This is a genomic window from Sphingomonas sp. LT1P40, from assembly GCF_036663835.1.
Taxonomy (GTDB): Bacteria; Pseudomonadota; Alphaproteobacteria; order Sphingomonadales; family Sphingomonadaceae; genus Sphingomonas.
Genome location: NZ_JAXOJT010000002.1, coordinates 797,501 through 910,401, shown reverse-complemented (window position 1 = coordinate 910,401; position 112,901 = coordinate 797,501). Strand labels below are relative to the sequence as shown.

General features: G+C 63.3%; 116 protein-coding genes, 5 tRNA genes and 2 rRNA genes (1 of these 123 cut by a window edge). 69 read left to right on the top strand and 54 right to left on the bottom strand.

Annotation, left to right across the window (positions count from 1 at the left end; translation table 11 throughout):
• Nucleotides 1-120 precede the first annotated feature (120 nt).
• From purS to U1702_RS16000, 4 genes are all read left to right on the top strand, one after another.
• A complete protein-coding gene (gene purS, locus U1702_RS16015; protein ID WP_332726172.1) occupies nt 121-363 on the top strand; it encodes a phosphoribosylformylglycinamidine synthase subunit PurS in 243 nt (80 codons plus the stop codon).
• Complete coding sequence (purQ, locus tag U1702_RS16010) at nt 360-1,025, top strand: phosphoribosylformylglycinamidine synthase subunit PurQ (protein WP_332726171.1); 666 nt, start codon at nt 360-362, stop codon at nt 1,023-1,025. The genes purS and purQ overlap by 4 nt, the downstream gene beginning before the upstream one ends.
• Before the next feature lie 144 nt (nt 1,026-1,169).
• Nucleotides 1,170-1,247, top strand: a tRNA-Pro gene (locus U1702_RS16005).
• Nucleotides 1,248-1,377: 130 nt separating this feature from the next.
• Nucleotides 1,378-1,449 (top strand) — tRNA-Cys (locus U1702_RS16000).
• A 133-nt stretch (nt 1,450-1,582) separates the two neighbouring features.
• Here the strand turns inward: U1702_RS16000 and U1702_RS15995 are convergent.
• A complete protein-coding gene (locus U1702_RS15995; protein ID WP_332726170.1) occupies nt 1,583-2,305 on the bottom strand; it encodes a queuosine precursor transporter in 723 nt (240 codons plus the stop codon).
• Nucleotides 2,306-2,383: 78 nt separating this feature from the next.
• Between U1702_RS15995 and U1702_RS15990 the strand changes: the two genes are divergently transcribed.
• The 3 genes from U1702_RS15990 to U1702_RS15980 all read left to right on the top strand — a co-directional run bounded on the left by U1702_RS15990 (nt 2,384) and on the right by U1702_RS15980 (nt 6,565).
• Nucleotides 2,384-2,460: transfer RNA gene (locus tag U1702_RS15990), tRNA-Arg, on the top strand.
• A gap of 389 nt (nt 2,461-2,849) precedes the next feature.
• Entirely contained in the window at nt 2,850-4,325 is a 1,476-nt protein-coding gene (locus U1702_RS15985) for a serine hydrolase domain-containing protein (RefSeq protein WP_332726169.1), read from the top strand.
• Between the two features lie 116 nt (nt 4,326-4,441).
• A complete protein-coding gene (locus U1702_RS15980; protein ID WP_332726168.1) occupies nt 4,442-6,565 on the top strand; it encodes a TonB-dependent siderophore receptor in 2,124 nt (707 codons plus the stop codon).
• A gap of 49 nt (nt 6,566-6,614) precedes the next feature.
• On the opposite strand, the gene U1702_RS15975 is transcribed toward U1702_RS15980, so the two are convergent.
• Genes U1702_RS15975 through U1702_RS15960 form a run of 4 tightly spaced genes read right to left on the bottom strand, consistent with a single transcriptional unit; the run spans nt 6,615 to nt 11,378 of the window.
• Complete coding sequence (locus U1702_RS15975; RefSeq protein WP_332726167.1) at nt 6,615-8,039, bottom strand: aldehyde dehydrogenase family protein; 1,425 nt, start codon at nt 8,037-8,039, stop codon at nt 6,615-6,617.
• Between the two features lie 27 nt (nt 8,040-8,066).
• Nucleotides 8,067-8,957 carry a TSUP family transporter gene (locus U1702_RS15970; RefSeq protein ID WP_332726166.1) on the bottom strand — a complete coding sequence of 297 codons (891 nt, stop codon included), beginning with the start codon at nt 8,955-8,957 and terminating at the stop codon, nt 8,067-8,069.
• Nucleotides 8,954-10,264, bottom strand: coding sequence for an MFS transporter (locus tag U1702_RS15965; RefSeq protein ID WP_332726165.1), 1,311 nt, complete (start codon nt 10,262-10,264; stop codon nt 8,954-8,956). Before U1702_RS15965 ends, U1702_RS15970 begins: the two co-directional genes overlap by 4 nt.
• A complete protein-coding gene (locus U1702_RS15960; protein ID WP_332726164.1) occupies nt 10,257-11,378 on the bottom strand; it encodes a dipeptidase in 1,122 nt (373 codons plus the stop codon). Before U1702_RS15960 ends, U1702_RS15965 begins: the two co-directional genes overlap by 8 nt.
• Before the next feature lie 344 nt (nt 11,379-11,722).
• Here U1702_RS15960 and U1702_RS15955 point away from each other — a divergent pair, with 344 nt between their 5' ends.
• Together U1702_RS15955 and U1702_RS15950 are read left to right on the top strand one after the other, a co-directional pair.
• On the top strand, nt 11,723-14,062 hold the full coding sequence (locus tag U1702_RS15955) for a TonB-dependent receptor (RefSeq protein WP_332726163.1): 2,340 nt from the start codon (nt 11,723-11,725) through the stop codon (nt 14,060-14,062).
• Nucleotides 14,063-14,139: 77 nt separating this feature from the next.
• Nucleotides 14,140-15,093: an MBL fold metallo-hydrolase gene (locus U1702_RS15950; RefSeq protein WP_332726162.1), complete on the top strand. Its 954-nt coding sequence runs from the start codon at nt 14,140-14,142 to the stop codon at nt 15,091-15,093.
• Nucleotides 15,094-15,099: 6 nt separating this feature from the next.
• On the opposite strand, the gene U1702_RS15945 is transcribed toward U1702_RS15950, so the two are convergent.
• The 5 genes from U1702_RS15945 to U1702_RS15925 form a co-directional block, all read right to left on the bottom strand.
• Nucleotides 15,100-16,344, bottom strand: a complete 1,245-nt coding sequence (locus U1702_RS15945; protein ID WP_332726161.1) for an NAD(P)/FAD-dependent oxidoreductase — start codon at nt 16,342-16,344, stop codon at nt 15,100-15,102.
• Nucleotides 16,337-17,269 carry a hypothetical protein gene (locus tag U1702_RS15940; RefSeq protein ID WP_332726160.1) on the bottom strand — a complete coding sequence of 311 codons (933 nt, stop codon included), beginning with the start codon at nt 17,267-17,269 and terminating at the stop codon, nt 16,337-16,339. Before U1702_RS15940 ends, U1702_RS15945 begins: the two co-directional genes overlap by 8 nt.
• 171 nt (nt 17,270-17,440) lie before the next feature.
• The gene (locus U1702_RS15935) at nt 17,441-18,118 is read right to left on the bottom strand and encodes a GntR family transcriptional regulator (protein ID WP_332726159.1); all 678 of its coding nucleotides are present in this window, start codon (nt 18,116-18,118) and stop codon (nt 17,441-17,443) included.
• Nucleotides 18,119-18,399: 281 nt separating this feature from the next.
• Nucleotides 18,400-18,672, bottom strand: coding sequence for a UvrB/UvrC motif-containing protein (locus U1702_RS15930; RefSeq protein ID WP_332726158.1), 273 nt, complete (start codon nt 18,670-18,672; stop codon nt 18,400-18,402).
• A 182-nt stretch (nt 18,673-18,854) separates the two neighbouring features.
• A complete protein-coding gene (locus tag U1702_RS15925; RefSeq protein WP_332726157.1) occupies nt 18,855-19,085 on the bottom strand; it encodes a hypothetical protein in 231 nt (76 codons plus the stop codon).
• Between the two features lie 107 nt (nt 19,086-19,192).
• Between U1702_RS15925 and U1702_RS15920 the strand changes: the two genes are divergently transcribed.
• Both U1702_RS15920 and U1702_RS15915 read left to right on the top strand, forming a co-directional pair.
• A complete protein-coding gene (locus tag U1702_RS15920; RefSeq protein WP_332726156.1) occupies nt 19,193-19,546 on the top strand; it encodes an alpha/beta hydrolase in 354 nt (117 codons plus the stop codon).
• Complete coding sequence (locus U1702_RS15915; RefSeq protein WP_332726155.1) at nt 19,543-19,770, top strand: alpha/beta hydrolase; 228 nt, start codon at nt 19,543-19,545, stop codon at nt 19,768-19,770. Before U1702_RS15920 ends, U1702_RS15915 begins: the two co-directional genes overlap by 4 nt.
• Before the next feature lie 275 nt (nt 19,771-20,045).
• On the opposite strand, the gene U1702_RS15910 is transcribed toward U1702_RS15915, so the two are convergent.
• The gene (locus tag U1702_RS15910) at nt 20,046-20,468 is read right to left on the bottom strand and encodes a site-specific integrase (RefSeq protein ID WP_332726154.1); all 423 of its coding nucleotides are present in this window, start codon (nt 20,466-20,468) and stop codon (nt 20,046-20,048) included.
• A gap of 50 nt (nt 20,469-20,518) precedes the next feature.
• Here U1702_RS15910 and U1702_RS15905 point away from each other — a divergent pair, with 50 nt between their 5' ends.
• From U1702_RS15905 to U1702_RS15885, 5 genes are all read left to right on the top strand, one after another.
• On the top strand, nt 20,519-20,761 hold the full coding sequence (locus U1702_RS15905) for a hypothetical protein (RefSeq protein WP_332726153.1): 243 nt from the start codon (nt 20,519-20,521) through the stop codon (nt 20,759-20,761).
• Nucleotides 20,761-21,276: an amidohydrolase family protein gene (locus U1702_RS15900; RefSeq protein WP_332726152.1), complete on the top strand. Its 516-nt coding sequence runs from the start codon at nt 20,761-20,763 to the stop codon at nt 21,274-21,276. The genes U1702_RS15905 and U1702_RS15900 overlap by 1 nt, the downstream gene beginning before the upstream one ends.
• 154 nt (nt 21,277-21,430) lie before the next feature.
• The gene (gene trhO / locus U1702_RS15895; RefSeq protein WP_332726151.1) at nt 21,431-22,384 is read left to right on the top strand and encodes an oxygen-dependent tRNA uridine(34) hydroxylase TrhO; all 954 of its coding nucleotides are present in this window, start codon (nt 21,431-21,433) and stop codon (nt 22,382-22,384) included.
• Nucleotides 22,377-22,988, top strand: coding sequence for a glutathione S-transferase (locus U1702_RS15890; protein WP_332726150.1), 612 nt, complete (start codon nt 22,377-22,379; stop codon nt 22,986-22,988). The genes trhO and U1702_RS15890 overlap by 8 nt, the downstream gene beginning before the upstream one ends.
• A 104-nt stretch (nt 22,989-23,092) precedes the next feature.
• Entirely contained in the window at nt 23,093-23,761 is a 669-nt protein-coding gene (locus U1702_RS15885; RefSeq protein WP_332726149.1) for an RBBP9/YdeN family alpha/beta hydrolase, read from the top strand.
• 45 nt (nt 23,762-23,806) lie between these two features.
• On the opposite strand, the gene U1702_RS15880 is transcribed toward U1702_RS15885, so the two are convergent.
• Entirely contained in the window at nt 23,807-24,277 is a 471-nt protein-coding gene (locus U1702_RS15880) for a hypothetical protein (protein WP_332726148.1), read from the bottom strand.
• Between the two features lie 274 nt (nt 24,278-24,551).
• On the opposite strand from U1702_RS15880, the gene U1702_RS15875 reads away from it, so the two are divergent.
• Complete coding sequence (locus tag U1702_RS15875) at nt 24,552-25,415, top strand: polysaccharide lyase family 7 protein (protein ID WP_332726147.1); 864 nt, start codon at nt 24,552-24,554, stop codon at nt 25,413-25,415.
• Between the two features lie 275 nt (nt 25,416-25,690).
• On the opposite strand, the gene dxs is transcribed toward U1702_RS15875, so the two are convergent.
• The 3 genes from dxs to U1702_RS15860 all read right to left on the bottom strand — a co-directional run bounded on the left by dxs (nt 25,691) and on the right by U1702_RS15860 (nt 28,614).
• A complete protein-coding gene (dxs, locus tag U1702_RS15870; RefSeq protein WP_332726146.1) occupies nt 25,691-27,613 on the bottom strand; it encodes a 1-deoxy-D-xylulose-5-phosphate synthase in 1,923 nt (640 codons plus the stop codon).
• A 116-nt stretch (nt 27,614-27,729) separates the two neighbouring features.
• The gene (locus U1702_RS15865) at nt 27,730-28,188 is read right to left on the bottom strand and encodes a Fur family transcriptional regulator (RefSeq protein WP_332726145.1); all 459 of its coding nucleotides are present in this window, start codon (nt 28,186-28,188) and stop codon (nt 27,730-27,732) included.
• Between the two features lie 42 nt (nt 28,189-28,230).
• Nucleotides 28,231-28,614: a MerC domain-containing protein gene (locus U1702_RS15860; protein ID WP_332726144.1), complete on the bottom strand. Its 384-nt coding sequence runs from the start codon at nt 28,612-28,614 to the stop codon at nt 28,231-28,233.
• A 101-nt stretch (nt 28,615-28,715) separates the two neighbouring features.
• Here U1702_RS15860 and U1702_RS15855 point away from each other — a divergent pair, with 101 nt between their 5' ends.
• From U1702_RS15855 to rpsI, 5 genes are all read left to right on the top strand, one after another.
• Nucleotides 28,716-29,741, top strand: coding sequence for a COX15/CtaA family protein (locus tag U1702_RS15855; RefSeq protein WP_332726143.1), 1,026 nt, complete (start codon nt 28,716-28,718; stop codon nt 29,739-29,741).
• Entirely contained in the window at nt 29,738-30,052 is a 315-nt protein-coding gene (gene cutA / locus U1702_RS15850; protein ID WP_332726142.1) for a divalent-cation tolerance protein CutA, read from the top strand. The genes U1702_RS15855 and cutA overlap by 4 nt, the downstream gene beginning before the upstream one ends.
• The gene (locus tag U1702_RS15845; RefSeq protein WP_332726141.1) at nt 30,049-30,867 is read left to right on the top strand and encodes a hypothetical protein; all 819 of its coding nucleotides are present in this window, start codon (nt 30,049-30,051) and stop codon (nt 30,865-30,867) included. Before cutA ends, U1702_RS15845 begins: the two co-directional genes overlap by 4 nt.
• 131 nt (nt 30,868-30,998) lie before the next feature.
• Nucleotides 30,999-31,478, top strand: a complete 480-nt coding sequence (rplM, locus tag U1702_RS15840; RefSeq protein WP_332726140.1) for a 50S ribosomal protein L13 — start codon at nt 30,999-31,001, stop codon at nt 31,476-31,478.
• 14 nt (nt 31,479-31,492) lie between these two features.
• Nucleotides 31,493-32,044: a 30S ribosomal protein S9 gene (rpsI, locus tag U1702_RS15835; RefSeq protein ID WP_332726408.1), complete on the top strand. Its 552-nt coding sequence runs from the start codon at nt 31,493-31,495 to the stop codon at nt 32,042-32,044.
• Between the two features lie 137 nt (nt 32,045-32,181).
• On the opposite strand, the gene U1702_RS15830 is transcribed toward rpsI, so the two are convergent.
• The 5 genes from U1702_RS15830 to U1702_RS15810 all read right to left on the bottom strand — a co-directional run bounded on the left by U1702_RS15830 (nt 32,182) and on the right by U1702_RS15810 (nt 40,597).
• Nucleotides 32,182-32,415 carry a hypothetical protein gene (locus tag U1702_RS15830; RefSeq protein ID WP_332726139.1) on the bottom strand — a complete coding sequence of 78 codons (234 nt, stop codon included), beginning with the start codon at nt 32,413-32,415 and terminating at the stop codon, nt 32,182-32,184.
• Nucleotides 32,416-32,684: 269 nt separating this feature from the next.
• Complete coding sequence (locus U1702_RS15825) at nt 32,685-33,455, bottom strand: metallophosphoesterase family protein (protein ID WP_332726138.1); 771 nt, start codon at nt 33,453-33,455, stop codon at nt 32,685-32,687.
• Nucleotides 33,452-34,282 carry a diacylglycerol/lipid kinase family protein gene (locus U1702_RS15820; protein WP_332726137.1) on the bottom strand — a complete coding sequence of 277 codons (831 nt, stop codon included), beginning with the start codon at nt 34,280-34,282 and terminating at the stop codon, nt 33,452-33,454. The genes U1702_RS15825 and U1702_RS15820 overlap by 4 nt, the downstream gene beginning before the upstream one ends.
• 6 nt (nt 34,283-34,288) lie before the next feature.
• The gene (locus tag U1702_RS15815; RefSeq protein ID WP_332726407.1) at nt 34,289-35,446 is read right to left on the bottom strand and encodes an aminotransferase; all 1,158 of its coding nucleotides are present in this window, start codon (nt 35,444-35,446) and stop codon (nt 34,289-34,291) included.
• A 45-nt stretch (nt 35,447-35,491) separates the two neighbouring features.
• Nucleotides 35,492-40,597, bottom strand: a complete 5,106-nt coding sequence (locus U1702_RS15810; RefSeq protein WP_332726136.1) for an FG-GAP-like repeat-containing protein — start codon at nt 40,595-40,597, stop codon at nt 35,492-35,494.
• A 600-nt stretch (nt 40,598-41,197) separates the two neighbouring features.
• On the opposite strand from U1702_RS15810, the gene U1702_RS15805 reads away from it, so the two are divergent.
• From U1702_RS15805 to U1702_RS15795, 3 genes are all read left to right on the top strand, one after another.
• Nucleotides 41,198-41,911, top strand: coding sequence for a hypothetical protein (locus U1702_RS15805; RefSeq protein WP_332726135.1), 714 nt, complete (start codon nt 41,198-41,200; stop codon nt 41,909-41,911).
• 395 nt (nt 41,912-42,306) lie between these two features.
• A complete protein-coding gene (locus U1702_RS15800; protein WP_332726134.1) occupies nt 42,307-43,218 on the top strand; it encodes an SOS response-associated peptidase family protein in 912 nt (303 codons plus the stop codon).
• Between the two features lie 32 nt (nt 43,219-43,250).
• Entirely contained in the window at nt 43,251-43,940 is a 690-nt protein-coding gene (locus tag U1702_RS15795) for an SOS response-associated peptidase family protein (protein WP_332726133.1), read from the top strand.
• A gap of 149 nt (nt 43,941-44,089) precedes the next feature.
• Here the strand turns inward: U1702_RS15795 and U1702_RS15790 are convergent, their stop codons facing one another.
• From U1702_RS15790 to U1702_RS15770, 5 genes are all read right to left on the bottom strand, one after another.
• Nucleotides 44,090-44,593, bottom strand: coding sequence for a hypothetical protein (locus U1702_RS15790; RefSeq protein ID WP_332726132.1), 504 nt, complete (start codon nt 44,591-44,593; stop codon nt 44,090-44,092).
• A gap of 248 nt (nt 44,594-44,841) precedes the next feature.
• On the bottom strand, nt 44,842-45,213 hold the full coding sequence (locus U1702_RS15785; RefSeq protein WP_332726131.1) for a hypothetical protein: 372 nt from the start codon (nt 45,211-45,213) through the stop codon (nt 44,842-44,844).
• 101 nt (nt 45,214-45,314) lie between these two features.
• Entirely contained in the window at nt 45,315-46,118 is an 804-nt protein-coding gene (locus U1702_RS15780) for a DNA adenine methylase (RefSeq protein ID WP_332726130.1), read from the bottom strand.
• A 154-nt stretch (nt 46,119-46,272) separates the two neighbouring features.
• Nucleotides 46,273-47,106 (bottom strand): phage portal protein, encoded by an 834-nt coding sequence (locus U1702_RS15775; protein ID WP_332726129.1) that lies wholly within the window; start codon nt 47,104-47,106, stop codon nt 46,273-46,275.
• Nucleotides 47,027-49,153 carry a terminase large subunit domain-containing protein gene (locus U1702_RS15770; RefSeq protein WP_443026861.1) on the bottom strand — a complete coding sequence of 709 codons (2,127 nt, stop codon included), beginning with the start codon at nt 49,151-49,153 and terminating at the stop codon, nt 47,027-47,029. The genes U1702_RS15775 and U1702_RS15770 overlap by 80 nt, the downstream gene beginning before the upstream one ends.
• A gap of 205 nt (nt 49,154-49,358) precedes the next feature.
• Here U1702_RS15770 and U1702_RS15765 point away from each other — a divergent pair, with 205 nt between their 5' ends.
• The 12 genes from U1702_RS15765 to U1702_RS15710 all read left to right on the top strand — a co-directional run bounded on the left by U1702_RS15765 (nt 49,359) and on the right by U1702_RS15710 (nt 56,977).
• Entirely contained in the window at nt 49,359-50,285 is a 927-nt protein-coding gene (locus tag U1702_RS15765; RefSeq protein ID WP_332726128.1) for a hypothetical protein, read from the top strand.
• Nucleotides 50,286-50,486: 201 nt separating this feature from the next.
• Nucleotides 50,487-51,320, top strand: a complete 834-nt coding sequence (locus tag U1702_RS15760; RefSeq protein WP_332726127.1) for a GPO family capsid scaffolding protein — start codon at nt 50,487-50,489, stop codon at nt 51,318-51,320.
• Between the two features lie 51 nt (nt 51,321-51,371).
• Complete coding sequence (locus U1702_RS15755) at nt 51,372-52,421, top strand: phage major capsid protein, P2 family (RefSeq protein ID WP_332726126.1); 1,050 nt, start codon at nt 51,372-51,374, stop codon at nt 52,419-52,421.
• Nucleotides 52,422-52,468: 47 nt separating this feature from the next.
• A complete protein-coding gene (locus U1702_RS15750) occupies nt 52,469-53,314 on the top strand; it encodes a phage terminase small subunit (protein ID WP_332726125.1) in 846 nt (281 codons plus the stop codon).
• Between the two features lie 112 nt (nt 53,315-53,426).
• Nucleotides 53,427-53,654, top strand: coding sequence for a hypothetical protein (locus U1702_RS15745; protein WP_332726124.1), 228 nt, complete (start codon nt 53,427-53,429; stop codon nt 53,652-53,654).
• Nucleotides 53,651-54,136 (top strand): head completion/stabilization protein, encoded by a 486-nt coding sequence (locus U1702_RS15740; RefSeq protein WP_332726123.1) that lies wholly within the window; start codon nt 53,651-53,653, stop codon nt 54,134-54,136. Before U1702_RS15745 ends, U1702_RS15740 begins: the two co-directional genes overlap by 4 nt.
• Nucleotides 54,136-54,363: a tail protein X gene (locus U1702_RS15735; RefSeq protein WP_332726122.1), complete on the top strand. Its 228-nt coding sequence runs from the start codon at nt 54,136-54,138 to the stop codon at nt 54,361-54,363. Before U1702_RS15740 ends, U1702_RS15735 begins: the two co-directional genes overlap by 1 nt.
• A gap of 4 nt (nt 54,364-54,367) precedes the next feature.
• Nucleotides 54,368-54,595 carry a hypothetical protein gene (locus U1702_RS15730; RefSeq protein WP_332726121.1) on the top strand — a complete coding sequence of 76 codons (228 nt, stop codon included), beginning with the start codon at nt 54,368-54,370 and terminating at the stop codon, nt 54,593-54,595.
• A gap of 114 nt (nt 54,596-54,709) precedes the next feature.
• Complete coding sequence (locus U1702_RS15725; RefSeq protein WP_332726120.1) at nt 54,710-55,276, top strand: hypothetical protein; 567 nt, start codon at nt 54,710-54,712, stop codon at nt 55,274-55,276.
• On the top strand, nt 55,273-55,671 hold the full coding sequence (locus U1702_RS15720) for a hypothetical protein (protein ID WP_332726119.1): 399 nt from the start codon (nt 55,273-55,275) through the stop codon (nt 55,669-55,671). Before U1702_RS15725 ends, U1702_RS15720 begins: the two co-directional genes overlap by 4 nt.
• Nucleotides 55,672-55,812: 141 nt before the next feature.
• Nucleotides 55,813-56,298, top strand: a complete 486-nt coding sequence (locus U1702_RS15715; RefSeq protein ID WP_332726118.1) for a phage tail protein — start codon at nt 55,813-55,815, stop codon at nt 56,296-56,298.
• Nucleotides 56,299-56,302: 4 nt separating this feature from the next.
• Entirely contained in the window at nt 56,303-56,977 is a 675-nt protein-coding gene (locus tag U1702_RS15710) for a phage virion morphogenesis protein (RefSeq protein WP_332726117.1), read from the top strand.
• Here U1702_RS15710 and U1702_RS15705 read toward each other — a convergent pair.
• Nucleotides 56,974-57,720, bottom strand: a complete 747-nt coding sequence (locus U1702_RS15705; protein WP_332726116.1) for a hypothetical protein — start codon at nt 57,718-57,720, stop codon at nt 56,974-56,976. The two genes, U1702_RS15710 and U1702_RS15705, sit on opposite strands and share 4 nt — an antisense overlap.
• 93 nt (nt 57,721-57,813) lie before the next feature.
• Between U1702_RS15705 and U1702_RS15700 the strand changes: the two genes are divergently transcribed.
• Genes U1702_RS15700 through U1702_RS15680 form a run of 5 tightly spaced genes read left to right on the top strand, consistent with a single transcriptional unit; the run spans nt 57,814 to nt 63,991 of the window.
• Nucleotides 57,814-58,701 carry a baseplate assembly protein gene (locus tag U1702_RS15700; protein WP_332726115.1) on the top strand — a complete coding sequence of 296 codons (888 nt, stop codon included), beginning with the start codon at nt 57,814-57,816 and terminating at the stop codon, nt 58,699-58,701.
• Complete coding sequence (locus tag U1702_RS15695; RefSeq protein WP_332726114.1) at nt 58,694-59,359, top strand: phage tail protein I; 666 nt, start codon at nt 58,694-58,696, stop codon at nt 59,357-59,359. Before U1702_RS15700 ends, U1702_RS15695 begins: the two co-directional genes overlap by 8 nt.
• Nucleotides 59,356-60,852: a gp53-like domain-containing protein gene (locus U1702_RS15690; protein WP_332726113.1), complete on the top strand. Its 1,497-nt coding sequence runs from the start codon at nt 59,356-59,358 to the stop codon at nt 60,850-60,852. Before U1702_RS15695 ends, U1702_RS15690 begins: the two co-directional genes overlap by 4 nt.
• A gap of 11 nt (nt 60,853-60,863) precedes the next feature.
• Nucleotides 60,864-61,334, top strand: coding sequence for a hypothetical protein (locus U1702_RS15685; RefSeq protein ID WP_332726112.1), 471 nt, complete (start codon nt 60,864-60,866; stop codon nt 61,332-61,334).
• Nucleotides 61,334-63,991, top strand: coding sequence for a hypothetical protein (locus tag U1702_RS15680; RefSeq protein WP_332726111.1), 2,658 nt, complete (start codon nt 61,334-61,336; stop codon nt 63,989-63,991). Before U1702_RS15685 ends, U1702_RS15680 begins: the two co-directional genes overlap by 1 nt.
• Before the next feature lie 57 nt (nt 63,992-64,048).
• On the opposite strand, the gene U1702_RS15675 is transcribed toward U1702_RS15680, so the two are convergent.
• Nucleotides 64,049-64,714 (bottom strand): hypothetical protein, encoded by a 666-nt coding sequence (locus U1702_RS15675; protein WP_332726110.1) that lies wholly within the window; start codon nt 64,712-64,714, stop codon nt 64,049-64,051.
• A gap of 403 nt (nt 64,715-65,117) precedes the next feature.
• Here U1702_RS15675 and U1702_RS15670 point away from each other — a divergent pair, with 403 nt between their 5' ends.
• From U1702_RS15670 to U1702_RS15630, 9 genes are read left to right on the top strand one after another with little or no spacing between them, the layout of a single operon-like run.
• Nucleotides 65,118-65,681, top strand: a complete 564-nt coding sequence (locus U1702_RS15670) for a phage baseplate assembly protein V (RefSeq protein ID WP_332726109.1) — start codon at nt 65,118-65,120, stop codon at nt 65,679-65,681.
• Entirely contained in the window at nt 65,678-66,046 is a 369-nt protein-coding gene (locus tag U1702_RS15665; protein ID WP_332726108.1) for a GPW/gp25 family protein, read from the top strand. Before U1702_RS15670 ends, U1702_RS15665 begins: the two co-directional genes overlap by 4 nt.
• A 10-nt stretch (nt 66,047-66,056) precedes the next feature.
• Nucleotides 66,057-67,244, top strand: a complete 1,188-nt coding sequence (locus U1702_RS15660; protein WP_332726107.1) for a phage tail sheath subtilisin-like domain-containing protein — start codon at nt 66,057-66,059, stop codon at nt 67,242-67,244.
• Nucleotides 67,245-67,275: 31 nt separating this feature from the next.
• Nucleotides 67,276-67,791: a phage major tail tube protein gene (locus U1702_RS15655; RefSeq protein WP_332726106.1), complete on the top strand. Its 516-nt coding sequence runs from the start codon at nt 67,276-67,278 to the stop codon at nt 67,789-67,791.
• Between the two features lie 32 nt (nt 67,792-67,823).
• Complete coding sequence (locus tag U1702_RS15650; protein WP_332726105.1) at nt 67,824-68,147, top strand: phage tail assembly protein; 324 nt, start codon at nt 67,824-67,826, stop codon at nt 68,145-68,147.
• Between the two features lie 8 nt (nt 68,148-68,155).
• Nucleotides 68,156-68,272 carry a GpE family phage tail protein gene (locus U1702_RS15645; protein WP_332726104.1) on the top strand — a complete coding sequence of 39 codons (117 nt, stop codon included), beginning with the start codon at nt 68,156-68,158 and terminating at the stop codon, nt 68,270-68,272.
• 3 nt (nt 68,273-68,275) lie between these two features.
• Nucleotides 68,276-70,768 carry a phage tail tape measure protein gene (locus U1702_RS15640; protein ID WP_332726103.1) on the top strand — a complete coding sequence of 831 codons (2,493 nt, stop codon included), beginning with the start codon at nt 68,276-68,278 and terminating at the stop codon, nt 70,766-70,768.
• Complete coding sequence (locus U1702_RS15635) at nt 70,765-71,154, top strand: phage tail protein (protein WP_332726102.1); 390 nt, start codon at nt 70,765-70,767, stop codon at nt 71,152-71,154. Before U1702_RS15640 ends, U1702_RS15635 begins: the two co-directional genes overlap by 4 nt.
• Entirely contained in the window at nt 71,151-72,149 is a 999-nt protein-coding gene (locus U1702_RS15630; RefSeq protein WP_332726101.1) for a contractile injection system protein, VgrG/Pvc8 family, read from the top strand. The genes U1702_RS15635 and U1702_RS15630 overlap by 4 nt, the downstream gene beginning before the upstream one ends.
• 13 nt (nt 72,150-72,162) lie before the next feature.
• Here U1702_RS15630 and U1702_RS15625 read toward each other — a convergent pair whose 3' ends face one another.
• Together U1702_RS15625 and U1702_RS15620 are read right to left on the bottom strand one after the other, a co-directional pair.
• Entirely contained in the window at nt 72,163-72,510 is a 348-nt protein-coding gene (locus U1702_RS15625; RefSeq protein WP_332726100.1) for a hypothetical protein, read from the bottom strand.
• Nucleotides 72,497-73,114: a hypothetical protein gene (locus U1702_RS15620; RefSeq protein WP_332726099.1), complete on the bottom strand. Its 618-nt coding sequence runs from the start codon at nt 73,112-73,114 to the stop codon at nt 72,497-72,499. The genes U1702_RS15625 and U1702_RS15620 overlap by 14 nt, the downstream gene beginning before the upstream one ends.
• A 143-nt stretch (nt 73,115-73,257) precedes the next feature.
• On the opposite strand from U1702_RS15620, the gene U1702_RS15615 reads away from it, so the two are divergent.
• Nucleotides 73,258-73,428, top strand: coding sequence for a hypothetical protein (locus U1702_RS15615; RefSeq protein ID WP_332726098.1), 171 nt, complete (start codon nt 73,258-73,260; stop codon nt 73,426-73,428).
• Between the two features lie 87 nt (nt 73,429-73,515).
• Here the strand turns inward: U1702_RS15615 and U1702_RS15610 are convergent, their stop codons facing one another.
• The 5 genes from U1702_RS15610 to U1702_RS15590 all read right to left on the bottom strand — a co-directional run bounded on the left by U1702_RS15610 (nt 73,516) and on the right by U1702_RS15590 (nt 78,478).
• Nucleotides 73,516-75,366 carry an ATP-dependent nuclease gene (locus U1702_RS15610; RefSeq protein ID WP_332726097.1) on the bottom strand — a complete coding sequence of 617 codons (1,851 nt, stop codon included), beginning with the start codon at nt 75,364-75,366 and terminating at the stop codon, nt 73,516-73,518.
• Nucleotides 75,367-75,397: 31 nt separating this feature from the next.
• Entirely contained in the window at nt 75,398-75,832 is a 435-nt protein-coding gene (locus U1702_RS15605) for a thermonuclease family protein (RefSeq protein ID WP_332726406.1), read from the bottom strand.
• A gap of 19 nt (nt 75,833-75,851) precedes the next feature.
• Entirely contained in the window at nt 75,852-76,595 is a 744-nt protein-coding gene (locus U1702_RS15600) for a DUF8453 domain-containing protein (RefSeq protein ID WP_332726096.1), read from the bottom strand.
• A gap of 61 nt (nt 76,596-76,656) precedes the next feature.
• On the bottom strand, nt 76,657-77,757 hold the full coding sequence (locus U1702_RS15595; RefSeq protein WP_332726095.1) for a CpsD/CapB family tyrosine-protein kinase: 1,101 nt from the start codon (nt 77,755-77,757) through the stop codon (nt 76,657-76,659).
• Nucleotides 77,758-77,983: 226 nt separating this feature from the next.
• Nucleotides 77,984-78,478: a helix-turn-helix domain-containing protein gene (locus U1702_RS15590; RefSeq protein WP_332726094.1), complete on the bottom strand. Its 495-nt coding sequence runs from the start codon at nt 78,476-78,478 to the stop codon at nt 77,984-77,986.
• 84 nt (nt 78,479-78,562) lie between these two features.
• On the opposite strand from U1702_RS15590, the gene U1702_RS15585 reads away from it, so the two are divergent.
• The 8 genes from U1702_RS15585 (at nt 78,563) to U1702_RS15550 (ending at nt 82,275) form a co-directional block, all read left to right on the top strand.
• Nucleotides 78,563-78,880, top strand: coding sequence for a transcriptional regulator (locus U1702_RS15585; protein WP_332726093.1), 318 nt, complete (start codon nt 78,563-78,565; stop codon nt 78,878-78,880).
• Nucleotides 78,877-79,371 carry a hypothetical protein gene (locus U1702_RS15580; RefSeq protein ID WP_332726092.1) on the top strand — a complete coding sequence of 165 codons (495 nt, stop codon included), beginning with the start codon at nt 78,877-78,879 and terminating at the stop codon, nt 79,369-79,371. The genes U1702_RS15585 and U1702_RS15580 overlap by 4 nt, the downstream gene beginning before the upstream one ends.
• A complete protein-coding gene (locus U1702_RS15575; protein ID WP_332726091.1) occupies nt 79,368-79,685 on the top strand; it encodes an Ogr/Delta-like zinc finger protein in 318 nt (105 codons plus the stop codon). Before U1702_RS15580 ends, U1702_RS15575 begins: the two co-directional genes overlap by 4 nt.
• Before the next feature lie 100 nt (nt 79,686-79,785).
• Nucleotides 79,786-80,205 carry a hypothetical protein gene (locus U1702_RS15570; RefSeq protein ID WP_332726090.1) on the top strand — a complete coding sequence of 140 codons (420 nt, stop codon included), beginning with the start codon at nt 79,786-79,788 and terminating at the stop codon, nt 80,203-80,205.
• Nucleotides 80,202-80,342 carry a hypothetical protein gene (locus U1702_RS15565; protein WP_332726089.1) on the top strand — a complete coding sequence of 47 codons (141 nt, stop codon included), beginning with the start codon at nt 80,202-80,204 and terminating at the stop codon, nt 80,340-80,342. The genes U1702_RS15570 and U1702_RS15565 overlap by 4 nt, the downstream gene beginning before the upstream one ends.
• Nucleotides 80,339-80,464 carry a hypothetical protein gene (locus tag U1702_RS15560; protein ID WP_332726088.1) on the top strand — a complete coding sequence of 42 codons (126 nt, stop codon included), beginning with the start codon at nt 80,339-80,341 and terminating at the stop codon, nt 80,462-80,464. The genes U1702_RS15565 and U1702_RS15560 overlap by 4 nt, the downstream gene beginning before the upstream one ends.
• Nucleotides 80,465-80,484: 20 nt before the next feature.
• Nucleotides 80,485-80,724, top strand: coding sequence for a DUF2312 domain-containing protein (locus U1702_RS15555; protein WP_332726087.1), 240 nt, complete (start codon nt 80,485-80,487; stop codon nt 80,722-80,724).
• 201 nt (nt 80,725-80,925) lie between these two features.
• A complete protein-coding gene (locus U1702_RS15550; protein ID WP_332726086.1) occupies nt 80,926-82,275 on the top strand; it encodes a site-specific integrase in 1,350 nt (449 codons plus the stop codon).
• Between the two features lie 12 nt (nt 82,276-82,287).
• Here U1702_RS15550 and U1702_RS15545 read toward each other — a convergent pair.
• Nucleotides 82,288-82,362 (bottom strand) — tRNA-Val (locus U1702_RS15545).
• Nucleotides 82,363-82,497: 135 nt separating this feature from the next.
• On the bottom strand, nt 82,498-82,875 hold the full coding sequence (gene cpdR, locus U1702_RS15540; protein WP_332726085.1) for a cell cycle two-component system response regulator CpdR: 378 nt from the start codon (nt 82,873-82,875) through the stop codon (nt 82,498-82,500).
• 137 nt (nt 82,876-83,012) lie between these two features.
• Between cpdR and U1702_RS15535 the strand changes: the two genes are divergently transcribed.
• Nucleotides 83,013-83,852, top strand: coding sequence for an N-formylglutamate amidohydrolase (locus U1702_RS15535; RefSeq protein ID WP_332726084.1), 840 nt, complete (start codon nt 83,013-83,015; stop codon nt 83,850-83,852).
• A gap of 191 nt (nt 83,853-84,043) precedes the next feature.
• Here U1702_RS15535 and U1702_RS15530 read toward each other — a convergent pair whose 3' ends face one another.
• From U1702_RS15530 to U1702_RS15520, 3 genes are read right to left on the bottom strand one after another with little or no spacing between them, the layout of a single operon-like run.
• Entirely contained in the window at nt 84,044-84,595 is a 552-nt protein-coding gene (locus U1702_RS15530; RefSeq protein WP_332726083.1) for a cytochrome b, read from the bottom strand.
• Between the two features lie 5 nt (nt 84,596-84,600).
• Nucleotides 84,601-85,386 (bottom strand): SapC family protein, encoded by a 786-nt coding sequence (locus U1702_RS15525; protein ID WP_332726082.1) that lies wholly within the window; start codon nt 85,384-85,386, stop codon nt 84,601-84,603.
• A 30-nt stretch (nt 85,387-85,416) separates the two neighbouring features.
• Nucleotides 85,417-86,862 carry an FAD-binding oxidoreductase gene (locus U1702_RS15520; protein WP_332726081.1) on the bottom strand — a complete coding sequence of 482 codons (1,446 nt, stop codon included), beginning with the start codon at nt 86,860-86,862 and terminating at the stop codon, nt 85,417-85,419.
• A 77-nt stretch (nt 86,863-86,939) separates the two neighbouring features.
• Here U1702_RS15520 and U1702_RS15515 point away from each other — a divergent pair, with 77 nt between their 5' ends.
• The 4 genes from U1702_RS15515 to U1702_RS15500 all read left to right on the top strand — a co-directional run bounded on the left by U1702_RS15515 (nt 86,940) and on the right by U1702_RS15500 (nt 90,049).
• Nucleotides 86,940-87,416, top strand: a complete 477-nt coding sequence (locus tag U1702_RS15515; protein ID WP_332726080.1) for a hypothetical protein — start codon at nt 86,940-86,942, stop codon at nt 87,414-87,416.
• An 88-nt stretch (nt 87,417-87,504) separates the two neighbouring features.
• Entirely contained in the window at nt 87,505-88,992 is a 1,488-nt protein-coding gene (locus tag U1702_RS15510) for a DEAD/DEAH box helicase (protein ID WP_332726079.1), read from the top strand.
• A complete protein-coding gene (locus U1702_RS15505) occupies nt 88,989-89,195 on the top strand; it encodes a DUF1289 domain-containing protein (protein WP_332726078.1) in 207 nt (68 codons plus the stop codon). Before U1702_RS15510 ends, U1702_RS15505 begins: the two co-directional genes overlap by 4 nt.
• A gap of 17 nt (nt 89,196-89,212) precedes the next feature.
• A complete protein-coding gene (locus tag U1702_RS15500) occupies nt 89,213-90,049 on the top strand; it encodes an SDR family NAD(P)-dependent oxidoreductase (RefSeq protein ID WP_332726077.1) in 837 nt (278 codons plus the stop codon).
• Here the strand turns inward: U1702_RS15500 and mtnP are convergent.
• Both mtnP and U1702_RS15490 read right to left on the bottom strand, forming a co-directional pair.
• The gene (gene mtnP, locus U1702_RS15495) at nt 90,036-90,911 is read right to left on the bottom strand and encodes an S-methyl-5'-thioadenosine phosphorylase (protein ID WP_332726076.1); all 876 of its coding nucleotides are present in this window, start codon (nt 90,909-90,911) and stop codon (nt 90,036-90,038) included. The two genes, U1702_RS15500 and mtnP, sit on opposite strands and share 14 nt — an antisense overlap.
• A complete protein-coding gene (locus tag U1702_RS15490; protein ID WP_443026853.1) occupies nt 90,908-92,389 on the bottom strand; it encodes an amino acid permease in 1,482 nt (493 codons plus the stop codon). The genes mtnP and U1702_RS15490 overlap by 4 nt, the downstream gene beginning before the upstream one ends.
• Before the next feature lie 119 nt (nt 92,390-92,508).
• Between U1702_RS15490 and U1702_RS15485 the strand changes: the two genes are divergently transcribed.
• On the top strand, nt 92,509-93,021 hold the full coding sequence (locus U1702_RS15485) for a rhodanese-like domain-containing protein (protein ID WP_332726075.1): 513 nt from the start codon (nt 92,509-92,511) through the stop codon (nt 93,019-93,021).
• A gap of 166 nt (nt 93,022-93,187) precedes the next feature.
• Here the strand turns inward: U1702_RS15485 and U1702_RS15480 are convergent, their stop codons facing one another.
• From U1702_RS15480 to U1702_RS15445, 8 genes are all read right to left on the bottom strand, one after another.
• A complete protein-coding gene (locus tag U1702_RS15480; protein ID WP_332726074.1) occupies nt 93,188-93,814 on the bottom strand; it encodes an Isoquinoline 1-oxidoreductase subunit in 627 nt (208 codons plus the stop codon).
• Nucleotides 93,811-95,943: a xanthine dehydrogenase family protein molybdopterin-binding subunit gene (locus U1702_RS15475; RefSeq protein ID WP_332726073.1), complete on the bottom strand. Its 2,133-nt coding sequence runs from the start codon at nt 95,941-95,943 to the stop codon at nt 93,811-93,813. Before U1702_RS15475 ends, U1702_RS15480 begins: the two co-directional genes overlap by 4 nt.
• Nucleotides 95,940-96,413 carry a (2Fe-2S)-binding protein gene (locus tag U1702_RS15470; RefSeq protein ID WP_332726072.1) on the bottom strand — a complete coding sequence of 158 codons (474 nt, stop codon included), beginning with the start codon at nt 96,411-96,413 and terminating at the stop codon, nt 95,940-95,942. Before U1702_RS15470 ends, U1702_RS15475 begins: the two co-directional genes overlap by 4 nt.
• 73 nt (nt 96,414-96,486) lie before the next feature.
• Nucleotides 96,487-98,544, bottom strand: coding sequence for a glycoside hydrolase family 97 protein (locus U1702_RS15465; RefSeq protein WP_443026852.1), 2,058 nt, complete (start codon nt 98,542-98,544; stop codon nt 96,487-96,489).
• A gap of 29 nt (nt 98,545-98,573) precedes the next feature.
• Nucleotides 98,574-100,199, bottom strand: a complete 1,626-nt coding sequence (locus U1702_RS15460) for an alpha-amylase family glycosyl hydrolase (RefSeq protein ID WP_332726071.1) — start codon at nt 100,197-100,199, stop codon at nt 98,574-98,576.
• On the bottom strand, nt 100,196-102,001 hold the full coding sequence (locus U1702_RS15455; protein ID WP_332726070.1) for an alpha-amylase family glycosyl hydrolase: 1,806 nt from the start codon (nt 101,999-102,001) through the stop codon (nt 100,196-100,198). Before U1702_RS15455 ends, U1702_RS15460 begins: the two co-directional genes overlap by 4 nt.
• Nucleotides 101,998-103,521, bottom strand: coding sequence for a tryptophan halogenase family protein (locus tag U1702_RS15450; RefSeq protein ID WP_332726069.1), 1,524 nt, complete (start codon nt 103,519-103,521; stop codon nt 101,998-102,000). Before U1702_RS15450 ends, U1702_RS15455 begins: the two co-directional genes overlap by 4 nt.
• Nucleotides 103,522-103,582: 61 nt before the next feature.
• Nucleotides 103,583-106,297, bottom strand: coding sequence for a TonB-dependent receptor (locus U1702_RS15445; protein WP_332726068.1), 2,715 nt, complete (start codon nt 106,295-106,297; stop codon nt 103,583-103,585).
• A 232-nt stretch (nt 106,298-106,529) separates the two neighbouring features.
• On the opposite strand from U1702_RS15445, the gene U1702_RS15440 reads away from it, so the two are divergent.
• Genes U1702_RS15440 through U1702_RS15430 form a run of 3 tightly spaced genes read left to right on the top strand, consistent with a single transcriptional unit; the run spans nt 106,530 to nt 109,530 of the window.
• On the top strand, nt 106,530-107,558 hold the full coding sequence (locus tag U1702_RS15440; protein ID WP_332726067.1) for a LacI family DNA-binding transcriptional regulator: 1,029 nt from the start codon (nt 106,530-106,532) through the stop codon (nt 107,556-107,558).
• Between the two features lie 17 nt (nt 107,559-107,575).
• Nucleotides 107,576-109,057, top strand: coding sequence for an MFS transporter (locus U1702_RS15435; protein ID WP_332726403.1), 1,482 nt, complete (start codon nt 107,576-107,578; stop codon nt 109,055-109,057).
• Nucleotides 109,054-109,530 (top strand): hypothetical protein, encoded by a 477-nt coding sequence (locus tag U1702_RS15430; RefSeq protein WP_332726066.1) that lies wholly within the window; start codon nt 109,054-109,056, stop codon nt 109,528-109,530. The genes U1702_RS15435 and U1702_RS15430 overlap by 4 nt, the downstream gene beginning before the upstream one ends.
• A gap of 6 nt (nt 109,531-109,536) precedes the next feature.
• On the opposite strand, the gene U1702_RS15425 is transcribed toward U1702_RS15430, so the two are convergent.
• The 5 genes from U1702_RS15425 to U1702_RS15405 all read right to left on the bottom strand — a co-directional run.
• The gene (locus U1702_RS15425; protein WP_332726065.1) at nt 109,537-110,778 is read right to left on the bottom strand and encodes a threonine synthase; all 1,242 of its coding nucleotides are present in this window, start codon (nt 110,776-110,778) and stop codon (nt 109,537-109,539) included.
• Nucleotides 110,779-110,820: 42 nt separating this feature from the next.
• On the bottom strand, nt 110,821-111,591 hold the full coding sequence (locus U1702_RS15420; protein ID WP_332726064.1) for a methyltransferase domain-containing protein: 771 nt from the start codon (nt 111,589-111,591) through the stop codon (nt 110,821-110,823).
• Between the two features lie 138 nt (nt 111,592-111,729).
• Nucleotides 111,730-111,806: transfer RNA gene (locus tag U1702_RS15415), tRNA-Met, on the bottom strand.
• A gap of 125 nt (nt 111,807-111,931) precedes the next feature.
• Nucleotides 111,932-112,046 (bottom strand): 5S ribosomal RNA (gene rrf, locus U1702_RS15410).
• Nucleotides 112,047-112,177: 131 nt separating this feature from the next.
• Nucleotides 112,178-112,901, bottom strand: a 23S ribosomal RNA gene (locus U1702_RS15405); it runs 2,070 nt beyond the window's last position.

Here is a 112,901-nt window from a genome sequence, read left to right as displayed (position 1 = left end):
GTTTTGTGTCAAGTGTGTCAAGCCGACCCCCGCCCTGTCCGCATCGATCCGCACAGCTTGCCCCTTGAACCCGAACCCGCACCGCCGCATAGGGCGCGGCAAATCCCCGGAGGAACCGTCATGAAGCTGCGCATCGTCGTCACCCTCAAGAACGGCGTGCTCGACCCCCAGGGCAAGGCGATCGAGCATGCGCTCGGCTCGCTCGGCTTTTCGGGCGTGGGCGAAGTTCGCGTCGGCAAGCTGATCGAACTCGACGTCGCCGATGGCACCAGCGATGCCGATATCGACGCGATGTGCCAGAAGCTGCTCGCCAACACGGTCATCGAAAACTACCGGATCGAGCGTCAGGACGCTGTGGCATGAAGACCGCCGTCATCGTCTTTCCCGGATCGAACTGCGACCGCGATCTGGCGGTGGCGATCGAGAGCGTGACCGGCACGAAGCCACACATGGTGTGGCATGGCGACAGCGAATTGCCCGACGGCCTCGGCCTGATCGCTGTTCCCGGCGGCTTCTCCTATGGCGATTACCTGCGCTGCGGCGCGATCGCGGCCCGCTCGCCGGTGGTCCGCGCGGTGGTCGCGGCGGCGGATCGCGGCGTGCCGGTGCTCGGCATCTGCAACGGCTTTCAAATCCTCACCGAAACCGGCTTGCTGCCCGGCGCGCTGATGCGCAACAGCGGCCTCGATTTCGTATGCCGCGACGTCGATCTGACCGTGGACAACAGCCAGTCGATCTTCACCAGCGCGTATCAGGCGGGAGAGGCGCTCTCGATCCCCGTGGCGCATCATGACGGCAATTATTTCGCCGACAGCGACACGCTCGACCGGCTCGAAGGCGAAGGCCGCGTCGCCTTCCGCTACGCCGGCAACGTCAACGGCAGCGCCCGCCAGATCGCCGGCATCGTCAACGCCGGCGGCAATGTCCTCGGCATGATGCCCCACCCCGAACGCAAGGTCGAAGCCGCGCATGGCGGCACCGACGGACGCCGGCTGTTTGCAGGATTGCTCGAAGCGGTGGCTTGAGCCGTATTTGATGCTCACCAAATAGGCTCTTGCAAAGTCGTTTCAATGCTGCGATATGCGATGTCATGTCGAGCCTGATGCTCTTTCCGCGACCGCGACCCGATACCTGTCGACATTGACGGTTGCATCGCTGCGCCCGTCGATCAGGGTGTAGCTCAAGCGCGTTGGAGCGCCCGCTTTGGAGGCGGGAGGTTACAGGTTCAAATCCTGTCACCCTGACCAATTCTTCAGAATAACCAGGCTTTTTGCCGCCTTCAGGTGTGGCCGAACGCAATCCAGTGCGCGGCCGGTTTGTGATTCCGGTGTTAGCGGGTGCAAGTCTCGCCGGTCACCCCTGAAGGCGGCGGCATTTGTCCGGGCGGCGAAATGGGAACGCAGCGGATTGCAAATCCGCCATGAGCCGGTTCGATTCCGGCCCCGGACTCTTGCGTCCCCAATCCTATTTGGTTATATTACCGGACTGATCTGCCCAGAATCAGTGGGGTGGATGGGCGCCAAACATGAATATGCAACGCAGCCTTGACCGGTCCGGGCACAGGCTGAACGCTGGCGTACGCTCAGACCTTCGTCCGGAACGGCGTGAAATCGGTTCCCTCGTCATACACATCCACGCCCTCACGGCGCTTCAGGAACCCGACCACGGCATAGGTCACCGGCGTCAGCACCACTTCCCACAGCACTTTCAGTCCCCAGTTGGTGACCATCACCATCACCACCTGTTCGGTGCTCCACACGCCCAGAAACGCGAGCGGATAAAAGATCAGGCTGTCGATGCCCTGGCCAACCACGGTCGATCCGATCGTGCGGCTCCACAGATGCCTGCCGCCAGTGGCGATCTTCATCCGGGCGAGGACATAGGAATTGACGAACTCGCCCGCCCAGAATGCGATAACCGACGCCCCGACGATCCGCCACACCTGCCCGAACGCAGCCTCGTAAACGTCCTGCCCTTGCCAGCCCGGGGCGGGGGGCATGATGACGATGACCCAGCACATCACCGCCGCGAACACCGTCGCGCCGAACCCGGCCCAAATCACCCGCCGCGCCCGGGCATAACCGTAAATCTCGGTCAGCACGTCGCCGATGACATAGGACAAGGGAAAGAACAGGATGCCCGCGCCGAATGTCAGCCCGCCCAGCGTCGCCACCTTCGCCGCGCCGACCACGTTCGACAGCACCAGGATGACGCAGAACGCCGCCATGACATAGTCGTAATAGCGGAACTGCCCGCCCGCGATCTGACCGGCGTTGATCCGTGCCGGTTGCGTCCCCTCGCTCATCGCCGTCCCCCTTGCGCTGCGGGGCCGGACTATGATCGCGGTTTCCCGCCCGCGCAATCCGCGCTAACGAACCTGCGTGCGCCCGTAGCTCAGTTGGATAGAGCGCGAGCCTTCTAAGCTTGAGGCCGCTGGTTCGAATCCAGCCGGGCGCACCATTTTCCCGAGTCTACCGAGTAACTTAGCCGCTCCTGAATTGGCGGGGCAAAGCCCGTGGTAACGCTGGGGTAACTCGGGGTGGTTTGCTAGGCTGGGTGGGAGCAGTGGGTTCGCAGTGGTTGCATCCGTCGTGTGACTGGCTTGCGTATGGCGACCTGACAGGCAGTGAACGATTTGCCGCCGCGTCGAGTTTGCCGCTCGACTGACGTATACCGCTGGAAAAGCAGCGGTGCTGAGCGTTCGCAAATCGTTTGAACGCTTGTTACGGATGGGGGCGGTAGTGCCGGATTCGCAGTGTTATTTCTCAGTTTCGCTGAATGCCTTCACTAACTGTTGATGCCAGCCGAGGAATATTTTATCCAATCGAGAATGTTCTGATGAGGGATCGATGGATATGATGCTGACACGCCGCGATCTTTGCCGCTCCGGCACCGCGCTGGCGGCTGCAGGGTTATCGGCGCCTGCCGACGCTGGCCGTACGCGGCTCGCAGACGGGATCGATAGTTTCACTGCCCAGCTGGAGGCAGCACGGGTAGCCGCCAAGGTAACGGGCGCATCCTTCGCCTATTGGGACGGCAAACAACTGCACACCGCCGTATCGGGGATGCGCAACAGCGTGACCGCCGATCCCGTCACGCCAGATACGTTGATGCATGTCGGATCGATCACCAAGATCGCGAATACAGCCCTGCTGATGCAGTTGGTCGACGAGGGCAAAATCGCGCTGGAAGACCCGCTGCTCAAGCATCTTCCAGATTTCCGGTTGCGGGACATGGCGGCGGCGAAACACATTAGCTGTGGCATGCTGGTCAACCATAGCAGCGGCATTGATGGGTCATGGTTGCCGGAATATGGCCCGGATCAGGAGCGCATTGTCGACACCATCGAACGGTGCGCAACATTGGGGCAGTTGTTCCCGCCAGGCCAGGAAACATCCTACAACAATGTCGCGACGGTCATTTCCGGCTATCTCGTGCAACGCTTGCGCGGCAAGAGCTGGTACACGCTGGTCAAGACCATGCTCTACGAACCGCTGGACATGCGCCATGCGCTGGTCGATCCGCTGGAAGCACCGCGATTTCGCGTTAGCGTCGGCGATCTCACCAATGCCGCGACCGGCCAGCGCGTGCAGACCACGCGACCCTTCCTTGCGGCCAGTTTCGCGCCTGCCGGCTCGACTCAGATGACCTCGGCTGCCGACACGGTCACGCTGGCGCGCGCGCTGATCGGTGGCGGCATCGGGTCCAACGGTCGCCGCATCCTGACGGCCGCCTCGGCAAGCCGCATGATGCAGGAATCCGCCGCATTCGTACCGATCGGTGGCTGGGGGGAGAAGGTCGGACTGGGCTGGATGATCCTGCCCGGTGGCGTGCTTAGCCATGGTGGCAGTGGCCCCGGCGTGCGATCGAAGGTCTACGCCCATCCTGCCAGCGGCCGAGTCGCCGTGCTGCTGACCAACAGCGACAAGGGCAACAATCTGATCTCAGCGTTCCTCGATCCAATCGTCGAAGCCTGGACCGGGATAAAAGTGGGCGAGCCGTCGATCGACAGCCAGCCGGTCGATCCCCGTCCGATCGATGCCGGCCGCTATATTGGCGTCTATGAGGATGTCGCCGACCGCTATGCGGTGACACAGGACGCGGGCGGGCTGTTCCTGCGGACCGACGACAAGTTCCTGACCTATGATAACTCCAGTACCCAAAGCCCACCGATCCGGCTGGAGTCGATTGGCAACGATTCGTTCAAGGGCAGGGCGAGCACTGCGGCAGCGGCCGACCGGCTGATCCGATTCATTCGGCCGGATGGCGACGGCAAGATGCGCTTCCTGTCGAGTTGGGGTCGGCTGATGGCGCGGACCGACTGAAATCTGACAATCGGAGCGGGTCCGTGCCGACGCCAAATTCCGCCGCGCTGCACCATCTTGCGATTGGATACAATATCCTGTATGTCGATTCGAGTTCTAGTTGGGGGGATCGAATCATGGCTGGATTGCTTTCCGATCGTTATGGAACTTCGATGACGGCGTTGGTGTGCGCCTGTCTGTTTGCTGGGTCGGGCGCGGCGCGCGGGCAGGAGGCTAGTCTTCCCGAAGACGAAATCGTCGTTACCGGGCAATACCAGTTCCTTGACGTCGATACCCGAGGCACGACCAATTTGCCGCTGCCGATCGAGGACGTGCCGCAATCGATCAGCCTGGTGAGCGAAGATTTCATCAAGGCGGCCAATTTGCGCACGCTCGGCGATATCGGTGCCTATACGCCCGGTGCGATCAACGCGGGCAATCCCACCAACAACGGTACGGTCATCAAGCTGCGCGGTTTCAGCGCCGGTCGAGCGATCGACGGAATCAATGCAATCGCCACCTATGTCTCGTACGAACCCGATTTCGCGATATTCGAGCGGCTGGAGATCGTGCAGGGGCCATCGTCGGTGGTGTATGGAATCTCCAGCCCCGGCGGCCTCGTCAACTATGCGACCAAGAGCGCGCGGGCGAACACGCCAAGCTATCTGCTGGTGAAGAGCGGTTCGTGGAAGGCGATCCGGGTCGAAGGACAGGTCGCCGGAGCGCTGGACAAAGACGGCAATGTCCGCGCGATCGGGCTGGTGGTGCACGACGGCGCGGAAAGCTTCATCGATGAACTCTCGCGTTCGAAAACCGTGATTTATGGCGGTCTTGACGTTGATTTCAGCGATACGTTCAGCGGCTTTGTCCACGCCGGCTACGAGAAGTATCGGCGCACGTCGTTCGACGGCATTCCAGTCTATGCCAATGGCGTCCCCGCCGCGGTTCCACGTTCTTTCTTTCTTGGTTCACGCGATATTTCGACGACCAGCCGCACCACCTATGCCACGTCGAATCTCCGCTGGGCGCCAAGCGAGGATTTCGAACTGACGCTGAAGGGCAATTATGAGGATGCGCGCCAGTCCGGGGCCGCCGCCTATGCCTATAATCTGCTCGCCAATGGCGACGCGCGCTTTCAGGTCAATCGGCGCTCCGCCGTCAGGACGGTCAACTACGGCATCGGCGCGTCGGCCATCTATAAGCTCGACAGCCTCGGTCTGGCCGAAAGCTTTATCTCGCTCGCCGCACTCTACCAGGACAGCGACCAAAAGACGACGACGCGCTCGCCCGCCGGCACCGGCACGATCAACATCTTCGATACGACCGAGAATATCAGGCTGGCGTTCAACAATCGGCTGAACCTGCCGCTCAACCCATTCGCGTCGTTCATTCGCACCCAGACGATGACGCTGGCGGGACAGGCGGTGATCAAGCCGGTCGACGCGATCACGCTGCTGATCGGCGCGTCCTACTCGAAGCCGGACGCCAAGCGGACCACCAACGGCGCGGTCCAGATCTATGACGTGCCCGGACAGGTCAGCCTGCGCGCGGGCCTTACCTATGAAGTGGCGCCCAGCACCAACGTCTATGTCTCGTACAGCGAATCGTTCAGCCCGCAGCCGCGCCTGATGGTCAATCAGGACGTCCTGCCGCCGCTGAGCGGAGAGCAGTGGGAGGTCGGGATCAAGTCACGCACGCTGGACGGACGATTGTTGCTGACAGCCGCCGCCTATCACATCGTGCAAACCAACTTCTCCGCGTTCGACCGCAACGTCAGCGGCATCGATTATTACCGGCCGGTCGGTGAAGTGCGGCACCAGGGTTTTGAGGTAAAGGCACTCGGCGAATTGGGCGGCGGGTTTCAGATCAATGCTGGCTACGCCTATCTCGACGCCCGCGTAAACCGGGACACCAATGCCGCAGCGGTCGGCCAGCGCGCGCTGTACCTGCCGAAAAACACTTTCAGCGCCTTTGGCATATACTCGGCGAACCAGGGTAGCCTGGCCGGGCTGTCGATTGGCGGCGGTGTGCGCTATGTCGATGCGGTGCGAACGTCCTACACCGGGGCGTCGATCGATATTCCGGGCTACACGGTTGTCGACGCCAGCCTGGGTTATGACATCGACGACTGGTCCCTGCAGCTCAACATAGAGAACATCTTCGACAAGACCTATTACATCAATAACTACCAGACGTTGCTCTATGGCAATATGGCCGGCAATCCGGCCAATTTCTCGCTAAGTGTGACGCGGCGCTTCTAGCGCATGATGGACGGGGCGGCATCCGGTTGCCGTCCCGCCCGGCGCATCGTCACGATGCGGCGTAGCCGAGCATCGCCTTCACCTCGGTAAATTCGTCAAAGCCGAAATCGCCCCATTCTCGACCATTGCCACTCATCTTGTAGCCGCCAAAGGGGGAGAACAGGTCGCCACCCGCGCCGTTGATCCCGACGCGCCCGGCCCGCAACCGCGACGCCACCTCGCGCACCGAATCCGGGTTGCCGCCCCACACCGCCGCCGCCAGTCCATAGTCGGTGTCGTTGGCGATGCGCACCGCATCGTCCACCGTTTCATAGCCCAGGATCGCCAGCACGGGGCCGAATATCTCTTCACGTGCGATCGTCATGTCGCTGGTGACATCCGCAAAGACGGTCGGTTTGACGAAGTATCCGTGTGCAAGACCCTCGGGGCGGCCCGGCCCGCCGGCGACGAGCGTGGCCCCTTCGGAGATGCCCTTGCTGATCAAACCCTGGATGTGGTTCCACTGAACCGCCGACACGACCGGACCGATCGTGGTGTCATCCTGGGGAAGGCCGACGGAGACCGCTTTTGCCGCGTCGCGGGCGAGCGCCGCCACTTCCTCCATGCGGTCGGCGGGGACGATCAGGCGGCTCAGCGCGTTGCACGACTGGCCGGTATTCGCCATCAACTGGCGGACATTAGCGGCGACCGCCTTGGGGAAATCGGCGTCTGGCAGCAGGATGTTGGGGGATTTGCCGCCCAGCTCCTGGGCGACGCGCTTGACTGTGGGTGCCGCAGCCATCGCCACCGCTACCCCTGCCCGGGTCGATCCGGTGAAGGACACCATGTCGATCCCACGGTGTGCGGCAATTGCCGCACCCGTCGCCGCGCCACCATTGACCAGATTGAAGACCCCCGGCGGAACCCCCGCCGTGTCCAGCACCTCGGCAAAGATGCAGGCCGAGAAGGGCGAGATTTCCGACGGCTTCAGGATCATGGTGCAACCGGTCGCCAGTGCCGGGGCGACCTTGCACGCGATCTGATTCATCGGCCAGTTCCAGGGCGTGATCAGGCCGCACACGCCGATCGGCTCGCGCATGAGCATGGTCGTGCCGCGCGGCTGCTCGAACTCGTAGCGTTCGAGCACGGCGATCGCCGTTTCGAGATGGGCGAAGCCGCTCTTGACCTGTCCGGTCCGCGCCAACGTCAGCGGGGCGCCGATCTCGGCCATGATCGCATCGGCAATGTCCGCTTCCCGACGACGATATTCCGCAACGATCCGGCGCAGGATATCAAGCCGCTCCGCCCGACTGGTGCGCGACCACGTCGCAAAGGCGTGTCGTGCGACCTCGACCGCACGATCGACATCGGCGTCGCCGCCCGCTGCAACTTGGCCAATGGGCTGCTCGGTCGCCGGGTCGATCACATCGATCCGGGCTTCGCTGACCGAATCAACCCATGCGCCATCGATGTAGAATTTCAGATAATCGCGCATGGCAGGCTCCGTGGAGATTTGATGAAATTACGCGGCGTTCGCCGCTTTCCGACGGTCGCGCCGAGCGGAATTGAGCATCGCCAGCGCGGCATAGGTCACGACGATCACCACCAGCCAGCGCAGCCAGTCGAGCGGCAGCGACTTGACGATGTAAGCCGCGACCAGCACGCCAAAGATGCCGCCAAGCGTCAGCCCCAATGCGCCGCACAGGTTGTAACGACCGCTCGCGATGAAGCGCACGCCGCCGACCGGCATCAGGAAGGCGCATGACCCCATCATGATCGGAAATGCGACGATCGGGCTCATGCCAAGCAGACTGACCAGGATCAGGCACGGTGCGTAGAGGCCGATGCCGAGCATCATCAGCGCCCCAAGCCCGAAACTGGCAGCGATCGCGAAAATTAGTTTCGCGCCGGACAAACCCTCCGCCGTGCCGCCACCCGGCATCGCCCCGAGCAACGCGGCGAGGAAGAGTGCCGCCGCAAGCAACAATGCGATTCCCATGCCGAGCTGGATCGCGCGGCGCGGGAGGCGTGAGACGAAGCCGCCGCCGAGCCACGCACCCGCAGTCGCCGCGCCGATCATGCCGATCAGCGTGACCGGATCGACCGACACGGTGGCGATGAAGATCAGCGCCATTGCCACCGTCGGCAACGCGTGACCCACATTCAGGGTGCCCGGGATCTGTTCGTCCGGCACGCGGTCCAGCAACTTGTATGCTGCAGTGGTGGATGCGAACGAACTGATGCCAAGCGTGTCGAAGAAGTTGGTGACGAAACCGATCAGCGTGTCGATCCAGCCAAGCACGGGCACGTCATGCGTGTGGCTGCGCTCGATCGTCCACCATCGCGCCGCAAAGCCCAGCGCCAACAGCACCAATGCGACCAGGATCGCCGTCGTGATCAGCGTGACGCTCATTTCGCCGCGCATGCCTGCAACGCGCGCAGCCGGATCGGCGCGGTTTCGGGCAGCATGCGGATGGCGATCAGGCCAACCACCGCGCCGCAGATCATGTACCATGCCGGCGTCATCGGATTGCCGGTCATGCGGGTGATCCAGGCGACCAGAAACTGCGCCGATCCGCCGAAGATCGATACGGCGCAGGCATAGATGAGGGACAGGGCGGCGGACCGCACGCGATGCGGTAGCGCTTCGGTGATCGCGACGAAAAACACCGACGATGCCAGGGTCGAGGCACAGGCCAGCACGCCACAAGCCAGATACAGCGCACCGGCCGAACGCTGGCTTTCAAGCAGCGCAAAGCACGGAAATACTGCGATGACGAGAAACGTCCAGGGCAGCGCCATCACGCGCTTGCGGCCAAAGCGATCCGACAGCCAGCCGCCCAGCGGATCACAGAACACGCCGCACAGTCCGATCACGACGGTCGCGCCGAATGCAACGGTCGTCGCCATGCCAAGCGTCGAACTGGCGTAGGTCGTCATATATTTGAGCAGATAGTTTGTCGTGGTTGCGGCCGCAATCAGGCAGAAGCCGGCGATCGCCGCGCGCCAGTAATTCGGGATGTGCGGCGGCGGCGCCCCGCTTTCGAGTGGAACTAGCGTCTCGTTGAGCGTCCGGCGGAGGATCAGCCCCACCGGGATGATCACCGCGCCTGCTAATAGGGCAACGCGCCAGCCCCAGCTATCAAGCTCAGCGGCATCAAGCGTGCTGGCGAGGATCAGCCCGAGCATGCCCGCCGTCAGCGACGCAATGTCCGCGCTCATCGCCTGGAACGACACATAAAGGCCACGCCGGTCGGGCGGCGCCGCTTCCATCAGGAATGCCGTGCTCGCGCCGACCTCGCCGCCGATTGCGAACCCCTGAAGCAACCGCATCGCGACCACCAATATCGGTGCGGCGACACCGATTGCGGCATAGGGCGGGATCAACGGCAAGCCCACCGAAGCGAAGCCCATCAATCCGAACGACACCAGCATGGCAGGCTTGCGCCCGACGCGATCGGCGAAGCGCCCAAGGATCAGCGCACCGAGCGGGCGGGTGAAGAAGCCCACACCAAAGGTCGCCAGCGATGCAAGCAGGCTGACGCCCGGCGTTTCGGAGGGAAAGAAGGTGCGGCCGATCTGCGCGGCGAAATAGGCGTAGGCGACGAAATCATAGAACTCGATCGCATTGCCGACGCACACCCCCGCGATCTGCTTGCGTGAAATGGCGGGAGTGGCCGGATCTGCCGTTGCGCCCGTTACGTCGTTGCGATCAGCCACCCCAGACCCTTTCATAAACGCGCAGCCAGTTTTCACCGAGCAACTTCTGCAATTCCGCCGCCGTCCATCCGCGTTGCCGCAGACCGTCGATCACGTTGGGCAGCTGGCCGATATTCTCGAACCCATGGACGTAGAACCACGGACGTTCAGGGCTGTAAATTTGGGCCGGCATCATCTCCAGATCGGCAGCGGACGCCATGCCAGGCGTATTGCGGCCTTCAAGGAAATCGGGGCCAAGCCCGATATGATCGACGCCGATCAGCCGTTTGAGATAATCATATTGGTCGAGATGCCGTTCCAGCCGCGCCTGGGGCGATCGCGGCACCGCTGCGTCGCGCGCCGTGCGAACGTGAAAGTCGCTGAACGCGGTCACCCCGACCACGCCGCCGGTGCGGGCGATCGCTTCCAGCAGCCGATTGCTTGAGTTGCGCGCGTTATCGTTGAGCGCGCGAACGTTGGTATGTGTGCAGGCCACCGGCACCCCGGCCGACATGGCGATGGCATCGAATGATGTCTGTTCACCGGTATGACCGCCCACATCGAGGACAATGCACAAACGGTGGATTTCCTCGACCAGCCGTCGTCCGGCTCGGGTCAACGGGATTTGCGGATCAAGGCTGCCCCCGCCGAATGCATTGGCGGCGTTATAGGCAATCCCACAGATGCGCAGACCGAGTTCGTGATACGTCCGCAAATTGCCGGGGACACCGTCGCCGTTGACGATCAACGCTGCGGCCGATTGCCAGCCGGAAATATGTGCGATCCGGCCCTGTGCGTAAATATCGTGGATTTCCCGGACACTGCGCGCAGCAGAGATGCGGGTTTTATGCGTGTCGAGCAGGTTGAACAGCCGGGCCAAGCCTTCGATCGATGACGGCACGCTTTGATGCCAGCAGTCGACACCGCCCGCCTGCAGCATGTCGAGATAGGCAGGGGTCAGCGCGGAGGGATCGAGTCCGTTGACCACCAGATGCGCGCGTCGTGCGCCGGTCTTGGCCGCCTGAACCGCTCCGGTTCGCCCAGTCGCAGGGGCGCTGGGTAGCCCGCCCGATCCTGCGAGGACGCCGCCCGCGGCAATGCTGCGAAGCATGTCGCGCCGACGGATATTGCGCATGTGTCTAACCCTTTAAGACGGTCACCGGCTCGCGGAATTCAATAAAAGACGCTAGATTGGATAAAAAAACAAGCCGAAATGTGGACGTGCTTCGACCTTCCTTGTTGTCGCTTCCGTTCACTCTCGACGGGCTAAATGCACGTTCCGCCTGTTGCAAGCAGGTCTCACTTCCTCACAATCGGTGCATCGTGACCGTCCCATCAGATTCAGGGTTGCAATTGGATAAAATGTCCTAAACAACAGCGAGGGGCTACTATTGGGGGTTGCCCAAACAAGGACAGGCAAAAATGCTTTCCATCCTTCATCGCCGACTTCTGAATTCGGTTGCCGTCACCGCCGTTACGATGGTCTCGGTTTGCACTAGCGCGCATGCACAGCAAGCGGACGCGGCCGATGACGGCGAAATCATCGTCACCGCGACCCGGCGCGCGACCGCCATTCAGGACGCACCGATCAACATTGCCGCCGTAACCGGCGCGCAGATCGAGCGCGAGGGGCTGAGCACGCTATCGGAAGCGGTGCGCGCTGTCCCGGGAATCACCATTCTCGATCAGGGACCGCGCGGTGGCAGCCAGATCATCGTCCGCGGGCTCAACGCCGCGCCGCTCAACAACAATGACAACAGCAACGACGGTGGCGGCACCGTCGCTACCTATGTCGGCGACACCCCGATCTTCGTCGAGCTGAAGCTCAACGACATGGAACGGATCGAAGTGCTGCTCGGGCCGCAGGGCACGCTGTACGGGGCGGGAACGCTGGGCGGCGCGATTCGCTATATTCCGAGACGCCCCAGCTTTACCGAACGCACGCTGGAATTCCGGGGCGATACCTATCGCTACAGCGCGGCAAATAGCTGGAGCGTCGATGGCGGGGTCACGATCAACCTGCCGATCAGCAGCACGTTTGCCATCCGCGCCTCGGCCGACCGGCTTGCGGATTCGGGTTTCATCGACCAGCCTTTGGTCTTGCTGCGGCCGGGCGCATCCCTGCCGAACGCGTTGGGCACACCTGCCGCTCGCGCTGCGAACTTCAGCCGGGAACGCGACGTCAATTATGAGAATACGTGGTCCGGCCGTGTTGCCGCACGCTGGATGCCCACGAACGGAATCGATCTGAACCTCACTTATTACTTTCAGTTCCAAGATGTCGGTGGACGTCAGTCGTCGTCGCGCGGCGTGACGAATCTGCCGGTGGCATTCGGCGCGTATGAATCGGCGTTGCGTGTGGTGGAGCCGTCAAAGCGGGACAACCAGCTCGTCGCATTGGAGGGCACGTTCGATCTCGGCTTTGCAGAGCTGACCTCCGCCTCCAGCTATTCCTATTATCGCCAGCGCAGCCAGCGCGATCAGACCGACCTCGCGATCGAACTCGGCTTTGGCTATGAATTCTTCCCAGGGCTGGTGGACTTCACTGACGAGCGCATCACGGAAGAGCGGATCAATCAGGAAGTTCGCCTGGTATCGCAGAGTGATGGCCCCTTCAGCTGGACCATTGGCGGGTTCTATAACCAGCTGAAACGACGGGTCGACTATACCGAGTACACGCCCGGCCTGCATGAATTCTTCAACTATGGCATCGGGGACGACCGCGACTACATCTCGATCGATCTTAGCGATCGAACCGAATATGCGGCCTTCGGCGAACTCTCCTATCAACTGACCGATGCGTGGCAGGTAACGGTCGGCGGCCGCTACTATAATTATGATCTACGTCTGCAATCGGCCGCCACATTCCCACCCTTCCCTGCAGGCGGTCCGGTATTCACTTTCACGCCTGGCGGGCAAAAGGATGACGGGGTGCTCGGCAAGTTCAACACCTCCTACCGCTTTTCGCCCGAAGTGCTCGCCTATGCCACGGTAAGCCAGGGCTATCGCGGCGGCAGCTCGAACGGCCTCTTCCCCTGCCCGGTTCCGCTGACGCCGACCACCTTCGTGTGCGGGCAGCCCAACGAACTGTTCTACACGCCCGACACGACGACCAACTATGAACTGGGCATCAAGACCCAGTTTCTCGACAACCGGGTCAGCTTCAATGCCGCCGTCTATTATATCGACTGGAAAGACGTGCAGATCTCGTCTTCGACGCAGGTCGGCGCGGTCGGCATCACGGTCAATGGCGCGGGAGCATCCAGCAAGGGTGTCGAACTCAGCCTCGATGCGCAGATTATGCAAGGGCTGCGCCTTCAGGGCAGCTACACCTATACTGACGCGCAGCTGGACGAATTCTCCAACGACCTGATCCGCACGATCGTGCCGCCCGGCTTCCGGGGCGTCTATGTCGATGGGCAGGCTGGCGACCGGCTGCCCGGATCGGCCAAGCATCGCGGCAGCGTGGGGCTGTCCTATGACACGCCGGTCAGCAGCGGGATCGATCTCGATCTTGGCTGGAGCACTATTTTCACCGGCGATATCCTGAGCAGCACGGGCGGGCGCGGGGGCAGCTATACCCTGCCCGCTTATTCGATCAGCTATGCACGTGCCGGGCTGATCGATCGCGACGCGGGCTGGTCGGTGACGCTTTATGCCAACAATGTCTTCGATCAGTTCGCAGAAGTCAGCACGCGCGGCACGCCGCTGTACAACCAGACCGTGGTGGCGGCCGGCAACCCGGTCTATAACCGTCGTTTCTCGACCGGCGTATTGCCGCCGCGTCGGATCGGTCTGCGCTTCACCAAGACGTTCTGACCGGGTTGCGGGCGAGCGGTCGGGTTGCAGCGCGACCGCTCGCCTGCCACAGATTTAGTGGTCAGAGGGGCCTGGATTTGATCAAGCGCTGGCTGACGATTGGACTGGCCCTATTGGCATTGTCGGCGGTGACGGCGGCAATGTTTGCCCCTTTCGTTTACGCCGAACTGGTGCCTTATCGTTTCGGCTATTTCCCGCTGGGAAAAGCGCCGGTGAAGCTGGCGGCCGGGCGCATGGTTGATGACTATTTCGCCGTACAGGATTTGGGTGGTGGTACCTATGCGATCGGCGAGCCGCGTTACTATCAGGCGAATTATTCCTATCTGATCGTCGGCAGCGAACGTGCCCTGTTGTTCGATGCCGGGTCGGGAAGCCGCAACATGCGACCGCTGGTCGAGCGGTTGGCGCGCGTGCCGGTGACGGTGCTGCCATCGCATCTTCACTTCGACCATCTGGGCGGCATCGCGGCGTTCGATCGTATCGCGATGCTCGACAACGACGCGGTGCGTGCCCAAGTCCATGATGGCGTACTCAAGCCCGATCGCTATGCGTTTCTTGGCATGTTCGATGGCAAGGCGCCACCCGCCGTCAAAATTGCCGAATGGATCAAGCCCGAAACCAGGATCGATTTGGGCGATCGCGTCGTCACCATCCTCTCGACGCCGGGCCATACCCCGCATTCCGCCGCGATCCTCGACGAACGCGCGGGGTGGCTGTTCACCGGCGACTTCATCTACCCGACCATGCTTTACGCGTTTCTTCCGGGTGCCAGCATGTCGGATTATCGCCGCACGGCGCAGCATCTGATCAAACGCCTGCCCGAGCGCACGGTTCTGTGGACGGCACATTGCTGTCGCCGCGGGGAGGGATTTTCCGCGCCGCGCCTTGCGATGCACGACCTGCGCGCGCTCGACCGCGCCCTTGCCCGACGCGAGGCCGGAGAGGTCGCTTATGACGGCTTTTTTCCACGCCGTTACCCCGTCAACGATCAGATGGTGCTCGGCACGGGCTTTTCCTGGAACAACCGCTAGCCGCGATCAGCCAAACCGATCGATACGATAGGGTGCGGCGGGAATGACGGTCGCTTCCCCGCCCATGCACTGCGCCAGCAACTGCGCGGATATCGCGGCTTGCGTCACGCCGAGATGTTGATGTCCAAACGCATAGCCGATCGCTGGTGCCCGCTTCAGCCGACCGATCGCGGGCAACGAGTCGGGCAGCGACGGACGACTGCCCAACCATCGCGACGCGCCCTCGCCCGACAGCGGTATATCGAAATAACGGCTGGCAAGGCGGATCAGCCGGTCGGCGCGGGACCAGTCCGGTGACGCGCTCTGCGCCGCGAACTCGACCGTTCCCGCCAACCGCAGCATGCCGCCCATTGGGGTAGCAACGCAGGATTCGCGTTGAAACGTAACCGGCCTATTCAGCCGCTCACCGCTATCCGACAGCATCAAATGATAGCCTCGCTCGGCCTGTAGCGGAACGACCGCACCAAGCGGCGCCAGCAACTTGCCGGACTCCATCCCGGCGGTGATCCAGATCTGATCCGCCGTGCGACTGGCAATGTCGGTGACCACGGTCCCGCCCCGCCCGTCTGCTAGAACCGTTAGCGCGGTTTCCCGGACGATCGTACCGCCGCGGGCTGAGAAATACTGGCATAATGCCTGCGACACGCGAAGCGGATCGCCGACATCGGCGTCGCTTTCATGCAAGAGTCCCCCAAGGACGTCCTGGCCGATTGCGGGCTCCAGCTCACGCAACGCCTTGTGATCGAGCAGACGTGCCGGAAATCCATAGCGCGCAAGCCGATCGCGAATGCCGACCAGTTCCGCCAGATCGGTTTGCTCACGCACCAGACGGATCATGCCGCGTTCTCGCAGCAGGTCCACAGCGCCGCAATCCGCCAGCAGATTACGCCATGCAGTTACCGCATTCCCGTTCAGCGCGGTCAGCCCTGCGATGATTGCGTCCTGACGAACGCGCGACAAGGATGTGGCAGCGCGTAGCATCCACGGCAGCACGCGCGACGCGTCGGCAACGCGGATCACCGCCGGGGCATCGCGGCTGAGCAGCATGCGCGGCAGCATTCGCAGCCGGTCCGGCGTGATCAGCGGAAAAATCTCCGACACGGCAAGGATGCCTGCATTGCCGAACGAACATTGACGGCCGGGCTCGTCACGCTCGATCAGCGTCACCGCATGGCCGCGCCGCTGCGCTTCAACCGCGCACGCCAGACCGACAATGCCGCCGCCTACCACCAGCGTGGCGGGATCAGCCACCGGCGGTTTCCCACACCATTTGCGCGGCGATCAGATCCGACATCGCACTGCCAACGCTCTTGAACACAGTTATTTCGCGCGCATCGACCCGACCCGCACCGCCAAGCAGCACCGCCAGATCACCCAGAATTGCCGACGGGTCGATCACCCCTCGCTCGATGGGCGAACGCAGGTCACCTGCCTCGGCCAACACGCCCTCACGCGTATCGACATAGATGCTGCCGCGCAGCATGCCGACGTCGTCAATCTCGCGCATGTCAGGCCGATAGCCCCCCACCAGATCGACATGCGTGCCTTCGCGCAGCCATTCGCCACGTATAAGCGGGTCGCGCGAGCGGGTCGCCGCGGTCACGACATCGGCGTTTCGCATTGCCGGTTCGAGGTCATCGACGCCTTGGATATGCAGCCCGGGGAGCCGTGATTTGACCGCCTCGACACACGCCGCTGTCCGATCGCCCCGACGCCCCCAGATCGCGATGGACTCCAGCGGGAGCACCGCCGCATGCGCCTCTGCAAGATAGGGCGCAATATGCCCGGTACCCAAAAGCAGCAGGGTTGCGGCATCGCTGCGCGCCAGTCTGCGGGAGGCGATTGCCGACACTGCCGCCGTGCGCCGAGCGGTCAGTTCGCCCGCGTCCATCGTAGCAAGCGCTGCGCCGGTCGTCGCGTCGAACAGGGCGAACAAACCGCCATTGATGGGCCTGTTCTCGATCGTGTTGGCGGGCACGACCGTCAGCATCTTGATACCCGCGAATCGGTCCGAAACCGCAGGCATGATCAGCAACTCGCGCCCGTGATCGCCTCCGATCGCCATGCGCAACGGCGCATTGATTGGGATCGTGAGTCCGCTCTCCATATAATCGATCAATCGATCAAGCGGCAGCGCCGCCGCGACCGCTGCATCGTTGAACATCTGCGGAATCATGATGCCGCGATCCCGGACAGACGCGTGGTCAGATCGCATTTATTAAAACTCCGCCGGGCAAAATTCTTCATGTCGATGGCGAGGTTATCTATTTTGGATACAAAATCCAATCTAAACTTTGGCGACAATATGCTGTCGACGCGCCGATTGGATGCGCCGTTTTGGCGACGTCTATGCGTGCTGCTGATCGAGCATTTTTGTCAGGTCATCGCGCGTTCGCTGAATATGGTCGCGAGTGAGTGCCACCGCCTGGTTCACCTGACCCTTGCTCCACAGGTTGAACAGGCCGGAATGGTCCTCCTCCGCCATCGTCACGCCGTCGCCGAACGTCAGAATCATCCGCGTATAGCGATCAGAATTCACCAGGAGGCCCCGCACGATATCCAGCGTCTTTGTCCGCCCCGATGGCGTATAGAGCGCGTTGTGAAACCGGCGGTTGAGATCGCCCCAACTGTTGACATCGGCATTCGCCAACGCTGCATTATATTCGCGCAGGATCATGTCGGCATCGGCAATGTCTTCGGGCTTCAGGTGAGGGATCGCGTAGCGGATCAGTTCCGGCTCGAGCATCAGACGCAGGTCGAACAGCTCCTCGATTTCGTCGCGCGACAGACCGGTGACGACATAGCCGCGATGCGGATAACTGGCGACCAGCCCCTCACTCTCTAGGCGCGACAACGCCTCGCGGACCGGAATTCGGCTTGTGCCCATCTGCTCGGCCAGTGCATCCTGCCGCAGCGGTGCGCCGTCCTCGATCTCGCCCGACAGAATAAGATAGCGGATGCGATCCGTTACAGCATCGGCAATCTTGATACGCGGCACAGCGCCGGAGGCACCGTCAAGGGTCATTGTCTCCACGTGTTTCTCTCTATCGCCAGCGATAAAATCTCTCCTAGCCGATGGAGGCGATTGGATAAAGTCTCAGATTCACGTCGCATAGCGCCATACTTGCTCGAGCGCTGCAAATGGCCGTTTGCTGACGCATAGCCAGGAAACCTGCCGCATATCTGTCCAGCTCTTTGAAGCAATTGTGGCCAGCCCCGAGGTCGAGGGCTCACTTGGGCATATCGTTGCTCCCAGTTCACGTTCGACAAGCAAGGTGAGCACGGTGGTACTTACGACGTCCATCCTCACCTTCGTTTGCGGCCAGAAGTCATGAGGTCGGGCTTCGGCGGCGGCTTCCACCCTGGCGGAGGCACGGGCCGCTGCCGGCTCGTGCCGAGCCCCATGGCGCCCGGCTGCTGGCGAACCAAACCCGACGTGTCGGCCTGCGCGACCTCTGCAGCACTCGCTCCGCCTCGCATCAGATTGATGCGGTCACGAATGCGCCGCGCCTCCTCGAAATCGAGAGCGCTCGACGCAGCGTCCATCTTTCGTTGGAGATCCTTGATTATGTCGGTCATCACCCCTCAACGCGCCGCTGCCACTTTGGCCTCATTGCGCCCAGCTTCAGACATACGATCTGAGCCGGAATCGCGAAAAGCATACTGTCAGCTTTCAGGCGCGTGTGGCGCACACGCGAGCGGCCGGTATGGGGCGCCTAGCTGACATTGGGAGCAATCGGTGTCTCGACCAGCTCAACAATCTAGACAGCGTGCTTTACCCACCCACGCACCTTGGCAGCTTCTTCTGTTGCGGTGCGCTTCTGCCGGGCCTCGGCAAGCGACTTTGCATGACCCCAGAATACATCCGTCTTCCCATTCTGAAGCACGGCAAAGATGCGCCAATAATGCGTGGAGGGTTCGGCCGTCGGGCCGATGGTTTTCACATAGCCGTCGGGCAGTGTCGCCGTCAGATGCCGTCGCTTCTTCGCCATGGCTTTCGTTAGCAGGTGATGGAGCCGTCGCTAACCCGATCTGCCCGCGCATCTTGCGCACCGGATTGGCAAGGCCATGTTGCGGTCAGACAATGCTCGGACGAAAGATGACCAAGATCGTAGATGGCGCAAGCCTACAGCCGCTTACGGGCGGGGCGCCAACGAAGCTGGTTCTACTTTTGCACGGTTGTGGCTCAAACGGGGCTGACCTGATCTCACTTGCACCGCGCTGGCAACACGCCTTGCCGGACGCGCTGTTCCTTGCGCCCAACGCGCCACAACGACTGGGCATGGGACCGAGCTATCAATGGTGGCCGCTCACGGCGTTCGATCCGTCGGCACTTGCCGCCGGCGCGCTGGCGGCGGCGCCCGCGGTTAATGACCTGATCAACCGGAAGCTCGAGCAATACGGCCTGACCGAGCGTGAGGTGGCGATTGTCGGGTTCAGCCAGGCACGATGATGGCGCTGCACGTTGGTTTACGTCGCAAGCAGCGGGTCGCCGCAATCGTCGGCTATTCGGGCATGCTAACGGGCGTTGCCGGTCTGGCGCGGGAGATCGAGAGCAAGCCGCCGGTTCTTCTTATCCACGGCTCCGCCTCGTCGTCCTCACTGAACGGAATTTCGATATGCTTTTCAAACATGACGCCTCCTATCCCGCAGCACGAGCGTGCGCGGACTGAATAAGGGGTGCGGCTCAGCCGGATTGCTCCGGCGTTGCCGCACTAGGTTGTGGGCGGTTAGCGGTCCGGCTGATTGCCGTTGTCTCGCTGGTTTCGTCTTATGGTTGCGCCCGGGCGCTGCCTTGCCGGTGGATCGATTGCAGCCCCGCCTGATCGAGGCATTTGCGCAACACCTTGCGGGGGTTCAGGGCCGTCCGCTTGATATCGCGTTAGCTTTCGCCGTCAACGCACGGTCAAAATAGACAGCTTGACCGTCCGTCTACCCCCGCAACCCGTAAGTTAAATCGTCGCATTCAACTTACCGCCTTCAAGCGCTGAATAGTGGTCGGCCAGCCGCACCAGCGCCTCCCCTTTTGCGTCGAGATAGTTGAGCCGGTCGTACACGGCGTCCAGCTGGTCCACGCTGTGACCGACGATGCGCCGCGCCACCTCCCATGGCACACCTAGCTCCGACAGCTTGGATCGGGTCGTGCGGCGCAGGTCGTGAATCGTGAACCCCTGCACGCCACTTGCTTGGAATCCCGAGAAGGGCTTCCTGCCTTGCGTCGTTGTGAAGACATACCCGTCACAATCGTCGCGGCGGGGCAGTTGCTCTAGCAGCTCCACTGCGGCGGGAGGCAACGGCAGCACGTTGGCGCGGTTGCTCTTCGACCGCGCGGCGGGCAGCGTCCATATATTGCCGGACAACTCGCTCCAACCCATCTGCGCCACCTCGTTGCGGCGAGCACCATTACCCCGCGCTGCACAGCGGGATGGATGCGGTCGAGCATATGGGTGCCACCAGCCGTTTTGGCTATTCGCGCACGATGACGGCGCTGGGCGGCGGCTATCAGGATGTCAACGGTCTGTTCGCGGCGGCGCGGGCGGGGCGTATCCCGATGTTGTTCAGCGCACATGCCCTGCTCGGCGAGAATGACGATTGGCTGCGGGATGCCCGCATCCGCACGCTCTATCCGTCATGGGATTACGCAAGCTCGCGGCCCGCACCAAATTGATGAAGGACACCGACCCCGCCCCCGCGCTCGCCAATCTCAAACGGCAGGTGCAACAGATCCGGGACATCATGGACCGGGGCTGGCACGTCGTCACGGGGACCGACGCGCCGATCGATTTCTCCGGCATCAGCCTGCACCTCAATTTGCGCGGCATGGTTCGATTCGGGGTCAGCCCGTATGAAGCATTGCTCTCCGCCACCCGCCATTCCGGCGCGTTCCTGGGTGAGCCGATCGGCCGGATCGCACCCGGCATGCTCGCCGACCTGATCCTGGTCGAGGGCGATCCGCTCGGACGGATCGAGGATGCGGCGGCGGTCAGGCAGGTGGTCGTCAACGGCGTCGCACATACACCGGAATCGCTGATGGCCCCGTTCGCACAAGTGCCTACTGCGGCCGCCCGAAACGTGATCCTGCCGCCGATCCGCGCCGCCGATCAGCATTATTGGTGGCAGGAAGCATCCTATGTCGAAAGCAGCAGCGGGGCGTGCTGCGCGGGGCATTTCGCCCAAGTTTGAGACTGTCGCAACGTCCGCAGCGGCTTGGCGATGCACATGCCGCATCCAGAAAAATGCTTATCCCCCGCCAATTCCCTGATAACAGACAACCGGCGAGCGACCGGGCCAGTCACGACGGTCGCGCGCACCGATCTTACGCATCAGGATCCTTTCATTGCCTAAAACCCGTCCGCCGATCCGTGTCGCCGCGCTGTATCAGTTCACGCCGTTCGATGACTGTGGGGCAATCCGTGACGGACTCGTTGCAGTCTGCGCCGTGCATGGCGTGAAAGGCACGCTGCTGCTGGCGCATGAAGGCATCAACGGCACGATCGCGGGATCGGACGACGGCATCGAAGCCGTCCTGACGCATGTCCGTGCCCTCCCCGGATGCGCGGCGATCGATGTGAAGGAATCGCGCTCGCGCGTGAAGCCGTTCCTGCGCATGAAAATACGCATCAAGCGTGAGATCGTGACGATGGGTCAGCCCGACATCGATCCGCTGGACGATGTCGGGCATTATGTGTCGCCGCACGACTGGAACGATCTGATCGCCGACCCTCGCACGATCCTGATCGATACGCGTAACGACTATGAAGTGGCGCTGGGCAGCTTCAGCGGCGCGATCGACCCGCACACGCGCAGCTTCCGCGATTTTCCGGACTGGTTTCGCGCCAATCGAGACAAGCTCGCGCCGCCGGGCGAAGCGCCGAAGATCGCGATGTTCTGCACCGGCGGCATCCGCTGCGAAAAATCCACCGCATTCCTGAAGTCGGAGGGGCTGGGCGATGTCTATCATCTGAAAGGCGGCATCCTCGCCTATCTGGAGCAGGTGCCCGAGGCCGAGAGCCGCTGGGAAGGCGAATGTTTCGTGTTCGACGAGCGTGTCTCGGTCGGCCACGGCCTGACCCCCGGCGACAATCAGCTGTGCCGCGCCTGCCGCATGCCGGTTACCCCGGCGCAACGCCAATCGCCGGACTATGTCGAGGGCGTCGCCTGCCCCGCCTGCCACGCCGAGCGCACGGACGAACAGCGCAGCCGCTATGCCGAGCGTCACCGTCAGGCATTACTGGCCGAGGCGCGGGGTGAAACGCATCTCGGCACTGTGTTTTCCGACCCGGATGACTGACCCGATTCTCTACAGCTTTCGCCGCTGCCCCTATGCGATTCGGGCGCGGATGGCGCTGGCGATCAGCGGGGTTTCGCATGAAATCCGCGAGGTGAAGCTACGCGACAAGCCCGCTGCGATGCTCGCCGCGTCGCCCAAGGGAACCGTGCCGGTGCTGGTGCTGCCCGATGGCAGCGTGATCGACGAAAGCATCGATATCATGCGCTGGGCGCTGGGGCGGAACGATCCCGAGACGTGGCTCAATGGCGACGATACCGCCCTGATCGCGGCCAATGACGGCGGATTCAAGCGCCATCTCGACCGCACCAAATATGGCAATCGTTATCCAGACGACGGTGTCGATCACCGCGCCGCGGGGCTGGCGTTCCTTATCATGCTCGAGTCGCGGCTGACCGGGCAGCGCTGGCTGTGCGGCGACCGCCGCTCGCTCACCGACGCCGCGATCATGCCGTTCGTCCGCCAGTTCGCCGCGATCGACCGGGCGTGGTTCGACGCGCAGCCGCTCCCCGCAGTTCAGCACTGGCTCGCCACCCAGATCGCCGCCCCGCTGTTCGTCGGCGTGATGAACGTCCGCCCGCAATGGCAGCCCCCCGCCGCCGCCTGATCGGACAATCGCAGCCACGGGTCGCTCCAACGCAATGTTTATTGCCTATCTATTCGATAGGAATAACATAGCGGACATGGAGCAGTCATATAGGAGATTCGGCCATGTCCATCTTCTCACCGCATGACGTGAGTTCGCCGATCGTGCTGACCGTGCCGGGCCTTGGCGGTTCGGGACCGTCGCACTGGCAGACATTGTGGGAGCAATCGCGTCCCGATACCCGCCGGGTCGAACTCGGCATGTGGAATACCCCGCACCGCAACAGCTGGGTGACAAGGCTGGATCAGGCGATCCGCGAGGTGCAGGCACCGGTGGTGCTGGTCGCGCACAGCCTGGGCTGCCTCGCCGTCGCCTGGTGGGCGGAACTGGCGGGTCAGCCTTATGGGCTGCCGGTCGCGGGTGCCTTGCTGGTCGCACCCGCCGATGTCGATGGCGGCGAGCATGGCGCATTGCGGGCGTTCGCGCCCTCGCCGTCCAAACCGCTGCCCTTCCCTTCGATCCTCGTTGCCAGCAGCGACGATCCATGGGCGAGCATCGATCACTCGCGCAACCTCGCCGCGAACTGGGGCAGCGTATTCCTCGATGCGGGTGCGCAGGGCCATCTGAATGCCGACAGCGATCTGGGCTGGTGGCATGACGGGCAGGCCTTGCTCGATCGCGTGCTGGACGCCGCATCCGACCGACGCGGCCGTCATACCAGCGTGGAGTCGCACACCCTGCTGGCAGTCAACGCGACCGACGCGGCGCAGCGGCACTATCTGGGCGCCGGATGAGCCTCCAAGGCGGTCCGGGCGGGGAAATTCCGCCCGGACAACCGCCTATTTGCCTGCCTTTACCTCGGCACGCTGGCGATCGAGTCCCGTCACCCACGCGGCGGCAGTGGTCGGTCCGCTCGCCTCGAAATGGATATGGTCGGCCATCTTCTGACGGATTTCGAGGAAGTATATCGCCCCGGTGGGCAGGCCCAGCTCCTTGATCTTCGCCGCCATCGCCGCTTCCTGTGCCGGGGTCGGTTTCACCCGCGCAGGCTTGTAGAGCAGTACGTCCCACCCTTCGCCGCCAGCGTGCAGGTACAGCCGCGTCGGCTGGCCGCCTCCGGCGACATTGACCTTGTCCCACTCCGCCAGGCTGCGGATGAAATCCTCGGTCTTGCCGGGGGCGAGTTTGAACATCTCGAACGTCTCGGTAGTCATTTCGGCCTTGACCTGGGCGGGCGGCTCGGCCGGCTTGTCCTGCGCCAGCGCCGATCCGGTCAATGCGAGCAGCGTAAGGGAAAATCTGACGAGCATGCGGGCCTCCCTGTCTGTGGGACTCGCACCCTTCCAACGGAAGAGAAGCCGGGCAACGACGCATTGGGCTAATCGCGCGATTAAACGGGTAAGCCGATCCTGCGCGCCCGTCAATTCGTGCGCCACGATCAATGCTCCCAAAGCAGTGCACGCGCGCGGAACCGCTTCTCCATCGGAAAGATTCGCAAGTTGTCCTACAACATGTAATGACACCGGTATCATACCGGGTGGCGCTTGGAAGGGTTGTTTAATGCGTTCGAGTACCCTGACATCCGTGGCCCTCACCCTTTTGCTCGCCGGCTGTGGCAGCGCCGGATCCGGCGGCGGGACCGTGACGACGCCGACACCCACACCCACGCCGACACTTACACCCACGCCGACGCCCACGCCCACGCCCACGCCGACCCCCACACCGGCCGCGACGCCGACGTGCGAACCCGTCATTGCCAACCCGACCAGCCAGTCGCCCTATTCCGATCCGGCGTTCCGTCAGGCACTTGACAATGCGCTGACGCTGCAATGGCCGGTGAGCATCAATGCCTGCATGAACACCGCCGCGTTGCAAGCGTTCACCATCGACCCCGACAATTTCTACCGCGACAGCGAAGGCCGGTTCGTCTTTGCGTTCACCAATGGGGTCGTCGACAGCAATGCGTCGGTGACGACGCGGCTGGAGCTTCGCGGCGCGAATTTCGAGGCGTCCTCGACTAACAAGATACTCGACGCCAGTTTCCAGCTACCCGCGAACGCCGGCAGGTCGCCGAGCTTCACCATCGCCCAGGTGTTCAGCGAGACCGAGGGTGCGCCGATCGTCCGCATCGCCGTGATCGCCAGCCGCGAAGGGCTGGCCAATCATATGTGGGTCGCCTATCGCCGCGGTCTGGGCGACAACAACACGATCTTCACCGATCTGGGACCCGCGCCCGGCCCGGGCGTGACCGCGCGCATCCGCATCGCCTATAATAACGGCGGCGCGATCGAGGTTTTCTCCAGCGGCAATGGCGAGACGATCCGGCTGACGGAAAATCTCGGCTTCTGGACCATTGCGGGCAAGCGGACCTATTTCAAGGTCGGCTGCTATCTGCAATCGGCGGGCGGCTGCGAGGTACGATATACCGCGCTGACCTTCGATCGCTGAGGGCGGGGTTTAAAGTCTGGACTCAATACCGGCAACGCCCGTGATCGCTTTGGGAAGTCTGCTGGCAAGGCGGATTGTGAAGTGCGTAGGCGCTACGCGCAAGCGACCCAACGCAGTCCAGCGGGCTTCCCAAAGCGACCGCGAAACGGCGGGCGGATTTTGGCGCAGGGCTGCGTTGATCGTCGGTCACGATACGCCGCATCGCTTCCTCCTCTCGCCTTGCCCTGCACCAAAATCCGCTCCGTCACGGGCATTGCAGGTATTGAGTCCAGACCCTAGGCCCGCACCCCCGCGACCTCGCTCTCGTTCCAGCGCAGCGCCTTCAGCACCGTCTCGACGATATTGGCAGCGTTGAGACCCGCCTCGTCATATTGGACTTCGGGCTTGTCCTGATCCTGGAAGCGGTCGGGCAGGCGCAGCGTGCGCAGCTTGAGCCCGGCGTCGATCAGCCCCTCGTCGCTCGCCAGCGTCAGGACGTGTGCGCCGAAGCCGCCGACCGAATTCTCCTCGATCGTCACCGCGACCTCGTGCGTGGTCAGCAGGCGGCGGATCAGCGCCTCGTCCAGCGGCTTGGCGAAACGCAGATCGGCGACAGTGGTCGACAACCCCTTGGCATCGAGCGTGTCGGCGGCCTTCAACGCCTCCGCCAGCCGCGTGCCGAGCGACAGGATCGCGACCTTGTGCCCGGTGCGCACGATCCGGCCCTTGCCGATCTCCAGTACCTGCGGCTCGGCGGGAATCTCGACACCGGTGCCGTTACCGCGCGGATAGCGCAGCGCGATCGGGCCGCTGTCGTGCTCGACTGCGGTCTTGGTCATATGCGCAAGCTCCGCCTCGTCAGCCGGGGCCATCACCACGAAATTGGGAAGCGTCGCCAGATAGGTGACGTCGAAACTGCCCGCATGGGTCGCGCCATCGGCACCGACGAGTCCGGCGCGATCGATGGCGAAGCGGACGGGTAAGTTCTGGATCGCGACGTCGTGGACGACCTGGTCGTAAGCGCGCTGGAGGAAGGTCGAATAGATCGCGCAAAACGGCCGCATTCCCTGTGCCGCGAGTCCAGCGGCGAAGGTCACGGCGTGTTGCTCGGCGATGCCGACATCGAAAGCGCGCTCGGGGTGGGCCTGTGCGAATTTGTCCACCCCGGTACCAGACGGCATCGCCGCGGTGATCGCGCAGATGCGGGGGTCGGTCTCGGCCAGCTTTGCCAGCGTCTCGCCGAACACATTCTGGTACGATGGCGGCCCCGGCGGCGATTTGGCCTGTGCGCCGGTGATGACGTCGAATTTCTGCACGCCGTGATACTTGTCGGCGCTCGCCTCGGCGGGGGCATAGCCCTTGCCCTTTTTGGTCACGACATGGACCAGCACCGGGCCTTCCTTCGCGTCGCGGACATTCTCCAGCACCGGGATCAGATGATCGAGATTATGGCCGTCGATCGGGCCGACATAGTAAAAGCCAAGCTCCTCGAACAACGTGCCGCCCGTCACCATGCCCCGCGCAAATTCCTCGGTCTTGGAAGCGGCGCTGTGGACTCGGCGCGACAGCTTGCGGACGACCTTGCTCGCCAGACTGCGCAGACCGAGATATTCGGAACTGGACACGACGCGCGCGAGATAGGCCGACAGCCCGCCCACCGGCGGCGCGATCGACATGTCGTTGTCGTTCAGAATCACGATCAGGCGGTTGCCTGCCTGTTCGGCGTTGTTCATCGCCTCATAGGCCATGCCGGCACTCATCGACCCGTCGCCGATCACGGCGATGCCGCGTCCGGGCTTGCCGGACAGCTTGTTCGCCACCGCGAAACCCAACGCCGCCGAGATCGAGGTCGAGCTATGCGCCGCGCCGAACGGATCATATTCGCTCTCGCTTCGCTTGGTGAAGCCCGACAGCCCGCCCCCCATGCGCAACGTGCGGATGCGGTCGCGCCGCCCGGTCAGGATCTTGTGCGGATAGCATTGGTGCCCGACATCCCACACCAGCCGATCTTCAGGGGTGTCGAAGACATAATGGATGGCAACGGTCAGTTCGACCACGCCGAGGCCCGATCCGAGATGTCCGCCCGTGGTGCCGACCGCAGAGATCGTCTCCGCGCGCAGTTCGTCCGCCAGCTGGCGCAACTGGTTCGATTTGAGCTTGCGGAGGTCGTGCGGCGTATCGACGGTGTCGAGCAGCGGCGTATTCGGAAGATCAGCCATTACCCGCACTTACTCCAGCACCATGATGGTGTCGATTGCTACAACGCGGTTACGCTGCTGGTGTGCCGCGCGTCATGAGCAAAAGCTGAGCAGTCGATGAAATAGAGGTCAGGCTCTCAGTCGCAGTCAGCGCACTTGCCGCGCACTTCAATGACGGGGCGCACGGGGGAAAAACCCGCATCCTTGGCTGCCGAACGGACATTCCGCGTGATGCTGTCATCATCCAGATGCGTCGTCTGGCCGCACGAGTCACACACCAGAAAGATGCAGTCGTGCAGGCAATCCGGATGCGCGTTTGCGACATAAGCGTTGGAACTCTCGACTCGCCGCGCGAGGTTGGCGCTCACGAACAGGTCGAGGATGCGATAGACGCTGTTGGCAGCCACGCGCCGCCCCTCTTTCTTCGACACCGCCTCGGCAATGTCATAGGCCGACGCCGGCTTGTCGAACCCGGCCAGTGCCTCGAAGATCGACGCACGCATCGTCGTCCACTGCTCGCCCGCCTTCTCCAGCGTCGCCTGAGCGGCATCGGTCAGGTCGGAACCTTCATGCTCATGATGTTTGTGCGCGTGCATGGACGGTATGTAGGCTTGCGAGCGGTTGGCAGCAAGCGACGGCTAGTAAGTCGCTCGCCGGTTGAGATCGTGGCCCAGTGCGAGAACGGCAACACCAACCACCGTCCACAAAATCTCCTGCCCGCCATGCGGCAGGCTCAGCGCGCCGGCCATCATGCCAAGGCCGAACGCACCGACGGCGGAGGGCATCATATAGCCATGCTTCCAGATGCCGCGGCCCAGCGCGACCAGCCCGAACACGATCGCCAGCATCAACCCGATCTCATGGATCGCAGGATGCAGCAATCCGCCCGCCGCCGACACCAAAGCCAGCAGCACCGTGCTGGCCAGGCAATGCGCCAGACACAGGCTCGACACCCCGATCGCAAAGCGATCGAAGCGCGTGTCGACCTGTTCCCAGAATCGGGGGGCAACGGCATATGCCATGCCCGCGATATAGATCGACGGCCGGGAAGTTACAACATCACATCGCGGTAAACCGAACCCTGCGACTGGCAATTACCGTGCGCAGCGAATAAACCATGCCAGTGTCTGCGTTCACCCACCCCGTCCGCCCCCGCGCGATCGCCAACTGGCTGTTCTTCGTCGCCGCGCTGATCGTGCTGATGGTCGCCGTCGGCGGCATCACCCGCCTGACCGAATCGGGCCTGTCGATCACCGAATGGAAGTTGGTGACGGGCATTTTGCCCCCGCTGAGCGAGGCGGCGTGGCAGGCCGAGTTCGCCAAATACAAGCTGATCCCGGAATACAGCCAAATCAACCAGGGCATGTCGCTGGCGGCGTTCAAAGGCATTTATTTCTGGGAGTATCTCCACCGTCTGCTCGGGCGGCTGATCGGAGTCGCCTTCGCGCTGCCGCTGGCGTGGTTCGCATTCCGGCGCGCGATTCCACAGGGCTATGGCTGGCGGCTGGTCGCGTTGCTGGCGCTGGGCGCGCTCCAGGGCGTGATCGGTTGGTGGATGGTCACGTCCGGTCTGGCAGAGCGTACCGATGTCAGCCATTTTCGGCTCGCCGCGCATTTGCTGCTGGCCCTGTTCATTCTGGCGGCGCTGATCTGGACCGCGCTGGACCTGCGCAGGCTGGGGCGCGATGCCGGGTCGCGGCCCGCGCGGGTGACGGCGGTGGCAGGCTGGACCGGACTGATCCTGTTCGTGCAGCTCGTCTTCGGTGCATTTGTTGCGGGGCTGAATGCCGGACTGGTGACCAATGAATGGCCGCTGATGAACGGCAAGCTGTTCCCTTCCGAGGTGCTCGCGGTGCGCCCGTTCCTCGACGCGCTGTTCAACGATCCGGCGCTGATTCACTGGGTCCATCGCTGGTGGGCATTCGTCGCCGTCGGCGCGCTGATCGTGCTGGCACGACGGGCAAAGGCAGCGGGCGACCGGCGCGCGTCGATCGCAATCCACAGTGCGTTCGGCATCCAGATCCTGCTCGGCATCGCCACGGTGATGACCGGGGTCGAGATCGTCGTGGCGGTGCTGCACCAGCTTGTCGGCGCGCTGGTCGTCGCGGCGAGCGCATGGGGCGCGCATTCGATAGGGCGGCGGCGATGAGCGACATTGCGCTGCTTCATGTGACGTTTGCCAATGCCGATGAAGCCGAGCGCATCGGACGATCGATGGTCGGGGAAAATCTCGCCGCGTGCGTCAACCTGCTTGGCCCGTGCACGTCGATCTATCGCTGGCACGGACTGATCGAGACCGCGACCGAGTATCGCGCGCTGTTCAAGACGACGCCCGAACTGGCGCGCGAACTGGCCGAGCGCATCGCCGCGCTGCACAGCTACGACCTGCCCGCGATCGAGATTTGGCCCGCCGCTGCCGGTGACGCGGTGGCGCAGTGGGTCGACGATTCCACCCGTTGATCGGGACCCCAATCATCTTCGGCGCATTCGCGGCGCAAGCCATGGTCGCGGGGTTCGCGCCGCCGGTCGACAAGCCGATGCGTGTCGTCAGCGAAGCCGTGCGGATCGACAACGGGGTCACCCGCCGCTTTGTGAATGCGCGCCGGATCGTGTTTCGGCAAGCGGGCAGCGGGTATCGCGCCGAAATCGTGATCGAGGCAGCCGAACCGGTTGGCAGCGCGGACGATCCTGCGGCGATGTTTCGCGCAGGCTTCGCCCGGATCGCCGGAAGAACGGTGGTAATTCATCTCGATCGCGCGGGGCGCGTTACCGCGATCGACGAACAGGCGGCCTTGTGGACCGCCGTGCTCGATGGCATCGGCGCACAGGCTCCCGCAGGAACGAGCGACCTCGACCGCAAACGCGCAGCGCGGGTGCGGGCGATTCGGGGTGCGCTGGCGCAGATGCCGGCCGACCGCCAACAACTTATGCTTGCCTCACTGGTCGCGCCGTTGATTGCCGCAGATATTGCAACCGCCGGCGAAAGCCCGCCCCGCGCCGTCCGCCTGCCCGCCACCTCGCCTTATGGCACGGCGCAGCTCGATGGCATCCGTGCGGTGCAAATGACGCGCGGCCAACTGGAAGTCGCCGTCACTGCGCATGGCATGGTCGCAATCCCCGGCCCGGACGGCGCGTCGGGCAGCATGTCGCTGGAAACCGTGCGCCGCGTCGATCCGATGACCGGCCTTGTCACGGACAGTGTCGAAACCGTCCGTACCCTTGCCCCCGACGGATCGGTCGCTGCCGAACGAGTGACGACAACCCGGCTGGAATGATCGGGTATTCCAATACCCGTCGAGAAACCCGCTGTTTTGCTTGACTTTCAGCACCCCCTAACGCAAATGCCCGCCATCGACGCCGTCCTGTCCGGGCGGCGTCATGCATTTTAACTTAGAGGTCTGGCCCCATGAAGGCGCTGATGAAGACCACGAAGTCGGTTCGTCCGGCCGACGTGGAAAAGAAATGGCATATCGTCGATGCCCAGGATCTGGTCGTCGGCCGTGCCGCCGTGGTGATCGCCAACGTCCTGCGCGGCAAGCACAAGACCAGCTTCACCCCGCATGTCGATTGCGGTGACAATGTCATCGTCATCAACGCCGACAAGGTGAAGTTCACCGGCAAGAAGCTGGCCGACAAGGTGTATTACAAGCACACCGGTTATGCCGGCGGCATCAAGGAAGTGACCGCGCAGAAGCTGCTCGAAGGCCGCTTCCCGGAGCGCGTTCTGGAGAAGGCGATCGAGCGCATGATTCCGCGCGGCCCGCTGGGTCGTGAGCAGATGCGCAACCTGCGCATCTTCAAGGGCGCCGAGCACCCGCACGCCGCGCAGAACCCCGAAGTCCTCGACATCGCGGCCATGAGCCGCAAGAACAAGGTGGGCAACTGATGTCCGACACCAATATTTCCGACGGGCGCCAGTCCCTTTCCGATCTCGGTGCGATCGCTGCCGGTGAAACGCCTGCGGCTGTGACCGCCGGTGCGCCTGCCAGTGCCGAGGATTACATTGCCGGTGCGCCAGCACCTGTCGTCTCGACGATGCCGCTGCGTGAGCAGATCCTCGACGCCTATGGCCGCGCCTATGCGACCGGCCGCCGCAAGGACGCCGTCGCACGCGTCTGGATCAAGCCCGGCTCGGGCAAGATCACGATCAACGGTCGCGATCAGCAAGTCTATTTCGCGCGTCCGACGCTGCGTCTCGTCATCAACCAGCCGTTCGGCGTCGCCGAGCGTGACGGTCAGTATGACGTGGTCTGCACCGTCAAGGGCGGCGGGCTTTCGGGCCAGGCCGGCGCCGTCAAGCACGGCATCGCCCAGGCACTGACCAAGTTCGAACCGTTGCTGCGCGCGCCGGTCAAGGCCGCCGGGTTCCTGACCCGCGACAGCCGCGCGGTCGAGCGCAAGAAGTACGGCAAGGCCAAGGCCCGCCGCAGCTTCCAGTTCTCGAAGCGCTAATCGGTTTCCCGACGGGGAAAGGGAGGGCGGTCCGGCAACGGGCCGCCCTTTCTCGTTTGGGGATGGCAAAGCTGCCGATTCCGGCGTCGGGCAGACTGAAGCGATGACCGTGATTGGTTAAAGCTACCGTTGCAAAATCATGGATCGGCGCGCTTTCGGACACTAATGATCCGCTCAATAATCACGGTTCTTGTACCATCGCCGAGATATTGTTTCTCGCGTTTGGTCATGCCGACCCGGCCATAAAATTCCACCGCGAAGACGCCCCATACCGGCTCCTTCTTTTGCCAGCGGGCTGCGTCTCGAGCTCTATCATCCAGTTCCGCACAGACCGACTTGTCAGTGCATTCAATGGATGCGCCATCGTCCAAGATGGGCGACGGACCCGTTGTGGCACGACACCGTTCAAGTCGGCTATTCTCGAAATTAGTGAACCACTGACAAGTCAGGCGTTGTTGCGGCCCAAACTCTGCCCCCCTGACGGTTAAGCGCTGGCCTACCTGAGAAGACGTTAAGGCGAGTGCGAATGCGATGACGTGCCACATTCGCATAGCCTAAACTCAATCGCGTTGTCCGCAATGGCTTGTAAGCGGTTCTAGCGTCCCGGCATAAGAGCCAACCCATCGCTGTCATTCGCTCCCTACAACCGTACTTCCGTATCCGGCCCCTCCGCCGCGATCGTTGGATCAGCCGACGCCCCCATCATCCGCGCGACCGTCGTGAACGCAACGCCATCGATCGTGATCTCGTTGAACGACGGCGCACTGTCGCGCGTGCGTTCGGACAGGGTGCCCGCGCCGATCAGCCGGACCGACTCATGCGCGATGTCGAACGGGTCGTGGACATGCCCCGTCAGCACCGCGTCGACGCCCGCCGCCGTCAGCGCCGCCAGCGCCTCCCGCCCGCCACGCGTGCGGGAGGTGCTGCGCGTACCCGCCTCGATCAGCGGATGGTGACACGCCACGAAAACCAGCCGATCCTTCGGCACGTCGCGGATCATCGCCAGCGTCTCGGCGAGCGCACGCCCTCCGACATAGCCCTTCGACCAGTTAAGCCGGAACTGGAACCGCGCCGTGGTCTTCATCGGCACGATCGTTACCCCCGGCAAATCCAGTGGCCGCTCGATCATCTTCTCCAGCGCGCGATAGCGCCGATAGGGCGTGAACAATCGTGCCCAGAGGTTGAAATAGGGCAGGTCATGATTGCCGACCTCGACCGTCACCGGCCGCCCCAGCCCCTCCAGCCACGCCGCCGCCGCCTCGAACTCGCGTCGCCGCGCGCGCATCGTCAGGTCGCCGGTCATGATGACGGCGTCGGGCTGTTCGGCCTGCACCAGCCCGGCGAACCAGTCGAGTGCCGCCGCATCCTCCGCGCCGAAATGGATGTCGCTGACATGGAACAGCCGGATCATGCGGGCACCTTCGTCGCAATAAAGGCGGGCGCGGTCGTGCCGCCACTGATCTCCGCGCCGGGATCGAGCGTCACCGGCTCGCCATCGAACAAGGCCAGGATCGGTCGCCGCGATACCGGCCGCAGCCGCTCTGCGCGCCGATCGGTCACCGCCCGCGCCGCGATCCAGTCTCCGGTCAGCCAGTTCCAGCCAAGCTGGGCGATCGAACCCCAGTCGCGCGCATCGATCGCTGCGACCTCCAGCCCCTCCGCCGTGGGCGCGACGAAGATCGCCTGATAGCGTTCGTGCATCCCCGGCACGCCCGAAACCCGCAATCCCTTGCCGAACGTTCGCCGCCACGCGCTGCGCATTGCGCGGAACACTCGCGCCACGCGCCCCTTGCGCGCCGCTTCCCGCGCGCGGCCCCAATGTGCGGCGGGGCCAAGGATCAGGCCGACGAACGCGCGATACGGTCCTGCCTCGATATAGGGGAGCGCCACCCGCCGCCCGCTTTCATGCGCGGCATGGATGATCGCCGCCGGGTCGGCATCGCCGTGCAGCGACTTGGCCAGCATGTTCATCGTGCCCCCGGGCAGAATTAGGAACGCCCCGTCCCAGCCGGCCAGCGCGCACAGAGCCGCATTGATCGTTCCGTCACCTGCGAACAGCACCACGGTATCGACCTGCGCCGCCGAAAGTTCGGCGTCCTTCGGGATTGCCGCATCCGGAAAGCCCGTGCGTCCGGCCAGCGTCAGTCCGCGTTCGGCGAACACAGCCTCCAAAGCTTCGCACTTGGCCTGCGTCGCCGACCCCGAATGGGGATTTGTAATGAACCACAGTCGCTCCATGCGCGCCTAACGCACGAAATCGCGCCGCGCCGCATCCATGCGTTCGATTGCAGCGTCCAGCACTCCGTCCTGCTTGGCAAAGCACAGCCGGACGAGATGCGTTACGGGCGCTTCGGCATAAAAGGCTGACACCGGGATCGCCGCCACGCCCGCCTCCGCGACCAGCCGCTCGCAAAACGTCACATCGTCCAGCGCGATACCCGATGCGGGCAGGTCGATCGACAGGAACCAGGTCGCCGCACTCGGCAACACGCGATAGCCCGCCGCGCTCAGCCCCACCGCCAGCCGATCGCGCGACCGCTGAAATCCAGCCACAGACCCGGCAATCCACGCATCCTGCGTCGCCAGCCCCTCCGCCACCGCCCATTGCAGATTGGGCGGGGTGGAAAAGGTCAGGAATTGATGCGCCCGTGCCAGCAGCGCGGCGATCGGCGCGGCCGCGCACATCCATCCGACTTTCCACCCGGTGAGGGCGAAAATCTTGCCCGCCGATCCGATCTTCACCGTGCGTTCGCGCATCCCGGGCTGTCCGATTAGCGGGCGGTGGCGTGCGCCGTCGAACACGACATGTTCCCACACCTCGTCACAGATCGCGATCAGGTCACGCTCGACGCAGAAAGCGGCGAGATCGGCCAGCTCGGCATCGGACAGCATCGACCCCGCCGGATTGACTGGATCGTTGACGACGATCAGCCGGGTGCGCGGACCCGCCACCGCCTCCAGCGCCGTGCGCGTCAGCCGCCAGCCATCGGGATCGAGGCTCGCCAGCCGCGCGACCCCGCCCGCGCGTTGCACCAGCGGAAGATATGCGTCGTATAGCGGCTGGATCAGAATGACCTCGTCCCCAGGCGATATCAGCGCGAACAACGCGGCCGCGATCGCCTCGGTCGCGCCCGATGTTACGATCACCTCGTCGGCGGACACGTCGAGTTGCTGGTGCCGCGCATAATGTCCGGCGACCGCCGTCCGCAATTCGGGCAACCCGGCCATTGGCGGATATTGGTTGGACCGCATCGTCAGCGCATCGGCAGCCGCCCGAACCACCGCCGGACAGCCGTCACCGTCAGGAAAGCCCTGCCCCAGATTGATCGCGCCGGTCGCGCGTGCCCGCGCCGACATCGTCTCAAAAATCGTGGTGCCCAGCGCGGCATAGATCGGGTTCATACCGTGCAGCATGACGGGTGGCGGGTCGGCCCGCCACCCTCGATATCAAACGAATGGCACAGGCGTGATGATGGTGCCGACCGGGCTTTCCAGATGGAACACATAATCGCTGCCATTCTGGTACCCGGCGGCCGAGTTCAGCCCGTTGACGATCAGGAAAGTCTGGCCGGCCATGTCGCCGCCGGTGGCGGTGAACAGTACCGCCTGACCCGATGCCATCTGCGCGGCGCCGATTGCAGCGGCCAGATCCTGATTGAACGTCGCCAGCGACAGGTTGCCGCTGACCGGGGCCGCGACGCTGGTGACCGCGAACGGCAAGTCGATCTTGTCCTGTGCCGCATTGAACCCGACCAAAATATCATAGTTTACGCCGGTCGATTGGCTCGCCACGTCGTAAGCGAAGATGTCAGCCCCCGCGCCGCCGGTCAGCCGGTCGCCACCGGCACCGCCCCACAGCCAGTCGTCGCCGCCACCGCCGATCAGGTTATCGCCCACCGCCCCGCCATAGATGCGCAGATCGCCACCCGCTTCCGCCGAGCCATCGACCCTGAGCGAGGTCAGCAGCGGATAGCCCCAGATCGTCAGACCGCCCGCGTCCGCCACCAGGCTGTCGGCGAGCGTCAGGTTGAAGCTGTTGCTGTCCCCCACCGGCCCGCGTTGCAGCGTGATCGCCTCGACCCCCTGAATCGCTGTGCCATCGAGCGTGATCGTGTAATCGCCGTCCAGCGCCAGCTGATCGTTCGTTCCGCCGCCGCCATTGACTCGATCGACCGTTGGATCGAACCGGCCCGGCCCGAACCAGAATCCGTCATTCTGCGCGCCGCCGGTCAGATCGTCGGTCCCTGCCCCGCCGTAAATGCGGAAGCTGCCATTGGTCTCGGCCGATCCGTCAAAGGTAAAGTTGTTGCCCGCGCCCAGCCCCGTGCCGAACACCGTCAGGACCTGACCCGCTGCAACATTGTTGTCATGCGTAGTGATGTCGTAGCTGTTGCCCGCACCGCTTAGCAGACCGATCGTCTCGATGTTCGAGAGCGTGTTCGCGCCCAGCACGAGCGCGTTGCCGCCGGTATAATCGCCGCGCAAACCGACCTGATCGTTGGTCCCGCCCGCGCCGTCGATGGTGTCGTCCGCATCGAGTTCGGCACCCATCATGAAGGCGTCGTTACCCATGCCGCCATTGGCGTTGTCCGCGCCGCCCTGCGAAAGATCGAAATAATCGGAACTGGCCGTGCCGCTCAGGCTGTTGGCACCGGTGTCGCCGTGCAGTTCGTCGCCCGCATTGCTCACCCCGTTCACGGTCACTTCCACCGCGATACTGTCCGGGCTGCCCGCCAGCGTGTAGCTGAAAGTGTCGACGACCGACGCGTTGACCGCCCCCGTCGCCGCTGCGGTCAGCGCGGTGACCAGATAGTCGAACGCGTCATTGGGATCATAGCCCAGCGTACCGTCGCCGTTCAGCGTCACGATCGCGCCCGAATCGAGCATCGTCGACTGGCCGCTGGTCAACGCGACGCCATTGACCGTGGCGATGGTCGGTGCCGGGCCGTCGATATCCTCGTCATTGGTCAGCACCGCGATGGTGATCGGCGTCAATTCGTCGGTCGAAGCGATATCGAGGTCGCCAACGGGTGCGTCATCGACGGCGTTGACGGTAATCGCCACCGTCGCGGTCACGGCTCCCGCTGCAATGGTGATATTGCCGAGAAACTCAACCTCGCCGCTACCGCCGATCAGGATTTCGGCCAACCCGTCCCCGTCAAGGTCGACAACGGCAATGCCGTCACCCTCGATCGTCTCGAATGTTTCGGGCGCATTGAAACCGCCGTCGCCAATACCGGTCAGGACCATCAGCGGTTCGGACGAACCAAAGCGGATCACCGCCAGATCGAGATTGCCGTCGCCGTCGATATCGCCCGCCGCGATGCTTGCAGGCGCGCCGTCAGGGCCGAGGTCGGTATAGACCGGTGGCGCGAAACCACCGCCCACCTGACCCAGCAGGATGCCAAGCGCGCCGTCCCCGTCGAACGCGGTGAATGCGATATCGGCGATGCCGTCGTCATTCAGATCGGTCACCACCATCGACAGGATAAAGCCAGCCGCTGCGGCGACCACTGTCGGTGTATCGAAACTGCCGTCGCCATTGCCGGACAGCAGGGCGATCCGGGCATCGGCGTCGATGAACAGCAGGTCGTCCGCGCCGTCTCCATCGAAATCGCCAGCCGCCAGGCGGATGCCCGACACCGCATCAGGCGCGACGATCGTCGGTGCCTGGAACCCGCTGCCGTCGGCTTCCTGAAGGATCAGGCAGATATCGCCGGTCGCTCCGTCGATCGTCATGAAATCGACCCGGCCGTCGCCGTTGAAATCTGCGGTGGCCAGTCCGACCGCGAGATTGGGAAGCGTGGTCGCCAGCACAGGCGTGCCGGTTGCGGCGTCCAGATACTGGATGTCGCTTTCCAGCTCGCCGGTTCCCACAATGACAAGATCGATCATGCCGTCATTGTTCACGTCGGCGAGCGCGAATCCGGTCGGCAGCGAACTCCAGGGCAGCGCCGCCGGCCCACTCGGTGTGATCACGCCGAGGCCATAGCTGCCGCCGCTTTCGACCGCGAACAGGAAGACTCCCTCGCCGCCCGATTGAAGCGCGCTCACAATGCTGCCGGGTGCCATACCGATCGGTTCGACCCCGCCGTCGAACGCGATTTGCGCGGGAATCATCACGTCAGGCAATATGATCGTCAGCGTATCGCTTCCGTTGAAGTCGGCATCGCTCAGATAGCTCAGCCCGCCTGCGGCCAGCGTCGCGTTGATCTCACCGCGGGTCCCGGTGAGCTCAATCGTGTCGCTGCCATTGCCGCCGCCGCTGATCGCGCCCTCGTCGATCCCCCCGGGCACGTCAGTGCGGAAGGTCAGCGTTCCCTCGGTCACGGTGAAGGTGACCGTGACGATGTCCATCGGGCTGCTGTCGGGGTCGTCGAGCGAAATGCCGGTGATCGCCAGCGCGACATCCTCATCCGCCGTCGCATCGAGCGGGGCGGTGATGCTTACCGCATCGTCGGCCGGTTCCAGCAGCACCGTCGCGGTTTGCGAATCCAGCTCGGTCACGCCATCGCTCACCGCGATCGTAAATTCGCGGCTGTCCGGCGCGGCCAGTTCGCCGACATATTCATAGCGCAGCGATTCGATCACCGCCTGAATGCCGCAATCGCATGCGACCGCGTTGAACGTCACGACCATCGGCGTGCCGCCACTGCCGCCGGTAAAGCTGCCGATCACATCGCCTTCATACAGGATGTCGCTGCCGTCGATTTCCAGGTCGAGGAACGCGTCGTCGGCAATGGTCAGCATATCGTTGGCATCGGCACCCGCATCGGGCGTGATGGTCAGCGTCCAGCCGGTGAAGTCGGTGCCGTCATCCTCGAAATAGGGCAGCCCGGTCAGCGGGATCGGCCCGCTATTCTCGATAAAGGTCGTTTCCGAATCGTCGCTGAGCGCGGCAATGTCGAGGTCGAGTTCAGGCGGATCATCGACCGGAGCGACGTTGATGAGCACGACCGCTTCGTCGTCCTGGGTATCGTCGCCACCGTCGTCGATGCCGCCGTCATCGACCGCACGAAAACCGAATTCGTCGAACGAGCCGCCGACATAATAGCCATCGGGCTCAGGCGCATAGGTCAGCTTGCCATCGACGATGTCGCTCGCGGTGATGAACTGGTCGACCGTAACCGCCACCGGATCGGCGCCGCCGGCACCGTCGGCATCGAACAGCAACTCGCCGAAAGCCGGCAGATAGGTAACGATGATACCCGCAAAGCCGTCGCCTTCCGGATCGTCATAGCTTTGGGTGAAATCGCCGAGCGTCAACGTTGCGACGCCGTCCTCGTCCATGAAAATCGTCGCCCAGTCCGAAAAGGGCGGATCGTTGACCGGCGTGACGTCGATGGTGACGAAGGCGGTCATGGTGTCCGCGCCACCAGCGTCGGTACCGCCGCCATCGACCAGGGTGAACGATACGGTGCGCTGGCTTGCCTCAATCGCGTCCGAACTGTTCGAGAAGGCGATGTTGCCCATCACCAGCTGGACAGCGCAACCGCAGGCGACCGAATTGAACGTGATTACCAGCGGGTCGCCGTTGCTGCCGCCGCTGAAGCTGCCGACGACATTGCCGTCATAGGTAATGTCGGACCCCGCTATGCCGAGCACGCCGGGACCGCCGCCCATGTCGTTGATCGTCAACTGATCGTCGGCACTGCCATTGGCGGTGAAGGCGATCGTCAGCACGGCGCCGTCGAAATCCTCATTGTCGTCGTCGAGCAGCGCTGCGGGGGCGAGCAGGAGCGGACCATCGCCCTCCGTGAAACTGGCCACGGCGTCGCTGCCGGCCTCGACCGGGTCGAGATCGATCACCGGCGCGTCGTTGACCGGTGCGACGTTGATGAGCACGACCGCTTCGTCGTCCTGGGTGTCGTCGCCGCCATTGGCGGTACCGCCGTCATCGACCGCGCGGAACCCGAACTCGTCATACGAACCCCCGACGCGATAGCCCTCGGCTGCCGGCACATAGGTCAGCCTGCCGTCGGCGATGTCAGACGCGGTGATGAACTGGCCGACCGTGACCGCCACCGGATCGCCCGCGCCGGCACCGTCGGCGTCGAACAGCAGATCGCCACTGGCCGGAAGCGTGGTGACGAAGATCCCGGCAAAAGCATCATTCTCCGGATCGGCATAGCTTTGGGTAAAGTCGCTTACCGTCAGCGTCGCAACGCCGTCCTCGTTCATGAATATGGTCGCCCAGTCCGAGAAGGGCGGATCGTTGACCGGCGTGATCGTGAAGTCGAAGCCTGCGCCCGATACCGTGCTGCCGGTCCCGTCAGCGACGTCGAAGCCAAAGCCGTCACTCACGGTTTCGCCACCGTCGTGCGTATAGGAAATCAGCCCGGCGGCGATATCCGCCTGGGTGAAGCTGTCGCCCATGCCCAGCGCGACGCCGTTGCGGTAAAGGGTGCCGTTCGCGGAGACGCTGGTGATCGTGTAGACAATCTCATCGTCAGTTTGTTCGGCGTCGTCATGGTCGAGCATCGACGCAGTGATGGCGACGCTGCCACCTTCATCCACCGTCGCGCCGGTATTGGTGGCGCTCGTCAGGAACATGCGAAGCTTGACAGGCGCGTCAGCTACCACTTCGGTGAATATAGCGGTTTCGTTCAGATGGGCCGCATGCCCATCACGCAAAGCAAACCGTTCCATCCCGTCCGCCACTCCCCCTTGCGATGTCGGCGGATGATGCCACAATCAGGGAGCAATCCCAACGGAAATGCCTAGCTTATACTTCCGTCCCGGCGCGATGTTCGCGCGTGGCCGACGCGAATATCACGAAACACCTGGAATAGCTGGTGAAATGCATTGCGCTGGCGCCATAGCAGCCGTTAGCGCACGAAAAAGCCCGCCGGACACGGGGTCGGGCGGGCTTTTAATGGTGGGCGTGGCAAGGATTGAACTTGCGACCCCTGCGATGTCAACGAACCGAACTGCACGGATTTCTCCCGTTTAGCTCCCTTCTCGTAATTTTCACGAGGCGTTGAAACCCGCAGAAATCCGTCGCTGATCGACGGCGACGCCGGAGCGGCATCGGAACCGCGCCGCCCCCACCAAGCGCGCTCTCGCGCCTGCATCATGCACGTCCCGCGTCGGAAGCGAGCGCTTCTGGCGGCGGTTTCGTGCGCCCAGCGAACCTCCATGCGGAGGCAGAACATGCCGCACAATTCATTCGTCTCTACGCGCGAAACACGTCAACTCATCAAGGGCACCTCGGCCGCTATGCGCGGCAAATCTCGTGGCCAGGACCGTCAGGTTCGCCGCGACAGCTATGACATAAACGATCCCCGCGCTCAGGTGTTCTCACGAATCGCTGACGGCACAGTTGCGGGCGGCTTAGGCTGGGCTGATGACTTGCTAAAGCTGGCGAAAGAGTTCGACGTCGTTCACAAAAAACCCGGTGCGCGCGGACCGTTGCAAGCCAACGGAATCCGCGTCCTCGAGGTCTTGCTTTATAAATGCCTCAATTTCAAAACCGGCACCCTGGAACCCGCGCTAGCCGCGATCGGAATGATGAGCGGACTTTCGCGCAACGCTATCGTCGGCGCGCTCAAACGGCTGAAGCAGCACGGCTTCCTGAGCTGGGTTCGGCGAAGCCAAAAAACGGATGGCGCGGGCGAGTTCGGCCCGCAGCGCGAGCAGGTCACCAACGCCTATTTCTTCGACATGAGGATGCTTCCCAAGGGCGTGCTCCAGCGGTTTCGCGATCTGCGTGAGAGGCGCCGGCGGCGGCGGGAGAGCGCGGCGAAGATAGGTGCGCCCCCGCCCACCCTCTCGGGCTTTCCGGCTATCCGCGCGCCCCAAGACCCGGCGCTGGCAAAGCTTCTCGCTGACCTCGGCTCGTCTATCGGGAACGCGAGTTCACAATAGATGCTGTATACCCTCTCAGAAATTTAAGGATGAAAGGTCTCGCTTCGCGAGGCGCAATTATAGCTGGTCAATACCCACACCCGTCGGACAACTGACAACCGAACCGCGATGCGGTGAGTTCGGGACGGGGCGGCATGTGCCGCCCCGGGTGCTCCCCAAGGGGGAACACGGCAAGGTTCGGACCAATCCGCGTCGTCACGCTCGCGGCACGCAAAATCGGGTTTAGGTGCATCGAACTGCATCAACGGAACGACGGCCCGTCTCCACCGACGACCCGAGAGGATACGCATTGCGTCGAACGGGACGCGAAAAGACCGCGGGCGAGGCGGGGGGAAGAGCGCCGCGCGAGGGGTGGCGACGCACGGATCGCTGGACCTCGTCACCTTGTTCGCTTTATGTTCCGATTCGTGCTCCGTCATCACGAATCGATCATCATCAATCTTGCATTGCAGGTTCTGCATGAGGCCACCTATGCCACTGGCGGAGGCGTGCTGGGCCGGTTGCCTGTGCGCCTCGCGCTCCGCGTGCTGATGCCATTTGTCAAAGAACGCACCCCGCTTACTGACTTTTGGACTGAATTCACCAAGGGAAACCGCTTGGCCTGGGAGGGTTGCCACATACCCTATGGTGCGATCAAAGCCTCGCTCGAAGGTGCCGGGTGGCAGGTCGCAGAGGAAGACTATCCGCCTCCCGCCGTGCCAGTCTGCGCTGAGCTCGGCCTGTCCCACGACCTCGTCGCCCTCATCGAGCGCTTTGGCATCCGCAAGGTGGACGAAACCGATCGCGGGCGCCCGGCCCAAGTGGCGCGCCCGGGCAGCGGCTGCTGGGTGATAACGTGGGACAACGCCTCTCCACAGCTGCGCCAGGCGAAGTGGGGCATCCGGCGAACGGTCGCGGGGTACAGCGGCGGTCGCGCGATCGAGTACGTCACCAATATCCGCGATCCGGAGCGCACATTCTGGCGCAGGGGTAGCGTCGAGAAGGGCGTCCTTCCGGCGGTCCGCTGCATCTTCCCGGTCCGTGAAATCGGCCACCGCGCCGCCGGCGTCTCCACGGGTCCTGCGACAGAGTGGTACGGCATGTCCAACGGCGAGCAGTTCGGCATCGCCGGCTTATGGGTGGGCGAGCCGCACCTCGCTGCCGCCATGCATGTCAGCGAACCCAACCCCGCATTCGCTGCTTTTGGTGATGCGATGCCGCTCATTCTCCACCGCGAAGACGAACGACGCTGGCTCGAGCACGGCGATCTCGACGCGCTCGCGCTTCCCTTCCCATCTCAGCTTATGATCAAGCTGCAGTTCAGTTGACTCCACCACGCGATCGGCGCGACATCCGGCCCATGTGCAATCGCAAGCATCAAAGCGACAAGGCGGTGCAGCTCTGGCTCGATCACCATGGCGTCGCGATCGACGCCGACTGGACGGATCGGCCTCGACCTGGCCAAATCTTCCCCACGGGCAAGAAGACAGCGCGCCACGGCCTGGTCGTGCGCCGCGCCCAAGACGGCAACCGCCCGCTCGTCGCCGAGCTGATGGAATGGGGCTTCCCGCATCAGGTGCCCGGCAAGCGACCAGGGACCATGCTCGATCGATTCATCACCAATGTGCGCCACCCACACTACCCACTTTGGCGGGATACTTTCGCGGATCCCGCGCATCGCTGCCTTGTCCCCTTCACGCATTTCGCCGAGCCGCATCCTGAGGGCGGTAAGGGCGACGATAATCTCCCGAAACAGGCTTGGTTCTGCCTGCCCGACCAGCCTGTCGGCGTTTTCGCAGGGCTATGGACAGACACGCCGCGCGGCCGCGCCTATGCGTTCCTGACCTGCGCTCCGAACGCGATCGTCGGCGAATATCACCCAAAGGCGATGCCGGTGATCATTGCGCCGGACGAATGGTCGACATGGCTCGAGGCCCCGGCGAGCCAGGCGAAAAAGTTGCAGCGCCCCTATGCGGGACCGATGGACGTCCAGATCACGACGCCGCGATTGTCCGACGGAGGCGCCCTCGATATCGTCGAGCCGGCATGAACGTGTGTCTGCCAGCAGCGAACCACCCACCTGCTCCGCCGCATGCGAAACCGCTAGTCCACCGCCAGAGTATCGAGATCACAAAAAAAACGGAGCAGCGCCAACAACGCTGCTCCGTCCGTTCATCAGTCGCCGCAAAGCGGCAACCGCTATTCCCCTTCCAGACCAGCCAGCTTGGGTCCGATCGTCTTCGCAACGTCGATTCGTACGCTGTCATTATGCGCCTTGACGGTGGTCACGACTTTACCGTTCTTGTCGAGCAGAACAGCCTCTTCGTCCGTGTTTTCGCGAGCCATGCGCACGATCAACGGGCGCGGGTACAGCCGGTTACTGGCACCGTTGCTGCCGTCGACGATCGCGCCGACGCCGCCGCCAAGCAGAATATTGCCGAATGCCGAACCACCCAGTTTCGACTGTATCAAGACATAAGTCGGCTTATACCCGGCCATCGTAAAATCGGCGCGCTGATCGTTCTTACGTTTGAACTTCAGCATACAAGGCGTCACGCACTCTTCGCCGCCGGTAAATTTCACGGTCGCGCCCTCGGGCTTTGACTGCGAAGCATAATCCACATTGGTACCGTTAAGCACCGTGGCGCATCCGCCAGTCCCGAACGCCAGCGCAGCCGCAGTTGCAGCGAGTATTATTTTCATGATGTAGATCCCCCCGTAGTTCTCAACTCATGGCGTTAAATTATTTTACGGTAAAGCGTTTTTTGGATCGCAGTGGCTGGGTCAGTGCCACCGCGATCCTGCAATGAGATTGCGTTGGAGCGGACGAAACGGACCGCACGGAAGGATCGAAATCCGCGAGCATCCTTTCCACCCAGCATAAGACATTCTGGTGCGGATCGTGACGCGCTGAAAAGGGTTCGGACAAGATACAAATCGATTTTCGAACCCTAGCTGTCGTTCCAATATCGCTTCATTTCGTCGGGAATCGGGTTGGCTTCGAGGATGCGGTAGAACGCCCCTCGACCTGTCTCCCCTTCTTCGGCCCGATACCGTTTCAGATGCCGCAATATGTGCACTGCGACGGTTTCCGCGCCTTGCCGCTGTCTCGCGGGCGTATCGAGGTTCGTGTCGGCCGACAACATCACTGCCGCCGCACGCGCGAGAATATCGATGAAATCATCGGCGAGCGGTGACCCTGGCTCGGACGTCAGCCGATCGAGCGTGAAAATCATCTGCGCGACGAACTGCTCTGCCATCGCCTCCTTGTGATCATCCCCAACGAAGAATTTGGGCGTCGGCGCCCGTTGCGAACCGGCCAATGTACCCTCCACGAATGAACCACCCGCACAGCATGCTCTTCGGTGCCATGACGTGCAATTCGGAGCGTGCGCCGAACGGGCGCCCGCCAGCGCCCTGCCCGTTACCCGAGATCGAAATTGCTGATTAGCAGCTCGGCGGCTGCCTTCCCCGCCCCCCGCCCGGCGGTATAGGTGGTCTCCACCTCGGCATGCATGAAGCCTCCGAAGACGTCACGCACGCCCGACGTGTCGTTGATCGAGAGCACGAACCGCCCGCGCACATCGCGCAGTTGAACAGCGAGACGTTCGAAGTCGGCCCGATCGAACACCCCGTCGCCATAATCGCGTTCGCACCCCCAATAGGGGGGATCGAGATAGAACATCATGCCGGGCCGGTCGTATCGCTTGATGAAATCGGCAAAGGGCAGCTGCTCGATGACGACGCCGGCAAGCCGCTCGTGGATCTCCGCCAGCATCGGTTCCAGCTTCGACACGTTGAACCGCGCGCCCTGGCTGAAATCGACGCCAAAGGTCCGGCCCTTCACCCGCCCACCGAACGCGAGCCGCTGAAGGTAGAGGAACCGCGCCGCCCGATTGAGATCTGTCAGCCGCTCCGGCGGCGTCGCCATCAATCGTTCAAACTCGGCCCGGCTGCTCACGCGCCAGCGCAGCACGTCGATCAGGTACGGATAATGCTCCTGGAGCACGCGAAAGAAAGTCGCAACGTCGCCGGAAATATCGTTGATGACCTCGACCCGCATCCGCTTGCGCCGGCGCAGAAAGATGCCGCCCATCCCGACGAACGGCTCGGCATAGGCCTCGTGATCGACTCCATCGAGGATCCGGACGATTCGCCCCGCCAGATTACGCTTTCCACCGATATATCCGGCGGCGGGCGCCACCGGCTTCACATTTACGCTATACATGTTGGAATTCTCGCCTTTTTAGAGATCCGACCCGATTTCATCGGGTGCGGGATGGCCGACTGGCCGATCTGTCATGGCGAGCGTAACCTCGTCGGTAGGCCGGGCCGCCACCCGGCTTGCCCCCGCCCGGCCAACTCGACCGGCGGGGGCAATCTCAGGCCGCAGCTGCGGCGGGGTCGATCAGCTGGTCGAACGCGACCAGCTCTTCACCGGCATCGTCGTTCAGCTGCAGGAACCGCGCCATCAGCGGCATAATCTCGAGCATCCAGAACCCCGCCATCGCCTGCAGCGGGTTGCCCAGCACCGACCCTTGCGCCGGCACGATGCCCAGCATCTGCGGCGGCACCCGGTGCGCGGCGAGCACATCGTCGCGCGTCGCGTTCTTGATCCCCAGAAACTCGTCTTTCGCGCCGACCTCGGCGATCGGCAGGATCTTCAGGCTGCCTTCCTTGCCATTCGGCGCATGGACGAACAGGTTCTTGAAATTGCCCGGCCCCTTCGATTTGCGCAGCGCGTCACGCATTGCGACCGTGTCGTTCTCGTCGATATCGCCGGTGGCATAGAGGATATAGCCGGCATGGCTTCCGTTGAGATAATAGCGGCGCCGAAACAGCGTCGCGGCCTCGTTGAGCAACGCCGACTGCAGCGCGCTCAGATATTCGGGGACGCCATAAATCTCCTGATTGATGTCGGGCTGCCGCAGCATCAGCACGCTACCGGGCCGGAATTCGGTCTCCGCGCCATAGCCCGGCACGAACCAGAACTGCCCCGGCAGCAACCCGCGCCGCGTATATTTGGCGAGCGTATGATCGTATCGCATAACCCCTCCCAGCACGTTCAGCCGCGCCTCCAGGAAGCCGAATCCGAATACGAGATAGTCCTGAACCAGTGCCTCGAACGCCGCCCGGCTAAACCGCGGCGATGGCCGGAACGCGGCGACCAGCAGATTGCGCTTGAGGAAGATGGCGGAGCTGTGGTGCGGCGACACGCGAAACGCACGGGCCAGCCCATCGACGGGAATGGGAGGCTCGTACCAGCGGCCATTGTGGACGCACTCCAGCATGTCCATGATCTCGCGTCGGTTGAGCACCGGCTCCGGATCGCCGAAGCTGAACGCCATCCCGCCCGATTTCCCCTCGCTCGATGCCGACGAATTTGTCGCTACGATCGCCCCAGCTGAAGCCGCCACCGTCTCCCCCCGCGACATCCGCCGGGTCTTCCGCTTCGCCATCGATAATCTCCATGCGCGTCTTTGGCCGCGCCTTGCCGTCCAGGGGTTCGTTGATAAGGATGTGCATGACGGCCCACGCCAGATCGGCATGGCCGGTCTCTTCGCTGCGGCTCGCCTTGAACGTGATCGCGCGCCCGCTTCCGGTGAGCGCCTTTTTGATCGACAGGAAAGACGACTGCACGTCGATCCACCCGGCGTCGAACTCGATCCGCCCCCGCGCGAAGCTGTGCTGCGCCTTCATCACCATCGCGGCCTTGGTCTCGAGCGAATATTCGATCTTGACCACGCCGCGCATGCGGTCGCGCAACAGCTGATAGACGGCCGCCCCGACGCCGGTGGCATCGACGCCCAGATAGGTGCAATTGTATCGCTTGAGCCGCGCGACGACGAACTCGGCCTGTGCCTCGAAATCGAGGCCACGTAGCGGCCAGCGCTCGAGCAGGCGGAACTTGCCCCCCGGCCCTTCCGGCGGCAGCGCGATGACCAGCGCCGCATTGTCGCCGTCTTCGCTCTCCTGCGGATCGTACCCCGCCCACACCGGATGATTGCCGACGGGCCGGTTGGCGAGCAGATCCACGTCGCGCCAATCGACGATCGCATCGACCGTCGCGCGTTGCAGCTCGTTGAACTTGAACGCCGACAGGCTGTCGTCGACGAACTGGCACATCAGCAGGTTGGCGAATTCGTCGGGGGCATATTCGACGCGCAGCTCGTCGATGTCGAACAGGTCGCACCCGCGCGCGCCAGCGTCCTCGATCGTCACGATTTGACGCCACACCTGATCCTCGCACAGCACGCCGGCCTGCAGCCGGGCATGGCTGACGTCGATCGTGACGCGGTCCTCTTTCTTGACGCGACGATTGCGGCGCTCGCCGGTCCAATAGGGATGGGCCTGATGCGCGACACTGGACGGGGTTGAGAAATAGGTGCGGCGCCAGCGCTTGTGCATCGCCATGCCGCTGGCGACCTTGTTCAGCTCCTCGAATCCATAGGTCCAGAAGAACTCGTCGAAGTAGAAATTGCCATGATAGCCCTGCGCGGTGCGCGCATTGGTGCCGAGGAAGATCAGCTCCGCCGCCGGTTCGCCCTCGGGCATCGTGTCGGCGGTGATGACGATCGGGTCACCCTGCAGCTTGACGCCGACCCGCGCCGCGAACTGGATGATGTAGCCCCGGAAAATGTGCGCCTGGTTCTTCGACGCCGACAGAAATATCTGGTTGCCACCCCCGCGCAGGGCATCGATCAACGCCTCGCGGGCGAAATACCATGTCGCGCCGATCTGGCGCGACTTCAGGATCATGCGCGTGCGATTGTCCTTCGCCGCCCACCAGTCCTCCTGATAGCCGAACAGCTCGGCTTCGAAGATCGCCTCGAGCTGCTCGACCTGTTCTTCGGTGAAATGGTTCTTCGCGGCTTTCTTGCGCTCGCCCGCGTTGCGGTTGCCGACTTTCTCGTTGAGATCGCCCGCGTGCCCGCCGGGTGCCTCGTATCGTCGCACGCGCGCGGTCGCCACGACCTGACGCATCAGCAAATCGATTTCCTTGAAATCGCCGCCCGTCTTGCTTTCCTTGGCGATCAGCGAATTGAGTCGGCACTCGAGCGCGTCCTCGATCTTCGACAGCGACGGCGCCTCGTCCCACTTCTCCCGGTCTTTCCACGCCTGCACCGTGGACCGCTTCAGATCCAGTTCGTCGGCGATCTGGGTAATGCCCCACCCGCGCCAGTACAGGCTGCGCGCCTGTCGGCGCGCATCGATCGGAATCGGCATGGCGTGCGAGGGCAATGGATTGTCGGGCGGCGTCACCTGGATCAATTCGGTTAGCAACTGCCGTCCCTACAATCCCCGCAATCATGTAGAGCGCAGCTCTACACGGTGACATTTCTGAACGAAGAAAGCAGCGCCGACATAGTTAGTTACACTTTCGTTCAATTCATGACCAACCCGTGTTACATCTTCGTCGCAAAACTATTTGCATCGGGTCGAAAGGGCGATCCGAATAGAGGGGAGAATGCAGATGACTCAGGGATGCTTGGCATATCAGAATGACTTGAAACTGGTGGCAGAGAAGGCAGGTACCGATATTAGCGAGAAGCTGAAGGTGCTGTCTGATCGGTACTCGGAAGCTGCAATCGGATTGCGGGACGAGGCAGAGAACCAAGCGTATTTCGAGTTCGAGGTGACTTGGGACGAGACAAAGATCGTATTCGACCTTCCAGAGGTGGAAATTGTCGATCAAGACTGGGTTCTCGACCTGCCGCAGGTCACAATGGTCAATCAGGAAATGATTTTCCACACGCCATCGGTGCGCATGACGCTGCAAAAGGTCGGCCAGTATCCGGAATTTCACGGCTTCACCGTCGTTTGGAAAGATATCCTGATCGAGGTTCCTGAATTTTTCATGCAGGAGCAGCGGATCGTCATGGGTGTACCCGAGTTTCGCGTAGACCGGACCGAAATGACGCTCGGGATCCCTGAGTTCACGATGGCGCGTCAAGAGATTATTATGGGTTTGCCGCAATTCAAGCTGATCGAAGCGCACGTAAACATTCAAATCGAGGCTCAAAAACTCACCGAAAACGCGCAACGTGAAACGGCTGGGGTGAAGGCGGAGGCTGTTGCTCTTGCGGCGGCTGATTTCGCCCAAGCTGCCACCGCGCTTTTTTCCTGCTTGCGTACCTCGCTTCAGAATAAGCGCCTCGAAACAGCGGCGCTCATGGAGCCAGCGATCACGATGCTGGAGAGTTCGATTTCGAAATTTTCCAGCATCGACTCCGATGAAAGTCGGCAGATGATCTCCGACCTCAGTGCCAAGCTCGATTTGGCCAGGGTTAAGAAAGCTGAAGCTGACGCAAAGTTCGATGTTCAGATCAGCACGCTGCTTCACCAAGAACGCGCGACGGTTGAGGAGTTTGTTTCGAAGCTCGGTGGGGCCTGACGACTGGCTGTGACATTCGGTTTAGACTGCGCCCGTCTCTCTGGAGGCGGGCGTTTTTCGCGTCGCAGCATGGTAACGCCCTTGTAGAGTCCGCTTCTACAAACACCCAAGCTTGAGCATCCGCTCCTCTTCAGTCCCTGTTCGACCGGTCAGCGCGGCCTTGTCCGCCATCATCGAACCGATCCGAGGGACCGAACCGCCATGGGCACCAAGAGCAAGTTCTTCCGCGCATTCGTCGCAGGCCAGACCATCAGCGACGGGCGGGAGATCACGCCCGAGATGATCGACCAGATCGTCGAAACCTTCAATGTCGATACCTACACGCCGGGGATCAACATCGAGCATCTCACCGGCTTCAGCCCGCAGCCGCCGTTCAACCGCTATGGCGACGTGATCGCGGTCAAGGCGCAGACTGACGACGTCACGATCGACGGCAAGGTCGAAAAGCGCCGCGCTCTCTATGCTCAGGTCGATGCGCTCGACCAGCTGGTCGGACTGGCACAGAGCGGGCAGAAACCATTTCCCTCCGTCGAACTGACGCCCAGCTATTCCGGCACCGGCAAGATCGGCCTGGTCGGCCTCGCCTTCACCGACAACCCCGCCTCGATCGCGACCCAGAAGCTGACCTTCTCGCGCTCGGCGGCAGTGCACGGCACCATCTATTCGACCGGGGCCGAAGCGGTCGAGCTGCAGTTCGACGGCAAGCCCGCCGAAGCTGGTGGTATCGCTGCCGCAATCGAGGCCGGTTTTGCCAAGATCGCCTCCAAATTCACCACGAAGGTCGAAGAGCCGAAGAAAGATGAACAGAAGACACCGGCCAACGACAACGGCTTCGACGTCAACGCCTTCGCAAAGGATTTCGGCGGCGTGATCGCGGGCGAGATCGCCGCCGCGGTCAAGCCTGCCGCCGACGCCGTCGCATCGCTCGACGCGCGCTTCACGGCGTTCGAGGCCAAGCTTCAGCAGACCCCGGCCCCCGGCTTCAGCCGCGCGCCTGCCTCTGGCGGGAACGTGGCGATGGTCACCGACTGCTGATCGCCGGTCCCCGCTACTCCACTTCGCTCATCACCGCCGAGGAATTCCACGATGCGTAACGCCACCCGCCTCCTCTACCATGCCTATTGTTCGCAGATCGCCCTGCTTAGCGGCGTCGCCAGCGCAAACGAACAGTTCAGCGTCGCGCCGGTGGTGCAGCAAAAGCTGATCGAGGTTCAGCAGCTGCAGAGCGACTTCCTGTCGCGCATCAACGTGATCACCGTGCTGCAGCAGGAAGGCGACAAGGTCGGTGTCGGCGTGACCCGTCCGATTGCCGGTCGCACCAACACTGCCGGCGGCACGCGCCGCACGCCGACGCCCGCGACCGATACGTCGGATCTCGGGCGCTATCGCTGCGAGCAGACCAATTTCGACACCGCGATCAAATATGCGACGCTCGATGCCTGGGCGCACCGCCCCGAATTTCAGCAGCTCGTGCGCAACGCGATCCTGAAGCGTCAGGGGCTCGACCGCATCCTGATCGGGTGGAATGGCACCAGCGTCGCCTCGACCACCGATCGCAACGCCAATCCGCTGCTTCAGGACGTCAACAAGGGCTGGCTGTTCAAGATCCGCACGCACGCCCCCGCGCGGGTGCTCGGCGACGGTGCGCTCACCAGCGATCCGACCAAGGCGATCTATGTCTCTGAGGGCGAGGTCGGCGAAGAGGTCGATTACGTCAACCTCGACGCGCTGGTGTTCGACGCAATCGAGCTGCTCGACGAATGGAACCGCGACGACACCGAACTGGTCGTGATCTGCGGCCGCGATCTGGTCCACGACAAATATTTCAACATCATCAACGCCGCCGGCGACAAGGCGACCGAGATGCTGGCGCGCGACGTGCTCATGTCGACCAAGAAGATCGGCGGGCTTCAGGCGGTTCGCGTGCCCGGCTTTCCGGCGGGCAAGCTGCTGATCACTCGGCTCGACAACCTGTCGCTCTACGAACAGGAGGACACGCGCCGCCGCCTGCTCCGCGACGAACCCGCCCTCGACCAGATCGAGAATTATGAGAGCGTCAACGAGGCTTATGTCGTCGAGGATTACGGCCTGTGCGCGCTCGTCGAGAATATCGTCATGGGCAAGAAGCCGGCCTGATCCGGCACTCGCCCCACCCGTCGTCCGCTCGCCCCAAAGGAACCGCAATGAGCCTCGCTCGCAAGCACCGGGAATTCATCCTGGCACAGTCTGAACCGGCGGTCGCTCCTAAGGCGAGCGGGCACACAGCCGACACCTTGCTGGTGTCGGAGCGCCCCAGTCTGGCGCGTTCGCATCGGGACCGCGCATTGGCGGCGGCGGCCGCCACTGCCGCCGCCATCACGGTTCCGGAAGCCGACACCGGTACGCCGGAAGAACGCGCCGCCGCGCAGGTCCGCCTCCGCCTGCAGCACGACCTGCGCCGGCTGAAGGATATTCAGTCGATCGAAGCCAAGATCGCGGCGAAGCGCGAAATGCTGCCCAATTATCGCGATTGGGTGCTCGGCTTGATCGACGCCGCTGAGGCGTCAGGCGAAGCCACCGCCGACGATATCCTGCCCACGATCATGGTCTGGCTGATCGACGTCGGCGAATATGCCGGCGCGCTCGGCCTCGCCAAGCACGTCATCCGCTTCGACGTGCCGATGCCTGCCCGTTACGAGCGCACCGCCCCGGCGCTCGTCGTCGAGGAAATCGCGACCGCCGCGCTGAAGGCGCAGGGTCTCGGCCAGAGTTTCCCGTTGGCCATCCTCGACGATGTCGCCACGCTGACGGCGTCGATCGACATGCACGATCAGATCAGCGCCAAACTGTTCAAGGCGATCGGCATCGAACAGATGCGCGCCGCCGACGACGACGCTGCCGAACCGCTCGCCCGCGCTACCGCCGCCGCGCTCGCCCTCGAAACGCTGCGTCGCGCCAAGGCGAAGAACGAGCGCGTTGGCGTGAGCGACAAGATCAAGCGGCTCGAGAAGCTGCTCATTTCGAAAGAACCGCCGGCACAGACCGGCTAACCAGCTCGCCCCCGGCGCTCGGGGGGCGGATCGCGCGCGACGGGAGAGCCTTCGGGCTGAGGGCCGTCGCTGACCCGGTCCCCACCCCCGTAAACCGCTCACAGGATCTGCCATGCCCGCCACCCTCATTGCCCTGATCGGCGCGCTCGTGCTGATGGCCAGCATGCCGATCGTGGCACTTGGCATCGTCGGCTCGATGCTGGCGCTGAGCGGACATGGCTGGCCATATCTCGGGCGATCCCCGGCACGATCGCTGGCGGCCTCGCTGCTGCTGATCCTGCTCGGCTTCGCAATCTACTTCGGTGCCGCCTGCGCCATTGGCTGGGCGATGTTCCGATGACCTTCGTCACCGATTGCACCCCCTCGATCGTCCCGCCCCCTGCAACGGCGGGGGAAACCCCAGTCACCAACGATGGCTGGTTCCCGCCGATCGACCCCGCCGACATTCGCGCGACGATGCGGATCCGCGATTCGGTGACGCCGGAACGCCTGCGCGGCGCGATCGTCGGCGCGATCATCGCCGTCGGAAACCAGCTCGCCGCGTGGAAAGCGGCCAAGGTCGCCGCCGGCGCCCCCACCCTCGCCGACGTGGTCGCGGACCAGATCGACGGCCAGAGCCGAACCGTGCTGCTCTACCACCGCGCCATCGCCGCCGCCGCCAAGGTCGAACTGGTCGAGCGCTACCGCGACGTCGATCTGACCGGCGCGGGACAGCGACAGGTCGAGGAAGTCGAGCCTGCGATCGGCGAGCTGCGCCGCGACATGATCCACGCCATTCGTGATCTGCTCGGCGTCGGACGCACCACGGTCGAGCTGATCTGATGCCCGGCTCAAACCCCGATATTATCCGCGCGAAACAGGGCGACACCCTCGACGCCCTGCTCGCGCGTGAGCGTGCCCTCGGGCCGGAAGCGCTGGATCTTGTGCTGAAGGCCAATCCCGGCCTCTCGGCGATCGGCCCGATCCTGCCCCTCGGCACGCCTGTCACCATCCCGCCCGCCGCCGTAGATGCGCCGACGGTGCGCCCCATCGTCCAGCTCTGGGATTGAACCAATGGAAGCAACCTTCGTCCAGGCACTGATCGGCAGCGGCCCGATCGGCATTTTCGCCCTCTATTTCTATTTGCAGACGAAGGCTGATCGCGAAGCGCTCCGCGCTGAGCGTGCCGACCGGCTGATCTATGACCGAGAGCGGCTGGAAACAGACAAAAAGGTAGCCGCAGCGCTCACGGTGCTCGTCTTCAAAATCACTGGGAGTGTGCCCGATGACCGCATGCGCTGAAGCCGGTCGCGCCCTCGCACTTGCGGCCGACCGGCTAAAGGAAGCGTGCCTAAGCGCTCCCTTCATCCGCATCGAACCCGCCGCCATTCGCCGCAAACCCCCCAGGAAGCCGTGATGATGAAACCGAACGCTCGTCCGCAAATGACCGAGGCCCAGCTCATGGCCAAGGTCGCGCCACTGGGCATCACCCGGCTAGACACGCTCTTCGTCGTCGGGATCCGCGGCTACTACCTCGACACGATGGGGCGTGCCGCTGCGAACGATCGCGGCATTTATGATGACGCGCTTTTCGTGGTCGCGCCGGACCAGCATTTCAGCGCCTATAACGGCAACACCGATCCCTCGCGCAGGCGCATCGGCGGCGGCACTGGGGCAGGCAAGGGCATGGCTTGCCTCAAGCCGGGCCTGTGGCGTGCGCACCGCCTCGGGCTGCACAAGGGGCAATATCGCGCGCTGATCCAGACTGGCGGCAAGGTGACCGTCACCCGCGACGGTACGCCCCCGTACGAAGACACCGGCTATTTCGGGATCAACATCCACCGGGGCGGCATCGGCACGACGTCGTCGGAGGGGTGCCAGACCATCCCGCCGGAACAATGGCCCACCTTTATTGCGAACGTCGATGCGCTGGCAAAGCGTCTCGGCGTGGTCACCGTCCCCTACGCGCTCGTGCTGGCATGACCGTCCAAGGATATTTGCTCGGCGGTGTCGCGCTGCTCGGCGTTGCCGGGACGATCACGGCCTATGTCGTCGGTCGCGACGATGGCAGCGCCATCCAGCGCGACATGCAGGCAGCGGTCGAGAAGGCCACCGCCGACTTGCGAAAGCAACGCGAGCAGCTCGTCGATCAGATCGGCGGCGCCGCAGTCGCACAGCAAAGCCAGCGCCAATCCAATGTCCGGGAGATCTACCGTGAGAGCCACACGATTACTGAGCGCCCTGTGTATCGCAATGTCTGCGTCGATGCTGACGGCGTGCAGCTCCTCGTTCGAAGCGCCGCCGCAGCCAATGGCGCGGATCCCGGCGTCCGACCTTCAGGAACCGGCGCAGGCACCCCCACCCCACCGCAACCCTGACGCCACTCAGGACGGCAAGGCCGCGCTCGGCACCCAGCTCGACCTTTACGACGTCATTGGCACCCTGCGTCTCGCTCTGGTCGCCCTGCGCTGCAAGGTGCGCGCATCGCAGGGCATGGACCTCCCCGCATGGTGTCCCCGGTGAAGAAGCCGGAATCGCTCAAGCGGGTGCTGCTAGCGCACGTCGCCGCCCTGAAGGAGGATCCTGCTCGGCTCTCGATCTTCACCGACGCGGGCAAGGTGGTCGCGCGCGCCACCGGCACGCTCAGCTTCGCCTATCACTACACGCTCAATCTGGTCGTACAGGACTATAGCGGTCCCGTTCACGACCTCACCCTGCCGCTCCTCGCATGGATCGCGGAGAAGCAACCGGACCTCCTCGAGCGCGCACCGAACGAGCCGTTCCGCTTCGAGTCCGAAATCCTCTACGACGATGCTCGCGACGTGTCGATCACGCTCGACCTGATCGAACGCGTGCTGGTCGAGCGCAAGGCCGGCGGCGGGTTCAACGTCACCTATCTCGATGACAGGCCGGCGAGCGATACCTTCGACGGCGTCTGCGGCGTTCCCTTCCTGCGCGGCTATCTCGGCGACGATCTGCTCGTCGAAAGCCCGAACGCGGCCTAGGCGGATGGGGGACGGCCTGGAGCGAATCGAAACGCTGGCGGGCGCCATGCTCAAGTCGCTTGCGCCCGGCTCGCGTCGTCAGCTTCTTCGTCAAATGGCGCGCGGCATCGCCAAGACTCAGCGCGATCGCATCGCGCGTCAGCAACAGCCCGACGGTACGAAGTTCGCGCCCCGCAAGCCGAAAGCCGAATGCAGCGCAGGAAGCTATCCGTTGCGCTTCCTCTATCCAAAGGGTGCCGCCGAACCGCGCCTCGTCACGATGGCGAGCTGGGCGCGACAGGGTCCGCTGGTTACCGGCTATGATCAGGAAGCCGGTGCCATCCGCAGTTTCTTTTGGGACAAGGTCGCCAAATGGCTGCCCACCGGCGAAACAGTCTCGCGCGGCAGCAATCTCCGCCGGCGCGGAGCGATCCGCCAGCGCGCCATGTTCCGCAAGTTGCGCACGGGTCGCTATCTGCGCAGCGACGCCAGCGACGCTGAGGCATGGATTGGCTTCAGCGGGCAGGCATCCGCCATTGCGCAGATTCATCAAGGCGGTCTGCGCGAAAAGCCATCGGTGCGAGCACGATCCGTGCGGTATGAGAAACGCGAATTGCTCGGAATTTCGGAAGTTGATCGTGCGGCACTTATCGATGAATTTTTAGCGAAATCGATCTGCCGTGCCGTAGATGGTAACTAAGCTTCAACGATGACAGCATTATCTCTTGGCCACTTATCAAACATCTCATCTCCAATAACAGGAAACAACACAGGCAACCTTCTACCAATTACGTTATGTTCACTATCATATAAGATAAACGCCTGAACCCATACGCCATCTATTTTTCTTAACCGTAACTCTTGCTCCCAGTGCCCGCTTTTTGCAGTGAACATTGCGAGGAGATTCAACTCGGTTTTGCCTAGGCTTTCTATCAAGAATTTATCATCGTAGAATACCGTTCCGGCGACTAACACGCCAACATTTACGCCTTTATTGCGAAGATACGTATCCGCCAGATTGCCTAGATATTTGGTGTCGCGATTGAATATGGTAACATACAATCCGTCTATGTTATGCTTACCATAATGTAAGATGCATGGCAGCAGGTCTCCGCCTGTGGTAACTTGCATATCTATGTAAGCAAAAGCCCCTTTTCCAGTCAGAGTACTAATGATGCCTTCTGACGCTTGCAAGATCGTTTGAGCTAAATCTTCCATCTTGCTGAGAGATTTTTCTAGGCTGCTTTCAACCTTTGTCTGACGGACCACTCGAATCCACTGCCCTGTTGCCCACGAACTAAGGAAAAAGGCAGGCGCAAAAGTCGTGGCGAGACTAGCCACGCTAAGGCTAGCTCCATCTGATGCTATTATGAACGCTGTCCAGGCCACCGCCATCAGCAAAGGCAGATAGAATTCTTTAATCAGTCGTTTGACTGTGACCATGAGCCGCTCCTTCTGCTCTTCATGGGCTTGTAGAACCCCACTCTACAAGCCAGCACGATAGCCAAGGTCAGACCCCGGCGACGACATGGCCCGGTGACCGAGGCCTCCAGCTCAACAGCGATCGACCTCTCGCGCCTGCCCGCGCCCAGCTTCGTCGCGCCCCGATCCTATGATGCAATCCGCGCCGAACAGGTCGCTATGTTGCAGGAGCTTATTCCCGAGTTCGACGCCACCATTGCGTCCGATCCGGCGGTGAAGCTGCTCGACGTCTTCGCCTATCGTGAGCAGCTCCTGACGGACTTTTACAACCAGCGGGCACTTCAGGTGATGCTCGCCTATTCGACTGGCGCAGATCTCGACCAGCTCGGAGCGAACGTGAATGTCGAACGCCTCGTGCTCGAGGAGGGCGATCTCGATACCGATCCGGTTTACGAGAGTGACGCCGACTTCCGCCGTCGCATACAGCTTGCACCCGAGAGCTTTTCGGTCGCCGGTCCCGATACCGCCTACCGTTTTCACGCCCTCAGCGCCGACGCGTCGATCGCGGACGCCAGCGCGACCAGCCCATCGCCCGGTCACGTTCTGATCAGCCTGCTCTCGCGGGTCGGCGACGGCACTGCCAGCGCCGACCAGATCGAAGCGGTCGAAGATATCGTCACCAATCGCGCGGTCCGACCGCTGACGGATATGGTGAGCGTGGCCTCCGTCGAGCTTCTGCCCTTCGTCGTGCTGGCCGCACTCACCCTGTTTCACGGCCCTGATCGCGTGGTCGTGCTCGCAGCGGCTGAAGCCCGCCTTGCGGCCTATATCGCTGCCGCCCGCAAGATCGGGCGTCCGGTCACCCGCTCGGGCATCATTGCCGCCCTGCACGTCGAAGGCGTGCTCAATGTCGCTCTCACCCACCCCGCCGCCGACGTGATGGCCAGCGATGCGCAGGTCGCCCACTGCACCGGTGCCGACGTGACGATCGCCGATGACTGATCTGCTCCCGCCCGGCAGCACCAATCTCGAGCGCGCATTGTCGCGGGTCGGCGCGCGCATCGGCGACATGCCGGTCGATGTCGCGACGCTCTGGAACCCCGCGACCTGTCCGATCGACTTGTTGCCGTGGCTGGCATGGACGCTGTCGATCGACCGCTGGAATGCCGATTGGAGTGATGCCGAAAAACGCGCGGCGGTGGCTGACGCGATTGCAGTGCAGCGCCGCAAGGGTACGCGCCTCGCGGTCGAGCAGGTGCTCGAATCCTTCTGCTCGCTGCTCGAGCTGGTCGAATGGTTCGAAGCGACGCCACAGCTTGATCCCTACACGTTCGAGGTGCGACTTCCCCTCATCGGTCCCGACGGCGCCGCCGGCGGCGAGCGGGTGACGGCGGCGTTCGCGCGTCAGATCATCGCCGACGTCACCCGCGCGAAGCCGGTTCGCGCGCATTTCACCCTCGTTCAGCAGCTCGACCTGATCGGTCTGCCCGCGCCGATCGGCACGATCAACACCACCGCTTACCGCCGCCTCGATGCCGCCGCGACCGATAGCCCCGCCGGGTTCGATCCCGAGATCGAGTGGGGCGCGCTCCTCCAGGACGAAAATGGCGAACCGCTGCAGGACGATACCGGCGGCTTCATTGACGGGACCGCACCATGACCACGCCGCTTTCGATCGTCATCACCGATGCGGGCCGCACAGCTCTTGTCGATGCTGAGGGCGGCGGCACCGCCGCCGTCGTCATTGCCGAGGTTGGCGTTACCGCCTCGGTATTCGTTGCAGCCCCTACCCTCGCCGCACTTCCCGGCGAGATCAAGCGCATCGACACCATCGCAGGCGTGGCGGCGGACGCCGACACCGTTCACCTGATCGTGCGCGATTCCAGCGACGAGGAATATGTCGCGCGCGGGATCGCCCTTTATCTCGATGACGGCACGCTGTTCGCCGCCTATTCGCAGCCAGACCCAATCCTCGGCAAATATGCCGCCTCGCACTTTCTCACCGCGATCGACCTGAAGTTCTTGGACGGCGAGGCGGAACTGATCGAGTTCGGCGACACCAACTTTCTCAATCCGCCGGCGACCGAAGTGGAAAAGGGCGTCGCCTATCTGGCGACGGTGATCGAGGCGCTAGCCGGTGCCGTTACCGACAAGATCATCACCCCCGCCACCATGGCGGCGGTGCTGGCCAATTACGTCGCAGCCGATCAGCTCGGCGTCGTGAACGGCGTCGCCACCTTGGGCGCAGACGGCAAGCTCGCCATCGCCCAGCGCCCGCCGATCGACCTGATCGATGTCTGGCCTGTGGTCAATGAGGCGGCAATGCTCGCGCTCGGGGCTGCCACCGTAGGCGACTTCGCGGTGCGCGCAGACAATGGCCTGATCTATGTGCTCCAGGACACGCCCGCCGCCACGCTGGCCAACTGGCTCGAAATCTCGACGCCGGCGCCGGTATCGAGCGTCAACGGCAAGGTTGGAACGGTCGTGCTCACACCTGCGGACGTCGGCGCAGTGCCGACGGCACGCACGATCACTGGCGCAGGCCTGCTCGCCGGTCAGGGCGGGAACCTCGGCGCGAACCGCACCTTCACGATCGACATTGCGACAGCCGCCGAAACACTGGCTGGAGTTTTGCACAACAAGGCGCTGACCCCGGCGTCGCTCGCAGACCTGATCACCGCATTGAACGCAAAGGCGTCGGGCGGCGCGACCGTATCCGGGGGCGGATTGGTCACCGGCGGCGGTGCGATCTCGGGCAACCCGGCGCTCACCGTCACGGCTGCGAACGCGGCTGAAATTCTCACCGGAGCGGCCTCGGACAAGGTGGTCACTCCGGCGGGGCTGGGCGGTCTTGCCAAGAGCCTGACGCCGAACGGCTATGTCACGCTCTCGAACGGCCTGATTATTCAATGGGTCGCCTACCGCAGCGTCATCCTGTCGGAAGTGGCGATCCCGGTTAGCTGGCCAATCGTGTTTCCCGGCGGCGTGCTCTCCGGCTCCGCCACCGCATGGCTGGCAACGCCATCCACCGCCCGCAACCTGTGGGCGCAGATCGTCGCGCAAACCGAATATGGCTGCTCGATCCAGCTTCAGCGCGACGCCGCCGTCGATCAGCGGGTGGATGGCTTCGACGTCATCATGTTCGGATTTTGAGGATGGCGGCAATGTTCTTCAGCGCAACAACCGGCGGCTTCTACGATCCCGCCGTCAACACCGCGATCCCGACCGACGCGGTGCGTGTCACGCGACACCGTCACGCGGAGCTGCTCGCGGCGCGAAGCGCGGGCCAGCGCATCGTCGCAGACGCGAAGGGTAGGCCGCAGATCAGGCCGGTCAAGGTCACGCTCGACCAGCATCGCGCCGCCGCCGTTCGCGCGGTGAAGGACGAGGCGCGCCGTCGCATTCTCGCCATCGCCAGCCTTGAGCGACAGGCAAACGACAACGCGGCCCTGGCACTGGCAGCCGGGTTCATCGAACTGAGCACCGAAGGACTGGCTGCCCGAGATCGCCGCGTCCGCATTAACGCGATCCGCGCCGCCTCGAACGCGATCGAGGCGATCATCACCACCATGCCCGCGTCGAACCTCACCGCATTCGATGCAGCCGCCCACCCGCTATGGCCAAAGGACGCCTGATGGCGAAGATCTCCGCGCTCGATCCGATTGACGAACCCACCGGTGAAGAGATGGTCGTCGTGCTCGCCGACGGCGAAGCGAGACGTGTTGCGCTCGCCCCGCTTGCGGGTGCCGCCCTAGCGCCACACGTCGCCGCAGCGAACGATGAGTTCGATGTCAAATTGGCTGAGGCTGCAGGATCGGCGACGACGGCTGCCGACGCCGCTGCCCGGCTCACGCCGTTCAACACGGCACCGGCGACCAACCATGTTCTCTATCGCGTCAAGAACTCGATCCGCTTGCGCAAATATGTCGGCGTCGTCGCTGTAAACTGGCCCACGGGCCTGTGCATCCGTGAGGCGGCACGCGACCTGAGCGGCGGAACCCAGCATCGCTACCGGCTGCGCGTCGGATCCTACAACGGCGCATATACCGAAGACGTACTCGCAGAATCGCCCGCTGCCGTGAATTTGAACGCTGCCGGCAAGGTCGGCAAACTTCCCGTCGACCTCTACTTCCGAGCAGGCCATCCCGACGTTGTCGCAGGCCTGATCCCCAGTGGCACCTGGGCCGGCTCTCTGCCCTATGATTTCGGCGCGGGCGAGGTCCACGGCAATTACGCCACGCTGAAATATGATTATGCCCTCGGCGGTCTCGATCCGCTCCGCGTGCTCCCTGACACGACCGCGCTGGCCGATGCCGTCAACGCGGTAAAGGCTGATGCCGCCGGCAGAGTCACGTCGGATGCGTTCGAGATCGATATCGCCGACCCCTATCTGAAAAGTGTCGTCCGCAAGATCGAGCTGTTCTGCACGAAACGCGGGCACATATACCGCGTGTCCTTCTTCAAGACGACAGCGGCCGAATTCATGCTGATCGTGCGGGACACGACCGAGGACAAGATTGCGGCGGTCGCCAAGGCGGCGGCGCCGAACTACGCCACCATCCCAGAGCTGCTATTCTTCGATCCCCGCAACGTCGGCGGCAACATCGGCGGCGAGATCACGACCGCCACCGGAATTTACGGCAAGCTTCACATCGACCGCAGCAAGATCGTCGCCAGTGGTGCCACCTGGTCGTACACGCAGGATCAGGCCGCGATCAAAGTCGCCAACTGCATGACCAGGGACGAAGTCGTTTCGCGCTTCTGGAACGATCGCACCTGGCAGGAAATCATCACGGTCGAACCTGAGGAAGTCGTCCCCGGGGATCTGCGCGCCAAGTTCGAGGCGCTATATGCCGAGGGCGCGTATGCGAACCAGACCGATCTATGGGTGCGCTGGTGCCACCGCGCCGCGCCCAACCATCGCATCCTGCTCTGGCTCAAGCCCGGCACGCACAAGGCGACGAACCTGTACGGCTGCCACAATGTCGACATCGGCGGGCCGGGTGCCGACAAGGTGACCGTGGAGTGCGAAAACAGCGCGCTCGTTCGACCCAATCTACAGCTGCACATGAGCCACAAGATATTTGGCTTCCGCTGCGTCGGCAACGCCGTGGCACCCGTTCCGTTCATCACCACCGCGCCACACAATCACAAGGCGCAATATGGCATCCACCGCGACAAGAATAACGAGTTCGAGATCACCGACAGCGTCGGCGACGTGAACTTCTGGTGCGGCTTCGACATGCAGGACGTCGAGATGGTCGGCGACCAGCAGCATAATTTCGCGCTGTTCGGCGCGGGCGGATCGAGCGGCGAGCATAGCCGGATCCGCAATTGCCGCTTCGTCACATTGAACGCCACCCGAACTGCGCCGCTCGCGGCGATGCATACCTGCTCGGGCAGCAAGGCGGCGGTGACGTTCGAGTTCGACAACGTCTATTGCGATGCGCCGCCGGGCGTCGCCGGCGTCGCCGTCCAGTCCGTGGGCACCAATGCGCCGAAGTCGCGCCTCGTCATCAGGAGCTGTCCGACGCTGAAGCTGGTATCGCACTCCGCGCACGGCATTGCCGACAGCTATCATTTCTACGACTTGGCGCGCGATCGCTGCGAATGGGTCGGCATCGGCGACTATCAGGGCGCATTCCTCAGCGAAGACGATTCAGCCCTCGTGCTCAGGACGACGCCCGGCATTTCCGTCGCCGGCGACGCCGCGCCGATCCTGTTCGGCACCGTCGATGCAGGCGGCAAGGGATCGAAGTCGGTAAAGGAGGCGGACGCCAGCAACGCGGCGCTGGGCAAACGCCTCGGCGATTGCCGCACGATCAACAGGACGCTGACGATCGGCGCGCAGACCATCGTGTTCGACCAGCTCTATACGAACCAGAGCAACGCCACCATCGTCGCCACGATCAATGCCGTGATCACTGCCAACCCTGTCAGCGTCGTGAATGTGGGCAAGGAAACGCAGCTCGGCTTTTCGATCCTCGCCCGCTTACTAAACAACAGCGGCGCGACGATCGCCGCGACCGCAATGTGCAAGACGGTGGGGCGAAGCGCGACCAAAGCGATCGATGGCGACGTGGTCGACGCAGTGGCGGTGCGTGACGTAGCGACCGGCGCAGAGGGCGACTTCATCATTGGCCGCAAGCTCGACCCCCGCCTATTCGGCCTGGCCACGACGGCGAATGGAGCCCTCTACGTTGCGAACGGCGCACCGACACTCACCCCGCAGTTGTCTGGACATGAGATCGGACGGGCGAGAGGTGGACAGGTGGAATTGCGCGACGGCTAAGGTTGGCTATGCAACTCGTTTAGAGCCAAATCTCCAAAAATACTTTCGTTATTATACCTAGCCAGGCATCATCCATACTGTCTTCGGAACCGCATATTGCATCCATTTGGCAGCTATGATGTTAAATCCGACAATGGCGTGCACTATTGATAGAGTCGCCAATATAATACCGGCTACCGGTATAATGGTATCTCTGATGTTGACTGCATTTCGCTGGACTTTGTATATTTTTCCGCTCAGGCTACCAAACATTGCTATTAGTTTTTGGTTTTGATTAGCAACCGTTGACATAGAAGATGTCAAATCTGGAATGTCATTTTCTAGCAGAGCCTTAATCTCAGTAAGCTGCTCACCTAGTTCTCTTGTTTCTGCTCGATATTTGTCTGCATACGCACCTATCCGCTGACCAATATTAGCGTTAAACCGATTAGTTGCAAATTCATCGCTCAAATAACTTGGTGTATCTCTGCTACGTTCGATATCTAATATGGCTCTATTAAGATCGTTATTAGTCTCTATTAAAGAATTTTTCACCACGATTAACTCGGACAGATTGGCCTTCGCAACCTTGGAGGCGTCGAATTCTATCGCCCTTACTCTACGAAGAATGGCCGCAATCTCACTCGCAGCATCATGATTGGTTTTCATTTTTCGAACAATCTCGCGCTGAATTTCGTCCTCGGTTTCCGCGCCTTCCCCACCCGTCGAATTTAGAACGATCATCACCCAATATTCGACGTAATACTCGTACGCGAATATCATCATTGTGCACCAGAGACCTACGTACGCAAGCCAAGCTGGTAGCTTTGCATCCGTTCCCATGCCGGGGACGCTAATCTCGGTCGGGTCTGCCAGAGCGAGCGCCAGAATTGTGGCCGAAGCAAATAGGAGGTTCCGCCTCGTTCGTCTCAGCTCTTCGTTTGATTTCAACGATTGCTCGTCTGCCAAGACATCCCCCTAAAACATCGATAACATATATGACTTGTCGTGGGCCAAGGTTGCAACAACTGCGCGCACTGTGGGTGAATAGCCGCCGCACCGATACATCATCCCGCTCCCTTGTAGAAACCCGCTCTACAAGCACCAGCACGCGCTCAGTTGCGGGTGCCTCGCCATAAACGGCGGGATGAGCGACCCTGCCGATCTTCAGCGCCTTCTCGGGGACGTCGTGCGTCTTGGCACCGTCGCGTCCGTTGATCTGGCGGACGGCACCTGCCGCGTTCACCTCGGCGATCTCGAGACCGGCGACATCCCCTGGCTCACCGGTTCCGCCGGCGACACGCATATCTGGTGCCCGCCCAGTATCGGCGAGCAGGTTATCGTGCTTGCGCCCGAGGGCGACACGCTCGGCGGCATCGTCCTGCGCGGCCTGCCCAGCGATACCAATCCCGCGCCCGGCGACGGCCGCACCGTCGTTGTCACCTTCGCCGACGGCGCGAAACTGTCCTACGATCCTGAGGCACAACTTCTCGACGTCATCCTGCCCGAAGGCGGCAAGGCCAAGCTGATCTGCGACGTCGAAATCGACGGCAAGCTCACCGTCACCGGTGACGCCCGGTTCGACGCGAAGATCCATGCGAAGGGCGAGATCGCCAGCGATGCGGACGTGAAGGCTGAAGCGATCAGTCTCAAGTCGCACAAGCATGGCGGCGTCCAGGCCGGCGTCGCAAAGACGGCGGCGCCCGAATGAACGGCATGAACCGCCACACCGGCAAGCCGCTCTCAGGCCTCGATCATATCCGCCAGTCCATCGCCGATATCCTCGCGACCCCGATCGGCTCGCGCGTCTGTCGCCGCGACTATGGCTCGCGCCTGCCCGAGCTGCTCGATCATCCGACGAACGACGCCACCCGGCTGCGCCTCTACGCCGCCACTGCCATCGCGATCTCCCGTCAGGAATCGCGCGTGCGCCTCTCGCGCGTCGGCCTGTCCGCTACCGAAACGCCGGGGGCCTTCGTGCTCGATCTCACCGGCACCACCACCGACGCGGCGCGCCGCCGCTCGCCCTTTGCCTTCTCCATTCCCGTGCGCGCGCTCGGCGCGCTCGCCGCCTGAAAGGATCGTCATGACGTATCAGCATGGAATCAGCGTGATCGAGGTTGCCGGCGCTGCCCGGTCGCTCGCCACGATCGCCACCTTGACGATCGGCTTCGTCGCGACCGGCCCGGCGGCCGACGCTGCCGCCTTCCCGCTCAACGTCCCGGTCAAGATTCAGGCATCGGGCATTCTTGCCGCGATTGACAAGGCCGGCGCCACCGGCACCCTGCGCGGCGTGCTGCTCGCCATCTCCGACCTGGTGCGCGTGCCGATCGTTGTCGTGCGCGTCGCCCCCGGCGGCGATGCCGAGGAAACCGACGAAAACGTCATCGGCGGCAACACCGACGGCGTGAAGACGGGCATGCAGGCGCTGCTGTCCGCCGAAACCCAGCTCGGCCTGAAGCCGCGCATCATCGGCGCACCCGGCCTCGACACGCAGCCTGTCGCGACCGCGCTTGCCGTGATTGCGACGAAGCTGCGCGGCATGGGCTATGCCCGCGCGATCGGCGACACCATCGCCGAGCTGATCGCCTATCGCGCCGGGTTCACTCAGCGTGAGCTGATGCTGATCGCCCCCGACTTCAAGGTTATGGACGCGCTGGGCAATGTTACGACCAGCTTCGCCGCCGCCCGCGCGCTCGGCCTGCGTGCCCGCATCGATGCCGAAATGGGCTGGCACAAGACGCTGTCGAACGTCCCCGTCGAGGGCGTCGTCGGCACGACCGAGGATATCGAGTTCGATTTCCAGTCGGTCGATACCGAGGCGAACCAGCTCAACGAGGCCGGCATCACCACGATTGTCCGCATCAATGGCACCCTGCGCTTCTGGGGCAGCCGCACCTGCGCGGATCCGGCGAACGACGTCACGAAGGATTTCCAGTTCGAGAGCGCGACCCGCACCGCCCAGATCATCGCCGACACCATCGCTTACGGAATGCTGTGGGCGATCGACAAGCCGCTGACCCCCGGCCTCGCCCGCGATATCGTCGAGCAGATCAACGAGAAGTTCCGCCAGCTGTCGCGCGGTGGTTTCATTCTCGGGGCCGAGTCCTGGTTCGATCCGGCACGCAACGCCATCGACGATCTGAAGGCGGGCAAGCTGACCATCAGCTACAAATACACGCCGGTCCCGCCGCTCGAAAATCTGCAGCTGCGGCAGGAGATTACCGACGAATATCTCGCCGACTTCGCCGAGATCGTCGCCGCTGCCGCCTGACCTTCACTGACACCCTTACCGGAGATTCGACATGGGCTTTCCCCGCAAGCTGAAGCAGATGACCTCGATCGTCGAAGGCATCGGCTATGCCGGCGAGACGACGTCCGTCACGCTGCCCAATCTCGAACGCAAGCTTGAGGCCTATCGCGGCGGCGGCATGAACCGCCCCGTCAAGATCGACATGGGCGGCGGCGACGATCTCAATCTCGAGCACAGCTATGGCGGGCCGATCCTCGACATCGTCCGCCAGTTCGGCTCGCCCACCATGACCGGCGTGCAGGTTCGCTTCGTCGGCTCATACGAGAATGACGACACCGGCGAGATCACGACCGTCGAAATCGTCGTGCGTGGCCGTCACGAAACCATCGATCGCGGCGAGCAGAAGCCCGGCGAGAGCGGCGAGTTCAAGGTCGTCACCGCCTGCGCCTATTACAAGGAAATCTGGAACGGCGTGACCGAGGTCGAGATCGACATCCCCGGCATGGTCGAGATCGTCGGCGGCATCGACCTCATGGCTGCGCATCGTTCCGCCCTGGGCATGTTCTGACCCGGCCTCCCCTCCCATAGCGAGCAACTCACATGGAAAAACCCGATCCCGCTGCGCCCAAAATCCGGTCCTTCACCCTCGACGAGGATGTGAAGGTCGGCGAACAGGTCACCATTGCAAAGGGCACGACCGTCACGGTGCGCAAGCCCGGCTCGGGCGAACTGCGCGGCCTGACCCTGATGGCGCTGTCGCAACTCGACGTCGACGCCCTCGCCCAGCTCGCGCCGCGCATCACCACGCCCGTCATTCACAAGAATGCGTCGATGGATCCAGCGGACCTGATGCAGTTCGGCGGCGAGGTCATGGATTTTTTGCTGCCGATGGCCGCGAAGCAGGATGCCTCCCCGCCAGCGTAGAGGATGCGATGGCCGATGTGGCGGTGGTCTTCCACTGGCAGCCCTCGGCGATGGACCCGATGGACCTGCCCGAGCTGATGCGCTGGCGCAGGCAGGCCGAAAAGCGCGTGACGCCGGAGAAGTGACCCGTGGACCGTAACCTGCGCATCCGGATGCTACTCGAGGCGGGCGACAAGGTCACCCGCCCGCTGCGCGATATCGCCGCAGGATCCTCGCGCGCGGCACAGGCGCTGAAGACGACCCGTGACCGTCTGCGCGAACTGGAGCGAGTGCAGGGGACCGTCGCCGCCTTCCGCCAGATCAAGGCGGCGGTCGGCTCGACCAAAACCGAACTCGACTCCGCGCAGGACCGCGTCGCCGCTCTGGCTCGCCAGATGGCCGCGACCAGCACACCGACCAAAAAGCTCGCCGCTGATTTCGCCCGCGCGAAGCGCGATGCCGCCGCGCTCAAGCAGGAGCATCAGGAACAGGGCGTGAAGCTTCAGCAACTGCGCGACCGCCTCAACGCCGCTGGCGTGTCGACCTCAAACCTGGGCGGGCATGAACGCAAGCTGCGCGGCGATATCGCCCGCACTAATGCCGAGCTGGCCGAGCAGGAACGGCGGCTGAGGTCGGTCGCCGATCGCAGCCAGCGCTTCGAGGCGGCGCGCGGCAAGTTCACCGCGATGCAGGGGACCGCGACCGGACTCGCCGCCGGCGGCTTCTCGGCGATCGAGACCGGTCGTGCGATGCTTCGTCCGATGACCGGCGCGGTCGGCGACGCGATGACGCACGAATCGTCGATGACCGATATCGCGCAGAAAGCGGACCTGTCGCGCGAAGCAGCCGCCCGCATGGGCAATACCGTCCTCGACATCGCGGCAAAGGCGAACCAGCTGCCCGAGGCGATCCGCGAAGGCATCGACACCCTGTCCGGCTTCGGTCTCGATCCGCGTCAGGCGCTGCAGATGATGCAGCCGATCGGGCGGGCGGCGACGGCCTACAAGGCGCAGATCGCGGATCTATCCGCCGCCGCCTTCGCCGCGAACGACAATCTGAAAGTCCCGGTCGAACAGACCGGCCGCGTGATCGACATCATGGCGGCGGCGGGCAAGCGCGGCGCGTTCGAGGTCAAGGACATGGCGCAGTATTTCCCGGCGCTGACTGCCGCCAGCCAAGCACTGGGGCAGAAGGGCGCACCCGCCGTCGCCGATCTCGCCGCCGCGCTTCAGGTCGCACGCAAGGGCGCGGGCAATTCCGAAACCGCCGCGACCAACGTCGCCAACGTGCTGCAAAAGATCAGCTCGCCCCAGACCATAAAGGCGTTCAAAAAGTTCGGCATCGACCTGCCCGCCTCGCTGAAGAAAGCCTATGCCGACGGCAAGACCCCGCTCGAGGCGATTGCCGAGCTGACAAAGAAAGCCACCGGCGGCGACCTCTCGAAGATCGGCTTCCTGTTCGAGGATGCGCAGGTCCAGGCCGGTCTGCGCCCGCTGATCCAGAATATGGAGGAGTATCGCAGCATTCGTGAGGCCGCGATGGCATCCGGCGGCACCGTCGATACCGATTTCGCCGAGCGCATGAAGGACGGCGCCGAAAAGGCGAAGGCGTTCAAGGTCGGCGCGCAGGAACTGAGTATCACCCTCGGCGCGCTGCTCTTGCCCGCCGCGATCAAGGTGATGGGCGTGGTCAACCGTGCGGGGAAATCATTCAGCACCTGGGCGAAGGCGAACCCCGGCTTTGCCAAGGGACTGGCGATCACGGCTGCCGTGCTCGCCGCGCTGTTCGTCGTCCTGGGCGGAGGCGCCATCGCCATTGCCGGTATCATCGCACCCTTCGCGGCACTCGCCGCTGCAGCCACCTTTCTCGGCATCGGTATGTTGCCGCTCACTGGGATCGTGCTGGCGATTGTCGCTGCCATCGCGCTGCTCGCGGGCGCGGGGTATCTGATCTACAAGAATTGGGGAGCGATCGGCGCGTGGTTCGCCGGGGTTTGGGAAAGCATCAAGTCCACGGTCAGCGCCGGCATCGCGGCCCTCTCACAGGTCATCATGCGCTTCACGCCCGTCGGCCTGTTCGTTCGCGGCTTCACCGCCGTGCTTGCCTTCCTGCAGGGACCGATGCCGGGACGCATGATGGAGGCGGGCAAAGCGATCGTTCAGGGCCTGATCCGTGGCATCGGCGCGATGCTCGGCGCGCTCAAGTCCGCGATCGTCAACGCCGCGTCCGCCGCCGCTGGCTGGTTCAAGCAGAAACTCGGCATCCGCTCCCCGTCCCGTGTCTTCATGGGGTTCGGCGACTTCATGATGCAGGGACTGGCGCAGGGGATCGAGGGCGGGCGCAATCTGCCGATCGAGCGCCTGAACCGCCTCTCGCGCGACATCGGCACCGCAGTTGCGCTCGGTACCGCCGCCCCGGCGATGGCGGGTGCCGCACCCTTTGGCGGCGCGGCGGGAGCAACGCCCGACGCCGCATCGCTGGCACCGGCGGGGCCGGTCACGATCAATATCTATCCCCCGCGCGGGACGAGCGCCACCGAGATCGCCGATGCCGTCAAGCGCGCACTGGAGAATGAGCGACGCCGCAAACCGGGCGGTGGTGGCAGCTTCGCCGATGCGCCCGATTGGAGCGACCACGCATGACCCTCCTCTCGCTTGGCATGTTCCCCTTCTCGATCCCAACGCTGTTGCACGACGAGCTTCAGCGCCGCGCCGACTGGCGTCACCCCGGCAACCCGCGCGTCGGCGCGCGCGATGCCCAGCAATTCACCGGCCCCGGCCCGGAAACAATGTCGATCACCGGCACGGCGATGGCCGAATTGAGCGACGGTGAGGCATCGCTCGATGAATTGCGCGAGATGGCAGGCACCGGCGACGCATGGCCGCTGGTCGATGGCGCGGGCCGCATCTATGGCGACTTCAAGATCACCGGCATCGATGAACGCATGAAGCTGTTCTTCCCCGATGGCACCGCCCGCCGCATCGATTTCGCCATCGATCTGCTGCGCAGCGGCGACGATCCGGCATGAAGGCCAACATTCCCGACTTCCGCGTCGTCCTCGATGGCCGCGACTTGAGCGACCGGCTCCGCCCCCGCCTGATCTCGCTGTCGATCAGCGAGCGGCGCGGTGACGAGGCCGACGAGATCGAGCTGGTGATCGACGACAGCGACGGCGCGGCGGCGATGCCGCCCGAGGGCGCGGTGCTCGAAGTATCGCTGGGTTGGAAACAGGGCGCGGGCGTGATTCCCGGCCTAGTGCCGAAGGGGCGATTCAAGGTTGATGAGGTCGAACATAGCGGCCCGCCCGACACCATCGTGGTGCGCGGCCGTTCCGCCGATTTCACCAGCCACCTCAAAACCCGCCGTGAAAAGACCTGGCACGACACCACCATCGGTGCCGTCGCCGCCGACATCGCTGGCCGCAACGCCCTCCAGCCCCGCTGCGCACCGCGCCTCGCCGGAATTCAGCTCAAGACGCTGGTGCAGAGCCGCGAAAGCGACATGGCACTCCTGCGGCGTCTTGGTCGAGATCACGACGCGGTCGCCACCATAAAGGGCGGCGCGCTGATCCTCGCGCCGATCGGCGCTGGCGAGACGGCCACCGGCAAACCGTTGCCCGCGATCGAGCTCCACCGCCGCGATGGCGACCGGCACAGTTACCGCGTCGCCAAGCGCGAGGAGGCAGAGGGCGTCTCGGCGACGTGGCACGATCGCAAGTCCGCCAAGCGAAAGATGATAACCGTCGGGAAGGAGGATGGCTCCCGCCGTCTCGCCAGGACGTTCCCTAGCGAAGCGACGGCGAAGGCAGCGGCATCGGCGGCGAGGCAGCGAGGCAACCGTCAGCCCGTCTCGTTGGATTGGTCGCTGGCACTGGGCCGAGCCGATATCTCGCCCGAGCACAAGATCATGGTGGCGGGTTTTCGCGCCGAGATCGACGCGGTGAAGTGGATCGTGGGAGAGGCGACGCACACCCTTACGGACGGCGGGCTATCGAGCGCGCTCAAGCTGGAGCGAGCTCGATAGCCCCGGCGTCGACTTACTGTCCGATATAGAGTGCGGACTTGACCGTGCCGTCGCTATCGGCACGGTCGTTCGCAATCCGCCGCACGGCATGACGCTGCGCATACATCCGCTTGTGATCGCTACCCAGCGGACACCACGACACCATCTGCACGGGTTCGCGGGGCGCGTGAACGCCCCCGTCCAGCATGTACGAAACGATTTGATTCTTCACGCCGGCGCGTTCGATCTCCTTCAGAACCCCTTCAAGCTCCGCAGGCTCCGCCGCCATCACGGCCTCCCATGTTTCGTCGATCAGCGTCTCCGCATGCACGGGGGGGAAGAACTTCCCGCCGCAATCGTAACCAGATTTATTCCGTGCCATCGTCGCCTCCTGCGCATTTGCTTCTTCCAATATTCTTTCCCAGAACGGACCGGATTTTACGGCGCTCGTACGAAAGCTCGTTGGCCGACATGTCCGCCAGTTTGGCAAGGTCCTTCGGACCCAGATCTCCACCGTCTTCATTGACGATAAGATGGAGGGCTTTTCGCATTCCCTCGGCGCGTTTCGTCGAAGTTCTCTCGATGATCCGCTGCACGAAATCGTTCGCGATCGAGAATTCCTCCGGCGTGATCACGCGGGCGGGCTGAAATTGGAAAACCCCTTCCTCCGATGCCTTACTGGCGAGAGTAGAGGCGTGCTTGCGAACGACCGCCGAATGGCGGATCGCGTCGATGACCGCGTTTTTGGCGACCACTTTGGCGTATTTGAACGCTATCGCACGAACATGCGGTGCCATGATGTGCGCTCGCCAGTCGTAATTCAGCTCGCGGTCCAAATGCTGCATGGTCTCGTCGATCGCATCCTGAGCGATATCCTCGGGTTCGATCTGCGACGTGATGCCGCAGCGCGAAATATAGATGCGCGAGAAAGCGACTAGCCTAAGGCGAAAGTCGCTCCAGAAGTTGGAAACCCCTCTATCCGTCATGGCCGCCTCCGCGGTTCTGGTGTGAACATCTGTAAAGACGTTCGGGATATGCGAATCTCAGACTCGGTTACGAAAAATAAACAATTCTGATCGGGAACGTCCCGACTCGTCTTTGTCTGTACTCCATTTCGAGGAGAAGGACGATGAAAAGGAAGACTTCGATGGACACGATCTGCCACGCCATCCTCGTCGCCGCCTATTTGATGGCGGCGTCCGCCTACTGTGGAATCCTTCTCGGCGAGAGTGGCCACGGACCCGCCCCGGTCCCCGAGGCCACGCTCGATCCTCGGCTCGAGGAGTCGGCTAAAGGCTAAAGCCGGGGTTGCGCCGAGATCGATCGGTTGCGTGGGCTGGTTAGCTAGATAACGCACGCATCCAGCGTCAATGGCGTGACGACGGCGCTAGGCGACGGCGATAGTTCCGGCCTGAGCAACCTCGCTTTCCACAACATCGTCTACCAATTCGCTGATATAACTGATGAGTGGACGTAGGCGCTCTGGGTCGCGCTCGAGGATGAGGCGGGCTAACTCAACGCCATCTCGGGTTTTGTCAAAGGTAGCTCGATGTTCGCTAATCTCGCTAATCAGAGCGGCAAGAAGTTTCGCGGCATCCACTCGTTCCAGCCACGGCTCGCTGTCCAATTCCGGATCGATATCTTTGATTGAGAACCTGCTATCCCTCGCGAGGGTAAGCAAGCGATCGCGTAGCTCATCCCCCTCGATGTTGGTTTGCGGATCCTTTTTCACCAACAGTTCGGCGATCGCATCCGGTTCAAGCAAATAGCATTCGAGATGCCGTCGCGGCAGAAAGTGCAGCCGCCCTCCCGAATCTCGTTTCATGTCGAACTTCTCTTGGTCGCTCAGCAACTCCGTGTCGAAGCCAAACACGACCCGAACCGGCAATGTCGCGACCGCCTCGCTCAATCTCGAATATACTTGATAGACCATCCCCTTATCGCGCTTCTTGGCACCGAAATCTCCGGTCGCCACGACTGCTGTGAACACAGTACCAGAAGGCAGCGCCCCGACCAGTTCTCGATACAGATAAGGGAAAAGCGTCTCCTCAGTCTCCCCTTCAACCCAGATCACGCGCTCGGCCGCAAAAACGTCCGCCATTGATACGCCCAAATGCGCAGCGACCTCACGGAAAGTGCTCACATCGTCCGTGTCGAGCCGATCAATCGTGGACTTGTATCCAGAACGCCGCACTAGATGCACTGTCGATGGATTAGAGAAACCAACGACTTCCGGCGCGTGAGTAGAAATAATGTACTGGTGTCGGCTGTATTCTGTACGAAGAATTCTCAGAAGAGATTTTACAGCCGCCGGGTGCAGGAAGCTATTTATTTCATCTATTATAATGACCGTTTCTTCCATCGTCATCACAGCAACTAGAAGAGCGATCATTTGGGCAACGCCAGTCCCACTTTGCTGGAGAGGGAAGCTGAGTTCTACGCGCTCCTGCCGAATCGTTGGCCAAACCCTAATCTCTAAACGCTGAGCGTTAGCAGGGCTAACACGCGTACTTAGGTTTCCTACCGTTGAAAATATATCGGTCAGGTGCGAAACCAGTCTGCGGAATAAGTCGCCGCGATCGCTATGCAATGTATTCAGCACCCCCGCCAAATTTGCAGCGTTGGGATTCAAGCGTGATGTATACTCAACTGCCCCCTCTCCAAAGCTGAAGCGTTCAGCCGAAAAATAGAAAATCTGCGATTCCCAAATTCCGTGAAGTAGTTGGGGAAGATTATCTTCAGAATTATTATGCGGCGCAATCCGAAGAACGCCATTTTGCGGCCTTGCGCGGGCTGCAATCTGCGGTCCATGACCATTATATCCAAAAAGCCTGTGAGACGGGTACGAATCCGAGGTCATTTGACTGCCGTACTCTCGAGTGACGGATAATTCTATCGCGTCCCGCGACAATATCTCTTCAGCATATTTAATCTGATCTACCCCCCTATTGGGAGTTGGTATGGTCAGTGGCGTTGTCGTGGTGAGGACCGCATCTACCACCTCACGGCCAGCAACACTTATCACAAACTCCGTTTTTGGTTTTGGCAACGCCGTATCACGCCACTCCGAAGGAGAGCGATGACGGTCGTCGGGAATACTTGCTAAGAGTGCTCGCAATAGTGCGCTTTTACCGGCGTTGTTTTGACCAACAATAAGGTTGATTCCGCCTCCAAATTCGATCACCCCGGTGTCTTCAAATGACTGAAACCCCGTAATTCGCGCGCTTATCAGTTTCATCAGTAAACTCCGTATCCCGGCTGGAAGACCTTCAATTATTGCAGTCCTGGCACCGCCAATACCGCGCCCACCGCAACGCAAATCCACCACGCACCATCGCGCACGAGATATCGCCATTCACCGGCGACACGCACCACGCCGCCGTCCGCTTGCCCCCGGCGCTACCCACCGATTGGCACGTCAGCCTCGGCCCGCTTATCAGCACATGCCCCTCGCGCGTCCTGCCCGTCGTCCGCCCCAACAACGCCGCCAGCGCGTCGCGCGATCGCACTGCCGTCGCGACCGGACACGGCTGATTGGCCCGGCAAGTCCCGTCCATCTCCCGCGCCGCGATTCCGGCCAGTCGCACGCGTGGCCCCTCCTCGCACCAGATCGGCCCGTCCCCATCCCACACCCGCACCGGCGTGCAGCCAAATGACTGGCCGGCCGGCACGACCGCCGCCGTGGCAAGCACCGACAGGAGAATCATCGGGCCGAACGGCTAATCATTTCCCGATCTTCTCGATCAGGGCAGCCAGCGTCGCGGCCCTCACCTTCATGTGGCGCGCTACAGCCCCGAGTGAGATTCCGCTCCGGATCAGCGTACGCGCATGACGCACCTGGTCGGGGACCAGCTTGGCCATCGCGGAATCGCTGACGATCAGATTTTTGTCCTTCAGCGCGTTCTTTACACCCTCGTGAGCAGCGGAGACGGAGAGCGTCGTTTCGGCGGTGGGTTCCAGCTCGTAGACTGACAATTCGTCATACCGCTCGCCGTTCACGTTCGCATACTGGATCGTCACGCGGAACAGGAACGAGTAAGAATTTCCGAAGTAATCCATCACTTCAGTGCCCGTGATAAAGCACTGGAACGGCTTTTGATCGGACGGCAGGACGTTTCCCAGAGGGTACACGAAACCCTGGAAATGCTTCAGGTTCAACGTCTCATAACTGAATGCATATACATCGACGACAAGCTTTGCATTCATCGCTGGCGTCTTGCCGAAATTGGAAAGCGCGATGGAGATCCCGTACTGTTCGACATCCGCGAATTTTCGGACCAGCACGTCCAGATTGCTCGCACCCAGATACGGTCGCAACTCCAACCGCCCGCGCGCTTCCGCACTATGATAGGTGTCTTCCGCGCTCTTTGCCGCTCGCATCGCGCTGATCGTGGCGAACAGCGACAGGATCACCGTAATCGACAGAAGCACCGCATTTGCGATTTGAAGCATGTCTGCCAGCGTCATCCCACACCCCCCTCCACCGCGGCCCCCGCCGCGTTTCCCAAAAATATCAGACGGAGTTCCCTTACGGCTCCTCACTCCGCCCCATACCCATCCCGGCATCGATCATTTCAAATCGTCTCACGCTCGATGTGTAGCCGTATCCGTACCGATAGTAGCCAAACTCAGCGAATTTGGTTCGAACCCGGTTGAGGGCTGCGATGACGTTTGAAGCGGGCATTCTCAATTGCGCTATTGATCGCGCGATCAAGTGGATCGGGTACTGATCCGCAGCCACCACATACACCACCGCGTCGCAGTATTTCGACAGAATGATCGTGTCTGCTATCCGCAACACCGGCGGCGCATCGATTACCACCACATCGTATCGCTTGCTGAGCTGCTCCATCAATTTCGGGAGATGGCCGCTTTCTAAAAGATCGGCCGGATTGGCGGGCTGCGGCCCTGAAGTAAGAATGTCTAGGTTACGTATTACCGAAACGTCCATGATATCGTCGATAGAAAGGTTGCCGTGTAAGCACCATGACAGCCCCTTGTGATTTGAGAGTGAAAACAGTTCGTGGATATGTGGGCGTCGCATATCCGCATCGATCAGTGCCACGCGCTTTTGCTGACGCGAATAGCTGATCGCCAATGCAGCTGCGGTGGACGTCTTGCCTTCATTCGATCCCGTGCTCGTCACCAGCAAAATTTTGGTAAGACCGACAATCGAGGAACGGGCGAGCTTCGCGGGGATCAAACTAATCCCCTCCGTAAACGCGGTCCCAGTCGCCCGCACGTTGGGCGGTTTGGCCATTTTGGGCAACGCTACCGCGTCATAAGGCAGAAATGTCTCGAATTCCTCCAGGCTTCGAATCGGGTCGCTCGCTGCGCCGCGAAGTTGATCGCGATGGCTTAGAATTTGGACGACGACCGCGAATAGAAAAACGCCTGTGGCGAAGCCGATCGTCGCACTGATGCCCGGCTGTGAGACGATTTGCATCGTCTGTTCGACCAAGGCGTCCCGGCCGGCCTTGTCGCTGAAGAACCCCTGATCTTCACTGAGTTTGGTGCCTAACGGGGTCAGGAACACCCCGGCCACGACGCCAAAGGCGCCGGTGAGCATCGCAAAAATGAGTCGATTGAATTTTTCGGACGGGTGCAGCCCAGCATCGATGCCCGCCAACGGATCCTCGCGCCTCGGTCTCGATGCATGCAACTTACGACGTTGCGATTTCCGCAAAGACATTCAGCCCCCCTGCTGTCTGCTTCAGAAAGTGAATTGGAGTTTTCCTACAGCCGCATGTCTCGACTAGAACATAAGAAGAACAGCGAATCGAGCCTGCTATCCGTGAATGACCCCGTCTTCCGCCTCACCCCCGGCTGCGCCCAGGCTTGCGCGCGGTGCGACGTCATGTGCGCGGTGCTCGCCGCGACGCGGGACGATCTGTGGCGCGAGCTGGAGGCGCTGTATCGGCGGCGGGCGCTTCAGCCGTCGCGCGTTCCGGCATCAGTTCTTGCAGCTGCGCAAGACCAGTTGGCAGTCGCTGAGCGAGAATTCGAGCGCGTTCGGCCGTCGTCAGATCGCCCTCGGCCAATGGCAACAGCCCCTCGAACATCCGCGCCAGCGCAGCTTCACTAGGAAGTACAACCTGCATGGTAACGACCTGAAGCATTGGCGCAGGCGGCGGCGTATACCCTTCCGCAGGATCGTCGACGATGCCCTCCAGATAATCGGGCGTTGTTTCCAGTGCGCGCGCAAGCTGCACCAGCTTTGCAGTGTTCCGGGTGTCGCCGCTAATTAGTTTGCCCACGGCCTGTTGCGAGACACCAAGCGTCCGTGCCAGCGCCGATTGCGACAGTTTCATCGCTGTCATTCGCTCGGATATTCGATCTGCCCTCAGCATGGTCAATGCCTACAACCGGAGTTGTGGAGTGGTAGGGAATAATAGTTGTTGCAAACACACAACTTTGGTTGTATTCCTCTGCTCATGGCGAAGGTCACCACCCCGTTTGACGCATTGAACGAAGCGATTGAAGTTGCTGGCTCGCAGTCAGCGCTCGCGCGAACGTGTGGCGTTTCACAACAGGCAGTTGCGAAATGGGTCGCCTCGAGAAAGGCGATTCCCGCTGACTACGTTCTTCGGGTTGAAGCAGCGACAGGCGTTCTTCGTCATGCGCTTCGTCCTGACATTTATCCCCACGACGCCGAAACCGCGGCCCCTCCCTCTCCCGGCGTCGTAACCTCGGGCGCTCCGGTCGTCGCGTGCGATCGGAGCGCCCTTTTGCACCAGGGGTCGTTGCTGTGACCCTCGCCCGCGATCCCCTGACTTTTGCGGAGGCCGTGTCCCGCATTGCCGACCGCATCGGCTATTCCGCCGCCGCGCGCCTCGTCGGGCGCAGCGAGCGGCTCGTGCGCAAATGGTCGCATCCTACGTCGCGCGCCTTCCCGACATTGGATCAGGGGTTGCGCCTCGACGCCGCCTTCATGGCCGATGGCGGCGACGGCGCGCCCATTCTCGAAACCTATGCCCGCCTGTTCGATCTGGCGGCGGGCACCACACTTGCCTGCCACCTCTCGCTAGCCAGCGCCGTCGCGGTCGCCGCGCGCGAACATGGCGAGGCGATCGAGGAATCGCTCAAAATTGCCCACCCCGGCGCGTCGGAACGCGACGTGCGGCGGGCGATCGGATCTACTGAGGAAGCTTCGTCCGCGATGGCGGTCGTGACGCGGCGCCTCTCCGCATTCCTGAGGTTCGGCGCGGGGCCGGGCCGGGAACACCGTGGGGGACCCACATGACGACCGCCAAACGACCCAGACTGCCTGGAATTTCCTGCCCGCATTGCGGCGATCGATCGATCGTGCGGCACAGCGAACAGGTGACGCCGATCGTCCGCGAGCTTCGCCTCGTCTGCGACAATGTCGAGTGCGGCCATACCTTCGTGGCGCAGCTGACCGTGATCCGCACCGTCCGCCCCAGCGCGCGACCCAACCCGTCGGTATTTTTGCCGAGCGGGGACTGGTCGCCGCCCGCGAACGACGACGCGCCGCCGCCCGCCAATGACGAGTTTCCCCCTGCGGCCACCGTCGCCGCACCACCCATGACCGGCTGATCGCCTCGGCGCAGTCGCGCCGGTCCCTCCCGATCAATCCACCCGCCCCGGTTGCCCCGCGCTTCCGGTGACGGTCCCCGCTTGCCCGAAAGGTTCGCCGATGTTTCACACCCCCCTCCTCTCCCGCCCCACCTCGCTGGTCAGCGAACACGGCCCGGTCGCGCCGCACGATTACGTGCGTCTGCGCCGTCAGGCAGCAGGTCTCGACATTGCGCAAACAGCGGCGCGCTTGTGCGTCGCGGGCGACGATCAGGCCGCCGTTCGCGCCATTGTCCGGATGCTCGAACGCCCCGGTGTCATCGCGCGCGAGCGCAGCACGATCGCCAAGCTGGTCCGCGCCTTTCCGATCGACGCCGAGGTCTATCATCAGCTCGCCACCGAGCCCGCCGAAAGCCATCCGCGCATCTGTCGCGGGTGTGGCTGCAGTCAGGACGATGCCTGTCAGCAAGCCGAGCACGGCCCCTGTAACTGGGCCGGGCCGGAGATCTGCACGCGCTGCACCGACGGAGATCACCTGTGATCGCGCGGCAACCCGCGCGCGCGTGCGACTGCGATCAGTGCCGCGACGATCGGCTGCGACTCACGTTCCGGATCGCGGGTCTCGCCGTCGGCTTCGTGATCGCCAGCGCCCTCGCCGATTGGGGCTGGCCGCTGTGACACCACGCGGTCCCTCGCATTTCCCCCGCACCCGCACGCTGCTCCGTGCCGCCTGCGTCGCCATCGTCGCCCCCTTCCTCGTCATCATCATGCTCCTCGCCATCTTCGGCGCGCGGCGCTGATCCACTTCGAAAGGTCACCCATGTCCGACAGCATCTCCGCCGAACAACTCCGCCTCCTCATCGAACGCATCGAGCGGCTCGAGAGCGAGAAGAAGGGCATCAGCGACGACATCAGCGACGTCTACGGCGAAGCCAAGGCCACCGGCTTCGACACGAAGACGATGCGAGAGATCATCCGGCTCCGCAAACTCGAGAAGCACCAGCTCGACGAGAAGGATGCGATGATCGACCTCTATCGCACCGTCCTGGGGATGGCGTGATGGCCGAGCGCGCGGACACAGTCGGCGGATCGGGGCCATGACGGCGCATTCGATTGTGCGTCTCGACCGGCGGCTGACCACCGCCGCCAGCGTTGGCAAAGGGGTTCGCCTCGACGCCGTGGATCTCGACCTGCTCGTCGCGCTCGGCGTGATGGACACCATTCACGCCGCCAAGGCGCAATATCTCAAGGAACAATCCCAATGTCGGGACGAACGCCGCCGCTCGATCGCAGGGGCAAATACTGGCTCGGTTGGGACGAGCTCGCGGACGGCACCCGCCGCAGCCCCAACCTCACCATCTTCTGGTACGACCCCGCCGAGGGACGTGTACGAAGCGCTTCAACGGGCACAGCAGACGAGAAATCCGCCACCGCCATAATGCACCGCCGCTACCTCGCCGATCGCGGCGAGGTGCACGCTTTCTGCTACGCTTGCGGCCAGTCGATCGCCCAGGCCAACGCCTATCTGCTGACCGACGCCATCGCCGACTATCGCCTCGAATGGGGCGACCATCAATCCTCGGCCGACAGCATCGAGGCGCGGCTGAAGCACGTCATCAAGTTCCTGATCGCGGAGACGGACAAGGGCGCGGAATGCCGCTTCGGTATCGACACCAGCTGCGGCACGGCCTGCAGTTCCGTGTTCATCGACGCCTTCCGTACCTGGTCGAAAAAGCAGCCGGTCGAGTGGCGCAACAAGGCGGGCGAGGTCACTGTCTCGAAACCCCGCTCGCCCGCGACGACCGAGGAGTCGGTGATCCAGCTCGCCGCCGTGCTCAATCACGCCGCCGACGCGGATCCGCCGCGCTCCGACCGCCGCCCGGTCTACAAGCCGATTCCGCGAAAGCAGGTCTCCCGGCCGCGCAAGGTTCGCATCGACGTGCCCGAGCTGGCGCGGCTCGTGAAATATGCGGCCGATGGCGAGGGACAGGACAAGCGCGGTGCGCTGCACGCGTTTCTGGTCGCGTCGATCTGCACCATCGCCCGCCCCGACGCGATCGTCGACATCAACATCTCGCCCGATCGCGAGCAATGGTGGCGCGCTGCCCCGCTGCTCGACCTCAACCCGCTGGGCCGGTCACAGACCAAGAAGTTTCGCCCCGTCGTCCCCGTGCTGCCGACGCTAGCCGCATGGCTCACCGCCGAACTGGACGAGTATGAGAAGCTTGATCGCGAAGCTCGCATCGGGCGCGGCTTCCTCGTCAACTATCGCGGCCGTGGCATCCGCGACGTCGGCAAGGCGTGGCACACCATGCTCGACAACCTCAAGCTGCCACAGGGCCGCGAATGGCAACCCTACCTCCTGCGCCACAGCCTCGCGACGATCGTCCGCAATCGCGGCGCCTCCAAATGGGATCTGAAAGGCTTCATGGGTCACGAGGCCGGCGGCACGACCGAGACCTACGCGGTAGGCGAATACCCTACCGTCACCCGCGCTTTGCAGGACATTTTGACCGAAATTGAATCGCTGGCCCCCGGCGCCCTTCACCGGAAGGGCATCGGAGCCGGTCACCCAGCCATTTTCAAAAAGGAGAAGAAAATGACCGGATAACCGACACTTAGATGGTGGGCGTGGCAAGGATTGAACTTGCGACCCCTGCGATGTCAACACAGTGCTCTACCACTGAGCTACACGCCCACTCGCCTTGCGGCGAAACTCGAAGAAGCGGCGCTTTAGCGAGGGGTGGCGACCCATGCAAGCACGCGATTGGCTTGTTTGTGATTCAGCTACGCTGAATGCGGCACCGGCCCGCTCCCCACCCGGCCACCAAAATTAATTCCTGCTCGGCACCTGCTCCAGCTCGAACAGCCGGTCCACCTCCAGCACCAGGTCGCGCAAGTGAAACGGCTTTGACAGCACGCGCGCCTGCGGCACCTGTTTGCCCGCCTTCAGCGTGACCGCGGCGAATCCGGTAATGAACATCACGCGCATGTCGGGCGCGATCTCGCCCGCCTTCTGCGCCAGTTCGATCCCGTCCATCTCCGGCATCACGATGTCGCTCAGCAACAGGTCGAAGCTTTCGCGCTCCAGCAGCGGCAATGCCGCCGTACCGCGATCGACCGCGCTGACGGCATAGCCCGAACGCTCCAGTGCGCGCGTGAGATACTCACGCATCACCCGGTCGTCCTCGGCCAACAGGATTCTGATCATTACCGCCCCTCACCGCGCAACCCGTGGCCGCGCCTCCGCAAGCGCGCACCTTATGCGCGAAGGATTTAACATTTTCCAGCCGAAGCGCCGCTTAACGGCCGGTTGCCCCGGCGGGCGTGCACGAATAGGCTGAACCTGTGACCGCAACGCCACCGTATGACCGCCATGGTCCCACCGAACCGGTGTCGCCGGTTGTGCTGTCCGTCCCCCATGCCGGCCGCGACTATCCGCTCCCGTTGCGCGCCGCGCTGCGCGTCCCACTCGCCAGCCTGTTGCCGCTCGAGGATCGCCACGCCGATACGCTGGCGCTCGCCGCGCGCGGAGCGGAGACGCTGATCGCGGCGACGCGCGCGCGCGCCTGGATCGACCTGAACCGGGCCGAGCATGAACGCGATCACCGCGTCGACGAGGGTGCGGACGTGATCCCGGAGGGGGCGCAATCGCTGAAACTTCGCAGCGGCCTCGGCCTGATACCGCGCCGCGCGGGTGGCAGCGATTTGTGGCGGCGGCGCTTTGCGGCGGACGAGGTGCGCGAGCGGATCGAGCGCGATCACCGCCCCTATCACGCGGCGGTCGCGGCGGCGCTGAATGCCGCGCACGCCCGTTTCGGCGTCGCCATCCTGCTCGATATCCATTCGATGCCGCCGCTGGCGAACGGCAGTGCCCGCATCGTTATCGGCGATCGCTTCGGCCGGTCCGCTGCGGCGCGTTTCGTCGCGCGGATAGAGGGCGTCGTTCACAGCACCGGCATCCGAACCGCCGTCAACACGCCCTATGCCGGTGGCCATGTCCTCGACCGCCACGCCGACCCGACAGCGAACATCCACGCGATCCAGGTCGAGATCGACCGTACGCTGTATCTGGACCGTCGCCGCGAATCCCCTGGCCCCGGCTTCGCCACCACCGCCGCCCTGCTCCGCCGCATCATCGACGCAGTGGCAGACGAGGCGCTCCCGCTGGCGGCGGCGGCACAATAACCCCAAACCCAAAAAAACCGCCCGGTGTTTCCACCGGGCGGCCAAGGTTCAGGGAGGAGACACACCCGAGGGTGTGCCGCGCGGTCCCGCGAAAGGGGGGACACGAAACCGCACTAAAGGAGATATAGGAGGGGTTGACCGTGGCTTCAAGGACACAATCGCAAATGCGACGAACCGAAGCTTCAGGAACGCTAACCCCTTGGTTTCAGGAACGGAATCATCCGCGTCAGGGTCGCATCGCGCCGCACGATATGATGCGCCAGCGCCGCCAGTATATGGATGGCGGCAAGCCCGGCCATCAACAGACCGAGCAATTCATGCGCCTCATGCCCGAAATCGCCCGCTGATTCGCCGACCGGCAGATAGGGGATGTCGAACAGCCCGAAAAAGGTGAGTGGTCGGCGCACTTCGGCACCCGACACCATCATCCATCCGGTCAGCGGCACGATGATGAGCAGCGCATAGAAGATCCAGTGCGTGGCACTTGCCAGCACCTTCTCCCACGGCTTCAGCCGCGCATCGAACGGCACCGGCTGGTGCGCCAGCCGCCAGCCGAGTCGACCGATGCTGAGGAACAGGATGGTGATGCCGACCGCCTTGTGGACCGGCATCACCTTCCAGTCGTCGGGCAGGGCGTCATGCCCGATCCCGAGGAAGAGGTTGAACAACACGAGCGCCGCGATCCCCCAGTGCAGGGCGATCGCCACATTGTCGTAGCGATCGGTGCGGGGGAACGCGGCCATGTGCGTCAGGCCGCCGGTGCCGCGACCTGCGGCGCGACATTGCCCTGCTGAAGCTGACGCGCGAAGATCTCACGCATCAGGCCCAGCGAGAACAAATGCGCATAGATCAGCGGCAGCATGCCGCTCTGCGCCATCTTGCGCAGCTGGTCGCCGCGCAACTCGTTCAGCTTGTTCTCGTCGACCATGCGGAAACCGCGATAGATATAGGGCTGTTCCGCACCCTCGGGCTGAATCGCCACTTCGCCGTCCATCAACAGGCCCTGATCGTTCAGTTCCTTGATAAAGGCATTGGTCTTTTGACCCGCGATCTCGAACTCTTCGTTGAATTTCAGGATCTGCTGGACCAGTTCGGTCGGCTTGCCGTCCTCGAACAGTGCGTCACCTTCGTCGAACGCGCCGATCGTGTCGGTGGTCGGGTCGAAGCACAAGGACAGCTCCTCCGCCTCGGGGCGCAGCTTGGCGAGCAGGTACGGATAGCGACGGATGTAAGCAGGAATGTACAGATCCTCGCCTTCCTTCAGCCGACCCTCGCCATCGAAGAACACGTTGGTCCCCTCGTTCAGCCCCATCAGGCCGAGCGGTACGGCTTCGTCGCCGATCGAAAACACGATCGGCATGCGGCGCTGCACCAGCGGAAACTCCTCGACCGTCAGCGGCACGGCGTGCTGCGTCGCCATGAACGGCGCGGCATTGGCACGACGGACGCGGAAATTGGCATGCAGTTCGCTCGAAAGCGGCTGAAGGTCGTTGTAGAAAAGGGGAAGGCCCTGAACTTGCGGCGCGCTGGCCATGAATATCTCCTGGAAACGAATTGGCGCGGTTTATTGACCTGTGTCGTTCGGCGCAAGGGTAACGAGCTTCCCCGGATTGAACAGGTTGCGCGGGTCGAACGCACGCTTGATTGCAGCGAGCGCGTGGCGGCGTGCGGGGGAGGACAGCCGCGCCAGTTCGTCGCGCTTCATCTGGCCGATGCCGTGTTCCGCTGAGATCGACCCGCCCGCTGCGACCACCAGGTCGTGGACGAACGGGCTGATGACGTCGGCATTTCGCTTCGCCCAGTCGTCCGCGCTCTGGGCGGGTGCGCGGACATGAAAATGGACGTTGCCATCACCCAGATGCCCGAACGCGCCCGCGCTGACGCCGGGAAAGCGCGCCTCCACGGCTTTCGCGCCATCGATCATGAAATCGGGCATGCCCGCCACCGGTACGGAGATATCGTGCTGGAGCGCGGGGCCGCTGGCGCGCTCCGCCTCCGAAATCGAATCGCGCAGCTTCCAGAATGCTTCCGCCTGCGCCTCGCTCGCTGCCACCACCGCATCCCGCGCCAGCCCGCGCGCAAGCGCATCGCCCAGCAGCCGTTCCAGCAGCGCGGCGGGGGCTTCCGCATCCGCACTGGTCGTCACCGCCTCGATCAGCACATGCCACGGATGCTCACCGGACAGCGGCGCGCGTGTCCCGGGTATATGACGAAGCACCAGCCCCAGCGAGTGCGCGGGCACGATCTCGAAACTCTCGACCGTGTCGGTCGTGGCCTCGACCGTGCGCAACAACTCCAGCGCGACGTGCGGCGATTCGACCCCGACCCACGCCACCGCGCGCGCATGGATCGCGGGAACCAGCTTCAGGCTCGCCGCCGTCACCACGCCCAGCGTCCCCTCCGCCCCGCACAGCAATTGCGTCAGATCATAGCCGCGATTGTCTTTCTTCAGCGCGGCCAGCCCGTCATGCACGCTGCCATCCGGCAGCACTGCCTCGATCCCCAGCACCAGGCCGCGCATCGTCCCGAAGCGCAGCACCTGCGTGCCGCCGGCATTGGTCGAGACCAGCCCACCCACCGTCGCACTGCCCTTTGCGCCCAGGGTCAGCGGAAAGCGCATATCCTCGGCCAGCGCCGCCGCGTGCAGATCGGCCAGAATCACCCCTGCCTCCGCTTCGATCAGCCCGGCCCCGGCATCGATCCGGCGGACCCGGTTCATCCGGCGCAACGACAGGATTAGCGCCGACCCGTCGGCGGGCGGGGTTGCGCCGCCCACCATCGACGTGTTGCCACCCTGCGGCACCAGCGCCACGCCATATTGCGCCGCCAGTCGAACCGTTTCCGCCACCGCCACCGTCGAATCCGGTTGCAAAATCGCCCCGGCAGCGCCCGAATAGCGCCCGCGCCAGTCGTTCAGCCACGGCGCGATGGCATCGACGTCGGTCACCGCCGCCTTAGGCCCGAACCGCGCGGTGATCGCCTCCACAAGCTGCATTTGTGCCGGGTTCATGGGGCAGCGGCTACCATCCGGGACAGTCGGGAGCAATTCATCCACTGTTCAACCCGGATCGCTATTGGCAGAATGACATGGTGAATTTGCTGCTTGTAGCCGTTGCATTGCTGTCGCCGCCGCCTTCGCAGGGAGACGGGCGCAAGGCCGCGCCTGCGCCATCGGTGGTCGGCACGCGCATCGCGCAGGTACGCATCCAGCAGCATTTCGTGGTGCGCGTCCCCCGGCCGGACAGCGTCCGCCGCGTCTCGATCCCCACCGCCCCGCTCCCGCCGATCGCCTGGGTCGAGAAGGACGCCGACAAATGCGTCAAGATGCAAAGCCTGTCCGGTGCCACCATCACCCGGCCCGACAGTGTCGACCTGTTTCTGGCGGGCGGCAAACGCATCCGGGCCAAGCTGGGCAATGAATGTCCGGCGCTCGATTTCTACACGGGCTTCTATGTGAAGCCCACCAAGGACGGCATGATCTGCGCCAAACGCGATGTATTTCGGTCACGCTCCGGCGGCGAATGCAAGATCAAGGCATTCCGTACCCTGATTCCGGGGCGCTGACTCCCCGCTTACCTTGACTTTCGGCGTTATTTCCACGATGCGCCGCCCTATTATTTGCGGGGCGATGCCCCTTATTCCGGACATTTGAATGAGCTTCGCCGATCTCGGCCTCTCTCCCGAATTGCAGCAGACCGTCGAAGCGGCGGGCTATACCGTCCCGACTCCGATCCAGGCGCAGGCAATTCCATCCGTGCTGATGATGCGTGACATCATCGGCATTGCCCAGACCGGCACGGGCAAAACCGCCAGCTTCGTCCTTCCGATGATCGACATCCTGGCGGAGGGCCGCAGCCGTGCGCGCATGCCGCGCAGCCTGATCCTTGAGCCGACGCGCGAACTCGCCGCACAGGTCGCGGAGAATTTCGAGAAATACGGCAAGAACCACAAGCTCAGCATGGCGCTGCTGATCGGCGGCGTTCAGATGGGCGATCAGGTCAAGGCGCTGGAAAAGGGCGTCGATGTCCTTATCGCCACGCCCGGCCGCCTGATGGACCTGTTCGGTCGCGGCAAGATCATGCTGAACGATTGCAATTTGCTGGTGATCGACGAAGCGGATCGCATGCTCGACATGGGATTCATCCCGGATATCGAGGAAATCTGCACCAAGCTGCCGAAACAGCGTCAGACCCTGCTGTTTTCGGCGACCATGCCGCCGCCGATCAAGAAGCTGGCCGACAAGTTCCTGTCGAACCCCAAGATGATCGAGGTGTCGCGTCCGGCATCGGCCAACCTCAACATCAAGCAATTCGTCGTGCCGGTGTCGTCGGCGAAGAAGCGCGATCGCCTGCTCGGCCTGTTGCGCGAAGAGGATGTCCGCACCGCGATCATCTTCTGCAACCGCAAGACGATGGTGCGCGATCTCAACAAGATCCTGAAGCGCGAAGGCTTCCGCTCCGCCGAAATCCATGGCGACATGGATCAGGGTTCGCGCATTGCCGAACTCGACCGGTTCAAGGCGGGTGACGTCAACATCCTGGTCGCCAGCGACGTCGCCGCGCGCGGACTGGATATCAAGGGCGTCAGCCATGTGTTCAACTATGACGCGCCATGGCATCCGGACGATTATGTCCACCGCATCGGCCGCACCGGCCGTGCAGGGGCTACCGGCACCGCGTATACGTTGGTTACGCCCGATGATGCCGAGAACATCGCCAATATCGAGAAGCTGACCGGCCACAAGATCGAGCGTGTCGGCGAACCGGCGGCGAAGGCTGCCGGATCCGCGACCGCCGAACCGGAGGCAACCGAAAAGCCGAAGCGCGCCCGGAAACCGCGCGGTGCCAAGGCCGAAGAAGCCGCGCCGGTTGCGGAAGCGCCCGAGCCAGTGGCAGCACCGGTCGCGCGCGAATCGCGCGCGCCGCGTGAAGCTCGCCCCGAACGGGATGCCCGCCCCGCCCGTGAGCCGCGCGCCGAGCGGGAACCGCGTCCGGAACGCGAAGCCCGTCCTGAACGCGAGCCTCGCAACGACCGTCGTGCCGACCGCGATCGCCCGCGCCGCGATGCGCAAAGCGATGGTCCCGATGAGGGCTGGAACGGCCCCGTTCCCGACTTCCTGAACTTCACGATTCCCGCGTGACGGACGGCGAGGACGGGGAAGACGACTTCCTCGACTTCACCCCCATCCCCGCCGTCGCCAGCCCCTGCGTCAACATCTGTCGTATGCTGCGTGACGACACCTGCGAAGGGTGCCGCCGCACGCTCGCCGAAATCGCCGAATGGTCGATGGCGACCGACGATCGCCGTCGCGCGATCCTCGCGCGAATCGATATGGCCCGCTAGACGCAAGGATCGATCGCATGGCTTCGCTTCCCCCGGCCTTCGACGCAGGCAATGTCGCGGTCGTTACCGGTGCGGCGGGCGGCATCGGCCTCGCCATCGCCACGCGGCTGGTCGATCTGGGGCTGAAGGTCGCGCTCGCCGATTTGCCCGGCCAAGCGCTCGACGCTGCGGCCAACCAATTGGCAGTAAGCGGCCGCGTGCTCGCCATTCCCACCGACGTCGCCGACCGCGCACAAGTCGAACGGCTGCGCGATACCGTGCTTGATCGGCTCGGCCCGGTGGCGGTGCTCGTCAATAACGCGGCCATCGGCGCAAATCCCGGTCAGCCGTGGGACAATGCCGCTGGCTGGGAGACGCTGCTGGGCGTCAATCTGATGGGCGCGATCCACGGCGTACAGGCGTTCGTTCCCGCGATGCTGGCGGCCGACGCACCCGGCATCGTCATCAACACCGGATCGAAACAGGGCATCACCAGCCCGCCCGGCAACCCGGCCTATAATCTGTCGAAGGCCGGTGTCCGCAGCTATACCGAGTCACTCGCCCACGCGCTGCGCGAAGCGACCGGCGACCGTATCTCCGCGCACCTGCTGATCCCCGGCTTCACCCATACCGGCATGACCGGCAGCGCGAACAAGCCCGACGCAGCCTGGACCGCCGATCAGGTCGCCGGGTTCATGCTGGAAAGCGTCGCGCGCGGCGATTTCTACATCCTGTGCCCCGACAACGACGTCGATCGCGCGACCGACGAGAAGCGGATGCGCTGGGCGATGGACGACATTGTCGAGAACCGCCCCGCGCTGTCGCGCTGGCACCCGGATTATGCTGACGAATTCGCGCGGTTCATGAAGTCCTAGCCAGCGCCCGCCCCGCCACCGCATCCAGCCGCGCCAGCACTTCCGGGTCGCGCGCCGACGGTGCGGTAATCAGCGCGGCGTCGAGACAGGTGTCGATCGGCGATGCCTCACGCTCCGCTGGCAACCCCTGCAACAGCGCCACCACCATCGCCCGCGCCTTCACCGCGTTGGCCGACAACTGCGCGATCACCTGCGCCACATCGACCGCCGCCTCATCCTCGCGCCAGCAGTCGTAATCGGTGACCATGCCGACCAGCGCGTAGGGCAGTTCCGCCTCTCGCGCGAGCTTCGCCTCCGGCATCGCGGTCATGCCGATGATGTCGCAGCCCCAGCTGCGATAAAGCTGGCTCTCCGCTCGCGTCGAGAATTGCGGCCCCTCCATCGCAAGATAGGTGCCACCGTCATGCGCCACCGCGCCCGCCGCGCGTGCGGCATCGAGCGCGAGCGCCGACAGGCGCGGACACACCGGATCGGCCATCGAAACATGCGCGACCATGCCGGTGCCGAAGAAACTCGACAGGCGCCCCTTCGTCCGGTCAATGAACTGGTCGGCGACGGTGAACGTCCCCGGCGCGCGTTCCTCGGTCAGTCCGCCGACCGACGACACCGCCAGCACATCGGTCACACCCAGCCGCTTCAGGCAATCGATATTGGCACGCGCATTCAGGCTCGACGGATCGATCCGGTGCCCCCGCCCGTGGCGCGGCAAGAACGACACGCGCACATGCCCCAACCGCCCAGTAAAGATCGCATCCGACGGCTCACCCCAGGGCGAGTCGACCTCGACCCACTCGCCGCCCTCAATCCCGGCGACGTCGTAAAGTCCGGACCCGCCGATAATCCCGATATGCCAACCGCTCACTCAAATACCTTCGGGTTAACTGGCCTCGTCACATTTGGCCGAGCATACGCGAAGTAGATGACAAGTCCGAGAATGTTCCAAAGCAGGAACCAGAGTTGCGTTCGGGCGGGAATCCACAATTGCAGCCCCGCAACTTCCCATTGCTGAAACCAGTTGGGTGTCTTCGCGGGCAGCGAATAGAACAGATACGCGCAACCCAGCACCGCGATCCCGCCGACAAGCCACCACAAAGGCGTGCGGAACATGCGCGGCGCATCGGGCGCGCGGCGGCGCAGCACCATCATGCAAATTGCCACCGCCGCGAACGCCAGCAGCGTGCCGGCATTGGCCAGCGCGGCAATTTCGTCGATCGGCAGCAACCCGGCAATGATCGACACGATGATCGCAGTGAAGATCGTGATCCGCACCGGCGACCCGCGCTTCGACACCTTCGCCAGTTCGATCGGCAGCATCCCGTCGCGCGCCATGGTGAAGAAGATGCGGCTCTGCCCGAACAGGAAGCCGAGCAGCACGGTCGGCAGCGCGATGATCGCGGAGACGGCGAGGAAGGTGGCGAAGGCGGGCTGGTTTAGCTCGCGCAAAATCAGTGCCAGCGGCTCCGGGCTATCGGCAAAGCGCGTGTAGGAAATCGCCCCCACCGCCGCGACCGCGACCAGCATATAGATCACGACGCAGGCAATCATCGATCCGACGATGCCGATCGCCAGATCACGGCCCGGATTCTTGGTCTCCTCCGCCGCCGTAGAGATCGCGTCGAAGCCGTAAAAGGCAAAGAAGATGATCGCCGCCGCCGCCATCACCCCGCGTTCGACGCCATCGGCGGACAGGCTCTTGCCGAAACCGAAGGGTGAGAAGGGCTCGAAATTAGCGGCATCGAAGCTCGGCAGCGCGACCGCAACGAACACCGCCAGCGCGATTATTTTGACGATGACCAGCCCCGCATTCAGCGTCGCGCTCTCCCGGGTTCCGAACGACAACAAGCCCGCGACGACCGCGATGATCCCGATCGCGGGCAGGTTGATGATGCCGCCGGCATGCGGCCCGGTCATCAGATCCATCGGCACATCGGCCCATTTCGCCAACAGCGGCGCGGCATAGCCCGACCAACCCACCGCGACCGCGCTGACGACCAGCGAATATTCCAGGATCAGCGACCAGCCCACGACCCAGGCGATGATCTCGCCCAGCACGGCATAGCTATAGGTATAGGCGCTGCCCGACGCGGGCATCATCGTCGACATCTCGGCATAGGCGAGCGCCGCGCATGCACAGATCGCCCCTGCAATCACGAACGACAGGATCACCGCCGGCCCCGCCTTGCCCGCGCCCACGCCGATCAGCGTCAGGATGCCGGTTCCGACGATCGCGCCGACGCCAAGGGCGATCAGATGCGGCCAGCTGAGCGTCGCGGCCAGCCGGTGTTCGGGGGCATGCTCAGCCGCCGTCTTCACCCTTTTCGTCCGAAACAGTCCGCCCACGATCCACTCCCCGTTCGCCAGACCCGATTGGTGCGCCGCCCCCGGCGGTCCGTCAACGGTTCATGATGGAGACAGCGGGCGCGGCGCATCATCGTTTCGCTTTGGCAATGGAGGCCGCCATGGATCGCCGCTCATTCTTCACCACCCTTGGGCTTGCCGCCGCCGCACCGGCGATGGCGCAACGCCGCGTTCAGGGGCCGATCAATCCGCAAATCGATTATGACGGGTTTCAGCGCCTGTCGGTCGAGGTCGGCGAACTGCGCGAGGTGCGTTTGCTCCCTTTCACCAGGTTCAAATCGGCTGCGGCATCGCGCGGCACGCTATTGCTCGACGCCCGATCCGAAACGGCGTTTCGGGAGGGGCATATCCGGCGCGCGATCAACCTTCCGCTCCCCGATTTCAACGCGGAATCGCTGGCGGAGACGATCGGCCCCGACACCGGTCGCCGCATCCTGATCTACTGCAACAACAACTTCGCCAACCGCGTCCGTCCGGTGCCGATGAAGTCCCGCCAGCTGGCGCTCAACATCCAGACCTTCATTAACCTGGTCGGCTATGGCTATCGCAACGTGTGGGAACTCGCCGATGTGATCGATTTCAACGATCCGAAGGTGGAGTGGGTTAAGGCGTAGCGAGATCTTAGAGCATGACGACTTCAGCTTGAACCAACGAATGTCACCCCGGGCTTGACCCGGGGGTCCCGCTTCTTCGATCGGTCGCCATCAGCGGGACCCCGGGTCAAGCCCGGGGTGACGGAAAATCAGTGTTATGCCGTCACGCTTAACCCTCAGCGCCACCCTAAACCGGGCACTTCGCCCCGCTGTCGATCCATGCCTTGGTCAGCTCGCCGAATTGCGCCTGCGTGCCCGGCACGGGCGTGCGGCCCGGCCCCGGATTCCAGCCCCATCCGACTAAAGTATCGCTCGCGTTATGCTCGTGGATTTGCGCCAGCGTCTTGTTGCCGTTGCGCTTGCGGTCCTTCAGCTGCTCGCAGATCTGGCGCAGCGACTTGCCCTCCCATGCCATCGATGCGGGGGCGAGGTGCCACAAGGGATGACCCGGAATGCTGCCCTTGCCGTCGGCGAACGCCACGTTACGCGGGCCGTGACAGGTCGAACATTCGAGGCCGGGTGCGCCCTTGCCCTCCGGCCCGCGCGTGACCGGGGTGACATGCACCAGGCCTGCATCGCCCTGTAACGGCCGGTCGGTGCGCGGGTGACAGTTCACGCAGCGCGGATGCGTCAGCACCTTGCCCATTTCGGTGAAGATCGCCGCCGAGCGCGCGGCGGGGTCGGCGATGGCGGCAAAGGCGCTGGCCGGTTGCAGACCGACAGGTGCCGCCGACTGGTTGGCGACCACGACCGCTGCGTGCAGCGCGACCGCCGCAACGCTGAGCGCGATGAACCCCAAGCGTTGCATGTTCATGCGTTATCTCCATGCGCGAACGGGAGCCTGCGCACCGTCTTGCCGGTCAGCTTGCGCCACGCATTGGCGACGGCGGGCGCGATCGGCGGGACGCCGGGTTCGCCGACGCCGGTCGGTTTCTCCTGACTGTCGATGATCGCCACTTCGATATCGGGCATCTCACCGATCCGCAGCGATCGATAGGTGTTGAAATTGGTCTGCTGAACCTGCCCGCCCTCGCCCAGCGTGATCTCGCCATAGAGCGCATGGCCCAGCCCATAGCCGATCCCGCCCTCCATCTGTGCGCGGACGATGTCGGGGTTGACCGCGATCCCGCAATCGACCGCGCACCAAACCTTGTGAACCTTGGGCAGACCGTCCGCGCCGACCGAAATCTCGGCGACCTGCGCGACATAGCTGCCGAAGCTTTCATGCACCGCGATGCCCTTCGCACGCCCCTTTTTCGGCGGTTTGGCAAAAGCCGACATTGCGGCGACGCGGGTCAGCACAGTTTTCAGCCGCGCCTCCTTGAGCAGCGCCAGCCGCCCCGCGACCAGATCCTTGCCCGCCATTGTCAGCAGTTCGTCGATGATCGTTTCCTTGACGAAGGCGGTGGTGGTGTGGCCGACCGATCGCCACCACAACACCGGCACCGGCGTCTCCATCAAATGCTGGCCCAGCCGGAAGTCGCGCACCGCATATTGGTTCGCGCCCTCGATCATCGTGCCGTCGATGCCGTTTTGAATCCCCATCGCCTCGAACGGCGTGCCTTTCATGATCGACTTGGCGGCAACGACCTGATCCCAGCCGCTGATCTCGCCCGCCGCATCCAGCCCGACCTGCACGCGATGCACCGTCATCGGGCGATAGAAGCCGCCGGTCAGGTCGTTTTCGCGGCTCGCCACCACCTTGACCGGCGCGGCAAAGCCATAGGCGCGCGCGCACGCCGCCGCCTCGGTCCCGTCGAACATCACCGGCGTCGCGCGGCGGCCGAAACTGCCGCCGGCATAATATTGTACTAGTTCGCTCTTGGCGAAGGGGACGCCCGCTACGGCGCAGATCGCGTTCATTTCGCCGACCTGAAACTGGCTGCCCGCATGAACGGCGATGCCTTCGCCCTTCTTCTCGATCACATAATCCATCGTTTCCATCGGCGCGTGCGCGAGGAACGGGAAATAATAGGTCGCGTCGATTTTCTTCGCCGCCGCCGCCAGCGCCTTGGCCGCGTCGCCATGCGCTTCGGCCTGTTTGCCCGGCGTGCGCGCCGCCGCGCTATATTCGGCCAGCATCGCGTCGGACGAGCGCGTCTCCGCCTTGGCCAGATCCCAGTCGACCTCCAGCGCCGCCGCGCCGCGCTGTGCGGTCCAGGTGTCGCGGGCATAGACCGCCACGCCGCTGGGGATCGGCTTCACGTCGAGCACGCCGGGAATCGCCCGCGCCGCACCGTCGACAACCTTCTTCACCGTCGCGCCGAAAGCAGGGGGACGGCGCACGGCGGCGTGGACCATGCCGGGCAGCCGCACGTCCATCGTGAACATCGCCGACCCATCGGTCTTGGCCTTGCTGTCCACCTTGGCGAAGGTCTTGCCGATATAAACGAATTTGTCGGGCGTCTTGAGCACGGGATTCTGCGGCACCGGCAGTTTTGACGCATCCGCCACCAGTTCGCCGAAACTCGCCTTGTTGACGCCGCTGCTGACCACCCCCTTCGACACGGTCACGGCGCTGACGGAAACACCCCAGCGTTTCGCCGCCGCCTCGACCAGCATCGCCCGCGCCGCAGCGCCCGCCATGCGCATCTGCATCCAGCTCTCGGCGATCGCGCTCGACCCGCCGGTCCCCATCGTTCCAAACGCCAGATTCTTGTAAAGCGGGTCGTTGGCGGGAGCGAACATCACCTCGACCTGCGCCCAGTCGGCGTCCAGTTCGTCGGCGATGATCGTAGCGACGCCGGTCGATGGCCCCTGGCCCATCTCGATATGCTTGGCGATGATCGTGACGCTGTTGTCGTGGTCGACACGAACGAATGCGTTGGGCGCGAGTGGCCGGCGTGCTGCGCCGGCCTTCGCACCACCTAGCGGCAATGCCATGCCGATGGTCAGCGCGCCGGTCCCGGTCAGGAATGCGCGGCGGTTGGCAATCGCGTTCATGCCCGCACCCCCTTCACGCCCGCCGCATCCTTGATCGCCTGTCTTATGCGGACATAGGTCGCGCAGCGGCAGATATTGCCGGCCATCGCATTATCGATGTCGCTATCGCTCGGCTTGGGCTTGGCGGTCAGCAGTCCGATCGCGGACATCACCTGCCCCGACTGGCAAAAGCCGCATTGCGGCACGTCGATCTGGACCCAGGCGGCCTTGACCGCCTCGGCGACCTTGCCGCTCGCGCCCTCGATCGTGGTCACGCTTTTGCCCGCAATGGTGCCGACCGGGGTCACGCAGGAGCGCCGGTTCTTCCCCTCCAGATGCACGGTGCAGGCCCCGCATTGCGCGACGCCACAGCCATATTTGGTACCGGTCAGCCCCAGATGATCGCGCAACACCCACAGCAACGGGGTTTCGGGATCGCCGTCGAATGTCGCGGGCTTGCCGTTGAGCTGGAAGTTGGTGGCCAAGATCATGCCCTCCTGTCAGGCACCGATGCTAGGCCACCATTTTCATTCCGCGAAGTGAAAAGATTGCAGGCGTAACGAGTTACCGCGCGACGAAACGGATTGCCGCACCGCCACCCGGCCCCATCGGCAATTCCATCGTCTGCCCGGCGCGAACCGCCTTGCTCTCGATCGTGATCGAATGGCGCTTGGTAGTGCGATAGTCCGCGCCCGGCCCGTCACGATAGATTTGCGCGGTGTAACGCTTGCCCGGATCGAGGAAGTCGAGCTTCACGGTCACGCTGCGCGCCTTCTCGTCGCCCACCGCGCCCAGATACCAGTTCTCCGATGCCCGGTCCTTGCGCGCAAAGACGACATGGTCGCCGATCTCGGCGGACAGGACGCGGGTGTCGGACCAGTCGGCGGGTACGTCCTTGATGAACTGCATCGGACCCGGATATTTGGCGTAATTCTCCGGCAAGTCCGCCGCCATCTGCACCGGCGAATAATAGACGACATACAGCGCCAGCTGCTTGGCGAGGGTCGACAGAATCGGCGTTCCGCCCTTGCCCTCCAGGCTCAGCATGCCGGGGGTGAAGTCCATCGGCCCGGCCAGCAGCCGGGTGAACACCATGATCGCCTCATGCTCGGGCGGGTTCTTGGGAACGCCCCAGCCATTATATTCCATCCCGCGCGCGCCTTCACGGCTCACCCAATTGGGATAGGTGCGGCGCAGGCCGGTGTCTTTGATCGGCTCATGCGTGTTGACCGCGACCTTATGCTTCGCGGCGGCGAGCACGACCTTCAGATGGTGGTTCGACGAATACTGCCCATCATGCCATTCGCGCAGCGGCTCGCCTTTTGGTCCCACACGCTCCAGCTGTCCGGCATCGGTGACGTAACCGGTCTTGACCACCTCGATCCCGTTCTTCGCGGCATAGGCATAGGCTTTGTCGAGTTGCTTCTCGTAATGCGTGGTCGATCCGCCGGTCTCGTGATGGCCGATCAGATGAACACCCTTTTTCTTCGCATAGGCGGAGAGTTCAGCCATGTTGAAATCCGGTGTCGGCTTGGCAAAATCGAAGTCATTGCCATTGGCGAACCAGTTGCCGTCCCAGCCGACATTCCACCCCTCGACCAGCACGCCGCGAAAACCGTTGGCGGCGGCGAAGTCGATGTAACGCTTGGTGTTGGCGGTGGTCGCACCGTGCTTCGGCCCCGTCGACCAGGTCGATTTGTCGAGGTGCATCTCCCACCAGATGCCGACATATTTGGACGGCTTGAACCAGCTGACGTCGCCCAGCTTGTTGGGCTCGTTCAGGTTGAGCATGATGTGTGAGGCGTACAGTCCCGCCGCATCCTTTGCGACGATCATCGTGCGCCACGGCGTTACGAACGGCGTGCCGCGGATCACCTTTGGCCCCAATGCGCCGGGCTGGAGCACCGCCTTCAGCTTCGTCCCCTCAGTCCGTTGCAGCCACATGCCCGAATAATCGACCAAGGCCGCCTCATGGAACGCGATATGCGTGCCGTCGCCAAGCTTCACCGTCAGCGGCGTATGCGCCAACGGCACGTCGGACAGCTTCGTCGTGTTGTAGATATACTCGTCGCGATTCCATTCCGACCCCGGAATCCACCACGCCGTGCCGTCCTGCGCCAGTGCGAATTCGGTCAGCTCATCGGCGATGTTGGCGGTCTGCAAATTCTTCTGGTCAGGCAGTTCGTAGCGAAAGCCGAACCCGTCATCGAAAATGCGAAACACCACGTCCATCACCCGCGCCATCGCGGTCGATTCCTTCAGCCGCACGCGCAATTGCGTGTGCTTGTCGCGGATCGTTTTCCACTCGCCCCAGGGCTGCTCCCAGCTGGTGTCGCTGGCGGTGACCGTCTGGCTGTCGATTTTGAAACCGCGCTCCAGCTTGGGCGCATCGGTGAGCATGAAGCCCAGCCGTGAGGGATTTATCAACGGCTTGCCGTCGCGCGTCACCGTATAATGCGGGCGACCATCGCCATCGACGCTCAGCGTGACGCGAAGGCGCCCGTCCGGCGACGTCGCAGTCGCACCGCCCGCCTGCTGGCCGGTATTCTGCGCGACATCCTGCGCCAGCGCCGGAACCGCCATCATCGACGTCAACGCTGTCAGCGCCATCAGCATCCGCATATCACTCTCCTGCATTTTTGCCCGGATGTTCAGGCGATCTGTTCGAGCACCAACCCCGACCAGGGTGGCAAAGATCCCGGTGCAGCGCCATTCACCGATGTGAGCAGCCTGAACCGGTCCGGCTGACCCGAATGCCATGTCAGCGGCGTCTTGCCCAGGTTGAACGCACAGATCAACGCCTGCCCGCCTCCGTTACGGGTAAAGACGAGCAGCGCATCGTCCGCTGTCTCGACGTCCATTGCGCCCGACTGCAGTGCCGGGTTGGTGGCGCGCAACGCGATCAGGCCGCGCGTGAGGTTGAGCAGCGAGCCGTTCGCCGCCGTCTGGCGGTCTACCGCGAGTGCGGCGTGATCGGCCCCGGCCGGAAGCCATGGCTCGCCATCGCCAAAGCCCAGATTCGGCGCGTCGGCCTGCCACGGCATCGGCGTGCGCACCCCGTCGCGGCTGAGCGTCAGCGGCCAGTTGGCGATCGCCTCGGGATCTTTCAGCGCCTCGAACGGGATATTGACCTGAGTCAGCCCCAGTTCCTCGCCCTGAAACAGGATGGCATTGCCGCGCAGGCACATCAGCAGCAACATCTTCATCGCGGCGAATACCTGCGCATGTTCCGGCTCGACCCAGCGCGACAAGGCGCGCGGCGCGTCGTGATTCTCGAATGCCCAGCTCGGCCAGCCGGTGCCGGGGGAATCGGGCCACGTCTCGACCGCTTTCCTCACCAGCGCCGGGGTCAGCCGGTCGGCATAGAGAAAGTCGAAGCCATAGGCACTGTTGAGGCGATCGTCGCCGCGCGTGAAGGCGTGCATCTCCGCCTCGGGCGTCGGCCCGCCGACTTCGGCGACGGTGAAGCGCCCGCCATAGCTGTCGGTCAGCGCGCGATGCCGTTCGAGGAACAAGGGGATGTCGGCATGGCTCTGATTATAGACATGCTGCTGGAAATCGAACGGGCGAGTGCGCGGTGCCCCCGTGTCCGGCGCGGGCGGATTGTCGCGCAATTCAGGATCGTGCATCGCAAAGTTGATCGCATCGATGCGGAAGCCATCGACGCCGCGATCCAGCCAGAAGCGCGCCGCCGCCAGCGCCGCGTCCTGCACCGCCGGATTATGCATATCGAGATCGGGCTGCTCGCTCAGGAAATTGTGCATGTAATATTGGCCGCGCCGCGCATCCCACGTCCAGGCCGGGCCGCCGAACACCGATTGCCAGTTGTTGGGCGGCGACCCGTCCGTCTTGGCATCGGCCCAGACATACCAGTCGGCGCGGGGGTTATCGCGGCTGACCCGACTTTCCTGAAACCACGGATGCTGGTCGGACGTGTGCGAATAGACCTGGTCGATGATGACCTTCAGCCCCAGCGTATGCGCACGCGCCACCAGTATGTCGAAATCGGCGAGCGTGCCAAAAATCGGATCGACGCCGCAATAATCGGCAATATCATAGCCGAAATCGCGCATCGGCGAGGTGAAGAAAGGCGACAGCCAGATCGCATCCACCCCCAGCGCCGCGACATGATCGAGACGCGCGGTGATACCGGGCAAGTCGCCGATGCCGTCGCCGTTGGAATCGGCAAAGCTGCGCGGATAGATTTGATAGATGACGGCACCGCGCCACCATTCGTTTCCGGCGTCGGCGGCGGTCACGGGCGAAAGCTCGTTCACCGGCCACCTCCGTCAGCGACGCATGCGACATAGCCGAATGCGGGCAAGGTTACCGTGACGCTACCGGGTGCGGCGGCGGTCGGTGAGCAAGTGCCGACCAGTGCGGTGAAGGTTTTCGCACCGACCTCGACCTCGACCTGTCGCGTAATCGGCTTGTCGCTGGTGTTGAACGCCACCAGCACCTCACCGCCAGTTGCCGGATCGAAGCGCGATACCGCGAACAGGCCGGGTTTCTCGTCATAGGCGCGGGTCACCTGCCGCCCGCGCGACAATGCGGCGCTGCCCCGCCGTACCGTCGCCAGTTTGGCGATCTCGGCATAAAGCGGGTGCGCGGTGTCGAAATTGGCCTCGGCAGTGGTCTTGCGCGTACCCAGCAGCCGGTTGTCGTTATAGACCGCGACCTTGCTGGCGAACATGTCCTCACGCGAATCCTGATCGTTGCCGTCGCCGACGAACCCCTGTTCGTCGCCCGAATAGACCGTCGGCACCCCGCGCAATAGCATCAGCATGGCATGGCCCAGCCGGACGCGTGCCAGCAGCTCGGCGTCGCCAGCCTTGGGGAAGCCTTTCCGCACATCGGTCGAGAAACGGCCATGATCGTGGTTGGAGATGAAGGTCGGCAGCCGCAGCGCCGCCTCCGCTCCACCCTCATACAACGCGTCGCGGTCGAACAATGCGGCAAGCGTGTCGGTGCCCTTGCTCCCGGCAACGGTGTGCTGAACCGCAGCGCGAAAGCCGAAATCGAGCACGCTGGGCAATTTGTGGACGCGCGTATGGACGGCCAGATCGCCGGCATCGCCTTCGTTCGCAACTTCGCCGAAGATGTGGAAATTGGGGATGCCCCGCGCTTTTGCCCGTTCGATCATCGCCGTGGAGAAACCCTGCCAGAATTCCGGATTGACGTGGCGGGCAGTATCGATGCGGAAGCCGTCGATCCCGAACTTGTCGATCCACGACCCATAAATATCGACGAACCCCCGCAACACGCGCGGATTCTCGGTCATCAGATCGTCGAGACCGACGAAGTCGCCCATCGTCGAACTTTCGTTTCTGAAGGTCGTGTTGCCGCGATTGTGGTACCAGATCGGATCGTTCAGCCAGGCAGGTACCTTCACGCTCTTTTCCGCCGCCGGAACCCATGGCGTATAGGCGTAATTGGGGTCGGTCAGCTTCTCGAAATTCTCGGCGACCTGCACCTGATCGCCCAGAAAGCCCTCGTTGATCGTCGTGCCCTTGACCCCGCCTTTGCGCTGATACGGATAGTCGGCGCGGCTGCGATACACGCACGCGCTTTCCGGGCATTCGCGGTACTGGATCACGTCGGCGGTATGGTTGGTGATGATGTCGAGATAGACCTTGATCCCGCGCGCATGCGCCGCGTCGACGAACGCTTTCATCTCGTCATTGGTGCCGAAATGCGGATCGACCTGCGTGAAATCGGTAATCCAGTAACCGTGATAGCCCGCCGATTCCTGGCCAGGGCCGCCCTGAACCGCCTTGTTCTTGTAGATCGGGCCGAGCCAGATCGCGGTTGCGCCCAGCGACTGGATATAGTCGAGCCGCTGCACCAGCCCCTTCAGGTCGCCGCCGTGGAAAAAGCCCTTGTGAGAAGGATCGAAGCCGTGGGTCAGCCGGTCTCCCTTCAGACCGCCCTTGTCGTTGGACGGATCGCCATTCTCGAACCGGTCGGGCAGCATGAAATACAGGATTTCCGCCTCGGCTGGCCGTGCGCGCATGGCTTCCTGCTGACCGGCAGCGGGGAGGGCTGCAGCCAGCAGGAACAGGGGGAGGAGATGTTTCATGCGATACTCGACTGGCTGGAAGGGGTGCGGCAGAAGCGCGCGATAGTGTCGGCATGGTCCGGCATGCGCGCGGCATCGCGGGCAAAGGCGGTGGCGACGGTGGTCAGGAACTGGTCGAGTTTGGCGTCGTCGAGCTGGTCGGCAAGCGGGTGCCAGCGTGCCGGCATGATGCCCTGTCCGATCATCACCTGTACCCATCCGGGCACGTCGAACAGTTCGTCATGTTCGCGCACGATCCGCCCGTTCGCGCGGAAGATGGCAATGCGGTTGGCCAGCGGTTCCGGCAGGTCCATATTGCGCAGCGCGTCCCACATCGGCTCGCCCGTCCGTCCGTTCGCGGCATAATGCAGGATGACGAAATCGCGAATGCGGTCGATTTCGAAATCGGCCAGCCGGTTGAAACTGTCGCGGTCGGCATCGACGACGGGGCCGTTCGGCAGGAAATCGAGCAGCCGGTTGATGCCGGTCTGGATCAAATGGATGCTGGTCGACTCCAGCGGTTCGATGAACCCCGACGACAGCCCGATCGCAACAACATTGCGGTTCCAGAATTTGCGGCGTTTGCCAGTGCGGAATTTCAGCAGGCGCGGCTCGGCCAGTGCCTGACCGTCGAGATTGGCGAGCAGGGTCGTCGCCGCCTCGTCCTCGCCGATATGCGCCGAGGAAAAGACATAGCCATTGCCGGTGCGGTGCTGGAGCGGGATGCGCCATTGCCACCCGGCTTCGCGCGCGATCGCGCGAGTATAGGGGACGAGCGGCGCGGTCGCGGCACTCGGCACCGCCAGCGCGCGGTCGCACGGCAGCCAGTGGCTCCAGTCCTCGTAACCGGTGCCCAGCGCTTCCTCGATCAGCAACCCGCGAAAGCCCGAGCAATCGACGAACAGATCTCCCGCGACGCGCGTCCCGTCCGCCAGCACCACCGCCGCGATATCGCCGCTCTCATCATCGCGCTCGATCCGCTCGATCCGCCCCTCGACCCGCACCACCCCGCGCGCTTCGGCGAAGCGGCGCAGATAGGCGGCGTAGAGTCCGGCGTCGAAGTGAAAGGCATAGGGCATTGGCGGCAACGCGCTGTCGGCGGCGCGCTGGACATGCGCAAAGCGGTTCTCGCGTGCCACGATCGCGTTGAGCACATAGTCCGCCAGCGGTCCGGCACGCCCCGCCGCGCGCGCCCGCAGCCAGTAATGATGAAAGGACAACAGCCCCAGCCCGCGCCCGACCATCCCGAAGGCGTGCATATAGCGATCGCCCGGCGCACCCCAGCCCTCGAACTGGATGCCAAGCTTGTACGTGCCGCCGGTCTCCCGCAGAAACTCCGCCTCGTCGAGGCCCAGCGCCTGGTTGAACAGGCGGATTGCGGGGATCGTCGCTTCGCCCACCCCGACCGTGCCGATATCATCGGATTCGACCAGGGTGATCCGCCAGCCCGGCACGCAGAAACGCGCGAGTGCGGCGGCGGTCATCCAGCCGGCGGTGCCGCCGCCGACAATGACGATGCTGCGCAACATGGTATCGGTCATTGAACCGCCTTTTCCCCGGTGACCCTGCACGAGGGCAGGTCACCGGGGTATCGGGAGGGGATCAGAACTTGAAGGTGAAACCGGCCTGGAAGCGCCGACCGAACCGCTGATGGTTCATCACCTCAAGCGGGCGGCCCGGGTTGATCGCGACGAACGGCTCGTCGGTCAGGTTCGATCCCTGGAAGAACACCGAAAGCCCTTCAAGCGCGCTACCCGGCTGGAAATCATAGCCGATTTGCGCATCGACGATCGTCTCGCTTAGCGCGCGGCGGCGCTGACGAACCGCGCCAAGGCCAGAGAATTCGCCCAGGAAGCTGGAGCGATACCGCACGCTGCCGCGCAGGTTGAAGCCCCATTTCTCGAAATAGGCGGTGCCATTGGCGACCCATTTCGAATAGCCGGGAATATCCTCGACAGGCGCTCCGGGGGTCGGCGCGATCTCGGACTTGGTATAGGAAACGCCGCCGGTCACGCCGAAGCCGGATAGTGCCGAGGTAAAAGTGTCGAACGGGATCGTGCCAGCCAGTTCCGCGCCATAGATTTTCCCGCCCTCGCCGTTGAACGGCTGCGAGATGCGGCCTTGCGTGCTGACCGGCGGAGTCGGCTGGATTACCGGATAGCTCGAATAATCGAACGGGCGTTCGGCGGTGTAGATGTAGTTGTGCAGCGTCTTGTGGAACAGCTGCAGTGCGACATAGCCGCGGCTGCCCCAGTATTTCTCGAACGTCAGGTCGAACGCGGTGGCGCGATATGGGCGCAGCGACGGGTTGCCGCCGCTGCCGGTGACGATCCCCTCGGCCAGATTGGCACCGTAGGAGATATTGACCCGCATATCGTCGAGCCGCGCGCGCTGAATCTCGCGCGCCGCGCCAAAGCGGATCACGAAATCGCCGTCCATGCGCAACGACAGGCTAAGGCTGGGCAGCACGTCCCAATAATCGTCGCCCAGCGTGCGCAGCTGCGGCCCGGTCGGCGTCTGGATATAGCCGGTCGAATTCTGGTTGGTGCTCTGCGCCAGCACCCCGACATTGCCGGTCAGCTTCGCACCGCCGAAATCCGCGGCGAGATTGGCCATGACATAGGCGCTGAGCACCTCTTCCTCGACGCTGAAGCTCTTGAACAGCACGTCCTGTGCGGTGTTGGGGACGAGCGTGTAAACGCCGCCCTCAAGCAGATCGAGCGGGTTGTAGCTGAGCATCGGTCCAAGCCCGAGATAGCCGAGGTTGGTCGGCTCCAGCCGGTATTGCGTCGGCACCTGTGCCTGCAATGCGCCGCCCGCGAGCTGAAGGAAATATTCGTCCGGCACCAGCGACTTTTCGCGGTCGACATAATTGGCGCCCAGCTTGACGCTGGAGATGAACCCGCCGTCGAACTCGCGCTCGACTTCGGCGAGGTAGCTGAACAGCTCATCCTCGACGATACGGTCGTTATAATAGCCGTGCTGACGCCCGCCCGGCGCGCCGCCGCCCCAGCCGAGCGGATCGGTCAGGACGATCAGCGTCGGATCGCTGTAATTGAGGTTGTGCGAAGTGAAGGTCGTCCCCTGCGGCGTGGTGCGGAAGGTCAGCGTGTCGACCGCGCCGACTCCGCCGCCCGGGCCGGTACCGGCGTTGGATTCGAGGATCAGCTCACGCCGGTCGGTGCGCGACCAGCCAAAGTCGAAATTGACGTTCCAGCCGTCCGCGCCATTGCGAGCGAAGTTCGCGCCGCCCGAATAGAGATCGGCCTGACGCACGTAATTGTGATTGTTCACCACCCCTTCGACGTTGGAGAAGGTGCCGGCGGTGATGACACCGTCCTTCACCTCGCGGCCGGTCGGCGACAACACCGCGCCGCTCCATGCCAGCGGCAGCTCAATGCCGCGCTTGATCTGGGTATCGTCGAAATTGGAATAGAAGCCATCGAGCGTCAGCATCCAGTCATTGCCCGCATCGAACTGCACCGTGCCGGACACGCCAAGCCGCTTGAGCTGTGATGTCGTCACGAACGGCTTCACACCGCCAACGACGTTGCTGCCGCTGGCATCGGTGGCGTAACCCCACGCCTCGAATTCTTCGATCTGATACGGTTCGTCGACATAGGCGGCGGCGAGCGCGATGCCGAGCCGGTCGTCCATGAACTTGCCGACATAGGTCGCGTTGAGGCGATAGCCCCATTCCTTCGACCCGCTGTTGAGCTTGCCCATGTCGGTGTAAATGCCCCGCGCGCCGACCGCGAAGACTTCGCTCTTATATTCGAGCGGGCGGATCGTGCGGATATCGACGGTGCCGACCAGACCCTGTGAGGTCAGCGACGCATTGGGCGTTTTGTAGACGTTGACCGCGCTGACGATTTCGGACGGATACTGGTCGAATTCGATGCCGCGATTGTCGTTGGTCGAGGTTTGCGGGCGCCCGTTGAGCAGAGTCGAGGAGAAATCGGGGCCGAAGCCGCGGATCGAGATGAACGAGCTGCGACCCGAGATACGCTGCGACGTCAGGCCGGGCAGGCGCGCGATCGATTCGGCGATCGAGGCGTCGGGCAGTTTGCCGATATCCTCCGCCGAGACCGACTCAACGATCTGTTCAGATGTCTTCTTGGTGTTGACCGCGCTTTCGAGCGCGGCGGCGAAACCGGTGACGACGACTTCGTCGCCCGCCTCCTCTTCCGCCGGAGCCGCATCCTGCGCGTAGGCGGGTGCCGCGATGGCGGTGACGAACAAGGCGGCGGCAATGGCACGCCCGCTGGTTCCGAACGAAAGTCGCGCGGCCGGACGGCCGCCAATGATGTGACGCATGAAAATCCTCCCCTATGCCGGCCTTGCTGGCCAGCTCGCGCCGGACTTGAGCACGTTGATGCCCTTATTCGCGTTTGGGAGCCGGTCCGCCAGCGAACGGCATACGTATTCAGCGCGTTGGCAGTGCCGCGTGTCCACCACGCAACATTGACGTGCGCGGGCAAAGAGAGTGAACATCGCTGCGTCCAGCGGGGAAAACACCCGCAGACGATAGGGGACTGGTGCCAGGGCCATGCAACGCAAGCCGACTTCGTTCGACATCGCCCATCTCGCGGGCGTATCGCAGCCCACGGTCTCGCGCGCACTACGCGGCGGCGCGGGGGTGAACGAGGCGACGCGCATGCGGATCGAGGCGATCGCGCAGAAACTGAACTACCGCGTCGACAAGGCCGCATCGAGCTTGCGCAGCCGCCATGCCGAGACGCTGGCGGTGCTGATATTCCAGGACGAGACCGCCGACGACAGCGCGATCAACCCGTTTTTTCTGTCGATGCTGGGATCGATCATGCGCGGGTGCGCCGACAATGGACAGGATATGCTGGTGTCGTTCCAGCAGCTCGCCAGCGACTGGCATCAGGATTTTGAGGATTCGCACCGCGCCGACGGGCTGATCCTGCTCGGCTATGGCGATTATGAGCTTTACCGTGCCAAGCTGAGCGAGCTGATCGCACAGGGGACGCATTTCGTGCGCTGGGGATCGGTGCAGTCGGGCGGCATCGGGCTGACCGTCGGCTGCGACAATCATGGCGGCGGGCGCGAGGCCACCCGGCATCTGCTTGACCTCGGGCGGCGCAACATCGCGTTTCTGGGCACCGCGTCGAGCCATTATCCCGAATTCCACGACCGCTATCGCGGCCATGTCGCCGCGCTGAAGGAAGGCGGCGTAATCCCGCGCCCGCGCCTGCAGTTCGACGCGATCACCGCCGAGGAAGCCGGGGCGGCGGCTGCCGAGGCGCTGATTGCCAGTGGCGAGACGTTCGATGCGGTGCTGGCCGCCAGCGACCTCATCGCGATCGGCGCGATGCGCACGCTTGCCGCACACGGACTGCGCGTTCCGGACGATATCGCGGTGGTCGGATTCGACGACATCGCCTCCGCCAGCTTCACCAGCCCGCCGCTGACCACGGTAATGCAGGACACCCGCGCCGCCGGCCGCATGCTGGTCGAAACATTGCTCGGCCGCATCCGCGAAGCGCGGGTCAACGACGTGCTGCTGCCCGCCAAACTCGTCGTCCGCAAATCGTGCGGCGCAGTCGCCTGAACCCTCAAGGACCAATGATGGAAAAACCGCGTCAGGGCTTTTGGGGCCTGTTCAACCTGTCGTTCGGGTTCTTCGGCATCCAGATCGGTTTTGCGTTGCAGAATGCGAATATGAGCCGGATCTTCCAGTCGCTGGGGACCGAGATCGACAATCTGCCCGCGCTTTGGGTCGCGGCACCGCTGACCGGGCTGTTGGTACAGCCGATCGTCGGGCATATGAGCGACCGCACCTGGCTCGGGCGGCTGGGGCGGCGGCGGCCCTATTTCCTTGCCGGTGCGGTGCTGGCGGCGCTGGCGCTGTTCGCCATGCCGATGGCCGAAGTGCTGCTGTTCGCCGCGGTGATGCTGTGGGTGCTCGACGCCTCGCTCAACATCTCGATGGAGCCGTTCCGCGCATTTGTCGGCGACATGCTGCGCAAGGACCAGCACAGCGCGGGCTATGCGGTGCAGACCGCATTCATCGGCGCGGGCGCGGTGGTGGGATCGATCTTTCCCTGGGCGCTGGAGCAATGGGGCGTGTCCAACGTCGCGCCCGCCGGGGGCATTCCCGATACCGTGCGCTATGCCTTCTGGTTCGGCGGGGCGGCGCTGTTTGTCGCGGTGCTGTGGACCGTGCTGACGACGCGCGAATACAGCCCGGAACAAATGGCGGCTTTCGACGGCGCGCGTACCGAGGCGGCGGACGCGGCGGTGCGGCTGCTGGCGACGCGCGGCAACACGGCGGGGCTGGCATGGCTGGCGGCGGGGCTCGCAGTGATCGTCGCGGTCGGACAGTTCGCGCTGGAGAAGGAGGTGTACCTGCTGGGCGCGTTGCTCGCTGGTTATGGTATCGTAAGCCTGATCGCGATTCAGCTTGCGCGGCGCGGCACCGTCAGCATGGTCAGCCATATCGTCGGCGATTTCGCAGGGATGCCGCCGCTGATGAAGCGGCTGGCGCTGGTGCAGTTTTTCAGCTGGTCGGCGCTGTTCATCATGTGGATCAATACCACCCCGGTGGTGGCGCAGGTGTTCTACGGCGCGGCGGATGCGGCGGATGCGCGCTATCAGGAGGGCGCGAACTGGGTCGGCGTGCTGTTCACCGTCTATAACGGCGTCGCGGCGGTGGCGGCGCTGACGCTGCTGCCGCTGCTGGCGAAGCGGTTTGGCAAGGCGCGGACGCATGTAATCGGGTTGCTGTGCGGCGTCGCGGGGTTCGCCAGCTTCTTCGTCATCCGCGACCCGCAATGGCTGATCGTCAGCGAGATCGGCATCGGCATCGCCTGGGCGTCGATCCTGGCGATGCCCTATGCGATCCTCGCCTCCAGCCTGCCACAGGCGAAGCTGGGCATTTTCATGGGGTTGTTCAACGTGTTCGTCGTGGTGCCGCAATTGCTGGTGGCGACGGTGATGGGCTCGATCATGAAGGCATTCTTCCCCGATCAGCCGATCTGGACGATGGCGTTCGCAGCGGCGACACTGGCGGTGGCCGCGGTGGCGATGTTGCGGGTGAGGGAGGCATGAGCAAGCACACGGTCTTGGGCGTTATCGCGAAAATGGCATTGCTGCCGTGCTTCCTGCTGGCCGCGACGCCTGTAGACAAGCCGCGCACCTATCTCGTCTCAATCGTCGATGTGCCGCTCGCGCCGGGCGAGAGCATCCAAAGCTTCTCGATCTCAACTTGGGGCGTGGAATTCAGAAAGGTTTGCAGCATCCCTGGTGGTTGGCGCATCACTGCAGGCAGCAGCGCGACGCCGGACGGCAATCTGGATGGCACCGGCAGCCACGGTGCCACTTGGTTCAGCCGGTCCAGCCCCACCGAGCTACGCGATTTCGTACTCGTGACGCTATATGGTCCGATTCAACACGCGGATATTGCGAACGGCCCCGACGCGACCTTCAAGGGTAACGCCATGATCTCGACCCGGGACGATGAGCGAAAGGCGACGCTAACTTCCCGCAATATCCGGCTTGTCCCAGCGCGCGGGTGCCGCTGACCTGGTTCAAAGCGCCGCGAAATCGATCGCCGCGTGGCGGTCGAGCGTCTTCGAAGCGTCCGCCATCGGGTATTTCAGGCCGGTCGCACAGTTGAAAAGGAGCGCGCTGTCATCCGGGGAGATCAGCCCTTCGGCCAGCGCCTTGCGCCATGCCGCCAGCGTCGCGCCGCCCTCCGGGCATAGCAGCAGCCCGTCGATCCGCGCGGCATCGTCCACCGCCTGAAGGATCGCGGCGTCGCTGACCGCCATCGCAAAGCCGTTGCTCGCGCGCACCGCATCGAGGATCAGGAAATCGCCGACCGCTTGCGGCACGCGGATGCCCATTGCGATCGTATCGGCATGTTCCCAGCGCGTTGCGTGGCGCTCGCCCGCTTCCCATGCGCGCACCATCGGTGCGCAGCCCTCGGCCTGTACCGCGACCATGCGCGGACGCTTGGGACCGATCCAGCCGAGCGCCTCCATCTCATCGAACGCTTTCCACATGCCGATCAGCCCGGTGCCACCGCCTGTGGGGTAGAAGATCACGTCGGGGAGCTGCCAGTCGAGCTGTTCGGCCAGTTCCAGTCCCATCGTCTTCTTGCCCTCGATCCGGTACGGCTCCTTCAGGGTCGACAAGTCGAACCAGCCATTGGCGTCCTTCCCCGCCGCGACCAGCTTCCCGCAATCGTCGATCAGCCCGTTGACGCGATAGACGCGCGCGCCCTGCGCCGCGATCTCGCGCACATTGATCTCCGGCGTGTCGTCGGGACAGAAGATCACCGCCTCAATCCCCGCCTGCGCGGCATAGGCGGCCGCCGCCGCGCCGGCATTGCCGTTGGTCGGCATGGCGATGGTGGCGATGCCCAGTTCCTTCGCCATCGCTATCGCCATGACCAACCCGCGCGCCTTGAACGATCCGGTCGGCAGGCGACCCTCGTCCTTGACCGACAGGTTCGTCGAGCCGTGGGCTCGCGCAATCTTGTCCAGCGGCACGATCGGCGTGGCGATTTCGCCCAGACTGACGATGTTCTCGGTGCGCCGGACGGGCAAGAGTTCGCGGTAACGCCACAGGTCGGCGGGGCGATCAGCGAGCATCGTTTGTGTCAGCGCCGTCCGCACCCCGTCGAGATCGTAGCGCACGAGCAGCGGACGGCCCACGCGCGACAGTCCGTGGATCGTGTCCGCGTCGTAACGCTCCCCGGTCATCGCGCATTCGAGATGGGTGACAAAGGTCGGGCGGTCGGTGGTCAGATTGAGATTATGGCGCATGACCACCGCATAGGGTCGCGCATGCGCGCCGTCGAGCAGCGGCTATTCCACACGCTCGGCCCGCCAGCCTCGTCCGGCCTCCGCGACGATCGTTCGGTCACCAACGATCCCGCGATACGCCACACCGCCAGCCGTGAATTCCAGCGACGCCCCGTCAAGCCGCGCGCTTGTAAGCGCCACGCCGTCGAGCATCCCGGTCACGCGGCTATAGCGTTGCTCGACCGTCAGGCGTCCGCGCGAACCATCGTCGCGGATCAGTACCCAGTCACCCCCGGCGATTGCGGGAATGATCCACAGATAGACCTGCCGATCGGCCACCTCCCGATGCACGGCTGGCGGCCAGTCGCCCATGTCGAACGCATGGCTGACCACGCGCGCGCCTGGCTTCATTTCCGCGAGCAATTTGGGTTTGAGGCGCTCGTTGAGCTCGGGGAGGAGGTAGAGCGTCACCACATCCGCTTCGCGGAGTGAGACGGTAAACAGATCGTCGCGGACGAAGCGGGGGTTGCCCTCCAGCCCTTCCAGCCGCGCGAGCGCCCGCGCGCGTGCGACCAGATCGCCGTCGATCTCGACACCCAGCGCGACGGCACCGCGCCGGGCAGCGGCGATCGGGATGCGACCGTCGCCCGAGCCGAGGTCGATCAGCCGATCGCCTGCCTTCAGTGCGGCGAGATCGAGCATGCCCGCGACGACCGCGGGCGGCGTGGGGACATATTGCACGTCGGCCTTGCGCTGCGCGCGAGCGGACCCGGCAAATGCTGCGCAGCTTAATGTCCCGAGCAGCAGCGATCGGCGGTTGGTTGAGGCCATCATGCGGCGACCGTGGGCGAGCCGACCGTCCCGGGCAAGCCCCGGTGGTTCCGCCATGCCGGTGCCGCCGACAAATCGCGCCAAAACGCGAAAAAGCCGCCCCCGAAGGGGCGGCTTTTGCGTGACGTGCAGTGACTTCGATGGTTGCGGGGACAGGATTTGAACCTGTGACCTTCAGGTTATGAGCCTGACGAGCTACCGGGCTGCTCCACCCCGCGCCATCGTTTCGACGCCGAAGCGTCGCCAGAAATGCAAAACGCGCCGCGCCGGAAAGCGCGACGCGCGTTTGCGTATCTGACATTGTGAATGGGTTTTTCCAATTTCCACCTACACCGGCTGCAATGCCTGGCGACGACCTACTCTTCCAGTGCTTGAGCAATAGTACCATCGGCGCAGTCAGGTTTCACGGCCGAGTTCGGGATGGGATCGGGTGGGTCACTGACGCTATGGTCACCAAGCAATGAAGCAGGTGTAAGTGGGATTGGGTTTCAAATCGACGCGTGCACCGCTGTGTATAATCTAAAGGCTGGATGGATCATCCACAATGACCAGCAGGCCTAAGCCAGAGCTGTCATTGATGGTGGGACTCATCAAGCGCGAATAGGACAATTAGTACTGGTTAGCTCCATGCGTTACCGCACTTCCACATCCAGTCTATCAAGGTCGTGGTCTCCGACCGTCCTAAGAAATCTTATCTTGAGGGAGGCTTCCCGCTTAGATGCTTTCAGCGGTTATCCCGTCCATACATAGCTACCCTGCTGCGCTCCTGGCGGAACGACAGGTACACCAGAGGTATGTTCAACCCGGTCCTCTCGTACTAGGGTCAACTCCTCTCAAATTTCGACGCCCACGGCAGATAGGGACCAAACTGTCTCGCGACGTTCTGAACCCAGCTCACGTACCACTTTAATTGGCGAACAGCCAAACCCTTGGGACCTGCTCCAGCCCCAGGATGTGATGAGCCGACATCGAGGTGCCAAACGATTCCGTCGATATGAGCTCTTGGGAATCATCAGCCTGTTATCCCCGGCGTACCTTTTATCCGTTGAGCGATGGCCCTTCCACGAGGGACCACCGGATCACTATGACCGACTTTCGTCTCTGCTCGACTCGTCAGTCTCGCAGTCAGGCTGGCTTATGCCATTGCACTCTAACGGTCGGTTTCCAACCGACCTGAGCCAACCTTCGCACGCCTCCGTTACTCTTTAGGAGGCGACCGCCCCAGTCAAACTACCCGCCACAGAGGGTCCCTGTTCCGGATAACGGAACGAGGTTAGACATCAGAAAACAACAGGGTGGTATTTCACCGTAGG

Bases quoted from the DNA above. Each gene is read 5' to 3' on its own strand.
- U1702_RS15420 (WP_332726064.1), bottom strand. From the start codon at position 111,591: ATGATGGCCTCAACCAACCGCCGATCGCTGCTGCTCGGGACATTAAGC.
- U1702_RS15960 (WP_332726164.1), bottom strand. From the start codon at position 11,378: ATGCGCAATATCCGTCGGCGCGACATGCTTCGCAGCATTGCCGCGGGC.
- U1702_RS15570 (WP_332726090.1), top strand. From the start codon at position 79,786: ATGTTTCACACCCCCCTCCTCTCCCGCCCCACCTCGCTGGTCAGCGAA.
- U1702_RS15980 (WP_332726168.1), top strand. From the start codon at position 4,442: ATGGCTGGATTGCTTTCCGATCGTTATGGAACTTCGATGACGGCGTTG.
- U1702_RS15465 (WP_443026852.1), bottom strand. From the start codon at position 98,544: ATGCGGATGCTGATGGCGCTGACAGCGTTGACGTCGATGATGGCGGTT.
- U1702_RS15925 (WP_332726157.1), bottom strand. From the start codon at position 19,085: ATGGCGAAGAAGCGACGGCATCTGACGGCGACACTGCCCGACGGCTAT.
- rplM (WP_332726140.1), top strand. From the start codon at position 30,999: ATGAAGGCGCTGATGAAGACCACGAAGTCGGTTCGTCCGGCCGACGTG.
- U1702_RS15430 (WP_332726066.1), top strand. From the start codon at position 109,054: ATGAGCAAGCACACGGTCTTGGGCGTTATCGCGAAAATGGCATTGCTG.
- U1702_RS15915 (WP_332726155.1), top strand. From the start codon at position 19,543: ATGATGGCGCTGCACGTTGGTTTACGTCGCAAGCAGCGGGTCGCCGCA.
- U1702_RS15795 (WP_332726133.1), top strand. From the start codon at position 43,251: ATGTGCAATCGCAAGCATCAAAGCGACAAGGCGGTGCAGCTCTGGCTC.
- U1702_RS15885 (WP_332726149.1), top strand. From the start codon at position 23,093: ATGTCCATCTTCTCACCGCATGACGTGAGTTCGCCGATCGTGCTGACC.
- purQ (WP_332726171.1), top strand. From the start codon at position 360: ATGAAGACCGCCGTCATCGTCTTTCCCGGATCGAACTGCGACCGCGAT.
- U1702_RS15680 (WP_332726111.1), top strand. From the start codon at position 61,334: ATGGCGAAGATCTCCGCGCTCGATCCGATTGACGAACCCACCGGTGAA.
- U1702_RS15780 (WP_332726130.1), bottom strand. From the start codon at position 46,118: ATGTATAGCGTAAATGTGAAGCCGGTGGCGCCCGCCGCCGGATATATC.
- U1702_RS15790 (WP_332726132.1), bottom strand. From the start codon at position 44,593: ATGAAAATAATACTCGCTGCAACTGCGGCTGCGCTGGCGTTCGGGACT.
- U1702_RS15425 (WP_332726065.1), bottom strand. From the start codon at position 110,778: ATGCGCCATAATCTCAATCTGACCACCGACCGCCCGACCTTTGTCACC.
- U1702_RS15910 (WP_332726154.1), bottom strand. From the start codon at position 20,468: ATGGGTTGGAGCGAGTTGTCCGGCAATATATGGACGCTGCCCGCCGCG.
- U1702_RS15655 (WP_332726106.1), top strand. From the start codon at position 67,276: ATGGGCTTTCCCCGCAAGCTGAAGCAGATGACCTCGATCGTCGAAGGC.
- U1702_RS15590 (WP_332726094.1), bottom strand. From the start codon at position 78,478: ATGCTGAGGGCAGATCGAATATCCGAGCGAATGACAGCGATGAAACTG.
- U1702_RS15710 (WP_332726117.1), top strand. From the start codon at position 56,303: ATGGGGGACGGCCTGGAGCGAATCGAAACGCTGGCGGGCGCCATGCTC.
- U1702_RS15705 (WP_332726116.1), bottom strand. From the start codon at position 57,720: ATGGTCACAGTCAAACGACTGATTAAAGAATTCTATCTGCCTTTGCTG.
- U1702_RS15625 (WP_332726100.1), bottom strand. From the start codon at position 72,510: ATGGCACGGAATAAATCTGGTTACGATTGCGGCGGGAAGTTCTTCCCC.
- U1702_RS15670 (WP_332726109.1), top strand. From the start codon at position 65,118: ATGAGCGACCCTGCCGATCTTCAGCGCCTTCTCGGGGACGTCGTGCGT.
- U1702_RS15725 (WP_332726120.1), top strand. From the start codon at position 54,710: ATGATGAAACCGAACGCTCGTCCGCAAATGACCGAGGCCCAGCTCATG.
- U1702_RS15470 (WP_332726072.1), bottom strand. From the start codon at position 96,413: ATGATCTTGGCCACCAACTTCCAGCTCAACGGCAAGCCCGCGACATTC.
- U1702_RS15635 (WP_332726102.1), top strand. From the start codon at position 70,765: ATGACCCTCCTCTCGCTTGGCATGTTCCCCTTCTCGATCCCAACGCTG.
- U1702_RS15935 (WP_332726159.1), bottom strand. From the start codon at position 18,118: ATGACCCTTGACGGTGCCTCCGGCGCTGTGCCGCGTATCAAGATTGCC.
- U1702_RS15975 (WP_332726167.1), bottom strand. From the start codon at position 8,039: ATGCGCGATTATCTGAAATTCTACATCGATGGCGCATGGGTTGATTCG.
- cpdR (WP_332726085.1), bottom strand. From the start codon at position 82,875: ATGATCAGAATCCTGTTGGCCGAGGACGACCGGGTGATGCGTGAGTAT.
- U1702_RS15480 (WP_332726074.1), bottom strand. From the start codon at position 93,814: ATGAACATGCAACGCTTGGGGTTCATCGCGCTCAGCGTTGCGGCGGTC.
- U1702_RS15905 (WP_332726153.1), top strand. From the start codon at position 20,519: ATGGATGCGGTCGAGCATATGGGTGCCACCAGCCGTTTTGGCTATTCG.
- U1702_RS15800 (WP_332726134.1), top strand. From the start codon at position 42,307: ATGTTCCGATTCGTGCTCCGTCATCACGAATCGATCATCATCAATCTT.
- U1702_RS15530 (WP_332726083.1), bottom strand. From the start codon at position 84,595: ATGGCCGCGTTCCCCCGCACCGATCGCTACGACAATGTGGCGATCGCC.
- U1702_RS15475 (WP_332726073.1), bottom strand. From the start codon at position 95,943: ATGAACGCGATTGCCAACCGCCGCGCATTCCTGACCGGGACCGGCGCG.
- U1702_RS15630 (WP_332726101.1), top strand. From the start codon at position 71,151: ATGAAGGCCAACATTCCCGACTTCCGCGTCGTCCTCGATGGCCGCGAC.
- U1702_RS15455 (WP_332726070.1), bottom strand. From the start codon at position 102,001: ATGAAACATCTCCTCCCCCTGTTCCTGCTGGCTGCAGCCCTCCCCGCT.
- U1702_RS15650 (WP_332726105.1), top strand. From the start codon at position 67,824: ATGGAAAAACCCGATCCCGCTGCGCCCAAAATCCGGTCCTTCACCCTC.
- U1702_RS15445 (WP_332726068.1), bottom strand. From the start codon at position 106,297: ATGCGTCACATCATTGGCGGCCGTCCGGCCGCGCGACTTTCGTTCGGA.
- U1702_RS15890 (WP_332726150.1), top strand. From the start codon at position 22,377: ATGACTGACCCGATTCTCTACAGCTTTCGCCGCTGCCCCTATGCGATT.
- cutA (WP_332726142.1), top strand. From the start codon at position 29,738: ATGAGCGACATTGCGCTGCTTCATGTGACGTTTGCCAATGCCGATGAA.
- U1702_RS15985 (WP_332726169.1), top strand. From the start codon at position 2,850: ATGGATATGATGCTGACACGCCGCGATCTTTGCCGCTCCGGCACCGCG.
- U1702_RS15500 (WP_332726077.1), top strand. From the start codon at position 89,213: ATGGCTTCGCTTCCCCCGGCCTTCGACGCAGGCAATGTCGCGGTCGTT.
- U1702_RS15515 (WP_332726080.1), top strand. From the start codon at position 86,940: ATGGTGAATTTGCTGCTTGTAGCCGTTGCATTGCTGTCGCCGCCGCCT.
- dxs (WP_332726146.1), bottom strand. From the start codon at position 27,613: ATGGCTGATCTTCCGAATACGCCGCTGCTCGACACCGTCGATACGCCG.
- U1702_RS15660 (WP_332726107.1), top strand. From the start codon at position 66,057: ATGACGTATCAGCATGGAATCAGCGTGATCGAGGTTGCCGGCGCTGCC.
- U1702_RS15995 (WP_332726170.1), bottom strand. From the start codon at position 2,305: ATGAGCGAGGGGACGCAACCGGCACGGATCAACGCCGGTCAGATCGCG.
- U1702_RS15525 (WP_332726082.1), bottom strand. From the start codon at position 85,386: ATGGCCAGCGCGCCGCAAGTTCAGGGCCTTCCCCTTTTCTACAACGAC.
- U1702_RS15645 (WP_332726104.1), top strand. From the start codon at position 68,156: ATGGCCGATGTGGCGGTGGTCTTCCACTGGCAGCCCTCGGCGATGGAC.
- U1702_RS15435 (WP_332726403.1), top strand. From the start codon at position 107,576: ATGGAAAAACCGCGTCAGGGCTTTTGGGGCCTGTTCAACCTGTCGTTC.
- U1702_RS15450 (WP_332726069.1), bottom strand. From the start codon at position 103,521: ATGACCGATACCATGTTGCGCAGCATCGTCATTGTCGGCGGCGGCACC.
- U1702_RS15620 (WP_332726099.1), bottom strand. From the start codon at position 73,114: ATGACGGATAGAGGGGTTTCCAACTTCTGGAGCGACTTTCGCCTTAGG.
- U1702_RS15825 (WP_332726138.1), bottom strand. From the start codon at position 33,455: ATGATCCGGCTGTTCCATGTCAGCGACATCCATTTCGGCGCGGAGGAT.
- U1702_RS15575 (WP_332726091.1), top strand. From the start codon at position 79,368: ATGACGACCGCCAAACGACCCAGACTGCCTGGAATTTCCTGCCCGCAT.
- U1702_RS15820 (WP_332726137.1), bottom strand. From the start codon at position 34,282: ATGGAGCGACTGTGGTTCATTACAAATCCCCATTCGGGGTCGGCGACG.
- U1702_RS15805 (WP_332726135.1), top strand. From the start codon at position 41,198: ATGCCGCACAATTCATTCGTCTCTACGCGCGAAACACGTCAACTCATC.
- U1702_RS15755 (WP_332726126.1), top strand. From the start codon at position 51,372: ATGCGTAACGCCACCCGCCTCCTCTACCATGCCTATTGTTCGCAGATC.
- U1702_RS15740 (WP_332726123.1), top strand. From the start codon at position 53,651: ATGACCTTCGTCACCGATTGCACCCCCTCGATCGTCCCGCCCCCTGCA.
- U1702_RS15765 (WP_332726128.1), top strand. From the start codon at position 49,359: ATGCAGATGACTCAGGGATGCTTGGCATATCAGAATGACTTGAAACTG.
- U1702_RS15585 (WP_332726093.1), top strand. From the start codon at position 78,563: ATGGCGAAGGTCACCACCCCGTTTGACGCATTGAACGAAGCGATTGAA.
- U1702_RS15970 (WP_332726166.1), bottom strand. From the start codon at position 8,957: ATGAGCGTCACGCTGATCACGACGGCGATCCTGGTCGCATTGGTGCTG.
- U1702_RS15760 (WP_332726127.1), top strand. From the start codon at position 50,487: ATGGGCACCAAGAGCAAGTTCTTCCGCGCATTCGTCGCAGGCCAGACC.
- U1702_RS15550 (WP_332726086.1), top strand. From the start codon at position 80,926: ATGTCGGGACGAACGCCGCCGCTCGATCGCAGGGGCAAATACTGGCTC.
- U1702_RS15920 (WP_332726156.1), top strand. From the start codon at position 19,193: ATGACCAAGATCGTAGATGGCGCAAGCCTACAGCCGCTTACGGGCGGG.
- U1702_RS15900 (WP_332726152.1), top strand. From the start codon at position 20,761: ATGAAGGACACCGACCCCGCCCCCGCGCTCGCCAATCTCAAACGGCAG.
- U1702_RS15600 (WP_332726096.1), bottom strand. From the start codon at position 76,595: ATGACGCTGGCAGACATGCTTCAAATCGCAAATGCGGTGCTTCTGTCG.
- U1702_RS15810 (WP_332726136.1), bottom strand. From the start codon at position 40,597: ATGTTCCTGACGAGCGCCACCAATACCGGCGCGACGGTGGATGAAGGT.
- U1702_RS15745 (WP_332726124.1), top strand. From the start codon at position 53,427: ATGCCCGCCACCCTCATTGCCCTGATCGGCGCGCTCGTGCTGATGGCC.
- U1702_RS15720 (WP_332726119.1), top strand. From the start codon at position 55,273: ATGACCGTCCAAGGATATTTGCTCGGCGGTGTCGCGCTGCTCGGCGTT.
- U1702_RS15440 (WP_332726067.1), top strand. From the start codon at position 106,530: ATGCAACGCAAGCCGACTTCGTTCGACATCGCCCATCTCGCGGGCGTA.
- U1702_RS15940 (WP_332726160.1), bottom strand. From the start codon at position 17,269: ATGATTCCGCAGATGTTCAACGATGCAGCGGTCGCGGCGGCGCTGCCG.
- U1702_RS15555 (WP_332726087.1), top strand. From the start codon at position 80,485: ATGTCCGACAGCATCTCCGCCGAACAACTCCGCCTCCTCATCGAACGC.
- U1702_RS15510 (WP_332726079.1), top strand. From the start codon at position 87,505: ATGAGCTTCGCCGATCTCGGCCTCTCTCCCGAATTGCAGCAGACCGTC.
- U1702_RS15675 (WP_332726110.1), bottom strand. From the start codon at position 64,714: ATGATCGTTCTAAATTCGACGGGTGGGGAAGGCGCGGAAACCGAGGAC.
- U1702_RS15685 (WP_332726112.1), top strand. From the start codon at position 60,864: ATGTTCTTCAGCGCAACAACCGGCGGCTTCTACGATCCCGCCGTCAAC.
- U1702_RS15730 (WP_332726121.1), top strand. From the start codon at position 54,368: ATGGAAGCAACCTTCGTCCAGGCACTGATCGGCAGCGGCCCGATCGGC.
- U1702_RS15615 (WP_332726098.1), top strand. From the start codon at position 73,258: ATGAAAAGGAAGACTTCGATGGACACGATCTGCCACGCCATCCTCGTC.
- purS (WP_332726172.1), top strand. From the start codon at position 121: ATGAAGCTGCGCATCGTCGTCACCCTCAAGAACGGCGTGCTCGACCCC.
- U1702_RS15750 (WP_332726125.1), top strand. From the start codon at position 52,469: ATGAGCCTCGCTCGCAAGCACCGGGAATTCATCCTGGCACAGTCTGAA.
- U1702_RS15865 (WP_332726145.1), bottom strand. From the start codon at position 28,188: ATGCACGCGCACAAACATCATGAGCATGAAGGTTCCGACCTGACCGAT.
- U1702_RS15610 (WP_332726097.1), bottom strand. From the start codon at position 75,366: ATGAAACTGATAAGCGCGCGAATTACGGGGTTTCAGTCATTTGAAGAC.
- U1702_RS15690 (WP_332726113.1), top strand. From the start codon at position 59,356: ATGACCACGCCGCTTTCGATCGTCATCACCGATGCGGGCCGCACAGCT.
- U1702_RS15955 (WP_332726163.1), top strand. From the start codon at position 11,723: ATGGTCTCGGTTTGCACTAGCGCGCATGCACAGCAAGCGGACGCGGCC.
- U1702_RS15695 (WP_332726114.1), top strand. From the start codon at position 58,694: ATGACTGATCTGCTCCCGCCCGGCAGCACCAATCTCGAGCGCGCATTG.
- U1702_RS15930 (WP_332726158.1), bottom strand. From the start codon at position 18,672: ATGACCGACATAATCAAGGATCTCCAACGAAAGATGGACGCTGCGTCG.
- U1702_RS15880 (WP_332726148.1), bottom strand. From the start codon at position 24,277: ATGCTCGTCAGATTTTCCCTTACGCTGCTCGCATTGACCGGATCGGCG.
- U1702_RS15485 (WP_332726075.1), top strand. From the start codon at position 92,509: ATGGATCGCCGCTCATTCTTCACCACCCTTGGGCTTGCCGCCGCCGCA.
- U1702_RS15520 (WP_332726081.1), bottom strand. From the start codon at position 86,862: ATGAACCCGGCACAAATGCAGCTTGTGGAGGCGATCACCGCGCGGTTC.
- U1702_RS15735 (WP_332726122.1), top strand. From the start codon at position 54,136: ATGCCCGGCTCAAACCCCGATATTATCCGCGCGAAACAGGGCGACACC.
- U1702_RS15815 (WP_332726407.1), bottom strand. From the start codon at position 35,446: ATGAACCCGATCTATGCCGCGCTGGGCACCACGATTTTTGAGACGATG.
- U1702_RS15860 (WP_332726144.1), bottom strand. From the start codon at position 28,614: ATGGCATATGCCGTTGCCCCCCGATTCTGGGAACAGGTCGACACGCGC.
- U1702_RS15665 (WP_332726108.1), top strand. From the start codon at position 65,678: ATGAACGGCATGAACCGCCACACCGGCAAGCCGCTCTCAGGCCTCGAT.